This is a genomic window from Rhizobium sp. P1_E6 (assembly GCF_056405875.1).
The window spans coordinates 1-97,049 of record NZ_JBFUBG010000014.1; the positions used below are offsets into that span (position 1 = coordinate 1).

Below are 97,049 nucleotides of genomic sequence, written 5' to 3' on the forward strand. Positions count from 1 at the left end.
ATGTCCTCAAGTTTGCAGGCAGTGATCCAGCTCATTCGGCCGCTCCCTTGACTTCCATGCCGGCCTTGCGGGCTGCGAGTTTTTCTTTGCGCCGGCGAGAGCGGGTTGGCAAGCCGGTTGGCCTGCAGCACCGGCACGGATCTGAATTCGATCCCCAGTTCCTCGGCCATCCAGTAAACGCGCGCGGAACGCGAGCGGTAAACCCCGTAGATTGTCAGCATGGCATATCCCCTTCCATTTCGCGCCAACCCTAAAGCCAGTGCAGGAACGAAGAAAGCATCCGCGGATGATATGTCGATGAAAGCTTTTGATAGCGCTCAGGAAATCCGGTTCCGCGCGACGGTCAGCTGACCGTAGGGGGAGCTATCGTCCGCAAGCTCGTCCGAGACCTGCTTCTCCCATTCGAAGCCCAGCACAGCGCCCTTGCCCATCTCCTGGAAGATGTTGTCGGTGATGACGGCTGAACCTGCGCCCTCGGCAACCGAGACCGCGCAGCCGACCGGCGACTTGCGCACCACATTGCCGTTGACGACGACGTTGCGCAGATAGGATCCCCAGCCGATCTGCAGCCCCCAGCGCGGCGCATCCTCGATGACATTGCCTGATACCAGCGTATCGGCCTCCGCCGCGATGCCGATACCGAAGCCGACTTCGTGTTTGTAGGGACCTTTGAGCGTCAGATTGCGGATGACGTTGCCCGTCACACTTGCCAGCCGGCCGCCCTGGTCGAAATTGGCAATCGAGATACCGTTAGCAGCGCCGTCGATCATGTTGCCTGACACGACGGCGCCGACGAATTCGAACTCGACATAAATGGCCGTCTCGCCCGAGCGGCGGCACTGGTTGTTGCTGATCAGGATGTTGGAGCCGGAATTGGCACGGACTGCGGTAAAGGCGCAGTCGGAGATCTGGTTGTCAGTCACCGTCACCCCGTCGGCGCGGAAAATATTGATGCCGTTGCCATTTTCGCCGGTGCCGCCGTCATTGGCGCGGATATTGGAGACACGATTGCCGGAAACGATCGTGCCATCCTCGGCCTTCTTCCAGCGATGCACCAGAATGCCGCCATTGCCGCAGTCGGAGACTGTATTGCCCGTGATCGAAAGCCCCGCCGATTCCACCGCGTAGATGCCGGACTGCCCGGCGCCCGAGATCTTGCTGCGCTCGATCCGCCCGCCGCAGCGCTCGAGCTGCAGCGCGTGCTTGCGGCTGCCGACGATCTCGCAATTGTCGATCAGCACCTCGCCGACGCCGGTGAACTGGATGAGGGCGCCGGCATAATCGGCTAGCCAGCGGTTCGATCCGTCGATGACGAGATTAGAAAGCTCGATGCGGCCTGCATTCTCTGCGGCAAAGAGGTGACCTTCGCCGGTATAGACGATCCGCGTCGCACCGGGCACGCCTGTGATCCGCGTATTGTCCGGCAGCGTCAGGTTGGAGATGCGATAGGTCCCAGGCGGCAGGAAGACCGGTACGTTCTCGAGCGCCGCTTTCTCGATCATCTGCTGCAGATTGCGGTTCTTCTTGTCGCCGCTTTCGGGAATGGCGCGATACTGCACAGCATCGATCGATCCGCGCAGGTAGGGCTGCCCTGCGCCGACGGGACCCGCAAAAGCGCGCGGCGCCATCATGGCGGCTGCAGAAGCAGCTGCCATGCCAAGTATATCCCGCCGGGAGATTTTGCTGAAATCTTTCTTCATGTCACAGCCTCACGCAGGAATCATGCCAGCAGAAATGTTTCTTTTCGACACATATCCGCAGAAGAAGAATAACCATCGGTCGAGTAGCAAACGCAACCTCTCGAATATTGTCGTCTTGTTCACCTTTCCATTTAAACACCCCGAAGGAAATGCTCGTTATTTTAGAAAGCGGTTTCAATTATGACTATTGTGGATAGGCCTGCGGTTACCGGGAGAGAACAGCGTCATGAATGGAATGGGTGTCCGACGTTGGGAATCTGGTGATAACTTCAGTGCCGAGACACAACGTATCGTAGCTGCCACAGAGGCAATGATGGCGGCGACTGCCCATCATCTTTCCGAAGGCATAGAGAACCTCCGCCTCAAGGCGATCGTCCACGAGCTTCCCGATTTTCTTTACGTCAAGGACCGTGACGGCCGCTTCGTCTTCGCCAATGCTGTCATGGCGCGCAGCCACGGGCTGGAGAACGCTGCCGAGATCGCCGGCAAGCGTGACTTCGACCTGTTCGATTTTGAGACGGCCCGCCGATATTTCGATGTCGAGCAAGACATCATGTCGGGCGGCGAGCCCCGCATCGACATGGAAGAATTCGTGCCGCTGCCGGATGGCGGCATCATGTGTCGTCTGACCTCCAAGATACCGCTGCGCAACGACCGCGGCGAGGTGGTTGGCCTCATTGGCGTGTCTCGCGATATTACCGAGCGCAAGCGGCAGGAGGAGCTCTATCGCGGCCAGGCGAACCTTCTGGAAATGATCGCCCGCAACGAACCGTTGCCGATGATCCTCGAGGCGCTGGTGCTCATGATCGAGCGCCAGATGACCGGCATTTCCGGCTCCATTTTGCTGCTCGACAGCGAGGGTACGCGGCTCTACCACGGCGCGGCTCCCAATCTGCCCGGCGCCTATAGCCGCATGATCGACGGCGTCGCTATCGGCCCGAAAGTCGGCTCCTGCGGCACGGCAGCCTGGCGCGGCGAAACCGTTATCGTCGAAGACGTCATGGCCGATCCGCTCTGGGAGGATTTCCGGGCAATGGTCAGCCAGTTCGGCTTCCGCTCCTGTTGGTCCACGCCGATCTGCACGTCGCAGAAGAATGTGTTCGGCACCTTCGCGCTTTATTCAAAAGAGACGCGACGCCCGACCGAACACGAGATGACGCTGGTGGCACTTGCCACCCATATCGCCGGCATCGCCATCGAGCGCAAGCGAGTGGATGACCGCATCCATTTCATGGCCCATCACGATGATCTGACGGGCCTGCCGAACCGCGCTTTTCTCAAGGAGCGAATGGCGAAGATCCTCGATCAGGCTCGCCGCAACAACCGCAAGGTCACTGTCGCCTATATCGATCTTGATAATTTCAAGGAGATCAACGACACGAGCGGTCATGCCGCCGGCGACGAGGTGCTCAAGGAGACCGCTGCCCGCATGGCGAATTGTTTGCGCGCCTCTGATATGGTCGTGCGCCTCGGCGGCGACGAATTCCTCGTCGTGCTCGTCCACCAGTCCAGCCACGATGCCGGCATGATGCGGCGATTGCGTGAACTGCAGAAGGCGATTTCCAAGCCGGTCCGCTCCGAGGTAGGTGAGATCGCCGTTACCTCCAGCATCGGCATCGCTGCCTTCCCATGGGACGGCGCCACACCGGACGAGTTGCTCACCAACGCGGATCGCGCCATGTACCGTGCCAAACAGCTAGGCCGGAACACGCTGCAATATCACGACGGCGTCGTGAGCAATTCCGCCGGCCTGCCACTCAGTGAACAGGAGGAACTGCGCCAGGCGATCGTCGCCAACCAGCTTTTCCTGCTCTACCAGCCGCAGGTCGATGTCGCGACCGGCCGCATTACCGGCCTCGAAGCTCTGGTGCGCTGGAACCATCCGGAGAAGGGCGTGATACCGCCTGTCAATTTCATTCCGCTTGCGGAAGAAACCGGTCTCATCGTGCCGCTCGGTCTCTGGGTGCTGAACGAGGCCTGTCGCCAGGCCCGCACCTGGCAGGATATGGGCCTGACGCCACTGACCATGGCCGTCAACGTCTCGCCCAAGCAGTTTGCCGATCCTGATTTCGCCTCCCACGTCGCCGAAGCGATCGATAGCCATAGGCTCAATGCGCGCTGGCTGGAACTGGAGGTGACTGAAAGCGTCATCATGCAGGATGCCGCCCGCGCGCTCGCCATCATGCTGTCGCTGCGTGCGCTCGGCGTGCGCCTGTCGATCGATGATTTCGGCTCCGGCTATTCCTCGCTTGCCGCGCTGAAGACCTTTCCCTTCGACCGGTTGAAGATGGACCGCTCATTGGTCGAGGCCCTGCCTGCCGACAAGACCGCCGTCGCCATTGCGTCGGCCGTCATTTCGCTCGCACAGACGCTGAAACTCTCGGTGCTCGCCGAAGGCGTGGAAACCGATGCGCAGCTGGAATTCCTGCGCCATGTCAGATGCGAGGAGGCGCAGGGCTATCGTTTCTCCAAGCCTGTCGCGCCGGAAGAGATCGTCGTCATGCTGCTGGCGCGTGGCGCCTGATCACTTCATCAGATCGGCAATCGTCTCGATCTCGTTCGTCCATATGCCGCCGGAGTAATTGGCTGGCAATTGCGCGAAGCGTTCGGCATTGTCGATACCGGTCGAAAAGCCGCCGCCGTGATAGGGGCCGATGACGAAGACCTGTGTATTTGCATCCTGCATGCGGTTGAGGAACCTGTCCGGCCAGCCCCAGAGCCATGGCGCATAATTGATCGGAACCAGCATCATAACATTCTTGCAATCATCAGGCAGAATGCCCGTCCAGCCGTAGCCGATATAGCCGGTAAGGCAGCCCATCAGGCTGGCGCGTGAAGCCGTGCGGATATCGGACGCCAGTTGCCGGAGCTGGTCGATCGGCTCATTGCCGCCATAGACGATGATCTTCGCGCGCCGTTCGGCAGGAAGGCCGTTCAGCACGGCAGCCAGCTTCTCGCCCTCCAAGGGGTCGCGGCTTTTGACATTGATGAGCAGATGTTTGTCCGGGAAGGTGGAGAAAACCTCGTCGAGCGTCGGCATCAGGCCGATGCCCTTGCCGCGGAAGGGGAAACTCTTGCCGCCATCGGCCGTATAGCCATAGCCGATGTCGAGTGTCTTCATCTCGGTCATGGAATGTTCGCGCGTGACGCCATGTCCGTCCGTGCGGCAGTCGAGCGTCCAGTCGTGGAAAACGGCGAATTGTCCGTCCGTCGTTGGGTGCACATCGATCTCCACTACATCGGCGCCGGCATCGAAGCCCGCCTGCATCGAGCGGATGGTATTCTCAAGATAATCGTGCTTCGGCGGCAGCATGCGCGTGGCCGTGCAGGTATCGTTCTTCAGATCCGTCTCGTCGAAGCGCTGGGCGATGCCGCGATGCGCCAGAAGCAGTGGCTTGCCCTCTCTATGTTCGGCTAAAAAGCTGGTATTATTGAGATAAACTGCGGCGGCAAAGGCGAGAACCGCCACGCCTGTATATTTGAGCTTCCGTCCCATCATCCCCTCCGGTCGTGCCTGGCAAATGGCTAGAAAGCGATTCCGGTGGATCTTTGGCTCATTTGGGGCTTTTATGGGTAAAGGCTCGCCTTCACGTTGCAGAAACCCTATGTTGACCCCGCAAAGCAGGGAGGTAGCGATGGCGGCGATTGTACTTTTTCATTCGGTCTACGGATTTCGGTCCCTTGAACGCGATGCTGCGGAGCGTCTGCGCGCGGGCGGCCATCAGGTGATCACGCCCGATCTCTATGAGGGCAGGGTAGGGCGCACCCTCGAAGAAGGCTTCGCCTTCAAGAAAGAGATTGGCTGGGCCGAACTTTGCAGGCGCGCTGAAAAGGCGGTCGCCGACTTGCCGTCCTCGGCCGTCCTCGGCGGCTTCTCCATGGGCGCAGGCGTAGCCGCAAGCCTCTGGTCGGGCCGACCGCAAGCAGCCGGCATTCTCTTGCTGCATGGTATCGCAGAAATTCCGGCCAATGCGCGCGAAGGCATTCCCCTGCAGGTCCATCTCGCAGAGCCCGACGAGTTCGCACCGGCGGACGAGGTAGCTCCGTGGCGCGCGCATGCTGCAAGAGCCAATATCGGCCTGGAGATTTTCCTCTATCCCGGCGTCGGTCATCTCTATACCGATCCGTCGCTGCCTGACTACGATGCAAAGGCGGCGGAGGCCACCTGGAGCCGCGTCGACGCTTTCCTCGCCGCGCTCTGAACCGGTCAGGAACCGTTCACCAGCTTCAGGATGAGCTGTTGGATGTTGCCGCCTTCGCTCATTTCCACGCGGTCGAAATCCCGGCCGCGCTGGCGCTGCTTGTTGGAGAGTTCCCCGAGCCGGACCGTCAGTTCGGGCCTGATCTTCTTGCAGCCGGGATCGTCAGGCACCGAGAAGCCGTTGCTCAGCGTCTCGATCTCCTTGACCATTTCGATGATCGTCTCGCCATGCCAACGCTCATGCGTGCGCACGCCGGTGATGAAGCTATCCCAGCTTGCCTTGGTGGCCGCCGGCAGGTCGTTTGGCGCTTTCGGCAGCGTGTAGATGATGGTGAGCTTCGGCTTTGCGAAAGTCAGCGTGCAGGCACTGCCCTGCTGTTCATATTTGCGCGTCCAGGTCAGCTTGAAAGTCGTATGCGCGATGACCCGTCCCGGCCCGACCTGCGGCCCGCGTTCGCCGATCGACCGGTAAAGCTCCATGCCGGTGCGGCCGGTGATTGCGTAAGCCTTCACTTCCTCACTCGGCTGCCAGTCGTTTGCCGCGGCCGCGGCAGGCAGCATCAGCCCGAGCGCCACCAATGCATATCCGAAAACAGTCTTCATACGCCTCTCGTTTGCTTACCCGCTGCAGCGCGGGCGAAGCTAACGAGGCTTGTGGGCGGATGCAATGGCGGGGCGACGCGCATGGCCCGCCTTCACTGCTAAATTTGGCGCTGCGTATCCCACTGGCGCAAAACACATTTCCCACTATCTTTGCTGTCATGAGACCAGACGCGCTGCTCTATCCCGCCCCCGAAGGGCTCTATTGCCCGGAAGGCGGCTTCTATGTCGATCCGGTGCGGCCGGTGGAGCGGGCGCTGATCACTCATGGCCATTCTGACCATGCTCGTCCGGGCCATGTGAACGTGCTCGCCACCCGCCAGACGCTGGACATCATGCGCATCCGCTACGGCGACGGCTTCTCGGCCAGCGAACAGCCGGTCGCTTTCGGGGAGGAACTCGTCGTCAATGGCGTGAAGGTGAGCTTTTATCCCGCCGGCCACGTGCTGGGCTCGGCCCAGATCGCCATCGAGAAGAATGGTACACGCATCGTCGTATCAGGCGATTACAAGCGCCGCCCGGACCCGACCTGCGAAGCCTATGTGCCGGTGCCCTGCGATGTCTTCATCACCGAGGCGACCTTCGGCCTGCCGGTCTTTCATCATCCCGATCCAATAGACGAGACCGGCAAGCTGCTCGCCTCACTGCGCCAGTTCCCCGAACGCACGCATCTCGTCGGCGCCTATGCGCTTGGCAAGGCGCAGCGCGTCATCCGCCTGCTGCGCGATGCCGGTTACAGCGAGCCGATCTACATCCACGGTGCCATGGAAAGGCTTTGCGATTATTACGTGAGCCAGGGCATCGATCTCGGCGAACTCCTGCCGGCCACCATCGAAAGCCGTGATAAGTCCGTCTTCAAGGGCGCCGTCGTCGTCGGCCCGTCCTCTGCCTTTGCCGACCGCTGGGCACGTCGCTTCAACGACCCGCTGCCTTCCTTTGCCTCTGGCTGGATGATGGTGCGYCAGCGCGCCAAGCAGCTCGGCGTTGAATTGCCGCTCGTCATATCAGACCATTGCGATTGGCCGGAACTGACCGAGACGATCACCGAACTTGCCCCGCAGGAAGTCTGGGTTACTCATGGCCGCGAGGAGGCGCTGGTCCGCTGGTGCGAGCTGCAGGGCATCAAGGCCAAGCCGCTGCATCTGGTGGGTTATGAAGATGAGGGGGATTGAGGATGGCGTTTGCGGCTGAAAACCCCTACCCAACCCCTCCCCACAAGGGGGAGGGGCTTTCGTGCCGCACCCTCGGCATTCCGTTTGCAGCGACCTGGAAGCATCTGCAGTTTAGCCCCTCCCACCTGTGGGGAGGGGTTGGGGAGGGGACTTTCTCCGAAGTCGGAGGTTCAATATGAAAGCCTTCGCCGACCTCCTAGACCGCCTGGTCCTCACCCCCAGCCGCAACGGCAAACTGAAACTGCTGACCGACTACTTCCGCGACACGCCGGACCCCGATCGCGGCTACGGCCTTGCCGCCATCGCCGGCACGCTCGAGGTGCGCGACGTCAAGCCCGCCATGCTGCGCGAACTGGTTCTGGAACGCATGGACGACGTGCTTTTTCGTTATTCCTATGACTATGTCGGCGACCTTGCCGAAACCATCTCGCTGGTCTGGGACAATGAGCGCGATATCGACCGTTCCGCGCTTGCCCAGCCGCGCCTGGGAGAAGTCGTCGTCAAGATGAACTCCCTCGGCCGCACCGAGGTGCGCAGCTTCGTGCGCGACCTGCTCGACCGTCTCGATTCCTCCGGCCGCTTCGCCTTCATCAAGCTTGCGACCGGGGCGCTGCGCATCGGCGTGTCCGCCCGCCTCGCCAAGCAGGCGCTGGCCGATCTCGGCAATAAGGATGTCACCGAGATCGAAACGCTTTGGCACGGACTGCAGCCGCCCTATGAAAGCCTCTTCAAATGGCTGGAGGGCGGGGAAGAAAAGCCGGTGCTTGCAACACCTGCGATTTTCCACTCGGTCATGCTCGCCAATCCGGTGGAGGAGGGCAATCTCGATGCTCTCGACCCCGCCGAATATGCCGCCGAATGGAAATGGGACGGTATCCGCGTCCAGCTTTCCCGCTCCGGTGAGACGCGCAGGATCTACTCCCGCTCCGGCGACGATATCTCCGGCGCCTTCCCCGATATACTCCAATCGATCAGCTTTGCCGGCGTCGTCGACGGCGAGCTTTTGGTCGGCGGTACGGCGCGCTCCAACAACCCGACCCGCACCTTCTCCGATCTGCAGCAGCGCCTCAATCGCAAGACGGTGACGGCAAAAATGCTGGAGGAATATCCCGCCTTCATCCGCGCTTACGACATGCTTTTCGACGGTGAGCAGGATGTGCGCGGCAAGAACTATATCGAGCGCCGCGACCGTCTCGCCGAAATCATCGAACACGCGCCTCACGACCGATTCGATCTGTCGCCGCTGGTGCCGTTCTCGACCTGGGAGGAGCTGGACGATCTGCGTGCCGCCCCGCCCGATCCCGTCATCGAAGGCGTGATGATCAAGCGCCGGGACAGCATCTATCAGGCCGGCCGCATGAAGGGGCCGTGGTTCAAGTGGAAGCGCAACCCTTTCAATGTCGATGCGGTGCTGATGTACGCCCAGCGCGGCCACGGCAAGCGCTCCAGCTATTATTCGGATTTCACCTTCGGCGTCTGGGCGGAAGGGGAGGACGGCGAACAGCTGGTTCCCGTCGGCAAGGCCTATTTCGGCTTCACCGATGCCGAGCTCGAAGTGCTGGACAAGTTCGTGCGTAACAACACGACCGAGCGCTTCGGACCGGTCAGGGCTGTCAGGGCCGACAAGGAATTCGGCTTTGTGGTGGAAGTTGCTTTCGAGGGAATCAACCGCTCTACCCGCCACAAGTCCGGCGTTGCCATGCGCTTCCCCCGCATCGCAAGATTGCGTCCCGACAAGCCCTCTTACGAGGCCGATCGCCTGCGCACGCTCATTGCTATGATCGACGCCAAGGCGGGTTGATGACATCTGCCTGCGCAACAATGACGCAGGCCCCCCGTTTTCAACAGCATGTGTATTGGCGGCAACGCGCTTCCGGTGCAGATTTTTTGAGCCGGGAAAATGATGGATGCCGCGTATGAACTCGCAAGAACGAAATGCTTTTTTCCGTCGACGCCGCGGTCTGCTTGCAGGCATGGCGGGCTCTCTTTTGCTGCCCAGCCTTGCGAATGCCTTCGATGTTCCCGACGTTCCAAGACTCGCCAAGCATGACTATGCTGGTGTCCGCCATCACTTCCGCACCAAACTGCTGCAGAAGGGGCCGGCGCCGGACAAATACGAGCCGCTGACGGCACCCGCCGATGCCGACCGGATCTTCTACCGCTCCGGCTACGGCGGCGAGCTGGAACTGACGGCCTGGGTTTCCAGATACAAGCGGGAGCATAAGGCCAAGCCCGGCATCCTCTTCCTTCATGGGGGCAATGCCATGGGCATGGGCCACTGGCAGCTCATGAAACCTTACGTGGATGCCGGTTATGTGGTGATGATGCCGTCCGTGCGCGGCGAAAACGGCCAGATGGGCAATTTTTCCGGCTTCTATGACGAAGTCGACGACGTGCTCGCCGCGACCGAGCGTCTGCGCCATCTGCCGGGCATCGATCCCGAGCGTCTCTTTATCGCCGGTCACAGCATCGGCGGCACGCTGACCATGTTGACGGCGATGAGTACGCGTCATTTCCGGGCGGCCGTGCCGATTTCGGGTAACGCGGACGCCTTCCGGTTCTTCAACCGCTACCCCGAAGACATTCGCTTCGACGATTCGAACGCGCATGAGTTCGAGGTGCGCACGGCGCTTTGTTATGCGCACAGCTTCAAATGCCCGGTGCGTGTGCTGCACGGCACGGAGGAATCGCATTTCAACGACCGGGCTGACCTGCTCGTCGCGCGCGCCCGTGCGGCGGGCACGCGTATCGAAGCTGACCTGGTCACCGGCAACCACACCTCGGCGCTTCCCGCCGAGATCGAACAGAGCATCCAGTTCTTCCACGGTGTCGCGGCCTGACAGCCGCCGGATGCTGATCCGGCAAGGGCCTGCATCCACTGCTTATTGGTGCCGTTTCGGCCTCTGCCACCAGCCTCGCGCCAGCCGCGAATGCCATCCTGCGAGCAGATATGCTGTCTCTGTTATCGCTGATGAGGGTGGTTTCATGAATTTTCTGYGCCGGGCTTTCCCGTTTGCCGGGCTCGCGGCTGCTGCAATGACGCTCAGCGGCTGCAATATTCTCATTCCGGATGTCGCAGCCGATTCGCCTGCGCGCTTCGTGCAGGAAATCTCCCCCGTCTTTTACGAGCCGCCGGGCGTCGATCCGCGCCGCGTCAAGCCGATACCCGACCAGCCGGTGCCGCAGACGCGCGAACTCTATAAGACCCAGTTCCACCAGACCTATGGCCTGCCGGTCAGCAATCCGCTGAACCTCAACATGGGCATGTACGGGCAGGTCAGGGACGGCGATTTCACGCTGCCGGCCATTCCCGCCAGCCGCATCCAGCCGGAATATCTGCGCCAGGAGGTCGATTACCAGACCAATGAGCGCCCCGGCACCGTCGTTGTCGATACCAAGGATCGCTTCCTCTATTTCGTCGAAGGCAATGGCAAGGCGATGCGCTACGGCGTCGGCCTCGGCCGCGAGGGCTTCGCCTGGAAGGGCCGCGGCGTCATCCAGTGGAAGCAGAAGTGGCCGCGCTGGACGCCGCCGGTTGAAATGGTTTCGCGCCAGCCGGAAGTCCGTCCCTTCTCCGCGGAAAACGGCGGCATGAATCCGGGCCTCGCAAACCCGCTCGGCGCCCGCGCCATGTATATTTTCAAGGACGGCCAGGACACGCTCTATCGCGTCCACGGCACCCCCGACTGGCAGTCCATCGGCAAGGCGGTTTCCTCCGGCTGCGTACGCATGCTCAATCAGGATGTGGTCGATCTCTATGACCGCGTGCCGGCCAAGTCCGAGATCGTTGTGATGTAGGGCTGCAACAGGGCAGGCGAGATCGTCTGCCCGGAGCCGGACACGTCTGCGTGATGCTATGGTTTATTCAGCATAAGCCGATAGATTTTTTCCTTGTCGATTTCGGCATTGGACGAATCAGGGGTCAGCTGCGCTTATGGCGAGCCCCGTATCACGAAGGAAATTAGTTCCGCGTCATGAGCCTCGATAAATCCCTCTCCCGTCGTAGTTTTCTTTCCTTTTCGGCTTTGACAGCGGCTTCCGCGCTGGCAGGCTGTGCCTCCACCTCGAATACGGTCGAGAATGGCGGCATGTCGATCAGCTACCGTTCGCCCTTCCGCGCGTTCCAGACGACGAGCGCGCCCGGCGAAGCAGAACTTGCCGTCATGTACGGCCCAATCGAAGACGGCGGTTTCCTGATCCCCGCCGTTCCCTACCAGCAGATCGATCCGCGCTACTATCGCCAGCAGGTCGTGGATCCGACCGGCCTGCCGCCCGGCACCATCGTCGTCGATACGCCTTCGCGCTTCCTCTATCTCGTTCAGCCCGGCGGCATGGCGATGCGCTACGGCGTCGGTATCGGCCGCGAAGGCTTCGCATGGGCGGGCAACGGCGTGATCCAGTGGAAGCAGAAATGGCCGCGCTGGAAGCCGCCGAATGAGATGGTCGCCCGTCAGCCGGAACTTGCGAAATACTCGATCGAGCGTGGCGGCATGGAGCCTGGCCTCTTGAACCCGCTCGGTGCGCGTGCGCTCTACATCTTCTCGAACAATGAAGATACGCTCTACCGCCTGCACGGCAACCCGGAATGGCGCTCTATCGGCAAGGCCGTCTCGTCGGGCTGCGTGCGCCTGCTCAACCAGGACATCATCGACCTCTACGATCGCGTTCCGAACAAGACCCCGATCGTTGTTTGGCAGTGAGGAACGGTCGGGCGAAGCCCGAGCAATCGATCCAGTGAATCGATTGCAGTGACGAACGCCCGAAGCGCAAGCGCAGGGCCGGAGGGTGCCTCGCCCAAAACACAAAACCGCCCAACACGGGCGGTTTTCTTTTGACTTGATAGTTACGCCGCCTCAGCGCAAATCCCAGCCTTGCACCCGGAAGCAAGCAGCGCCTTATCCGCCACCTCGACAAACAGCCGCCGAAACCACGCCGCCCGCTCATCGGCCCGGTCAACCCGCCGATAGAGCATGGACACCGGATCAGCCGGCAACTCGATCGGCGGCATCGAAACCTCGAGATGATGGAGCTGCGCCATGCAGCGCCCAAGCGATTCCGGCACGACGGCGATCGACGGCATGGCTCTGAGCGCCGGGGGAACAGCCGAATAGCGCGGCACGGTCGCCACCACATTGCGGCTCAGGCCCACCTTGTCGAGGGCCGCGTCCACTGCGGTGGTTGCACTGCCGACGAAGGAGATGGCGATGTGCGGCGCGGCGGTGAAATCCTCGACGCTGAGCGGTGGCTTCAGCTTCAATTGCTGCGGATCGTAGATGGCGATCGAACACTGCTCGAAAAGCGGCATGCGGACATGCCAGGAGGCCGGTTCGCTATGAACGGAAATGCTGAACTCGTACGCGCCGTCATCGAGCATCTGCGCCGCATCGCGCTTGTCGGCTGCGACGCCCACGAGCCGCGCAGCCGGCGCAAGCTCACGCAGCCGTGCGACCAGCGGGCCGAAGAAGGCGGTCTCCAGATTGTCGCACATGCCGACGCGGAATTCGCCCCGCCAGGTTGTCGGATCGAAACTCATCGGTGGGCGGATGGCCCGTTCGATGCCGGAGAGCGCATCCTCGATTGCCGGTGCGATGGCCAGCGCCCGAGCCGTCGGTTGCAGGCCGCGGCCGACCCGCACGAACAGTTCGTCGTCCAGTGCTTCGCGCAGCCGCTTGAGCGCGGCCGAAAGCCCTGGCTGGCCGAGCAGCAGCCTTTCGGCTGCGCGGCTGACATTGCGCTCCTGCATCAGCACCGAGAAGGCGAGCAGAAGGTTCAGGTCGATTTTGCGAAGGGTGGCGTCATTCATCATTATTGGTAATACCTGGCATGGCTACTATCAATTTGCAATAGGATTTGAAGCTGTACATTTTCTCGTTCCCTGCCGCCCGCCAGCCTCCCGGCGAAGGCGGCAGCAAAGAAGGAACTGAGATCGATGACCAATTCCCCATCTCGACGCGGAGCCAGCTTGGCATTGCTGCTGCTCTGCGCTGCGAACTTCCTTGACGCCATGGATGTTTCCACCATCGGGGTCGCCCTGCCTGCGATCCAGACCGAACTTGGTATGCCTGCAACCTCGCTTCAATGGGCCGTCAGTGCCTATGTGCTGGGTTATGGCGGCTTCCTGCTACTCGGCGGCCGTGTCGCCGACCTCTTCGGCCACCGCCGCGTCTTCCTTTGGTCGCTCGGCATCTTCGCGGCCGCCAGCATCGCCGGTGGCTTCGTGGACAGCGGGCCGACGCTGATCGCTGCACGTCTGGTGAAGGGCATTGCTGCCGCCTTTACCGCGCCGGCGGCACTTGCCTTGCTGCTCTCCGTCTTCGGCGAGGGCGAGAAACGGGCAAAGGCGCTCGGCGTCTTCGCCTCCACGGGCGCCACCGGCTTCGTGCTCGGCATGGTGCTCGGCGGTGCCGCCACCCTCGTGAGTTGGCGGGCAACGCTCGTCATGGGCGCTCCGGTCGCAATCCTCACGCTGGCGATCGCCCCCTTCGTCCTGCCTCCAGATGAACGGCGCGGCGAGGGACGCAAGCACTTCGACTGGGCTGGCGCGCTGACGATTACCCCCGGCCTTCTGCTTTTCGTCTTCGGCATCACCAATGCTGCGGCCGCAGGCTGGAACGATTTCTTCACCTGGGGTTCGCTCGTGGCGTCACTGGTGCTGATCGCTCTCTTCCTGATCGTGGAATCGCGCCATGTCGATCCCATGGTGCCGCTGCATATCTTCCGCAAAGCGAAGCTCAGCCATGCCAATGCCGTCGCCGCGCTGTTTCAGGGGGCCTATGTCGGCTTCCAGTTCATCGCAACGCTCTATTATCAGGATGTCATCGGCTGGTCGGCCTTTGCCACCGGCTTCTGCTTTGCCTTCGGCGGCGTCTGCGTCATGTTCCTTGCGCCGCGTTTTGCCACCGTTGCGCAGAACCGCGGCACGACCGGCCTGATGGCGGTCGGCGTCGGCCTGCAGGCAACGAGCTATATCCTCTGGGTGGCGCTGGTCGGCCACATCGATCCGATCATCCTGGTTGCTCTCAACCAGATCCCGCTCGGCGTCGGTTATGCCATGACCTATCCGGCAATCCAGGTTGCCGYTCTCTCTGATGTCGAAGAAGACAAGTCCGGTCTTGCCTCCGGCCTGCTCTTTGCCTCCTTCCAGATCGGCGGCGGCATCGTGCTCGCGGCGGCCTCCGCAATCTTCGCGGCTGCCCCGCATTTCGGCTGGGATCCTTACGTCGGCGGTATCGTGTTCGTGGCGCTGCTGGCGATCCTGATCACTCTGCTTGCCGCTGTCGGCCCGAAGACCGCAACAGTTCGACCGCAAGCCTATCAGGCAGCCGAGTGAGGTAAACTGCCCGCGCCGGCTTGGCGCGGGCATCCCGTTTCAGCCGGTGATCATGTCTCGGCCTATATGCTTGCGTTGAGATTGCCCCGCAGCCGGTGCAGCATGTCGCGCATGACGGCCATTTCCTCCAGCGTGCAGCCGATCGCCTCGCCGATCGAAGACATGATCGTATTGATCTCGCCCTTCATCGATTGACCTTTCGGCGTCAGCGACACGATGACCTGCCGCTCGTCGCGGGAATCGCGGGTGCGCCTGATAAGGCCGTTCTGCTCCAGCCGCTTGAGGAGAGGGGAGAGCGTACCGGAATCGAGATCGAGCTGCTCGCCGATCGTTTTCACCGGCAGTTCTGCCTTTTCCCAAAGCACCAGCATGACGAGATATTGCGGATAGGTGAGGCCCACCTTGTCGAGTATGGGCTTATAGGCGCGGGTAAAGGCGTGCGCCGTCGCATAAACTGCGAAACAGAGCTGCTTCTCCAACCGCTTTTCCTCTTCCGGTATCTCGATCACTTTCGCCGTTCTCGCCTTCATGTCTGCCATCCCCGAGGTCTTCATTGTCCTCTTTTCAAATTCCGAATGCAATTTGCAAAATTCACTTGCGTACAATTTAATTGCGCGTTATTAAAAACTCAACCCGAACGAACGGGGCCAACCAAAGGAGATTGTCATGCCTATTCTCTATACCACCAAAGCTTCCGCCACTGGTGGCCGCGCAGGCCGCGCCGTTTCCGAAAACGGTGTTCTCGACGTCACGCTGACCGTGCCGAAGGAACTCGGCGGCGACGGCGCAACAGGCACCAATCCCGAACAGCTTTTCGCGGCCGGTTACTCGGCCTGCTTCCTTGGTGCCTTGAAATTTGTAGCCGGCAAGGAAAAGGTCAAGATTCCCGAGGAAACAACGGTTTCCGCAACCGTCGGCATCGGCCCGCGTGAAGATGGCGGTGGCTTCGGCATCGAAGTTGCGCTGACGGTCAACATCCCCGGCGTCGATCGTGAAACCGCCGAAAAGCTCGCTGCCGCAGCCCACATCGTTTGCCCCTACAGCCACGCCATGCGCACCTCGACCGAAGTTCCGGTCACGGTTGCCTGATTATTCTGTGATATCGATCGACAAGGGCCGGGGCATCGCTCCGGCCTTTGCTTTTGAATTCAATGTATTGCTTGCCGCGTCGGGCCTGGAAGCTGGTCCGCATCGGTCAGCGTGCCCAAGAAGGCGACGATATCGTCGATTTCCGATTCCGTCAGTGCGGGTGGATCGCCGGGCTTGCGGCCGAAGGGCGGGTCCTGGTTGAGATTGTCCCAATAGACCTGCGGAACGTCATCATATTTGCGGATCGTGCCGTCGGCATTTTTCGGGTACCAGCGGCCGGGATCGCTGTCGCGCGTGGCGTAGAAGGAAACGACGTCACGCAGCGAATGGAAGTAGCCATTGTGGAAGAAGCTCTTCTTCAGCGCCACATTGCGCAGCGTCGGCGTGCGGAACAGCGCGCAATAGTCCGCCCGGTCCTTGAAGTCGGTACGCTCAGGTCCGCAAAGGCCGAGATCATGATAGTTCGGATTGCTGTTGGCCGGGATCGCCATGTTGCGCGGCACAGCCAGCCCTAGGAAGCCGAAATCGGAAAATTGCGGCGGCTCGCCGTCATTGGCGGGCTCGCTCAGATGGCAGCTTGAACAGTTGCCCTTGGCCGGATCTTCAAAGAGTTCGCGGCCATGCAACTCCTGCGCCGTCAGTGTGCCCTTGCCGGCGAGGAAGGCGTCATAGCGGCTGGAGTAGGGGTAGAAATCCGGCCCGCTCTGCTCGAAGGTGCTGAGCGCCTCAACTGCACCCTGAAAGGCATCCCCGGCATTGCCGAAGACATCCTGGCCGAAAATCGCCCGCAAATCCTCGGCATAGGACGCCTTGTTGAGCGAGGCGACGACCTCAGCTTCATCCTTGTTGCCCATTTCGAAGGGCGACAGCAGCGGGATCTTCGCCTGATCGGAGCCGTGGTCCACGCGCCCATCCCAGGTCAGGCCGCCGGTCGGCCCGTTGTCGATGCTCTCGTCGCCTTCGTCCTCGGAATCGTAGAAGTGTTCGGTGAAGGAGGGTGTGGCCTGCAGGTAGCGTAGCGTCGGCACGGCACGCATGCCCGGCTGGTCCATATGCGGCCCGCCCATTTCGACCGGCGTTGCGCCAGCCGGAGCGAAGCCATGATGTGGATCGTGGCAGGAGGCGCAGGCCTGCACGCCGGAGGCGGAAAGCGAGGCATCGAAGAACATTTTGCGGCCGAGCTCCGTAAGCGCTTCGGCGCGCGCATAGGCGTCGGCTCGCGACATGGGGCCGGGGTGCACGCCCCCGATGACGGTCGCGCTGCTTTGCCGCAGGGGCAGAAGGCTCAAACCGAGCGCGGTGGCGGCCAAACCGAGCGCCAGACCGGATCGCAAGAGCCAGATAATCTTTGCCGCCATATGAAAGATTCCAATGAGTTAACATCGTCTACCCCCATGATCGAACCTGACTGCAACAGATTGATGACGCGCGCCTTTCGACCGCAGGTGCGACCTGCCCAATGTCACAAAGTTGATAGACGGCGGGAATAGCGTCTCGCTTGCGCTCGGTCTTTCTATTTCCGCCGGGCGCTCCTCTAGCCACGCCCCCTTAGCCATGAGGTATCCCCCGCCATGACCAGACTGAAGTTCCTGCGCAATCTTTCGCTGGCCGGTTCGGCCCTGCTGCCGCTGGTATCAGCCACAGCCGCCCTTGCCGCACCTGCAGGCATGGACAAGATCGAGAATATCGTTGTCATCTACGCCGAAAACCGCAGTTTCGATAACCTCTATGGCAGCTTTCCGGGCGCCAATGGCCTCGCCAATGCCAGCGAAAGCCAGGCACGCCAGCTCGATCGCGACGGCGCGCCGCTGGCGGAGCTGCCGCCTTCCTGGGGCGGCCTGACCGCCAAGGGTGTGACGCCCGCAATCACCGAGGCGCAGTCCGCTCACCTCGCCAATGCCGTCTTCTCGATCGACGATCCCAGAGGCTTCGCGCAGGCGACAAATGTCATCACCCGTGACCTCTGGCACCGCTTCTATCAGGAGCAGATGCAGATCGACGGCGGCAAGAACGACAAGTTCGTCGCCTGGGCCGATTCCGGCAGCCTCGTCATGGGCCACTATGACGGCTCGATCCTGCCCATGTGGCAGGTCGCCAAGAAATACGTCATCGCCGATAATTTCTTCCAGGGCGGCTTCGGCGGCTCCTTCTTCAATCACTTCCAGTTGATCTGCGCCTGCGCGCCCTATTATGCCGATGCGGACAAGAGCCCGGCCAAGCCGACCATCGCCAAGGTGGATGCTGACGGCATCTCGCTGATCCCGGCCGACAACGGCCCGAAATCGGCCCTCGACGGCGCTCCGAAATTCGTCTCCGACGGCAACCTCACGCCGGATTTCTACGCCGTCAACACCATGCAGCCGCCTTACCAGCCGAGCGCCAACGCCCCTGCCAAGGATGGCGATGCCGCCTACGCCGATCCCTCGCAGCCGAACACCTTACCACCGCAGCACGAGATCACCATCGGCGACCTGCTATCGCTGAAGGGCATCACCTGGGCCTGGTATGGCGGCGCCTGGCAGGCAGCCCTCGACGGCAAGAACGCCACGCCTGTGCCGAACTTCCAGTTCCATCATCAGCCGTTCAACTATTTCGCCAATTTCGCGCCGGGCACGCCCGCCCGCGCCGAGCATCTGAAGGATGGCGGCCTCGGCGGCGAAGCCTTCACGAAGGATATCGACGACGGTAAGCTGCCGGCCGTTTCCTTCTACAAACCGCAGGGCAACCTCAACGAGCATGGCGGTTATGCCGATGTTTCGAGCGGCGACCAGCACCTCGCGGACTTGGTCTCGCATCTCGAAAAGAGCCCGCAATGGGAGCACATGCTGGTCATCGTCACCTATGACGAAAACGGTGGTTTCTGGGATCACGTTGCCCCGCCGAAGGCCGATCGCTGGGGGCCGGGCAATCGCATCCCGGCCTTCGTCATCTCGCCCTACGCCAAGGGCGGCATGGTCGATCATACCCAGTACGACACGACCTCGATCTTGCGCCTGATCACCGCCCGATACGACCTGCCGGTTCTGCCGGGCCTGCTCGCCCGCGACAAGGCGCTTGCGTTGAACAATGAGCCGCCGATGGGCAACCTGACGGCAGCGCTTGATCTGACGCGCTGATCGTCGCGACAACGCTATGTCTTCTCCCCACAGATTGGGGAGAAGACTTCGACTTCCGGATGTTTATCCGTTGAGCGTCCGCATGCCGATTTCGCCGTAGCGATCTCCGACGGCGCGGGGCAGGGCCCTGGCGATTTCCTCGATATCTCCAGGTGTAAGATCAACGCCAGCCGCTCCAAGATTCTCGTCCAGTCGCGCGCGGCGGCGGGTGCCGGGAATGGGCACGATATTTTCGCCCTGAACCATCACCCACGCGAGAGCCAGTTGCGCCGGTGTAGCGCCCTTGCGGCGCGCAATCTCTTCGAACACGGCGACGAGTTCGAGATTGCGCCTGAAATTGTCACCCATGAACCACGGCGAGGTCCGCCTGTAGTCATCGGGCGCGAGTTCATCGACGGACTTGATCGCGCCGGACAGGAAGCCGCGTCCGAGCGGCGAATAGGCCACAAGCCCAATCCCGAGTTCACGAAGCGTCTGCAACACGCCGTCTTCCGGATCGCGCGACCATGGTGAATATTCGCTTTGAACGGCGGTAATGGGATGTACGGCGTGTGCCCGGCGGATTGTGTCAGCGCGGGCTTCCGACAGGCCGATATGTCTGACCTTGCCGGCTTCGACGAGCTCCTTCATCGCACCCACTGTCTCTTCAATCGGCGTATCGGGATCGACACGGTGGAGATAGTAGAGATCGATATGGTCGACGCCGAGCCGCCATAGAGACCCTTCGCAGGATGCTTTTGCATATTCGGGCCGTCCGTTGGCCGTCTGGGCGCTGACGCCTGGTATCGCTCCAGCTGCGCGCACGATGCCGAACTTGGTTGCCAGCACCACTTGGTCGCGCCGGTCCTTGATCGCCTCCCCCACGAGTTCCTCGTTGGTGTGCGGGCCATAGCTATCGGCCGTATCAAGCAGGGTTACGCCACGATCAAGCGCATGGTGGATCGTGGCGATCGCCTCGCCCCTGTCGGCGGCGGTCGCGCCATAGGCCCAGCTCATACCCATGCAGCCGAGTCCGATCGATCCGACCTCAAGTCCTTGCCCGAGCCGGCGTGTCTGCAACGTTCCGTTTGTCATCTCTCATCCTTTCATCTGCCTCTTCGTAGGAGGCGATTTTGCCGTCGAGGACGCGAAGGCAGGTTTCGAGATCGGCCACATGGGCCCGGACACGCTCACGATGCTCCCTAAGCATCTCGCGACGCTCGCTGAACGTTGCTTTCCCGCGACCGGCAAGCTTTGCATAAAGCAGCATGTCGCGGATCGGCATTCCGGTCGTCTTCAGACGGCCGAGAAACTCGATCCAGGAAAGGATTGAAGCGTCGTAGTCGCGTTGTCCGGATCTGTCGCGGTCGGCATAGGGGAGCAGGCCGATACGCTCGTAGTAACGTAGCGTATGAGCCGACAGACCGCAGCGTTTTGCGAGGTCACTGATCTTCATGAGACACCTGTTCTCGTCACGACGCCAAGGAAGCTACGGCTTCGAGCGCACTCTAAGTCAAGAGGCTTTTTGCAGCTGATTTACAGCCGTCTTATCCCGAGCTTTGTAAGATCACGCGAGAAACTGCAGGTCTCGCCTCAGTCCATCCGCATCGCCATTTGGCAGCTTCGCTTCCAGTGTCGCATGCGTGTTCTCCCATATCGGCAGCGCCTTCTGCAGCGCAGCCCGCCCATCATCCGTCAGGCAGAGGAGGCGACCGCGCCGGTCTCTCGGGTTCGGCACCACATTGACAAATCCCTTGCGCTGCAGCGGCTTCAACGCCGCCGTCAGCGTCGTCTGGTCCATGGCGAGCAGGCTTGCGACCGGCCCCATCGGCGGCGGCTCCGGCCGGTTGAGGGACATCAGCAGGGAGAATTGGCCGTTGGTCAGGCCGACAGGCCGCAGCGCATCATCGAACAGCCTAGCAAGCGCACGTGCGGCGCGCTGCACATGCAGGCACAGGCACGTGTCCCGCACCAGAAGCGTCGTGGAAAAAGGAATCGCGATCGGGTTTGACATGATCTATTTCTATTGATATCAATCTATTTAGTCAAGAAGAGGAGACTATCTGCCGGAAAATGCCGGCAGCGCCGGAGGAGGGCGCAGATCATGTTGAACAAGGTGACTCAAAATCCCGTCGTTTCCCGCGAGGAGTGGCTTGAAGCTCGCCGAGCTTTGCTCTTGAGAGAGAAAGAGGCGACCCATCTGAGAGACAAGGTGAATGCCGAACGCATGGCTTTGCCCTGGGTGAAGGTCGACAAGGACTATACGTTCGACACGCTGCAGGGGCCGAAATCGCTCGCCGACCTTTTCGATGGCCGCAGCCAGCTGATGGTCTACCACTTCATGTTCGGCCCCGAATGGGAGGCCGGTTGCCCCGGCTGCTCATTCCTCGGCGATCATCTCGATGGCACGCTGCCCCACCTCAACCATCACGACGTGACACTCGTTTCCGTAGCCCGCGCGCCGCTCGCCAAGATCGAGGCCTATAAAAAGCGCATGGGCTGGAATTTCCCCTGGGTTTCGTCCTTCGGCAGCGATTTCAACTTCGATTATCACGTATCTTTCACGCCCGAGGATCTTGCCAAAGACAAGGTCTTTTATAATTTCTCTCCGATAGCACCCGCTGACGCCAATGATGAACTGCCCGGACTTTCGGCCTTCTACAAAAATGAGAAGGGCGAAGTGTTCCATACCTATTCGAGCTATGCCCGAGGCGCGGAGGAAATCCTTGGAACATTGATGATCCTGGATCATGCCCCCAAGGGTCGCAACGAAGATTCGACCATGGATTTCGTGAAGCGTCACGACGAATATGAGAAAGCCACCCAAGCTTCATCCTGCTGTCACTAGACCCAGCCAACCATCATCCGGAGGAGAAGGACGATGAAGACTGCAGAAGTGCTGAAGGAGCATGCTTTCCTGGAAAGAATGGTGGGTGATTGGACCGTCGCCGCTTCAGACATGACCGGAGATAAGCCTTGGGACGAGACCGTGCGCTCCCTGCAAGGTATCTGGTTCATTGCCGAAGGGGCCGGTGAAATGAGCGACGGCAAGCAGGCAACGACGATCCTTACCCTCGGCTACGACTCGAGTAAAAGCAAATATGTCGGCAGCTGGATCGGCTCGATGATGGACTACATGTGGACCTATGAGGGCGAGATCGAGCCCCCRGGTAACGTTCTGTCGCTCTACACCAGGGGCCTGGCTTTCGAAGGCGATGGCCTTGCCGACTATCGCGAGCAGATCGCCTTTCTCGACGACAACGTCAGAACCTTCACATCGAGCGTCAAGGAAGCTGACGGCACCTGGAAGCAGTTCATGGAAGTCAAATATACCCGCAAGGGCTGAAATCGCCGGGGCACATCAAGGCCAATTCCAGCAAGAGTGCGAGAGCGGTTTTGCGTCCGGAATTGCTTGAAAACAAGAGACAGAACTCAAGCGTGGACCGAGGAGGACACGATGTCCAATACGCATGGCAAGTTCATATGGTGCGAACTGATGACGCCGGATCCGGATGCGGCGGCGAAATTCTACGGCTCGGTCGTGGGCTGGACGTCGGGTAAAATGCCGGCGGCAGACCAGCCGGAATACACCATCTTCGAAGCAAACGGCGTCAGGGTCGCCGGCATGATGCCCTTTCCGGCAGAGCTGGAAGGGCAGGGCATTCCGCCGAACTGGACCGGTTATGTCGCCGTAGACAATACTGATCAATCGGCACGCGACTTCTCGGCAAACGGCGGTACCGTCCGCCGCCAGCCGGCGGATATTCCAGGCATAGGCCGCTTTGCCGTCGTAGCCGATCCTGATGGAGCAGTGCTCTGCATCATGACGCCGCTGCCGATGGAAAATCCGCCGCCGGAACTGCCTTACGACACGCCCGGCCATGTCGGCTGGCGCGAGCTCTACGCCAATGACGGCGCCAAGGCCTTCGACTTCTATTCCAAGCGCTTCGGCTGGACGAAGGATCAGGACTTCGACATGGGGCCGATGGGCATCTACCACATTTTTGCCGCGCAAGGAAAACAGACCGGCGGCATGATGACCCGTCCGCCGGAAGTCGGCATGGCCTTCTGGTCCTATTACTTCACAGTGCCGACACTCGACGCCGCGATCGAGCGCGTCAATGCCGGCGGCGGCAAGGTCGTCAACGGCCCTATGGAGGTCCCCGGCGGCTGGGTCTGTCAGGCGATAGATCCGCAAGGCGCCTATTTCTGCCTATCGGCGGGCAAGCGGTAGGTGTTGTGTTAATGGAGGCACGCATCTCGCGTGCTTCCTCGTTTCTGTAACGAATACAGGAACGAGGGCAGGGAAGGGTGTGCTGTGTGGCCCCCTCATCCGCCTGCCGGCACCTTCTCCCCGCTGGGGAGAAGAGACTCGTGGAGAGGGCTTACCTAGTTCAGCCCGGTGCCTGGGGCAAAGGCGGGCGGCATAACCCTTCTCCCCAGCGGGGAGAAGGTGCCCGAAGGGCGGATGAGGGGGCCACACGGCACACCAGAAGACGAAAACCCGTCTCCAAGCCCAGTTATCCCGCCCCACCCACACTCGCAAAGAACCCTTCCGGGCTTTCCACTTCCACCAGTTTCTTCCGCTCGATCAGCCAGAAGCGGTTGCCCACCGCCCGCACAAAGCTACGATCGTGAGAGACGAGCAGGCAGCTCGCCTCCTGCGCCATCAACTCGCCTTCCAGCGCTTCCTGCCCCTCGATGTCGAGGTGGTTGGTGGGTTCGTCCAGCAGGTAGAAATTCGGCTGCGTCAGCCGCAGCACCAGCATGCCGAGCCGTGCCTTCTGCCCGCCGGAGAGCAGCTTCACCGGCTTGCCCTGCATCTCGATCGTCATGCCGGCACCGGCAAGCAGCGAGCGCGCCCGTTGGTCGCCGACATCGAAGCGGCGGATGATCGTCTGCAGCGGCGTATCCGCATCGCTGAGATCGGCAAGCAGCTGGTCGCCATAACCGAGCACAAGCGAGGGCGTCGCCTTGATGCCCGCCTTTGCCGTTTCCGGCTCGGCGATCGCAGCCCGCAGCATGGAGACCAGCCGCGACTTCCCGGCGCCGTTGAGGCCGAGCAGCACGATGCGGTCGCCTTGGCAGATGAACTGCTTTCCCGTGCGAAAGAGTAGCGTGCCGTCAGGCGTGGTGACCTCCGCGTCCTCAAGTGTGACAAGAACCTTGGCATGCGTGCCGCGATTGGCGAGGCGGATTGCGCCTGCCGAACGTTCGAGATGGGCAGGTTTGGTGGCCTCCTCCAGCTTCTCGGCACGCTGCTTCAGTTGCTTCGTCTTCACGACCAGCAGATCGCTGCCGGAATTGATGCCGATATTGTTGAGCTTCGCCGCCTGTTTGCGAAGCTGCTCGACCGTCTTCATGTCCTTTTCGTATCGCCGCGCATCGGAAGCATCCGCCTCGTCGAGCGCGGTGCGCGCCCGGCTGTAGGGCAGGGAGAAGACAGGCGATTGCTCTGGCCGCAGGAAGAGTGTCCGGTTGGTGGTCGCATCGAGAAAGGCACGGTCGTGGCTGCAGATGATAACGGGCGTGTCCCGCGGCAATGCGTTCAGCCAGCCTTCCAGCCGCGCGATCTTTTCGAGATCGAGATGGTTGGTCGGCTCGTCGAGCAGCAGCACGTCCGGCTCGTTCACCCATGTGCGGGCGATCAGCGCCAGCCGCTGCCATCCGCCGCTGAGCTGTTTTAGCGGTCGCTCGCGCAGCTCCTCCGGCACTTCGAGCGATTCCAGCACGACGTCGGCGCGCCAGCTCTCGCTTTCGGCCTGCTCAGGCGGAAGGGCCAGAAGCACAGCGTCACGGAAAGTGGCGTCGAGAAGGGCCGGCGACACATTCTGCTCCACATGGCCGATGGTCAGCCCGCGCGCCTTGGTGATCTCGCCTTCGGTCGGCTCCAGCGTCGCGGTCATGAGCCGCAACAGCGTGGATTTGCCGCGTCCGTTCGCGGCCACGAGGCCAATCCGGTCGCCGGCATTGACGACGAGATTGAGCTTCGAAAACAGCGGCGCCGACAGCACGATACCGAGATTGCGGATATTGATGAGGGTCATGATCGTATCCTGGTCTTGCCAATCGATCGCACCTATCCGGGGCTTCAGCCATCAACGGAAAAGCGCGTTTTGCTTGGCGGATTATGAAATGCTTGCAGCTCGAATGGCGGGCATTGAGGTGCAGCAGTGCCACAAGGGGCGGACCAGGAAGAGATTTGCGAGAAACGGTCTCTGGTCAGCCCTGCAAACGCATCTGCAGGGCGTTGACTGGGCCACGCTGGCGATGATGCCGGAAATACATATTCACGCGCGGCCCTCCTTTCTTTCTCGATTTCAAGACGGAAATACCATTGCTCGCGGTTGGAAACAAGGGATCATGATAGCAGTAAACACGCTCAGATGGTATGAAAGGTCATCATCATCCGGGATTGGGGGACGCGGGATGATTTCCATTTCGAGGGCAGGCAGTACAGAGGATTTCGTGGTTGCCGCCGGCTTCTGCGAGGCGCTCGGTGCCCTGGATGTTGAGATGGGGCGTGATCATGGCGTTCCTGCCGAGATCGTCATGACGCTTTTCCACGGCGAAAATCATGAAAGCCTCGCCCGGAAATACAGTTCCAACGAAGCGATGATGTTTCTCGCCAGATGGGAGGGAGCACCGGCAGGCTGCATCGCGCTCGCACCATTCGAGGCCGACGCCATGGAGATCCACAAATTCTACGTGGATCCCGCCTTTCGCGGCCGGGGCATCGGCAATGTGCTGATGCAGCGGGTGTTCGACGAAGCGAAGAAGATGAGCAAACGCACCACCATGCTCGTCAATACAGCCGCCTATTTGAAGAGCGCACTCTCCCTCTACGAAGCCTTCGGTTTCGTCCACTGCCCCCGTTTCACACCGTGCCTGCCGAAATCAGCCACACCGAAGTCTTCATGTCGCGGCCGCTTTGATCCCGACACAATCGCTGCCTAGCGATGTCAGGATATTTTCAAGGGAGGCGGCATGCTCATCGCCCATCTGCCGGCAGGCTATATTCTTGGAACTGCCGCGCGACGCAGAGCGTCGTCCCCTGCCATCATCGCGGCGGCTCTGATCGGCAGTGTCGCGCCGGATTTTGACATGGCCTATTTCTACGCGTCGGGCGGCAAGATCCATCATCATGCCTATATCACGCATTGGCCGCTCTTCTGGCTTGTCTCGGCGATCCTGATCCTGCCGCTCCTGAAGTGGCTGCGCCCGGCCTGGCTTCCGGCAGGTTGCGTCTTCTTCGCAGCCGCCATGCTGCACATGGTCATGGATACGGTCGCGGCACCGCTCTATTGGTTGGCTCCTTTTTCGTTCCGTGAATTTGAGCTAGTTCGAGTAACGGCAACCCATTCCAACTGGATCATCAGCTTCCTGCTCCATTGGACATTCCTGCTGGAAATTTCCATCTGCCTTTCGGCGCTCGCACTGTTCCTGATGCGCCGTCGCATATGGCCGCCGTGTCGCCGACATCTGCCCACCGGCCCCATTCCGGAACATGGCGCGCAAGTTAGCGGTTATCGCAAAGGCCGGAACGCGCCCTGATCCCAGCCGGATGCATTTCGCCTGGCTGTTTGCCACACTAGTTGCACAGCATCGTGTGATCGTTATAAGCGGCCGTCGATGGACTGAGGAAATTCCTGATCGAGGGCGAATGCAATGGCGGGTGGTGACGACGAATATGTTTATGACGAGGCGACGGGCGAATGGCGCCCGGCTTCCGAAATGGCCGCAGCTGCACAGGCTGCGTCCGAGGTTCGCGACGCCGCCGGAAACGTGTTGAAGGACGGCGATTCCGTCACGTTGATCAAGGATCTCAAGGTAAAGGGCGCCAACCAGACCTTGAAGCAGGGCACGGTCATCCGTTCCATCCGTCTGACGGATAATCCGGAAGAGATCGACTGCCGTCACGATACGATCAAGGGCCTCGTCTTGCGGACGGAATTCGTCCGCAAGCGCTGACCTGACCTATCTGCTACCGCTTCAGGCTTCCCAATATGCCCCGCACCAGCGCCCGGCCGACCTGGGTGGCCACCGTACGCGCCACACTCTTCATGGCTGCTTCCACGACTGTTTCGCGCTGGTAACCGGAGCGGCCGCGTGATTGGCCGCGATCTGTAGGCTTGTCGTCATCGCTGCCGCCGAAGCCGGGCAGCGTCCAGCCGGAGGTCGTGCTGCCCTCCTGCGGCGCCGGGGCCTCTTCCTGCGCCCGCTTGGCAGCCTCGGAATCGGCGGCTTTCTTGGCACGTGCTGCGAGCAACTCGAAAGCAGATTCGCGGTCGACATCCTCGTCATAGACGCCGAGCACGGGGCTATGGTCCATGATCTGCTGGCGCTCGGCATCGTTCACAGGTCCGACGCGGCCTGACGGCGGCCGGATCAGCGTGCGTTCGACGATCGAAGGTGCCCCCTTGGCTTCGAGCGTGGAGACGAGCGCCTCGCCGGTGCCGAGATTGGTGATGACGGTCGCGCAGTCGAAGGCCGGATTGGGGCGGAAGGTATCGGCCGCCGTCTTCACCGCCTTCTGCTCGCGCGGCGAATAGGCGCGCAACGCATGCTGCAGGCGGTTGCCGAGCTGGGCGAGCACCGTTTCCGGCACGTCGAGCGGGTTCTGCGTCACGAAATAGACGCCGACCCCCTTGGAGCGGATGAGGCGCACCACCTGCTCGACGCGCTCGGTCAGCACCTTCGGCGCGTCGTTGAAGAGCAGATGAGCCTCATCGAAGAAGAAGACCAGCTTCGGCTTGTCGGGATCGCCAACCTCCGGCAGCTCTTCGAAAAGCTCGGAGAGCAGCCACAGCAGAAAGGTGGCGTAGAGGCGCGGGTTCATCATCAGCTTGTCGGCGGCAAGCACCGAGATCTGCCCGTAGCCATTGTTCGAGGTGCGCATGATGTCGGAAATCTTCAGCGCCGGCTCACCGAAGAAATGCTCGGCCCCCTGCTGCTCCAACACGAGAAGTGCGCGCTGGATCGAGCCGACGGAAGCCTTGGAAATCAGGCCGAACTGGTTGGAAAGCTCGGAGGCATTTTCGCCCATGTAGTTGAGCAGCGCCGTGAAATCCTTGAGATCGAGCAGCGGCAGGCCGGCCTTGTCGGCGATCTTGAAGGCGATATTGATGACGCCTTCTTGCGGCTCGGAGGCATCCATCAGGCGGGCCAAGAGCAACGGCCCCATCTCGGCGACGGTCGTGCGAACCCGGTGGCCTTTCTCGCCGAAGAGATCCCAGAAGATGACCGGAAACTGCTCGAATTCATAATCGGTAAAGCCGATCTGCTCGGCGCGCGTGGTGAGAAAATCCTTCGGCTCGCCCTTGGCGGCGATACCCGAAAGGTCGCCCTTTATGTCGGCGGCGAAAACCGGCACGCCGGCCCTCGCAAAGCCCTCCGCCAGCACCTGCAGCGTCACCGTCTTGCCGGTGCCGGTGGCGCCGGTCACGAGCCCGTGGCGATTGCCGAATTTGAGGTCGAGATATTCGCCCTTGTTGATGCTGTCATCAGGATTGCGGCTTGCGCCGATGAAAATCTTGCCGTCCTCGAGCATGTAAAAATGTCTCCTCGGTCGATGCCGCAGCTCAGTTCCAGAATATGCGAGGATCCTCTTTTCGCACATTCATGCAAATATCGTTTCTCTGTTATAAGCAGGCGACGGGAGACGGACAACTGTCTGCGTTAAAAGGAAAAGCAGAAGCGGATACCGCAAAGAGAGCCGCTTGAGTTGCCGCCTCGATTCGATTACGTTGACGTTGACGTTAACGTCAAAACAGGAGGCAGACGATGAATGAGATTGTGACTGAAATCGCCAATCGCGTGGGTATTGCGCCTGATCTGGCCGAAAAAGCGCTCGGCATGATGCTCGGCTTCCTGCAGCGCGAAGCGGCCGACGGCCCGGTCGCCGAGATGATCGAAAAGATCCCCGGCGCCACCGAACTCGTTGCCCAGTTCAACGGCGAAGGCTCCGGCGGTGGCGGCGGTCTGCTCGGCGGCCTGATGGGCGCGCTCGGCGGTGGCGGCATCATGGGCCTCGGCCAGCAGCTGATGAGCGAAGGCCTCGGCATGAGCGAGATCACCTCGCTCGCCAAGGAAACCATCGCCATTGCCAGGCAACATGCCGGCGACGATGTGGTCGACCAGGTGGTCGCCTCCGTGCCAGGCCTCAGCCAGTTCGTCTAGGACGATCCATCATTTCGATAAGCCCCCGGCTCCGTCCGGGGGTTTTGTTTTTAAAGCTTTTCCATCTTTCATTTTCGTGTGTTTTTATGACCGACGCATCCTCCATCAAAGCGCTGCTGCCAAAGGCTGCCGGCCATCAATTCGTGCTCTATGGCGATTCCTGCTCGGGCGTTGCCGGCGCCCTGCACGAGCGGACCTTTGCATCGGTGAATGCCGTCCTGCGCAGGCTTGAACCGCAGCCGCAATTCATTCTCTTTCCCGGCGATGAGATCATAGGCCTGACGGCGGATGAAGCCTCGTTGCATGCCCAATGGCGGCATTGGCTTGATGTCGAGATGGCCTGGCTCGACCGCACCAAAATTCCGATGTGGCACACGACCGGTAACCACACGACCTATGACGAGATGAGCGAGGCAATCTTTCGCGGCACGCTCGGCCTTCCGGCAAACGGACCGGCGGGGCAGGAGGGGCTGGCCTATTGGGTTCGCCGCGGCGATCTGCTCATGGTCTTCGTCCATACGCTATGCAGCGGTCTCGGCGGCGAAGGTCATGTTGAAACGGAGTGGCTGGAAGCGACGCTGAAGGCGCATGCCGATGCCCGCTACAAGCTGGTGCTCGGCCATCACCCGGTCTTTCCGGTCAATGGTTACGCCGGCGCCTATCAGCGCGAGATCGGCCATGAATATACCGAGCGCTTCTGGGATATTCTCGTAGAGGCCGGCGTCTTTGCCTATTGCTGCAGCCATATTCTGGCCTTCGATGTCCAGGCCCATCGCGGCGTGCTGCAGATCTGCACGGCGGGTGCCGGCACGGCGCACCGGATGCCGGAAGGCGTCGAATATCTCCATTGCATCCAGGCAGCGCTCGATGAGGATGGCTTGCGCTATCAGGTTCTCGATACTGAAGGCACGGTACGCGAACGCCTGCAATGGCCTCCTATGCCTGCGGGCGAGGACAAATGGCATGGCATTGTTTACGGGATAAGCGAAGCGCGCTGGTCGGGCCCGGTGGGCACGGACCGTATCGTCGAATTCCGCCTGGGTGGCCGGACGGCGCCTGAGCCCTGCGCATCGCAGCAGACGATCTTTTCGGCTTTCGGCGAAAAAGGGCTGGCACCGCTATGGCTTGGCCTGCGTGGCAGGCAGCAACAACTGACGCTCATCCTCGGCCGCGATCCCGGCCGAAGCCCCTACTATTTCTTTGGCCCAGACCTGCCACCCGGCGAGGATTTCACTCTTCAACTCCTCCTGCATAGCGGCATGGGGCCAGGTGGGGTGCTCTGGCGCGGGACAGGCAGCGAGGCCTGGTCGTCCTCTGAAGCAATTGCCTCGACAGGATTCGAGCGCCTTGTCTGGCCGTCTCGCTGGAGCGTCGGTCATGGCCAGAAAGGTGAGGGTGATCGGCCGTTCATGGGGGAAAGCCTGAACCTGCATATTGCAGGTTGAGGAAGACACGGGTGGTTTCCTGTTCCTCTCAGCTCTAAAGTCGGTTATTCGGCCTTTCTGAATATCATCTAGGGAAGGGCGGATGAACGGAAGCGATCGATCGTCATCGGTGCTGAGAGAGCATTTCGAGCAGCACAGGACCAAACTGAGCCGTTCAGAGCTGGCCGTGGCGGAGCATCTGGTGAAGATGCCGATCGACGTGCTGATTTTTCGCAGCGCCGAGGAGATCGCCGCCGAGACCGGCACCAGCGATGCGACGGTCATCAGGACTGCCAAGCGTCTGGGTTTTACCGGCCTGCCGGAGCTGAAGCGGGTATCGGGCCGGGTCATGGCGCGCACCATTTCCACCAGTGAGCGTCTGGAGCAGCGCTTTCGCGCAACCGGTGACGATCTGGAAAAGGTTGCCGGGCAGATGTTTGCGACCGCCCGCGAAGTGCTGAGCTCCACCGAGGAGCAGATCGACGGCGCAATGCTCGCCTCTGCCATTTCGGTCATCGAGGAGGCCGACACTGTCTGGTGCATCGGCATGGGCACCGCCGAGGTCGAAGCACGCCATTGCGCGATTGCTCTCAGCCGCGCCGGCGTGCGGACCCGCTGTTCCGGGGCGTCGGGCTTTACGCTTGCCAATGAGCTGATCGATGTCAGGCCTTCTGATGTCATCGTCATGTTCCATGCCGTGCGCGAGACCGCTGAACTCAAGCTCATCGTCCGGCAGATCCAGGATATCGGCTGCAAGATCGTTCTGGTCTGCGGCGTGCAACTGCGCGCGACATATGCCGATAAGGTTTCGGCCGTTTTGACCTGCATCGGCGCGCCCTCCAGGCTTGCAAGCTGGAGCATCGGCGCCATCGTCATCGCCGATCTCCTTGTTTATGGAGTCGCGGTCCGCAACCAGCAGCGGGCGACGGATGCCAAGCGCCGGCTCGCCGACCTGCGGGATCAGGCACTCAGGAACGATTGAGTTTCCCGGCAAATTCTCGGCATTCCCGGCGCATGAAAATAAACATGAGGAATAGAGTTATGTTTATTGAAATGCGCACTACAATATTGTAGTGAACGCGACATTGACGTCGTGAGCGGCGTCGACTGTCGGGGTTATCGCATGACGTGCCTGTTCAATTGCAGCAAGACGGCGATACGCCGTCCTTTCGCCTATGAGACCGTGCCCAGACACCGGCGCCCGCCGAGCGGCTAATATCAGATAATCCTTCAATAAAAACCGTCACTTGCACTGGAATGCCCGGCATTTCCGGCAAGGCGGCCTGTTGTCGAAATTCTCCTTTTCAAACGCCTACGGAAAATCCCCATGTTTGCCCCCAAATTCCAAGGAAAGCATCTCGCTCTCACCGTCGCCCTTCTGGCCTCCGCTACATCGACACTCGCACAGGAAGCTGCCAGCGGTGTGACCCAGCTCGAAACGATCAAGATCACCGGCAACTGGCTGGAGGAGCCGAACGAGGACAAGGTGCTGAAACATCCGGGCGCCCGCACGATCCTGGATCGCGAGCAGTTCGAAGAGCGTGGCGCACAGGATATTCGCGATGCGCTGAATCAGATCCCCGGTGTTCAGGTACAGGAGGCCAACGGCACGGGCGGCAGCGATGTGTCGCTGAACCTCGGCGTGCGCGGCCTGACTTCGCGCCTTTCGCCGCGCTCCACCGTGCTGATGGATGGCATTCCGCTGGCCTATGCGCCTTATGGCCAGCCGCAGCTTTCGCTCTTCCCGCTGACACTCGGCAACGTCGAAACGATCGACGTCGTCCGTGGCGCAGGTTCCGTGCGCTACGGACCGCAGAATGTCGGCGGCATCATCAATTTCGTCACCCATCCGATCCCGGAGGATTTCACCGCACGCTTCTCCTCGGGCGCAGAGATCGCCGGTAACAACGGCCACGTGAAGGCGACCCCGAACTTCCTGATCGGCGGCACGAATGATGACGGGCTCGGCGCTGCGATCCTCTATTCCGGCATCCATGGCGAGGGTTATCGCGACGCCAACGACCGCACCGATATCGACGATATCATCGCCAAGGGCAGCTACGAGTTCTCAGATACGGACAAGCTCGGCATCCAGTTCCACCACTACGAGGGTGAGGGCAAGATGCCCGGTGGCCTGACGAGCGCCCAATATGATGCCGATCCCTATCAGTCCACCCGTCGCTATGATGATTTCAGCGGCCGCCGCAACGATATCTCGCTGCGCTACCAGCATGATGACGGCGACAACAATTTCGAAGTGCTGACCTATTATGTGGATTCCTTCCGCACCAGCAATGTCGAGCAGCAGGGTACGGGCGCCAGCGCCGGCCTCTACCGCCTGACCTCGGCCCCGCGCAGCTACAGCTATTTCGGCATCGAGCCGCGCTATTCGCGCCTGATCGAGCTCGGCGGCATTACCCAGGAAGTGACGGTCGGCTATCGTTATCTCTGGGAGGAAAGCTCTGAAGTCGCCGCCCGCTCGGCTTTTTATAACAGGGCTTCGGGCATCAATCCGACCACGCGTGCCGCACCGACCTATCAGACGAGCGACGGCGGCACGATCGCGCATGCCTTCTACATCGACGACAAGATCGAGATCGGTGATTGGACCATCACACCAGGCATTCGCTATGAGATGATCAGCACGCACAACGATGTCGTGAATTTCGCCACCAGCGGCGCAGTCACCAGCGCGATCTCTCCCTCGGTCGAGGCGAACGAAGCCCTGCCGACATTGTCGGCTTCCTACCGGCTCACCAACGAGCTGACCGTCTTCGGCAATGTCGGCGTCTCCTTCGGCCCGCAGCAATATAGCCAGCTTGCCTCCACCACCGACGGCCTGCATCCGGAGAAGGCAACGACCTACGAAATCGGCCTGCATTATGAAGGCGACAACTGGAATGCCGAGCTGACGGCGTTCAATATCGATTTCGACAAGGAGCTTTATCTCGGCCGTACAATCGTCGGCGAAGGCATCTGGACCGATCTCGGCGCCACCCGCCACCGCGGCATCGAGTCCGCCATCAACTACGATATCGGCGATGTCGTGCCGGCGCTCGACGGCCTGTCGCTGTCTGCAAGCTATACCTATACGGAAGCGACCTATCAGGCCGGCGCCTTCGAAGGCCGCGACCTGCCGTTCTATTCGCGTCAGGTCGCCTCGCTCGGCGCGCGTTACCGCTACGACGACTGGATCTTCAATGCCGACCTGCAGGCGCAGTCAAAGCAGCATTCGCCGGGATCTGCCGATGCCGGCGCGACCTATGTGACGGAAGAGGATGCGACGGGCCGCCTAGGCGATATTCCCGGCTACGGCACCGTCAACCTGCGCGTCGCCTATCAGCCGGAAGACAGGAAGAATGCGCCGCAACTCGCCTTGGGCGTGAAGAACCTGTTCGACAAGGAATATTTCACCCGCTCGACGGACAATAATGGCGGCAAGTTCGTGGGCCAGCCGCGCACATTCTTCGTCAACGCATCAATCGCCTTCTAAGCATGTCGCGCAAAAGTGTGCAGCGGTTTTGCGGTAACGACATGCGAAAACAAGAGCCTAAAGCGTGGCAAGCGAATCTGAAAGATCGCGACACGCTTTAATGGTCTGATCAATCCATTCGCCGGATGGAAATCAGCGCTAACCTTTCCTAGATTAGATGATGCCGGATCTTTTCACCGACGGCCGGATCGGCTGGAACGATGGATACCCAAATCCCGTTTCATATCGGCCAGATAAGAAGGAATATGATCATGCGTACGGTTATTGCAGCAGCCTCGATCATTCTCCTCGGGTTCGCCGCTCCGGCCTTTTCCCAGGCCCTCGGTGATATGGACTATTCCGGCCGCTTCGGCGGCATGCCGCCCGGCACGGTGCCGGACGCGGAATCAAGTAATACTTTTTCGATTCCGCTCGATCCCGTCGAGAGCGACAATATCACCGTCGTCATTCCGTCCGACCGGACGGATTGCCCGCGGCACGGCACGCGCGCCTACCGCACGGCCGAACGCGACGGCACGTTGACAGCAGCGTGCCGCTGACGGGATAGTATAGAATGAAAGAAGCAGGAATGGCTATTTGCCGTCCCTGTGCAGGATCACGCCCAGTTCATGCCACTCGCGGCCGTCGCGCTGAATAAGCTCGTCGGCGCAAGTGGGTCCCATGCTGCCGGGAGCGTAGGGGTCCGGGATACGGTCATCCTTTGCCCACTCTTCCAGAAAGGGCTGAACGGCGGCCCAGCCGGCCTCGATGCCGTCGGCGCGCTGGAACAGTGTCTGGTCGCCGATAAACAGATCATAGAGCAGGGATTCGTAACCGGTCGTCTTGCCGATATCGAACTTGTCGGCATAGCGGAAATCGAGAGACACCGGCACGGTATCGACCGATTGCCCCGGCGACTTGATGGAGATCTCCATGCTCATGCCTTCGTCTGGCTGAACCTGAATGACCAGCCTGTTCGGCGGCAGGTGGCGGTTGGCTTCCGTTTCACGGAACTGCGCGAAAGGAACGCGCTGGAAGGTGATGACGATTTCCGTATCGCGCGCCGTCATCGCCTTGCCGGTGCGCAGATAGAAGGGGACGCCGGCCCAGCGCCAGGTATCGGCATAAAGCTTCAAGGCCACATAGGTCTCGGTCTTACTGTCAGGCGAAACGTCCTTTGTCTCGCGATAAGCGGGCAGGTCGTTGCCATTGAGCGGACCCGCGGTATAGGCGCCACGCACGCCATTCGCCTTGGCTTCTTCCGGTGTATAGACGCGCAACGCCTTGAGCACCTTGCTCTTCTCGTTGCGGATCGCTTCGGCATCGAAACTGTTCGGCGGCTCCATGGCGATCATCGCCAGAAGCTGGAACAGGTGGTTGGGGATCATGTCGCGCAACGCGCCGGTCGCATCGTAGAACTTGCCGCGCGTGCCGACATCGACGATCTCGGAAGCAGTGATCTGAACGTGGTCGATATAGCGGTTGTTCCACAGTGACTCGATCATCATGTTGGCGAAGCGCGCCGTCATCAGATTCTGCACCGTTTCCTTGCCGAGGAAATGGTCGAGCCGGTAGACTTGGCTTTCTTCGACCTGAGCGAGGATGCGCTCGTTCAAGGCACGGGCCGAGGCAAGGTCAGTACCGAAGGGCTTTTCGATCGCTACACGGCGGAAGCAGCCCTCGCTCTCGTTCATCAGCCCGAGACCGGCAAGTTTCTCGACGATCGGCCCGAAGAAGGTCGGCGGCACGGCGAGATAGAAGGCGGCATTGCAGGTCTTGCCAAGGCGCTTGCCGATTTCGAGGAAGATGTCGTCTTTGGTGAAATCACCCTGCAGATAGGAAATCCGCGACCGCAGGCTCTCCCAGGCTTCATCCTTGTCAGTCGCTTCATCGCCCTCGAGATGGCTGAGAAAAGCGTCGAGCCGCTGGCGCAGGAACTCGTCGTCACCGGGCTCGATGCCGACGCCGAGAATGTCTAGGTCCTTGCCGACAAGGCGACTGCGCGTGAGGTTGATGATGGCCGGAACCAGCAGTCGCCGTGTCAGGTCGCCTGTGGCGCCGAAGATGACGAGAGTGACGGGCGGGGTGGGGTGAGCGTCCATGTGCCATCTCCTGCTGGATTGTCCGGCCGAATATAAAGCGCTCCGGCTGCGCCGCAAGCACCTTGCGGTTCAACGATAACAAGCGTTTGACACCACGTCGAAATCACATAAAGATATACAGATATCATTATGTGATTGAGGGCTCTATGATCGATCTCGTCAGTGCAGGCTTCTTCGTCATGGCCGCCTTGGCGCTTCTCGGTTCGCCGGGCCCTGCCATCGCTGCCCTTCTGGCGATTGGACGTCTCCACGGGATGGTGACGGGCCTGCGTTTCTATCTCGGTCTGCAGATCGGTTTGGCCGTTGCCGCCGCCGCGGCCGCCGCCGGCCTGCTATCGTTGATTGAGGCAATCCCACTGGCAATGCTGGTGATGACGGTCGCTGCCACCCTCTATCTCGTCTGGCTGTCCTGGAAGATCGCCTCTGCGCCAGTCGGCGCCGATCTCTCGGCCACACGGCGGCAAGCCTCGCCGACCATCGCCGGCGGTGTCGTGCTTGGCCTCACCAATCCCAAGGCCTATATCGCCTTCGCCTCTCTTTTCGCCGCATACCGGCTCTCGCAGGATGGCGCGCTGGACATGCAGGCCAAATGGGCACTCTGCGTCCTCGTCATGATCGTCGTCGATATTTTCTGGCTGTGGCTCGGCGTTGTTCTCGGCAAAGTGCAAATGGAGCCGTCGAGCGAACGGGTGCTCAACATCTGCTTTGGCCTCGTTATTCTCGCGACCGCGATCTTGTCGCTGATCGAGCTTTTGGGAGCCTGACATGAAAAGGCCATTGCGGAAGGTCTTTCCGCAATGGCCCTCTTACGATGATGGATGGCTTACGCCTTGGTGGCAGGCTTGTCCGTGGTCGTGTCGGTGGCCGGCTTGGATGCAGATGTGTCAGTCGCGGGCTTGTCACCTGTGCCGCTGGCCGCCTCCGTCTCGGTCTTTACCGGCCAGGTGATGTAATAATTCTGCGTGCCGACCTGGCCGAAATAGACCTCGTTGCCGGTGCCTTTCTCGATGAAGCTGCCGTTTTCGCTTCTGACGAGGCGCGCATGGGAGTCGCGCTGCAGATGGTCGCGCAGGAAGTTATTCCAGTCGTCGGTCTTGATGTCGGTGCCCTTCTTCTGGTCGACATCGGCTTCCTTGGGATCGGTCACGTCCCAGGCCTTGATGGAAACGCCCTGGGTCGGATCGGTGACCGTCAGCTGGCCCTTCTTGAAGGCGGCAAGCATGGCGGCTTCCTGGCTGCCGGGGCCCTTGGCATCTGCCGCAGCCGTCATGTTCTGGCGCAGCAGCGCCATGAAGGAGGCGGTGGTGATATCGGTGCTGGCGGTGGTGTTGCCGGATGCGTCCGTGGACCCCGTCTTGCCGGAGTTGATCTTGTCGAGCATGACCGACAGCGCCGAGCGGGACTGCGAGGGAAGGCTGGAATAGTCATGATCGGTCGAGCTGCTGGAACTGCTGTCGGAGGAGCCGCTCTTGATCACCTGCAAGGCTATCTGCGCTGTCTGCAGCCGGATGTTGGAAACAGAAGAAACCATCTCAAAATCTCTTTGTCAGGCCCCGCACATGATGGCGCAAAGGCGTTTAATGGATAGCGATCGATGTCGGTAACATCGCGAAAGCACGTCTGGATTGAGAAACCCCAGGACGAACCGCTATACTTCAAACTTTGCGTGTGGCTTGCGGATGGCTGAGAAAGCTTCGCCGGCAGCAATCACGCAGATCGCTGCCGGCGCTAAAAATGCTGGGGCTTCCCGGTCAGGCCTTTACGGCCACCATGAAGAGCCGCGGGAACTTGAGCAGCACCTTGCCATCGGCTGCCTTCGGATAGACCCGGTCGATGCGTTCGAGATAGTCGGCGAGAAATGCCTCGCGATGCTCTTCACCGGCATGGTCGAGATAGGGGCGCAGGCCCGTTGCCTTGACCCATTCGACGATCGCAGCGGCATTGTCCATCGGATGATTGTAGATCGTGTGCCAGATGTCGACGCGGGAAGACTTGGCGATCAGCCGGCTGTAATAGGTCGATGGCGGCGGCAGCATGTTGCGACGAGCGCTCTTCTTCTCGAAGGCGGCCTTCCATGAACCGGCATGTGCCGTTTCCTCCATCATCAGATGGCTCGGCTCGCCGAGATTATCTGGCATCTGCACGGCAAGCACGCCACCCGGTGCCAGTCCGTCCATCAACCGGTCGAAGATGTCGAGATGGTTGGGCAGCCACTGGAAGACGGCGTTGGCAAACAGCAGGTCTGCCGGTTCGGAGGGCTGCCAGATGGAAAGGTCGGCTTCGACGAAAGCCGTGCCCGGCAGGCGCTTGCGTGCCGCCTCCAGCATGTTCAGGTCGCTGTCGAGGCCGGATACATTCTGCGCGCCGTAACGATCGATGATCAGCTCGGTCGAATTGCCCGGCCCGCAGCCGAGATCGACCGCGTGGCGAAGCTCCGTCAACGGCACCTGCGCCAGCAGGTCGCGCGCCGGGCGGGTGCGTTCATCCTCGAATTTCACATATTGGCTGGCTGACCATGCCATCGTTTTTCTCCTGATATCAGGCCACGTCCTCGACGCGGCGGATGCGAACTTTGTCGATGTTGCGGCCATCGAGCTTGACCACCTCGAAGGCCAGATCGCCGGCGGTGAAGGCCTCGCCTTCATGCGGCAGATGCCCGAGACGCCAGAGGATGAAGCCAGCCAGTGTCGAATAGCGGTCGGCATCGTCAACGAGGTCGTCATCGAGCAGCTTGGAAGCGTGGCGGATGTCGATCCAGCCATCCACCGTCAGCGCGCCGTCACCACCGCGCTCGATGGTCAGCTTCTCCTCGTCTTCGTCGGGGAATTCCCCGGCGATCGCCTCCAGAATGTCGGTCGTCGTCACGATGCCTTCCAGATCGCCATACTCGTCGAGGATGATGGCGATTGCCTGACCGGACTGACGCAGCAGTTCCATGAGTTTCAGGGCGCTGAGGCTTTCATGCACCACAAGTGGCTGGCGAATGGAACGCTCCGGATTGATTGCGCCCTCCTGGATGATATCGCGCATCAGGTCGCGGGCGCTTGCCACACCAATGAATTTGTCGAGACTGCCGCGACCGACGGGAAAGCGCGAATGGCCAAGCTCGACGATCCGGTGCTGCAGTTCCTCCGCCGGCGCATCGAGGTCCAGCCACTCGACGTCGATGCGCGGTGTCATGATCGATTTCGCCGGCCGCCCGGCAAGCGCCAGAACGCCCTGGATCATGTCCTTTTCCTCCGACGAGAAGACATCCTCCTCTGCCGTCTGCTCGCCGATCAGTTCGGCGGTCGAGCCGAGCGTCACCTGCGGGCGCTTGCCGCCGAGCAGGCCGAGCACGGCATCGGCGGTACGCTCGCGGATGTTGGTCGGGGTGATCAGCCGCTCGCGGTTGTGGCGCGCGAGCTGATTCAGCGCCTCAATGGTCACCGAGAAGCCGATCGCCGCGTAGAGATAGCCCTTCGGCAGGTGGACGCCAAAGCCTTCGATGATCAGCGAGAAGCCGATCATCATCAGGAAGCCGAGGCAAAGGATGACGACGGTCGGGTGCTTGCCGACGAAAGAGGTGAGCGGCTTCGACAAGAGCAGCATGACCCCGACGGCGATGATGACGGCGATCATCATGACCGGCAGATGCTGCACCATGCCGACGGCGGTGATGACGCTGTCGAGCGAGAAGATCGCATCCAGCACGACGATCTGCACGATCACCTGCCAGAAGACGGCATGGATGATCTTCTTGTCGTCATGCTCGACATGGCCTTCCAGCCGCTCATGCAGCTCCATCGTACCCTTGAAGAGCAGGAAGAGGCCGCCGACGATCAGGATGACGTCGCGCCCCGAAAGGTCGAAACCCAGAATGGAGAAGAGCGGCGTCGTCAGCGTCACCACCCAGGCAATGGAGGCAAGCAGCCCCATGCGGATGACGAGCGCGAGCGCGAGGCCGACGAGCCGCGCCTTGTCGCGCTGATGCGGCGGCAGCTTGTCGGCGAGGATCGCGATGAAGACGAGATTGTCGATGCCGAGAACGATCTCGAGCACGATAAGCGTGGCCAGACCAACCCAGGCGGAAGGGTCGGATATCCAGTCGAAGAACATCAGGTGTTAAATGCGGCCGCTGTCATAAAGGGCCGCTCCTCTGAGATGAAAACAATAGGCGACCGGCCCGATGTCGACGACATCGGGAGCTTGATCTGTTGCGATAGCCTGGAGATGAGCCGCGCCCTGCGCAGCCTTGATATGCCTGAACCGAAGCGGGAAGAAACGCGCTTGCTACAACAGTAATCTCCGCCATCGTCGGCCGGAATCTCCCGGCTGGTTGAGGCGGGATTGGTACTGGAAGGGTCGTTGTCAGGCATGCCGCAATTCTGTCGATGAAACGTATCCGGCGCAAGAGGCGCCGGGCAAAATCCTTATAGGGCCGTTCTATGACAGTTTTCAGAGGAGAGGGATCGGCCGCAAGGGCCGACCCGATCAGGCGACAGTCGGATCACCGCGTCGACGCTTCGAGATTTCCGACCCTCGACATGAATCGGTAAGTTCAGCGAAGGTTTTCCTCTATCGGCTTGTAACAGACTTCGGTGTCGCCGATCTCAGTCTTGCTGATGGGCTTCCACGTATTGCCGTCGAAGTCGAAGAATTCGACGAAACATTTATTGACATCGTAATTCAGCCACTGAGTGGCAACAAGGCGGCTGTCCCGGCTATATTCCAAATTCAAATACAGGTTGTCTTCGCCACCACGAGGGAAAGATCCCGGGCGGCCTGTCTGGTTGTTGGCGACTATGACGAAGGAGCACCCGGTACCGCAACCAATCTGAATAAGCGTGTAGCGTCCGGCAAAATTCGGTCCTTCGCGCATTCCCTCGCGGATGCGTGTTCTGAAATTGTTGAAGTCTCGGTCACGCCCTTTGAAGTCCGGCAACACTGTCTTTCCGGTAAACCGGCTTTGAATTGGGAAGTCGGATGCGTTTGGCCGCTTGACCTTAGTTGCCGCAGACGTTGCGGCGACCGCTCCGTTTTCTTGAGATGATGCGACGTCGCAAGCATGCCACTCCATCTGATACCCGTACTCGCCTTCACGGCCATAACACCAGCCCACAGCCTGGAGCTTCGTCCCGATGGCCTCGCGCTTGTTACAAGCGGCCAGCGTCTCAGCAGAATCCCCGCTGCCGCCTCGGCACGTAGTATTCTGCTCTTGCCATTGCGATATCAGGCGAATGGGTTGGGACGCGCCCTTGTCGGTCTCTATGACTTTGCCCGTCTCCGAGATAATAGTTCCGGCCCTCTGGTCCCAAACCAGAGAGAATTCCGCCGTTCCCGAAGATACGCGGTCACCCACATCGCGCTTTGCGTACCAATCAACGACGCCGTCTATCCTGCAGGTCTCGGAGCAGGTTATCCGCGCCGACCCGGGTTTTATACTATAGGCCCGGATCGGCCACCCTGATGCGAAGTCCCGCTTTTCACCGATAACGACCGCCTTGGGGGTCGGCTTCCCATAAAAGTCCACTGTATCGGCGTAAGCCTCCTCCATAAAAACAACCGCTTCGGCGTTCCCGTGGGACCATGCGCTGTAGTAGGCAGTAACAAAGACGAGGGCCCTCTGCTCTATCGTCAGTGGAGCGAATTCAGCATTTGCCGAGGGCGGGACGGTGGTCGGAGCAGCTCCGGGCGATGCCGCCCGCTCCGGCAGGGCGGGCAGGCTGCCCCAAGTGACCTTGTAGTTCTGCATTTCTTTTGCAGTGAGATATCGCATGTCATCGCTGGGAACCGATAAGCTAAGCTGGAGCAGCTTGGGATCGACATCCATCTCGATGAGGTATGTCATGATCTCTGCGGTCATCGCCTGAACCGCGGCGACGGCGGCATTGCCTTCGATATTGCTTTCTGGCGAGAAGGAAGACTGGTGGACGCCGATCGCGCCTGGGTCCGCTTCGCGGTTCACGCCGCCGACAAACGCCAGCGCACAGGCAGAGGCACATTATGAGGACCGGAGCTGCAGAGTTGATAATCCTAGCGAGCGGATCATTCTCCCATAGGCCATCGCAGAGAGAACGTGGCCGCCATTACTGTCGAAGGTGATTACTCTGGCTCCGCTTGCCGCAACTTCGCGGGCAAGCAGTTCTGGATTGTCGGATTTGCTAAATTCACCTTTGAGGAGGAGAACTGGAACGGAATTATCAATCGGCACACGCTCTATTGTAATGTCTGCGCATGCGTTTCCGAACGAGGTAAGGAATGCGAAAAACCCAAAAACGACACTGCGCAGAAACACGATTACAAATCCCCAACCACGGCGAAGTATATGCTAGCGCATCAACTGCTGCGCGCAATATTGAAAGCAGCGGTTGGGTCGTCAAATGGGGAATGTGTTTAACGCCGGCGTGATGCCTCGACGATCTCTTTGCCTGCAGCTGCGGCGCATGCGACCTACGCCGCCAGGATCGTGATCCCATGGGCGTTTGCGGCCGCCCGCATACGAGCCACCGTTTCCGGCGACGGGCTGTCCTGCGGCTGTTCGGTGACACCCTCGGTCTCGATGAATTCGGCCATGTCGTGATCGACGATAGCCGAAAAGACCGCGGGGACGGTTCCGTTGTTGGAATAGCCATGCACCATGAAGGGCGCGATGGTGACGATGTCGCCTTCGCTCGCTTCGATCTCTTCCGGCCCGGTATCTGTGAGCCGCCAGATCGTCAGCGTACCCTCGATGATCCGGAAGACTTCCGGGCTTGCATGGGCGTGGCGCGGCGTCTTGCCGCGGGGCTCCACCGTCACGTCGAAGATGTTGAGCCAGTTGCCTGTGAGGCGAGCCCGTCGCTCGACCTTGTCGCCCAGCACGAAGAAGCTCTTTGCCTCCGTCCGGGCATCTGTTTTCACAAATGAGTTGGACATGATGTCACTTTCTTGTTCTTGCGGGGCGGTCCGATAGACCTTTGCGGCCGTTTTGGCAACCGCCGTAAAATCAGGGAAGGGCGAGCGGAGGTGGCTTTTGCGCGCTCTCGAGCCCTGAAACCGACGACGATCATATCGGTATGGCCTTCCCGCTTCGCAAGTGCGACAGGTTGGCAGCCGCTGTTTCTGGGATACCGGCCTGTAATATCGGCGACACAGAAGAGGCGCATAGAACGCGCCGATCCTTCCCCGCCAATCAGGCCATACCATCAGCGGAGCAACCCCATGTCTTCACTTCCCGTCGTCGGCGCAGCCATGACGATCGACGAACTCGAAAACCATCGTGACTGGCTCTTCGAAAAGTCCCGCGATCTCGAGCTGCAGAGCTTCGTCAATGCAGAGGTGCTGAACGGCGACTGGACGCCGCGTGCCGATCACGTCAAGAAGCTGCTCGACGGCTACAAGGGCCGCGTCGGCATCCATGGCCCGTTCTGGGGCTTCATCATCGCCTCGCAGGATCCGGATATCCGCGCCGTCGTCTCCCGCCGCATGCTGCAGGGCCTCGATGTCTGCGCTGCGATCGGCGGCACGCACATGGTCGTCCATAGCCCCTACACGACCTGGAGCTACAACAACCTCGACAATAACGAGGGCGAACGCGAAAAGATCGTTGAATATTGCCATCAGACGATGCGCGAGGCGGTGAAGCGCGCCGAGGAAATCGGCTGCACCCTTGTCATCGAGAACATCGAAGACAAGGATCCGCATATCCGCGTAGCCTTGGCGGAAAGCTTCAACTCGCCGGCAGTCGCTGTCTCCATCGACACCGGCCATGCGCATTACGCTCACGGCTATACCGGCGCTCCGCCGGTCGATTATTACGTTCACGCCGCCGGCAACCGCCTCGGCCACGTCCATCTGCAGGATGCCGACGGTTATGCCGACCGACACTGGGCGCTCGGCGAGGGCACCGTCAACTGGCGTGCGGTTTTCGCAGCGCTTGCCAAGGTCGAAAGCAATCCGCGCCTGATCATCGAGATCAAGGACAAGTCGAAGATCATCGCTTCGGCCGAATACCTCGCCTCGATCGGCGTCGCCCAATAACAGCATCAAGTAATCGGAACAGGCGGCGGGATGATTATCTCGCCGCCATCCACTTTCAGGCCGTGGCATCCTTCGGCCGGCGGGTGAAGGCGACCGGCAGGCAGAGCACGTAGAAACCCGCGCCCAGCACCCAGACAAGCCCCGGAAAGATATCCCGCGAAGCGAAATAGATCGTGCTGATCGCCAGTGGCCCGATAATCGAGGCAAGGCTCGTCGTGCTCGCGAGCAATCCCTGTACACGTCCCTGATGATTGCCGTCGACGCGCGCCGTCACCAGAGATTGCAGGGCCGGCGCACCGATACCGCCGAGGCAGAAGAGCGGCATCAGCAGGAATGCCATCCATCCCTCCGTCAAAAGCGCGATGATGATATAGGCCGCACTGTCGGCGACGATGCCGATCAAGAGCGTCCGGTGCTCGCCCCATCTTTCGCTGATCGGCCCGGCGATGAAGGCCTGCACGATGGCATGGAAGAAGCCGAAGGCGGCAAGCGAGATGCCGATCATCATCGGCGACCAGGAAAACTTGTCCTGCCCGTAGAGAACCCAGATCGTGCCGCCGACTTCGCCGACGAGCGCCAGAATGAAATAGGCGCCGGCAAGCGGCAGCAGCAGCCGGTAGCCCATTAGCCAGCGGAAATGGGCAAGCGGCGAAAACTCCTGTTTCTCCGCAGCCGTGCCAGATCTACGCGTCTCCGGCAGCAAGAATAGCGCCATCAGCAGGTTGGCGGCATTGAGCGCGGCAGCGGCGATGAAGGGTAGGCGCACGGAGAACTCTCCGAGCACGCCACCGATCGCCGGCCCGGCAATGAAGCCGATGCCGAAGCAGGCGCTGAGCTGGCCGAAGCGGCGCGTGCGCTCCGCATCGTCGGTGATATCGGTCACGCATGCCGCGGCCACCGCATTGCTGGCGCCCGTAATGCCGGCGATCGCCCGGCCGATGAAGAGCAGCCACAGCGACGGCGCTGCGGCCATGAACACGTAGTCGATCGCCGCGCCACCGAGCGATAGCATCAGGATCGGCTTGCGGCCGAAGCGGTCCGACAACGAGCCGAGCACCGGCGAGAAAATGAACTGCATCAGCGCATAGAGGGCCAGGAAGGCGCCGAATCGCCATCCGAGATCGTCGGTATGGCCGACATCCTGAAGCAGCCGCGGAAAGATCGGCAGGGTCAGGCCAATGCCGGCGGCATCGAGGATTACGGTGGCATAGACGACGACTAGCGCTTTTTTCATCGGATCGGCTGAAAATTTATCACTGATAAGTTCCTTATCGCTGATAAATTGAGATGGCAACAGGGAATTCGAAAACGATGAAAGTGGATCGGGCGCAGATCGTCGACGAAGCGCTGAAGCTCTTGAACGAGGTGGGCATCGATGCCCTTTCCACCCGCATGCTTGCCGAGCGGCTGAATGTGCGCCAGCCTGCCCTCTACTGGCACTTCAAGAGCAAGCGGGCGCTTGTCGAGGCGATGGCTGAGGAGATCATGGCGCGGGGCCACACACACGACTGGCCGGCCTCGGCAGATGACTGGCGGGAATTCATGCTCGACAATGCCCGCAATTTCCGCCGCACGCTCTTGAGCTACCGCGACGGTGGTCGGGTGCATGCCGGTACTGAAGCCGATCCGCAGGATCTTGCCAATATCGAAGCCCATATCGCGATCCTCGTCAAATCAGGCATGGAGGTGGAATTCGCCATGGAATTGCTCGTCGCGGTCGATCGCTACACCGTTGGCTGCGTCATCGAGGAGCAGGCCGACCCGCCGCCGGAGCAGGAAAAGCTCGATGCCGCTGCAATCGCTTTCCCGCTGACGCGCCGGGCGATTACGCATTACCGCAACTACGGGCACGAGGCCTTCTTCGAAGCCGGGTTGCAGATGATGATCGACGGCGCCGCATTTCGGTTGGCGCGACACGCCTGAGCCTCAGTCGCGCATCGCCCAGCGGATGCCGGCGGCGACCGAGAGCCCCAGCAGCGGCCATATTGCCCAGAAAGTTCCTTGCCATGTCAGCATGTTGATGGCGATCAGGCCAACCCCAACGATGGCAAGTGCTGCGATGCGCTGATCGAACCGGTCTTGAATACGCACCCATGTCATGGCCGCCAGAAAGGCGAAGGCAAGTAGCGGCCAGACGGCCCAAAACTCACCTTCCCAGCTGGCAATATTGATGACGACGAGCATGGCGCCGATGACGGCGAGGATGCCGCCGAGCTTGTTCAGCCTGCCGCGCGGGGCTGGCGCTGGTCTGGACCTCGGCCTCTCGACGGGGCGGTCAGGAACGGCTGCCGGCTTCTGCGACTCTGCACTGACATGGCCGATGCGCACGGCATAACTGGGCACGGCATCGGCGACATTCTTCATATCCAGAGGCCCCAGAAAGTCGAAGCCGACGGCCACCTTGTTTCGCACCTGGTCATAGACAGTGTTCGAGATCACGATCCCGCCGGCCGGTGCCGAAGCCTGCAGCCGCGCGGCGATATTGACGCCATCGCCATAGATATCGTCGCCTTCGACGATGACATCGCCAAGATTGATGCCGATGCGGAAGAGCATCCGCCCATCCGTGGGTCGCGCCGCATTCTTGCCGGCAAGCTCATTCTGTACGTCGATTGCTGCCCGAACCGCTTCGACGACGCTTGGGAAGTCTGCAAGCAGCCCGTCTCCCCAGGTATTGACCACCCGTCCGCCATGCGAGGTGATCAGGCGGGACATGGCGTCGCGATAATGCTTCAACATCGCGAGCGTGCCTTCCTCATCCTCGCCCATCAAACGCGTATAGTCCTGCACGTCGGCAGCAAAGATCGTCGTCAGCTTGCGTTGTGTTTCGCTCATGGACTCCCCCATCGCCGCCGGCGGGCCGGCGGCTTCGTCACAAATAGGTGGGGCCGCAACCTCGTATCCGGTAGTCCGCCCAGGCGCAAACTGCCGTCCCACCGTCCTAGAACTGCGTAATCACGCTGATACCGGTACCCTCGGCCTTGTCGAGCGCCATCAGCGCCGGCACTCCCTCCGCAAGGCTGATACGCCTGCCGATCAGTTTCTGCGGCGCAATCCTGCCTGCGGCGAGCATCGCTAGCATGGCGTCATAGCGCCACGCCTGCATGCCATGACTGCCGTAGATTTCCAGTTCGTGGCCGATCACCTGCGCCATCGGGATCTGCGGTGTGGAATGCTCGCCGAGCATCAAGCCCACCTGCACATGGCGGCCGCGCCGGCGCAGGTTCTTGATCGAATTGAAGCAGGTGACGGGATGACCAAGCGCGTCGATGGACACATGCGCGCCGCCCTTGGTGATCTCGCGCACGGCTTCCGGTACGTCGCCAACTGCGGAGGCATTGATCGTTGCCACCGCCCCGCACTCGCGCGCAAAGGCCAGCTTTTCCACGGAGATATCGATGGCGATCGCATTGGCCCCAAGCGCGCTGGCGATCATGATCGCCGAAAGGCCGACACCGCCGCAGCCATGCACCGCAATCCACTCGCCCGGTCCGGTGCGCGCCTGATCCGCAACGGCGCGGAAGGAGGTCGCAAAGCGGCAGCCGAGGCTTGCCGCCGTCGCATCATCCACGCTCTCGGGCAGATGCACCAGATTGGTGTCGGCATAATCGATGCCGACATATTCGGCGAACGAACCCCAGTGAGTGAAGCCCGGCTGGAACTGGTTGGGGCAGACCTGCTGGTTGCCGGAATGGCATTCGCTGCAGTGGCCGCAGCCGGAAACAAAGGGCACTGTCACCCGGTCGCCGACCTTGAAGCGCACCACGCCCTTGCCCGTCGCCACGATCTTGCCCGCAAGCTCATGCCCCGGCACATGCGGCAGGCGGATATCAGGGTCATGCCCCATCCAGCCGTGCCAGTCACTGCGGCAAAGCCCTGTCGCGCCGACCTTGATGACCACGCCATCTTCCGAAGGTGTCGGATCCGGCACGGTGCGGATCTCCGGCGCCTGTTCGAAGGCTTCGTAATACATGGCTTTCATCGGTTTCTCTCCTGGCCCCGCACACGCTTTTCCTCATCCATGATGACATGCGGCGGGGGGCTCGATCCAGTCGCCTATCCATCATTTTCCTYTATAGACCCATCGCTTTGGGACCAAGACACGCGCATCAATATTTCAATCCTAGCGCACTATCGGGCATTTTCTTGCTTCGATGTTTCAACCGTCAATTTGCGCTTGACCGTCCCCGGCATGGAGGATTTTGCTTTGCCGACTTCAGAAGGAGAGCGCCATGTCCGTCGATACGTCACCCCGCACGACCACCTGGACCTATGTCGAGGGAGAGTGGATTGCCGGCAACCCGCCGCTGATCGGGCCGACTTCGCATGCCATGTGGCTCGGCTCCACCGTCTTCGATGGAGCCCGCTGGTTCGATGGCATCGCACCCGATCTCGACCTGCATTGCCAGCGTATCAACCGCTCTGCCGTTGCCATGGGCCTGAAGCCGGTCAAGACGGCCGAAGAGATCGAGGCGCTTGCCTGGGACGGGTTGAAGAAGTTCGACGGCAAGACGCCGATCTATATCAAACCTATGTACTGGGGTGAGCACGGCTCGCCGGGCAGCGTTGTGACCGTTGATCGCGAATCCACGCGTTTCGCGCTCTGCCTGTTCGAGGCGGCCATGGGCGGCCACGGCGGTTCCTCGCTCACCGTGTCGCCCTACCGTCGCCCGACGCCGGAAACCGCGATGACCGACGCCAAGGCGGGCGCGCTCTACCCGAACAGCGGTCGCGCCATTGCCGAGGCGAGAGGCCGTGGCTTCGACAACGCCCTGATGCGCGACATGAACGGCAATGTGGTCGAAACCGCTTCCTCAAATGTCTTCATGGTCAAGGATAGCGTAGTCTTCACCCCGGTCGCCAACCGTACCTTCCTCGCTGGCATCACGCGCCTGCGCGTCATCGGCCTCTTGCGCAAGGCCGGCTTCGACGTACGCGAGGCGACGCTCTCGGTCGAGGACTTCATGGGCGCCGACGAGATCTTCACAAGCGGCAATTATTCCAAGGTCGTCGGGGTCAACAGGCTCGACGGCCGCAATTTCCAGGAAGGCCCTTTCACCCGCAAGGCGCTCGACCTCTACATGGACTGGGCCTACGGCCGCGGGGGGAACGAGGAGTGAGTGATGTGTCGCGTAGCGGCAGTAATTGATCCAGTGAATCGATCGCAGTCACGAACGCCCTGAGCCATGCGAAGGGCTGGGTCAACGAGCGAGGGCCTCACTTCACGGTATAAAGCTCCACCTCGTCCGGAAAGCCCTTCAGCCGATGGCTTCCCACCGATACTGCGTCCTCCGGCTTTGCCTCTTCAATAAACGCCTCGGACATCAGCAGCGCCTCCCCAAGTTCGCTGCACGCCCCCTGAATACGGCTGACGAGATTGACGTCGCCGCCGATCAGCGTGAAGTCCAGCCGCCGGCCGGAGCCGATATTGCCGTAGCTGACTTCGCCGTGATGCAAGGCGATGCCAGCCTTGGCGCCGATGCCGTCATAATTGAAGCCATCCAGCGCTTCGAGGATCGCTCGCGCCGCCGAGAGTGCTGCATTGCAGGTACGGGTGGCATCGAAGCCGGGAAAGAAGGCAAGCACCGCGTCCCCCATGAATTTCAGCACTTCGCCGCCTTCTCGCGTGATCGCCGGAATGACTCGGTCGAAATAAGCGTTCAGCAAGCCGAGCACCGTGTCTCCCGGCAAGCGGTTGGAAAGTTCGGTAAAGCCACGCAAGTCGCAGAGCAGCAGCGCGGCCTGCATGGTTTCGATCTCGCCCTGGCGGATGCGGCCGGCCAGAATGCGGCTTGCCGTCATCGGCCCGATATAGGTGTCGAGCAGGCTGAGCTCGACCTGACGCAGAATGCGGAGTTCGCTGGTATTGCGTAGCGCCGGCACGATACGTTCGATCACCTGCATTTCATGGGCGGTGAACCCGCCCGGCCGCTTGGTGCCGAAAATGGCGGCGCTGACGGGGCCGTCGGCGTTGCAGAGTGGGGCGATCATCAATTGCACGAGCTCGCGTCCGGTGAAGACGTCGAGATGCTGCCAACGACCATGAGGGCTCTGGCCCGGTCCCACGATCAGCATCTCGCGTGTTTCGAAAACCTTGTGCAGCGGCGTGTTGGCGATGGCGAGGCGCGCGCCATGCTCGCGGTCATGGATCTCCACCGGTTCACCCGGCGCCCAGGCAATGGTGCGGCCGATGAATTCCGGGTGCAGGGTCATGAGATGCAGCGTCAGCCGATCGACGGGAACGCCGAGCGCCCGCAGGCGGCGGCCGAGACCGGAGACGAGGCCTGCCTCGTCGAGGGCATGACATTCGTCGCCAGTCAGCCATTCGATGAGGTCGAGCACGGCAGTCGTGTGGCGGCTGCCGGCGGGTGCCTTGGTTTCAACGGCATAGTCGATGTCGAGGAGGGTGGTCATGGGTGTTCTCCTACACTGGGGCAGGGGCGCTCAGTGAGCGCCTCCACCGGAGATCTGGCTGGATTTCTTCAGAAGCAGGCTGGCAAGCAGGGCGATGACCAGGGCGACGCCGAGCAGGAAGAAGGTGTCGCTGAAGGCCATGATATTGGCCTGCTTGCGCAGCTTCAGCGCAATGGCAACGACCGCCTTGTGGGTGGCAAGCGCCTGATCGCTGACGCCGTGGCTCATGAAATAGGCGGTCATCCTGGCGACGCGATCGCGGGTAGCTTCCTCGAAGACGGAGACCGAGTTGGTCAGGATGTTCGAGTGAAACTGCTCGCGCTTCGACAGGAAGGTCTGCAGCGAGGCGATGCCGACCGCGCCGCCGAGATTGCGCATCATGTTGAAGAGGGCGGAAGCCGAACCGGCATTTCCCGGCTCGATGCCTGCGGTGGCGATCGCAGAGAGCGGCGTGAAGACAAGCGCCTGACCGACGGCACGCACGACATTCGGCCAGAAGAGCTGGTCGCTCGCATAGTCGCCCGTCATGTACACGTTCATGAAGTTCGAAGCGGCGAAGAGGGCAAAGCCGACGACGATCAGCAGGCGAATGTCGAAGCGCTTCATCAGGCGCGGCACCAGCGGAATCAGCAGCAGCTGCGGGATGCCGGTCCAGGCAAGCACCAGGCCGATCTGTTCGGAATTATAGCCCTGGATACGGGTCAGGTAGATTGGCAGCACGAAGACCGAGCCATAGAGCGCGATGCCCAGCAGAAAATTCGCAAGGATGCCGAAGCCGAAATTACGGCGGGCAAACAGGCGCAGGTTCAGCAGCGGATGGGCGGTCTTCAGCTCGATCACCAGAAACAGTGTCAGCGAAACCGCAGCGATAACCGAGAGGCGGACGATGAAATCCGAGCCGAACCAGTCTTCCTTGTTGCCTTCTTCCAGCACGGTCTGAAGTGCTGCAAGCCCTATCGCCATGGTGATGATGCCCGGCCAGTCACCCTTGGCAAGCAGGCCGAGATTCATCGGCGCACGGTCGAGCGAAGCCCAGAGCATACCCACCATCAGCGCGCCGGGCACGAGGTTGATATAGAAGATATATTCCCAGCCCCAGTTTTCGGTGAAGTAGCCGCCGATAGTCGGGCCGATTGCCGGTGCGAACGTTGCCGAAAGGGCAAAGAGCGCCAGGCCGATCGGCTGCTTGGCCTTGGGCAGCAGCGTGATGATGATGGTGAAGGCCATGGGGATCAGCACGCCGCCGGAAAAACCCTGGATGGAGCGCAGGATGATCATCTGCTGCAGATTGACCGCGAAGGCACAGGCAACCGAGAAGATCAGGAAGAGCACCGCATTGACCAACAGATAGTTGCGGACCGAAAAGACCCGGGCGAGCCATGCGCTGAGCGGAATGACAACGATCTCAGCGATGAGATACGAGGTCGAGATCCAGCCGCCATCGTCAGTGCCGGCGCCGATGGCGCCCTGGATGTCGGCAAGCGAGGCATTGACGATCTGAATGTTGAGGATCGCCATGAAGGCGCCGAGCGTGGAGCCGACGACAGCTGTCCACATGCGAAGCGGGCTCATGGCGGGGTCGGCAGCGAGGACGGCCGTAGCGGAAACGATCGCGGCGCCAGGGCGCGCGACCGAGTTGCTGTTTGCGGCGATCTGAAGCGTAGCCATGACTTATCTCCTTCCCGCTCTGCGGAAAACTGTCTCATGACGCTGTTTGGGTGATGTCAGAGGAAGAAATGGAAGGATCATCCAGCAGGAGTGGATAATCCTTCCTCCTCGGCCGCGGAGGTCTGAGCGGCCTTGGTATCGATATCGGGGATGACAGACATGCCCGAGCGCAGCAGGCCGGCAAGGCGTTCGTCATCGATGACGATCTTGACCGGGATGCGCTGCACGATCTTGGTAAAGTTGCCGGTGGCATTGTCGGGCGGCAGCAGCGAGAATTCGAGGCCGCTTGCCGGTGAGACGCTGTCCACGTGGCCCTTGATGGCGACATCCGGGAAGCTATCGACCTTGATCTCCACCGTCTGGCCGGGGCGCACGAAGGTCAGCTGCGTTTCCTTGAAGTTGGCGACGACATAGACGGCATGCAGCGGCACGACTGCCATCAGTTGCGTGCCCGAGCTGACATACTGGCCGACGCGGATGGAGCGGGCGCCGACCGTGCCGTCAACGGCAGCAACGATTTGCGTATAGGAGAGGTTGAGCTCGGCCTGGCTGGCAGCGGCTGCGGCGCGGTCGCGCTGAGCGAGCAGCTGCTCGCGCTGCGTCTGCAGCACCGGTACCTTGTTCTCAGCGGCAACCAATGCAGCCTGATCCCGCTCGACAGCGGCCGCGGCCTGATCTTTCAGCGACTGGCTCTGCTCGGCGCGGGACTGCGTGCCGGCGCCGTTGGTGATCAGTCGGCTTGCGCGGTCGGCATCGGACTGGGCGAAGGTAAGCGAAGCCTGCGATGCGTTAAGCGTGGCGCGCGCCTGTCCGATGATCGACTGTTGCAACGCGACCTGCGCATCGAGATTGGTGACCGCAGCCTCGGCAGCCTTCACATCGGCCTTGGCCTGCGAGAGGGCGGCCTGGAAATCGCGATCGTCGATGCGGGCGAGAACCTGACCGGCCTTGACGGTATCGTTATCGTTGACGAGGACCTGCTTGATATAGCCGGCGACCTTCGGAGCGACGGTCGTGTAGTCGGCCTTCACATAGGCATCGTCGGTGGATTCGACGAAGCGGCCGACCGTCCAGTAGCGATAGCCGAAATCGCCGGCGAAGGCGACGCCGGCAAGCAGGGCCGCGGCGAGGACGGCGCGCTTGATGAGTTTGCGGCCGGTCTTCTTCGGGGTTTCTGAGGTCGCTGCTGCTGCAGCCATTGCTTCCGCGGTCGGTGCCGAAGCTTCCGCGGTGGGGGCGGTTCCGGCCTGCTGGACGTTCTTGAAAACTTCGTTGCGGGGCAGTTCGACCATTGTCCTTCTCCATTCGTCTTGGCCCCGTTCGTGCGAAGCCCTGTTCGATGGGAGGAAGATGGACCCGGACATTGTTTCTGATAATCTGCTGTTTTCGGGAAAGATCATCAACTCTCAGCGGATAATCGAGGAGCGATATGGATCGGCTGACCAGCCTCACAGTCTTCGGTCGGGTGGTGGAATGCGGCGGCTTTTCGGCTGCCGCGCGGCGCCTCAACATGTCCGTGACCATGGTGGGCAACCATGTGCAATCATTGGAAGATCGCCTTGGAGTGCGGCTTCTGAACCGCACCACGCGCAAGGTCAGCCTGACCGAAACCGGCAAATATTACTATGAGCGCTCGTCGCAGATCCTGGCCGATCTGGAAGAGGCGGATCGCGCCGCCGGCGCATTGAGCTCCACGCCGCGTGGCACGCTCAGATTCTATACGAGCAGCGCCATCGTCCGTTTCCTGTTGCCCGTCATCAATGAATTCATGACGCTCTATCCGGCGGTCCAGATCGATTTCAACATCGGCGAGCGGTCAATTGATATGATCGAGGACGGATATGATCTGGTGATCCGCACCACGCCATCTCCGGATTCGAGCCTCGTCGCGCGCAAGCTGACGCCATGGCGGCACTTCCTCGTCTGCTCGCCGGATTATCTCAAGACCCACGCGATGCCGACGACGCCGGCTGAAGTCGCCGAGCACAACTGCCTGCAATATGCCTATTATCCCTTTGGCGAGGAATGGCGCTTCGAGGATGCAGAGGGGCGGCTGGCGAGCGTCAAAGTGGGCGGCAGCATAATTTCCAACAGCGCGGAGACACTGCGCTATCTGGTACTGAATGGGCAGGGCATCTTCCTCGCCCCAAGCTTCGTCGTTTTCGAGGATCTGGAGGCCGGTCGCCTGGTGCGCATGATGCCGGATTATCGCGGCGTTGAGATCCATATCAACGCCGTCTATCCGAACCGCAGCCATCTTCCGACCAAGGTGCGGCTGTTCCTCGATATGCTGGTGGAGCGTTTTGCCGAACACCGCAAATGGATGGCGTGAAAAAACGTCCGCCGGGACTGTTTTCCGCCGGACGCCCGTCCGAGGTCATTCTCACCTGACGTCCAACACGATCTTGCCCTTGGCATGCGCGCGTTTGCCTTCCAGCATTTCATGCGCCGCGATCGCCGCATCGAGTGGCAGCACATCACCGACATTGGTTTCGAGTTCGCCATCATCGACCATCGCAGCGATTTCGCTCAGCTCTTTCGTCGTGACCTTGACGAGGAAGAATAAGGCCTCGACGCCATGCGCTTTGGCGAGATCCTGATCCGGCTGCGAGACGGCGGAAATCAGCTTGCCGCCACGCTTCAGCACCGGGAAGGAGCGTACCTGGGTCTCCCCACCGACAAGATCGATGACTGCATTTACATCGCGGGCGAAATCCTCGAAGCGCTGGCTGCGGAAATCGACAACCACATCGGCGCCGAGCCGCTTGACGGTCTCGATATCGCCGCCGCTGGCTGTGGCGATCACCTTCAGCCCGGCCTTGCGGGCGAATTGCACGGCATAGGCCCCGACATTGCCTGCCGCACCGTGGATCAGCACCGTCTGCCCGGCGGTGAGCTTCGCGTGATCGAACAGCGCCTGCTTTGCGGTCGCCGCGATGACGGGGATCGAGGCGGCGTCGATATGGCCAATGCTTGCGGGCTTCAGGGCAATCATGCCCGCTGCCGCGATCGCATATTCGGCATAGGCACCGATGAAGCGGGGATTGGTGACGCCATAGACGGCATCGCCGCGGGTCACATGCGTAACACCGTCGCCGACCGCTTCGACCGTGCCCGAGAGATCGGAACCGAGCGTCAACGGCAGCGGCTGGGGCAGGGCACTGTTTCCCGAACGGATCCAGCCATCCCAAGGGCCGACACCGGCCGCGTGTACTTTGATCAGAACCTCGTCCTTGCCGGGCGCGGGGATCTCGACATCCTCGGCGATGATGACTTCCGGCGGTCCGAATGCATGAACCCTGTAGGCTTTCATGGTTCTACCCGTCTGCGCGGCATTCTCCGCTATGGTGCTCATCGTTCGCTCCTTTGTGTGAACCGGGCTTCCGGTTTCGATGGAGTGAAGATGCCGCCATCGAAGGCTTTCGATAATCCATGCTGCTTGGGAAGGATTATCAAGCATCGGAGGATAATCCGGTCCGGCGGTGCTACCCGCGGGACCGGCATCCTATCACGGCCGGACCGGAGAGCCGACATATCCGGCGGATTGGATATAGGCGATCGGCGCAAAGAAGTTGCCGCCGGCATTGAAGGCCATCAGCCCTTCCTCGCTCAACGCCGCCTGCACGGCCGGGCGGGCCGCAACACGCTTCATGAAGGCAGGAAGCGCGGGAAAACGATCGAGATCGATTTCTATCCAGGGCGACCAGTTCAGGCAGACGAAGAGATAGGCATCCGCGACAGTGAAATCCCCGCCGGTGAGATAGGGGCCGGCAAGCCTTGCATTGATCCAGTCGAGGCGCTTGTGAACGACGGCGCGCATTGCCTCATGTGCTGTTGCATAGTCGGCCTTGAAGAGCATGGCCATCGGCTTGTGAAGTTCTGACGTGATGAAGTTCAGTAGGGACTGCACCTGATTGCGGCCAAAGCTGCCGATCTCGGGCAACATCTTTCTCCCGTCAGGAACACTATCGGCAAGAAACTGCACGATCGCCGGTCCCTCCGTCAGCACCTTGCCGTCATCGAGCACCAGCGCCGGTACATAGCCGTTGCCGTTGATACCGAGGTAATCCTCGCCGTTGCCGGTTCGATGCGTCTTTCGATCGACAGTGATGAGCTCGATATCGATATCCAGCTCCCGGCAGACGATATGCGGCGAAAGCGAACAGGCCGCTGCATGCATGTAGAGCCTCATGGGTTCCTCCTCCTGCGCGGTGCAAGACCGGCGCGCATCAATCCGTTGGACATTTGTACTATTTCGCATAAAATTTACTTGGTCAATTATTTTATGCGAAACGGTACAAAATGAGCGAGAAGAAACGTGGCCGCCCAAGGGCCTTCGATGCGAAAGTGACATTGGAAAAGGTGAGGGAGGTGTTCTGGGACCGGGGCTTTGCCGGCACATCGCTGGATACATTGAGTGCCGCCACCCAGCTCAACCGTCCAAGCCTCTACGGCGCTTTCGGTGACAAGGAGAATCTCTACCTTGATGCCCTGGAGGGCTATAGAGCGGAAAGCATGGGCGTGCTGGCAGACGCTCTCGATCCATCGCTGACGCTTCGCGAAAATCTAGCGCGTGTCTACGGTCGCGCCCTCGATATCTATCTTCACGGCGAAACGGCCGCACGCGGCTGCTTCCTCATAGGCACCGCAACGGCCGAAGCAATCCAGCACGAGCGCGTTCGGGATGTGCTGAACCGCAGCCTCAACGATTTTGACGGCGAGATCGAGAAACGCATGACGCTCGCTAGGGAGCGCGGCGAACTACCCGGTGGTGCCGATCCTCACATGTTGGCAAAGCTCGCCTCGGCCATCATGCATTCGCTTGCTGTCCGCGCGCGAGCCGGCGATAGCCGTGAAACGCTGGAGGCTTTGGCGCAATCCGGCGTCGAGATGATCTGCGGAAAAGCCTGACGATCAGGCTTCTTCCTTTGGCCGCACCAACCACGCAAAGCCCGCGCCTGCGAGCAGTAGAACGCAGGTGCCGAGAAACACCGCCGGCATGCCGATATGCCCGCCGACGAAACCGCCGAGAACAGGCCCGACAACCTGACCCACATACTGCGAAGAGATGGAAAGGCCGAGGATGCTGCCGGCCGCGCTATCCGGCACACTATGCCTGATGACGGCGGTGATGCAGGGCAGGAGCCCGCCGAGCGCCACACCCATCAGGAAACGCAGGGCGATGAGCTGCCACGAAGCGGTCACGAAGGCCTGCGGAATGAGCAGCAGGCCTGCTATTGCCAACGCGCCGGCAATGACCGGCCAGTGGCCGATCCGGTCGGCAAGTTTGCCGAGCCGCGAAGCCGAGAGAATGCTGCCGAGCGCCGCTGCCGACATGACGATACCGGCGACCATCGTCACCCGACCCTGATCGGGCACGAGCTGCGCCACATAGACGGTGATGATCGGCTCGATCGACATGTTGGCGAGCATCAGCAGCAGGCCAGTCACCAGCATCGCGACAACAGGCCCCTTGTCGGGAATGGATTTCCAGCCGCCGGACGCCTTGGCCGCCTGTTTGCGGGCCGCCGACTTCTCCTCCTTGATGAGGAAAGTGGTGGCGAGAAAGGCAAGGAAGATCATGCCGCCTGCGGCCAGGAATGTGCCGCGGATGCCAATGATGGGCGGCAGCGCCCCGCCGATCAGCGGGCCGACAAGGTTGCCAGCCATGATTCCGGATGAGAGCACACCGAGCGCCCAGGCGGAGCGGTCCTTCGGCGTCTGTGTCGCCACCAGCACCATCGACCCGGAGGCATAACCGCCGGCGAGGCCGACGAAGAGGCGCAGTGCCACGAGCTGCCAGATATTTCCGGCCATGCCCATCAGCGAGATGGCGATGGTCATGCCGAGGCTGGCGCGCACCAGCATCAGCTTGCGTCCATAGATGTCACCCAGCCGACCCCAGATCGGCGCCACGCAGGCCGCGGCCAAGAAGGTCGCGCCATAAGCGATACCCGACCACTGCACGATCGCCGCATGATCGCTCACGCCAAGCTCCTCCACATAAAGCGGAAGGAAGGGAAGAAGCAGCGTCATCGCCACGATGGTCGTGAACGAGCCCACGAGCGAGATGACGAGATTGCGTTTCCAGTAGGCGGAGCCGGGCGCCGCCTTTGCGGCGTCCCATTGGGTGTCGGTCATTGCGGATCTTCTTCGGTACAGTCTGGCCGCGGCCAAGATGAAGCGATCCTCACTTTACGCATCACCCTGGGGGCTGCCAAGGACGGATTCCGCCCGATCCGACCTGCCGCCAACGGCAAAAGGGATTGAAAGTCATAATTTCGCCCCTAACTGATTGCAATATGCAATCAGAATTCCAAAAGAGTAGCAGTCATGAGCGACAGAGATGAGGACCGCGCGAAAATGCTGCGCAATCTCTATACAGCCTATCTGGATCGTCGGAAGGATATCGTCGGCGCGATGCTGACGGAGGACTTCACCTTCTCCAGCCCGCAGGATGATCATATCGACCGAGCCACCTATTTCGAGCGCTGCTGGCCGAACGAGCCGGAGCTGAATGCCTTCGATATCGAATTCCTGGTGGTCCGTGGCGATGAGGCTGTCGTGCGCTACCGGGCGGAGATGACCGACGGCAAAGCGTTCCGAAACATCGAGAGCTTCCGTTTCGACGGCGACAGGATAGCAGCCGTCGACGTCTATTTCGGCCGCAACACCGCTTAGAAGAACCGGATCGCCGACGTCGCGATGATGATGATCGAAACCGCGATCATCAGCGGTTTCACCGGCAGCCGCTTGACGAGGATCGCGCCGAAGGGGGCAGCGATCACCCCGCCGATGATCAGGCCCACCGCCGAGCCGAGTTCCGACCAGCCGAGCGTCAGGACGAAAGTGATCGAGATGATCAGCGTCACCGCGAATTCGGTGAAGTTGGTCGAGCCGATCACCCGCTTCGGATCGTGACCGCGGCCGACGAGCGAACTGGTGACGATCGGTCCCCATCCGCCGCCGCCGATGGCATCGAGCACGCCGCCGCAGAGCCCGACGGGTGGCACCATCCAATCATGCACGTTACGTTTGGGCGTCGGGTGGAAAGCCTTCCAGAGAATGATAAGTCCGATGGCGATCAGATAGGCCGAGACAAAAGGCTCGATCATCTTGCCTTCGACGTTTGCAAGCAGGAAGGCGCCGACCGCCCCGCCGATCATGCCGGCGGGTGCGAGCCGCGCCACGAGCTTCCAGTCGACATTCCGGTGCCAGGCATGGGAAATGCCCGATGCGGCCGTCGTGAACATCTCCGTCACATGCGTCATCGCGCTGGCATTGGCGACCGGCACGCCAAGCGCCAGCAGGCTGGTCGTGGAGAGCACGCCGAAGGCCATGCCGAGCGCGCCATCGATGATCTGCGCGCAGAAACCTACGACGATGAAGAGGAAGAAATCCGTGGTCATCAAGATCCCCGGCGAGCGAAAGCCCGACTGAAAACACGCTTGAAGCACGTTGCGCAAACTATGCTGCGGTTTTGCGATTGCGACATGCAGAAAACAAAGACCTAAAGCGTGGAAGCGAATCTGAAAGATCGCGACACGCATTGGGACGAAAAAAGTTCCATCTCAAGCATCCTGTGCGCGCCGTTTGAGGCGAACGACCTTGAAGAAGCCGTTCGGGAAAACCGGCAATATTTCAATGGAATCGAAACAACTCTCGCGTGCCCAGTTGGTGATTCTCCGGATCCGGAAGGCGGAGCTCCAGCCGATGCGCCGGGCGAGCGGCGCCACGGCTTCCTCGATCGCACCCTGCAGCCCGGCGCCGTCGCCGAGCTTGCTGGCCAGGATGATCTCGCCGCCCGACCGCAGAACACGGGCGCATTCATTGAGCGCCCGTTCCGGCTCGGGGATGAGCGTGATGACGAAGGGCAGGCAGACCGCATCGAAGGACCGGTCCTCGAAGGCCAGCGCGTGGGCATCCATCACCTGCAATTGCCGGACATGGAAAAGTTTCTGCCGGATGACTTTTTCCCGCGCCCTGGCAATCATATGCTCGGAAATGTCGATGCCCGTCACCCGGGAGCGGCGCGGATAATGAGAGAGCACCAGTCCGGTGCCGACGCCGATTTCCAGAATGTCAGTACCGGCATCAGCGGCAAGCCTCGCCAGCGTGCGATGCCCGTCGCGCAGGAGACCGCGATAGACCCGGTCATAGACCGGTGCCCAGCGCTGATAGATTTTCTGCTGATCCTCAGGCCGATTTTGGACATGTTCCATGTGAGCGCCTCCTCCAGACCCTGCCTTCAAACTCATGAAGGCAGGCTCCGGTTCCGGGCTGCATGGCGGAGGGCTGTCAGGGGTGCTGCTTTTGCCTTCGGCGGAAAGTTCTCTTCCCGTCGAAGAAAGTCTCGATCACTCTGCCGGCGGCGTGCGCAGATTGGCTTCGATGGCGGAGAGTTCGTCATTGACGGAGCCGGCGATCATGCCGTTGCGCAGCGACTTGTTGGAAATATCGATCATCGGAGCGAAGGTGGCAGTCGGCATGCGGACCTCTTCCTTCGCAGGCTCTTCGACGGCCAGGGCGTCTGCGAGGCTTGGGCGATCGCCGCGCGCCACTTCGAGCTGGCCGCTGAGGATAGCGCGTTCGGCGCGGAGCTGGCGGATTTCCGACTTGGCGATTTCCAGGCTCGTCCGGAGCTGGCTGATTTCGTATCGGTCGGTATCCAGACGCGTATCGAGTTCATGCTTGAAGGCTTCGATCTCGCGGTCGCGCTTGTTGCGGTAGCTTTCGGCCTCGCGCAGCTTCATCACCAGATCGTTGCTATGGGCGGCCAGCTCGCGGCGGGCCGCTTCGCTTTCCGTGCCGTTGAGGCGCACGCGGTTGATCTCGTCGGTCATCCGTTCCAGGCGCGCCAGAGCTGTGGCAAGCTCGGACTTGCTGCGCTTCAGTTCGACGCGGGTGGACTGCAGCTCTTCGTCCGTCATCTTGTTGCGGCTGTTGGCGGTCGACAGCAGCTTTTCGACGAGTTCAGCCTTGGAGCCGATCGCCTCATGCCTGGTACGCAGATTGGCGATTTCGAGCGTCGAGGAGGTTTCCAGCGTTTCGAATTCGGCTTCGAGGCGGCGGTAGCGCTCCTCGGAAGCGGTTAGATCCTGCTTCAGATTGGCGACGGAGGACTGCAGGCCGCGAGTCAGCGCCTCATGCTCCGAAAGGTTGGTCTTGAGGTGGCTGCGCTCCTCGTTGAGGCGCGCGAGCTCGCGAAGCTGAATGCTGTTTTCGCGGCGCGAGCTTTCGACGAGCAACTGATGAGCCGTGGTTTCCAGCTCCAGCTTTTCGCGGGTCGTCGCCAATTCGCGGCTGCGGGCATCATGGTCCTGCTGCGTGCGGCGAAGCTGTGAGGAAACCTCGTCGAACTGCAGCGCCCTGTCGCGAATCTCGCGTTCGGCGTCGATCAGCCGGGCCTCGACGACGGTGAATTCTTCCCGCGTCAGCTCGTGCACGCCCTGCAGCTTCACCAGTTCTTCGCGGTAGGTGCCGGCCTCCACGCGAAGCTGGCTGCTGTCGAGCTTCAGCTCCTTGTTGTCGACCGTCAGGCGCTGGTTTTCCTGATCGGCCTTGCGCCGTGCATTGCTCTCGTAGTCCAGCAATGAGCCGAGACGCGAGCATTCGGCCCTCAGCGCGCCCGTTTCGTTGAGCGAGTGGGTGTGTGCGCCAAGCAGCGAGGAAACCCGCTCCTGCAGCGACGTCAGGCTGACCAGCAGCTCCTCGGAGGATTGCTTGTTCTCCTCGATCACCGTGCCGAAAGCCTGGAAATCATCGACTTCCGAAACGCTGTACTGCACTGGCGGCTTGTCCACGAGGGCCGTCTGTTCGGTGACGGACAACATCTGGCGATGGCTGGATATTCTCAAACCCGGCTTGACGGGTTCTTCATTACGACGAAAAAAGCTCATGACCATCACACGCCCCGAAGTTGATGTCAGAAGTCCCTGAAATGATTTATGCGATGCTAATTAAGTAAACCCTATCGAAGGTTGTGCTAACGCACTCCAATAGCCTTGGATTGCATCTAAGACGCGCTATTCGTCGCCTGTCAAAAGCGTCCGAAAGAAATTAACAGATTTTTATTGAAATCCCGCCGGCGGCCCCTAAGCGCGATGACGAGACGCGAGCGTGCCTCATTTTCCGGACGCGATTACGGGAATGTGAGCGCCGCCAGGAGAGGGATTTATTCCTCTGCATGCCAATTTCCTGTTTGCAGTCCTCCTGGTTTCAAATCCCGCAACGCGCGGCACTGCCTGTGATTTGCGCTTTTGAAGAGAGCCCATTGGAGAGAGGCAATTTTTCCTCGAAGTCGTTGTTTTTTGATAATTCGCCGGTTGCCACTCCGTGGTTCCCCTCCTATGTTCCGCCTCACCTGCCGATGACGCAATCTATTGCCAAGAGGAGATCTGATATGGCTTTCGAATTGCCTGAACTTCCCTATGACTACGAAGCCCTTGCTCCCTTCATGTCGAAGGAGACGCTGGAGTTCCACCACGACAAGCATCACAAGGCTTACGTCGACAACGGCAACAAGCTTGCAGCGGAAGCCGGCCTGGCCGATCTCTCCCTGGAAGACGTCGTCAAGAAGTCCTTCGGCACCAATGCCGGCCTCTTCAACAATGCTGCCCAGCACTACAACCACATCCATTTCTGGAAGTGGATGAAGAAGGGCGGCGGCGGCAACAAGCTGCCGGGCAAGCTCGAAGCTGCCTTCACTTCCGACCTCGGCGGCTATGACAAGTTCAAGGCCGATTTCGCCAATGCCGGCGCCACCCAGTTCGGCTCCGGCTGGGCCTGGGTTTCCGTCAAGAACGGCAAGCTCGAGATTTCCAAGACCCCGAACGGCGAAAACCCGCTCGTTCACGGCGCCACCCCGATCCTCGGCGTCGACGTTTGGGAGCACTCCTACTACATCGACTACCGCAACGCTCGTCCGAAGTACCTCGAAGCCTTCGTCGACAGCCTGATCAACTGGGACTACGTCCTGGAGCGCTACGAAGCGGCAACGAAGTAAGCTCTTCCGAGCATCCGGCTTTTCAGCACCCGGCGCCACAAGCGCCGGGTGCTTTCGTTTCTGCGGCAATCCGGTCCGCCCAGCAATTCCACCTTTGAAAACCGCTTGACTTATTCATACCCGTTTGGCTATAAATCAATCCATAGCCAAACGGGTATGAATTCACATGTCGAATGCCCATGATGCGCTTTTCAGGGCGCTTTCAGACCCGACCCGAAGGGCGATCTTCGAGCGCCTGTGCCGCGAAGGCGAGAAGACGGTCGGCGCGCTGACGGCGCGGGCCGGCGTCTCTCAGCCGGTTGTCTCCAAGCATCTGGCGGTGCTGAAGGGCGCCGGTCTGGTGCGCGATCGCCACGAAGGCCGCCAAACCCATTACAGCGTTGAGATCAAGGCGCTTGCCCCTCTGGCGGACTGGACGACAAAGATGGCCAGCTTCTGGGAAAAGCGGTTCGACGATCTCGAAGATTTGCTCAAAAGGATGGACCAATGAACGAAACCTCGACTGAAATCCGCTCCGTCATCGTCGAACGGGAGATTGCTTTCCCGCCGGAAAAGATCTGGCGTGCGCTCACCCAGCCGCATCTGATCCAGGAATGGCTGATGAAGAACGACTTCAAGCCCGTTCCGGACCACCGCTTCAAGCTCAGCGCGGAATGGGGCTCCGTCGATTGCCGGGTTCTGGAGATCGAGCCGAACAGGACGCTCTCCTACACCTGGGATGCCTACGGTCTCGAAAGCACCGTCACCTGGACGCTGACCCCCGCCGGATCGGGCACCCATCTGCGCATGGAACAGGCTGGCTTCCGTCCGGATCAGGAACAGGCCTATCAGGGCGCCAAGTTCGGCTGGCAGCGTTTCTTCGAAAACCTGGAGCAGGTTGTGGCGCGCGCCGACTGACGCAGGACGCCCGGCGTCTGATCGTTTGAGGAGGAAGAACAATGAACTGGAACAAGTCCATCCGTCAGCTTCATCGTTGGCTGTCGATCATCTTCACGGTGACTGTTATTGCCAACTTCGCCACCATGGCGGTGGGCACTCCGCCGGCCTTCGTGGTCTACTCGCCGCTACCACCGCTCTTCCTGCTATTGTTTAGCGGCCTCTATATGTTTGCATTGCCCTATCTTGCCGGTCGCCGGGAGCAGGGCTCGGCCGCAGGGTGAGGCATCGCACGGGCATTTTGTCAAAAAGCCGCGGCCGGCTGCGACGTCACATCGCTGTCACCCGCGGCCTCTACATCACGCCGCATGTCATCAGCCGATCTTCCCCTTTTCCGCTTCGGCGTCATCGCCGACCCGCAATATGCCGCCATCGAACCGCAGGTCGAAATGGGGCGCTATTACGCCAACAGCCTCGCCAAGGTCGCTGCTGCCATCGAGACCTTCAATGGCGAGGAACTGAGTTTCGTCATGACGCTCGGCGATATCATCGACCGCGATTTCAGAAGCTTCGACGATATCCTGCCGGTCTACGAAAAGCTGCGCCACGAAGCACATTTCCTGCTCGGCAATCATGATTTCGGTGTTGCTCCGGAATATCTGGAAAAGGTTGCGGAACGGGTCGGCATGCCGGCGGCCTACTACAGCTTCCAGCGCCACGATTTCCGCTTCATCGTACTCAATGGCAACGAAGTCAGCACTTTCGCACCGCCCGAAGGCCATGCCTTCCGTACGCTTGGCCGCGAGCGTCTGGCGGCGCTGCTGGCCGCAGGCGTCGACAACGCCCATGAGTGGAACGCGTCGCTGAGCGACGAGCAATTCACCTGGTTGGCAAATGAGATCGAGCAGGCGAAGGCCGCGGACGAGAAGGTGATCGTCATGAATCACTTCCCCGTCCATCCACCCTGCGAGCATGATATGTGGGACCGCGAGCGCATCGTCGAACTGCTGTCTTCGCAGGACAATGTCGTCGCCTATCTCAACGGCCATAACCACGTCGGCAATTACGGCAAGGTCGGCGGCTGCCACTTCGTCAATTTCAAGGGTGTGGTCGATACCGAGAGCGAAAACACTTTCGCGATCGTCGATGTATACTCGGACCGGATGGAGATCCGCGGTTTCGGCCGCGAGGACAGCCGCACTCTCTCGTATTAAGCCACTTCCGTCGCGACCGTCGCCGGCTGTGCCCGGTGCTCCAGCGCGTCCTTCTTCGGCGGCGTGCCGAACATGCGGGCATATTCGCGGCTGAACTGCGAGGCACTTTCATAGCCCACCTGATAGGCGGCATTGGCGGCATTGATGCCATCGGCCACCATCAGCCGCTTTGCCTCGAGAAGCCTGAGCTGCTTCTGATATTGAAGCGGGCTCATCGAGGTCAGCATCTTGAAATGCTGGTGAAAGGAGGAGGGGCTCATCTTCGCTGCCGCCGCCAGCTGCTCCACTCGCACCGGCGCCGTGAAATTGTCGCGCAACAGGTGAATGGCATCTGCCACGCGCCGCGTCTGGCTGCCGGGCAGCGCCAGCTTGCAGACCTCGCTGCCATTCTCGCCTGACAGCAGCCAGAAGCTGATCTCGCGCAGGATCGCCTGTCGCAGGATCGGGATAGATTTCGGTGTGTTCAGCATACGCATCAGCCGCAGGATGCAATCCTGCAATTCCGAGCCGAATTGCTGCACAAAAACACCGGGACCGCCTTCGCCCGAAGGCTTCGGCGGAGTTTCCATCGCCTCAAGAACGTCGCGCAGAATGGTGACATCGAGTTCCAGCGTCAGCGCGATCATCGGCCGTTCCACGCTTGCCTCGATCACCTGGCCGAAGGCCGGCATTTCTACGCTGATAACCAGCGCCTGCATGGTTGTATAGGTATAGAGCCGCGCTCCGAACATGATCTGCTTGGCGCCGTCGATGATGATGCAGAGCGCCGGCCGGTAGATCGCCGGCTTCGGCATGGTAAGCGTGGAAGCGCGCATCAGGTAGAAGCCGGGCAGGGCAGTTGTAAACAACCCGTCGCCGCCGCCATGGCTGTCCATGTACTGGTTAAGCACAGTCTTGATTTCATTGGACATCATCGTTCTCCGGGTGGCGGCCTTTGTCCGCCATCTTACTCCGTAGAGCGGAGGCGACAACCTATCTGGAGGAATAGGCAAGAAGTTCGAGGCTTTCGGCATTCAAGAAAAGGGGTGTCAGGACCTAGATTTCAGTCATCCGACCAAGGAGTAACCGAGATGACCGACCAGAATGCAAATTCCAAAATCGCAATCGTCACCGGCGGCAGCCGCGGCCTAGGCCGCAACACCGTCGTCAGCCTCGCCCGTGATGGCGTTGACGTGATCTTCACTTACAATTCCAACCGCGCCGAAGCCGATAAGGTCGTTGCGGAGGTTGAAGCGCTCGGCCGCAAGGCGGCCGCCCTGCAGCTCGACACCGGCAATGTCGCGGCCTTCGACGCTTTCGTGGACAATGTCCGCTCGGCGCTGAAGGGCTGGAGCCGCGAGCACTTCAACTTTCTCGTCAACAATGCCGGCACCAGTTACCACGCCTCGATCCTTGAAACGACCGAGGAGGAAATGGACAAGCTCTACAACATCCATTTCAAGGGTGTCTTCTTCCTGACGCAAAAGCTTCTGGCCGTCATTGCCGACGGCGGCCGCATCGTCAATCTCTCCAGCGGCCTTGCCCGCGTTGCCCTGCCGGGCTCCTCGGCCTACGGCTCGCTCAAGGGCGCGGTCGAGGTCCTGACGCGCTATATGGCCAACGAACTCGGTGCGCGCGGCATCGCCGTCAATACGGTCGCACCAGGCGCTATCGAGACCGATTTCAGCGGCGGCATGGTGCGTGACAATCCGGAGATCAACCGCAGGGTCGCTTCGATGACGGCGCTTGGCCGCGCCGGCGTGCCCGATGATATCGGCCCGATGATCGCCTCGCTGCTGACGGAGGCCAACCGCTGGGTCAACGCCCAGCGCATCGAGGTCTCCGGCGGCATGGCGCTCTGAGTTCCTGCTGGGCGGAGGAGAGGGATTGGCGAGCTGAACTTAGGCGTTTGCCGCCAGTGGCTTCTCTGTCCAGCTCTCTGTCCAAAGCGTGCGTAGGCCGTCGCCTTCCCCCTTGAAGAAGACTTCGGTTTCGGCACAGGCCTCCACCCGGTCGCCGCGGAAATTGCGGATGGCCTGCCTGAGTTCGCACCAGGCAACGATATTGGCAGTCTGCGAATAGTAGATCAGCGCGATCGGGCGGATCATCCGCTCGGTCGCGCGTCCCATTTCGTCGCGATAGGAAAGGGTGAGCTTGCGTTCGTCGCGGATCGCCCGTCGCACGATGGCAAGGTCCACGCCTGCGGGCGCGGGGGCGATCGTGCCCCAGGCAAACAGCGCCTTGTTCTCCATCGCCTGTCGAAGGGGCGGCGGCACTGCGCCGGCAAGCTTCTGATTGACGCGCCGCGCTGCAAGCTTCAGTTCTTCGTCGCCGGTGCGCTCCAGCAGTGCCAGCGACAGCACGATCGCTTCCGTTTCCTCGATCGAAAACATCAGCGGCGGCAGATCGAAGCCTGGCCGCATGATGTAACCAATGCCGCGCCCGCCCTCGATCGGCACGCGCATCGACTGCAGCGCGGCGATATCGCGGTAGATCGAGCGCACCGTCACTTCCAGCCTTTCGGCCATAAGGGCGGCTGTCATCGGCTTCTTCGCCAGCCGCAATATCTGTATGATTTCGAAAAGCCTGGAGGCCTTGCGCATTTGACGCCCTTTCTCCAACGCTCCTGACAATACACTGTCAGTTGGTCTCTCGTATAGAGCCACCTATCGAATTGAAATTCAACGGGCTCTGCGAAAAACGCGCTCCAACGAGGGACGGACAACTGACATGAATTACCACGAAAGCCTCTGGCTCTATTTCACTCTTCTCTTCGGTATCATCATCGTGCCGGGCATGGATATGCTCTTCGTGCTCGCCAACTCATTGACGGGCGGCACCAAACGCGGGCTGGCCGCCACCAGCGGCATTATGCTCGGCGGGGCGGTGCATTCGGCCTATGGTGCGGCGGGAGTGGGTATCCTGGTCGCCATGCTGCCGCAGCTCTTCAACCTGCTGCTCTTTGCCGGCGTCGCCTACATGATCTGGATCGGCATTTCCCTGATGAAGAGCTCAATCAAGGTCGAGGCGGTCGGCCCCGGCACGGCTCGCTCCACCTGGAAGGCCTTCCGGCAAGGCGCGGTCACCTGTCTCGTCAATCCCAAGGCCTATATCTTCGTGCTTGCCGTCTATCCGCAGTTCATTAAGCCGGAATATGGGCCGATCTGGCTGCAGGGTCTGATCATGGGCATCATGACCGTGCTGACGCAGCTTGCCGTCTACGGCACGCTTGCCATGACCGCCGGCCGCAGCCGCGATCTCCTGGTTTCCAACCCGAACACGACTGCCGTCATCGGCCGTCTTGCCGGCCTGCTGCTGGTCGTCATCTCCGCAATCAGCCTCTGGCAGGGGTGGAAGACAGCCTGATCCTGCCTATTCTTATCACATTGTTTTTATGAGGATCCGGCTAAACGTGACTATGCGACCACATGGATTTTGTCATGATCCCGGTGCAGATTGCCCTCGACCGGCTTCGCCGGTGGAACAATGGAGAGAGAATCATGAATTGGAAAACAGTTGCGGCGGCTGTTGCGTTCGCCGGCATTGCCCTCGGTTCGGTCATCGCCGCCGACGGCACGCATGACGCACGCGTTGGAATGATGAAGCAGATCGGCGGCGCAGCAGGCGCGCTGTCCGCCATCGCCAAGGGCACAAAGCCCTATGATGCTGAAGCCGTAAAGACGGCACTGACGACGATCGCCGCAACGGCGAAGGCTTTCCCGGACCAGTTCAAGCCGGGCACCGAGACGGGCGACGAGGAAGCAAGCCCGAAGATCTGGGAAAACATGGATGACTTCAAGGCACGCGCCGCGAAGCTGTCTACTGACGCCGAAACCGTTCTCGCCCAGCTTCCAGCCGATGCCGCCGGCGTCGGCGCTGCGCTGAATACGCTCGGCGGCAATTGCGGTGGCTGTCATCAGCTCTATCGCATCAAGAAGGACTAGGCGATAGAGCGAACCTGCACGATCCCGTTATCCGCACCGGCCCTTGCCGTCGGTGCGGATCGCCTTATTCTCCTCCGGCACCGGGGCCGGGGAATGCCCTTGATATCGATAGTAAGGAGAGGCGGCGCATGGTCCGCAGGTTCATCCGCTTTGTGCTCTGTCTCATCGGCGTCGTCGTGATCGGCGGCGCGGTCTTCTATTTCGTGACGGCGCCCGATGCGCTGCCGGAAAGCCACTGGGCCAATCTCGGCGCGCCCGACGTTGCGAACGGCGAGAAGGTGTTCTGGGCTGGCGGCTGCGTCAGCTGTCATGCTGCGCCCGGTGCGAAAGACGATGCGAAGCTGATGCTGACCGGCGGTCTCGCCCTGACGAGCCCCTTCGGCACCTTCCATGTGCCCAACATTTCTCCGGATGAACAGGCTGGCATCGGCCGCTGGACGCTGGCCCAGTTCGGCAATGCCATGAAGCGCGGCGTCGGCCCCAATGGGCAGCATCTCTACCCATCCTTCCCCTACGGCTCCTATACGCGCATGAGCGACAAGGACGTCAACGATCTCTTCGCCTATCTGAAAACGCTGCCGAAGAGCAGCAACGTTGCCCCGCCGCACGAATTGCCGTTTCCCTTCAACATCCGGCTGGCGCTGGGCGGCTGGAAGCTACTCTATTTCAACGACCAGCCGCGCGTCGTGCTCGTCAACGCCGACGAAAAGCTTAAGCGCGGCCAGTATCTGGTCGAAGGCCTCGGCCATTGCGGCGAATGCCATACCCCGCGCGATTCCCTCGGTGGCTTCGTCCGCGACCAGTGGCTCGCCGGCGCGCCGAACCCGGAAGGCAAGGGCCGCATACCGAACATCACGCCCGGCTCCAAGAGCGTGGGCTCCTGGAGCGAAGCCGATATCACCAACTACCTGCAGACCGGCTTCACCCCCGATTTCGACTCTGCCGGCGGCCAGATGGTCGACGTGCAGCAGAACATCGCCCACCTGCCGCAGTCCGATATCGAAGCGATCTCAGCCTATTTGAAGGCAGTACCGAGCAAGTAGCGCCTGCCTGGGACAAGCGCAGCAGACTAGGTTGGGGCTATGAAGCATCCGTCTCTTGAGGAAACCGACGCCGCGATCGCCCGCATGCGGGAGCGGCTTGGCGCGCGCAACCCCGTTCTTGCGCTCTGGTTCGCTGATACACTCGCCGTCATGGAGGCGAAGATTGCCGGCCATCTCGATGATCCCGGCGATCTGGTGAAGGCGCGGGCCGCCGCCTTCCTCTTCGTCAAGGCCGCACTTCACCAGTGGGCCATACGGCCAGCACATGAGGCGGCGGTGAAGACCAGCCCGGAAAAAGAGATGCCGTCGCGACGACTCGGTATACGCTAGGCCTCAATCACTGGAACGGACGGGTGGTCTTGAAACGGCACGACTGGCAGATCGAAGCGCGTGAATATGCCCGTCAGGAAGACCGCCGCGGCCGGCGCTTCGCGTTCACGCATCTGGCGCCGGTAAGAACCGCGCTCGTCATCGTTGACATGATCCCCTTCTTCGTGACGCCGGGCAGCTATGCCGAAGGCATCGTTCCGAACATTCAGGCGCTTGTTGCTGCGGTGCGCGCCTGTGGCGGACTGGTTGTCTGGGTGGTGCCGGCGCCCAGGCAGGCTCATCCGGAGCTGGCGCGCGAATTCTTCGGGGAGGCGATCGCAGAGCTCTACCGCACGTCAGGCGGCGTAGGGCCGATCGAAAGCAGGCTTGCGCCGGATTTCGTCCCGGAACCGCGGGATCTATTGATCGAGAAAACTTCCTACAGCGCCTTTCATCCGGAAAGCGCGCCACTTGCAGCCATGCTGAAGGCTCGCGGTGTCGATACGGCTCTCATTACCGGCACGCTCAGCAATATCTGCTGTGAATCCTCGGCCCGCGATGCCTGCAGCAGCGGCTTTCGCGTCGTCATGCTGGCCGATGCAAATGCCGCTCGCCGCGATATAGATCATAACATGGCGCTCTATTCGGTCTATCGCAGCTTCGGCGACGTGCGCACGACAGCCGAGGTTATCGGCCTGCTAGGCGAGGCTCAGGCCGCCTTCGGCTGATGTTCGGCGCCGAGGATCTGCACATAGGTATCGAGTTCTTCACTGCCGAAGCCGAGCGCCCTGTATATCTCCGCCGTAAACGTGATCGGCGCCGAACCGGACGCAGTCACGATCATGCCTGATCGCACCGCCTGCGGACCGTCACGATAATGCGCCTGGCCGCGATAGCCATCGGCGCCGGCAATGAAATCGGGCGCGTTGCTGGTATGGGCAATGTCATCGAGCGCACCGGCGCGCGCCAGCGCCAGCGTGCCGCCGCAGATCGCGGCAGTGACCTTGCCTCGCGCGATGAAGTCGTTGATGACGGGCGAAAGGTCGGGTGCCCTCTCTGTTTCCCAGATTGTCCCGCCGCAGATGACCAGTGCATCGAAGGCGTCGCCATGCAGGTTCTCGGCCACTGTATCAGGAGCCACCCGCATGCCGCCCATGGAGCGCACTCCCGCTCCGCCGGGGCTTGCGGTCACGACATCAAAGCCGAAATGCGTGCGGGCGGAGGCAGCAAGCTGCCCCACTTCCCAGTCCGCGAAGCCTTCGGTCAGTACCACCGCCAGTCGGGTCATGCTCTCCTCCCTTGCAAGACGCCCAAGCGGCTGGAGCCACTCACGACAGGGACTGCATATAGCGCATGCCGGTGACCGGACGAGGGGTGAAGTCCATCTGTTCGTAGAAGCGGTGAGCCTTCAGGTTGCCGGTTGCGGCGCTGACGGAGAGGTAATCGCAGCCTGCAATGCGTGCAGTTTCGCGGGCGCGGTCGACGAGAAGCTGGCCGGTGCCATGGCCGCGATGACCGTCGCGCACGAAAAGGTGATGCAGGTCCATGCCGCGCTTGCCTTCCTGCGCCCTGTAGAGCGGAACGAGAATGGCATAGCCGATCAGGCCTTCGCTGCCATCGGCGACAATAGCCGAAATCCACGGCGTCGGCCCGAAGAGATCGCGCTCGAGCTGCTCCGGTGTCGAGGCCGAAATGTCGCCGTGATGGGTGGCAAGAAGACCGATCATCTCGTGGAGTTCGAGAATGTCACGCGGTTTTGCGGCGCGGATCGTCACGACCGGCGGGCGCATCAGCGAAATTTCGCTGTCTTCGATTTCAAGCATGATCTTCGCGTCCTTTTCGAAGTTTATGCCGTCAGGACGCTGCCGATACAACAAAGCCGCCTGACGGCGGCTTGTTGACATTATGATCTGTCTCGGCCGCCCTTTACAGGTACAGCCAAAAATACGAGCGGTTATGGTGCGCGTTCTCGATCATGCAGAGATCAATCCTCCGAAACCGCTCGTTTGTCAATGGCGGCTCCGGCAAGATCAGGCCGCATCTGCAGGAGCCGCACAAGCTCCATCGGCGCAGCCGTCGATCTTATCAGCAGGCATTGTTGCCGGAAGGGGAGCGGCCAGCGCCATGCCGATGCGTGCGCCGACCGCAATATCGTCCTCGACGCCAAAGGCATGATGCAGGATCGCCCCGTCACGGCCGATCAGTACGGAGGAGGGCGTTCCCCTGAAACCATAGTGGCGCATTGTCATTGGTATGTCGGACTGCCTGTCGGCCTGATCGACACCGATGGGCGAGGTCAGTCGATATTCATGGATGAAAGCCTTGAGCACAGTCGGCGTCATCGCTTCGTGATGCTCGAAGACCGTGTGCAGGCCGATGACCTGGAGATCCGTGTTGGCGAAGATGCGCTCGATACGGCGCACTTGCGGCAGGCTTTCGGCCACGCAGCCGGGGCAGAGCAGCTGGAAGCTGTGCAGGTAAATCACCTTGCCACGCAATCCGGCGATGGAGAGCGGTTGAGGCGTGTTGAACCATTCGCTGACGGAAAGTTCCGGTGCGAGTGTCAGATCGGACATGTCGAAATCCTTGGTCGTTGGGCAGACGCTTCTTCGCCCGTTGCATCCGGGGCGCAATGGGATAATCCTGCCTGTTGTTTTCTCTTCTCTATTTGCCTGGAGAGAGGAAAGAGCCGGTCCGGCGATGGCAGTCGACGGACCGGCGACCCGCTCACTTTGCAGGCATGACCTTGCCCGGCAGGCTGAGATTGCCGGATGCGACCTTGAAGACATTGTCGACGCAGAGCAGCGGCGCATGCAGGTTGCCGTTGATCTTCAGCCCTGCCGTCACGCCATCATAGGAAGCGCCGACCAGGCCGCCGAGCAGCGACAGCGGAATGGTGACATCGACGCGATCGCCCTTGAGCGCGGTCGGATAGTCGGGGCTGTCGATCAGCAGCGGAACGCCCGGCCAGGTGGCGGGAAGCTTCGGCTTGGCGCCATCGGGAATATCGGTCACCTTCAACCCGCCGGCGCAGGCCTTGTCCTCGTTGAGCACGACCCAATGTGGATGCCAGACATCGCGGTTCTTGCCCTTATAGGCGGCATCGTCGAAATCGGGATGGAAGGTAACGGCAAGTGCGACGATGCCCTGGTCCTTGTCGAAGCCGATATCGTCACTGTTGAGCGAGGTCGGCCAGACATAGGCATAGATGCCGGAGCCTTCGAATTTACCTGTGACCGCGGGCTTCTCAGCGCCGGCCTCGCCGCGCACGCGGGTTGAGAAGACCGCCTTGTCGCCCTTGGTGACGATCTCAGTTTCGATGATATCGAACGAGGCTTTCACAACGACAGACGGTTCTGCCGTGACGGGATGCGCCATGGCTGAGCCCAGCCAAAGGGATAGCGCTCCGGCGATGGCCGCGCCGGTGACAAATTGTCTCAACATTTTGAATTTCCTTCTCTTTCTAAGTTGCCTGGAGAGTGCGCCTATCCTTTTTCGAAGGCATCCCAGGTGGCAGCCCGGGTTGCCGGATCGGCGGTTTCATGGTCGCGGCAATCGATGCGCAGTTCATTGCTGCCGAAGGCCGCGTTCACGAAATCACAATGGTGCGGCTTGGCAGCACCAGAATGCTGATAAGGGCGGAAATAGCGACAGCTCGCACACATCCGCTGGATCGGTATTGCGTCTGCCTCCTGCAGATGCCGGATCATCTTGACGAGCGACAGCAGCAGGCCTTCCTGCTCGCCGGGAGAAAGCGACCGGGCCGCCTCCATCGCCGCTGTCTCTATCGGCGAAACCGAGCCAAGCGCCGCCAGCCCCTCGGGCGTGATGCGGATTGCCGTTGAGCGCTTGTCATCGGCGACACTTGCCTTGATGACAAAGCCCTTGCGCTCGAGCGCCCCAATCGAATCCGTCGCCGTCGGCTGCGAGACGCCGAGATGTGCCGCAATCTCTTTCACCCGCGCACCGTTTCGCCCGGCAAGGAAATCGAGGATCGCAAGCTGCGTCGGCTTCAGCCCGGCCTTTTCGGCCTTCGACCATTCATCACTGCGCATCACGATCGCGATCCGCGAAAGGCCTTCGCTGATGCGGTTGTCGATCGGAGTGGGATCTTTAGGCGTTTCCATGCTCTTAATATATAGGAGTCCTATGTAATTTCAAGAGCGACTGCGCTGCTTCGCCGCTTTCGTTTTTTGGAAAGGCAATATAGGGTACCCCCCTATACTAAATTCGAGATCGCTATGTCCCACACCACCCATCAGAAGAAGAAGCTCATCGCCCGCGTCAGCCGCCTCCGCGGGCAGCTCGAGGCGGTCGAGCGCGCGCTGGAGGCCGAGCGCCCCTGCGGTGAGATCCTCCAGCTTTTGGCCTCCGTGCGCGGTGCGCTGACGGGTCTGACGGGCGAGGTGCTGGACGAGCATCTGCACGAACATGTGCTGCATGCCGCCGACGAAAAGGCGAGGGCGGAAGCGGTCGAGGAAATATCGGAAGTATTGAGAACCTATATCCGCTGAGCCGGATCGATAAGGAGATGGCGATGATATCAGGAACGAATAGCCATGGACATGATCATGTCTTCCTGGGGCAGGACCATGCCCGGAACGAACGTCGCATCTGGTTGGTGATCGCGCTGACGGCAGTCATGATGGTGGTCGAAATCGCCGCTGGTACGGTCTACGGCTCAATGGCTCTGGTGGCCGACGGCTGGCACATGTCCACCCATGCGAGCGCGCTGCTGATTTCCGCGCTCGCCTATCTCTTCGCCCGCAAGCAGGCCCGCAACCCGCGCTTCACATTCGGCACCGGCAAGCTCGGCGATCTCGCCGGCTTCGCGAGTGCCATCATTCTGGCGATGATTGCCCTGCTGATGGGCTGGGAAAGTTTCCTGCGCATCACGTCGCCGGTGCCGATCAGCTTCAGCCAGGCGATTGCCGTTGCCGTCATCGGCCTTGCCGTCAACCTCGTCAGCGCCTGGATGTTGAGCGGTAGCGGCGGTCACCATCATGGACACGGGCATGATCACCATCACGATCATCACCACGGCCACGATCATGGCCACCATGGTCATGCGGATAACAATATTCGCTCCGCCTATATGCACGTCATCGCCGATGCGCTGACCTCGGTGCTCGCCATTGCTGCGCTCACTTTCGGCAGTCTCTATGGCTGGCTCTGGCTCGATCCGCTGATGGGCATCGTCGGCGCTCTCATCATTGCGCAATGGTCCTGGGGGCTGATGAAATCGTCGGGCGCCGTGCTGCTCGACGTGCTCTCCGAAGGGGAAACGCTGCCGGATGAGATCCGGGGTGCTATCGAGGGCGATGGCGACCGCATCACCGATCTCCATGTCTGGCAGGTCGGCCCCGGCCATCATGCGGCAATCGTCGCCGTGCTCACGCCGCAGCCGCGCGACACGGCCTTCTACAAGGAGAGACTATCGAGCCTGGACGAGTTGTCGCATGTGACGGTGGAGGTCACGCGCGCCGCCTGATCCTGGCCTTAAAGCCGAGATGCCGCCGCAATCAGCCCTTACGCCTGTGTTCCTGATTCCCCGGAGGTCTCTATGAATCACAGCTTCACCCGCCGCAGCTTCATGGGTTCCGCCTTGCTGTTGCCTGCGCTGGGCTTTGTGCCTCGCGTGTACGCTGCGCAGCAGGATGACGATATCGACAAGCGGCTTGCAGCACTTGAAACGCGCATCGGCGGGCGCCTTGGGGTCTCTGTTCTCGACAGCGACACGAATGTCTCCTTCGGCTATCGCGGCAGCGAGCCCTTCGCCATGTGCAGCACCTTCAAGGTTCTGGCCGCCGGCCTCGTTCTCGCCCGTGTCGACAAGGGTGATGAAAAGCTCGACCGGCGCGTCACCTACGGCAAGGACAAGCTCGTCACCTATTCGCCCGAGACCGAAAAGCACGCCGGCGGCGAGGGCATGACGATGGCCGAGATCTGCAAGGCCGGCATTACGCTGAGCGACAACACGGCCGGCAATCTCATGCTGGAAAGTTTTGGCGGCCCGGCTGGATTGACCGACTGGCTGCGTTCCGTCGGCGACGGTACGACAAGGCTCGACCGCATGGAAACCGCGCTGAACGAGGCGACGAAAGGCGATCCGCGCGACACCACGACGCCCGATGCCATGCTCGATACGCTCGGCAACATCGCCCTTGGCTCGGTCCTGGCGGAAGATTCAGCCAATCAGCTTGTCGACTGGATGGTGGCCAATACGACCGGCGGCGCGCGCCTGCGTGCAGGCCTGCCCTCCGGCTGGAAGATCGGCGACAAGACCGGCACGGGCGACAACGGTTCGGCCGGCGATATCGCCATCATCTGGCCGCCGAATCGCGGCCCCATCGTTGCCGCAGTCTATATGGCGGAAATGACCGTGAAGATGGACGAGTTCAATCCCGTCTTCGCCGAAATCGGCAAGATGATTACGGAGATTGTGTAGAGGGTTCCCGCCTGGTTTCTGCGAGCTCATCCGCCACGTTCCGGCGTGCCGGAGCATGTCGGGCATGGATAATTGAAAAGCCGCGAGGCAGCATCGCTACTCCGCGGCTTTTCGGATGAGACCTGAGATCAGGCGGCCGAATTTTCGTCCGTGGACTGTGTGGGCGCGGATTGCGCAGTCGTTTGATCCTTGCTGCCGTCTCCGTCGTCTTCGATGCCGGCAAGCTCACGCTTGATCTGCTCGGCGATTTCCTTTTCGATCGCCTCGCGCTGGTCGGCGGGCATGGATTTGAGGTCGTCTTCGGTCAGACCGTGTGCTTCCAGGTATCGGGCACGGATGAATTCGGCCGGGTCCATATTGCTCCATTCAGAGAATTGGTCGACCAGGCTGTCGTGCGCCGCCTTGGCGGCGGCCTCTGCGTCGGAAGGCGGGTTGATGTAGGTCTCGTTGCCGGCCTGCACTGCCCACATCGTATTGGCGATGGACGGCGGGGTCGTGCTCGGCTGCAGGCCGGCGCCGGACTGGTTGCGCGCGCTGCCACCGAATTCGTCGGTCTGCTTGTTCTTGGATTTGCCCTGCTCGAAAAGCGAGCCGAGGCCTGAATAAATTGAAAGGCTGCTACCGATTTCCATGAAAAAATCCCCCTGAAAAATCAGTAGCAGTATGCTGGGGCAATCCTGCCCCGAGCTTGTGTATCGCTCAGCTGGCACTACGGCAGCGTGTAGGCGATGACGTAGTCGCCCGGTTTGGTGCCGACCGAACCGTGCCCGCCGGCGACCATGACGACATATTGCTTGTTGTCGCCAGTCGCATAGGTCATCGGCGTCGCCTGTCCGCCGGCCGGAAGCCGGGCCTCCCACAGCTGACGTCCGTTCGTCACGTCGTAGGCGCGCAGGTAATTATCGACGGCAGCACCGAGAAAGGCGACGCCGCCCTTGGTCATGACAGGCCCGCCGATGCCGGGCACGCCTATCTTGAAGGGCAGGGGCAGGGGCGTCATGTCATGCACCGTGCCGTTCTTGTGCATATAGGCGATGCGCCCGGTGCGCAGGTCGACGCCAGCGACATAGCCCCATGGCGGCGCCTGGCAGGGGATCTGCAGCGGCCCGAGGAACGGACCCATGAACACGCCATAGGGCGCGCCGTCATTGCGGTTGAGACCCTGTTCGCTTCCCTTCTCATCCTGCCCGCGCGGTGGAATATCGGCGGCCGGCACCAGGCGCGAAGTGAAGGCAAGATAGGTCGGCATGCCGAACATCACCTGCCGCTCCGGATCGACTGCGACCGAGCCCCAGTTGAACGTGCCGAAATTGCCGGGATAGACGATCGTTCCCTCCAGCGATGGCGGCGTATAGCGGCCCTCGTACTTGTAGCGATGGAAATCGATGCGGCAGGCAAGCTGGTCGAACAGCGAGACACCCCACATGTCCTTCTCCTGCAGCGGTTCCGGCGAGAAAGTGAGGTCCGAGATTGGCTGCGTCGGCGCCGTACGATCTTCGGGGATCGCCCCATCAGGCGCGGGGATTTCCTTGAAGGGAATGATCGGCTGCCCGGTGCGACGGTCCAGCACGTAGATATCGCCCTGCTTTGTGGAAGCCACCAGCGCCGGAACCGCCGTTCCGTCCTGCTTTGTCAGGTCGAGCAGCACCGGCTGCGCGGGCACGTCCATATCCCAGAGATCGTGATGGACGAACTGCTGCACCCAGCGAAGCTGCCCGGTATTGATATCCAGCGCCACAACGGATGAGGAGAATTTCTCGACATTCTCGCTGCGGTTCATGCCGAGCTGGTCCGGCACCTGATTGCCGAGCGGGATATAGACCATGCCGAGCTGGTCGTCGACGCTGAAGACAGACCAGCTATTCGGCGAATTCGTCGTGTAATGCTGCCCCTCCGGCAACGGCGTCGTCTGGTCCGGATTGCCGGAATCCCAGTTCCAGATCAGCGCGCCGCTGTTGATGTCATAGGCGCGGATGACGCCGGACTGTTCCTGTGTGGAATAATTGTCGTTGACCGCCCCGCCGATGATGATCTTGCCCGCAACGGCAACCGGCGGTGAGGTCGAGTAGTAATAGCCTGCCGGATTGTACTGCATGCCCGTCTGCAGATGCAGCACGCCCTGTTCCGCAAAGCCGGTGCAGACCTGCCCGTTGCTTGCATCGAGCGCAATCAACCGCGCGTCCGAGGTCGGCAGGTAGACGCGCTCCTTGCAGGGCTGGCCGGCCGGTGTCGCCTCATCGCTGTAATAGGTGACGCCGCGGCAGGTCTGGTGCTGACGGTCCGGATTCATGCCGGAATTGGCGTCATATTTCCATTTCTGCTGCCCGTTCCTGGCATCGAGCGCGATCGCCCAATTGTGCGGCGTGCAGAGATAGAGCGTATCGCCTACCTTCAGCGGCGTCACCTGATAGGTTGTTTCGCCGACATCGTCAGGCCGCTTCACGTCGCCGGTCTGGTAGCGCCAGGCCTCTTTCAGCGTGGAAACATTCTGAACGGTGATCTGGTCGAGCGGTGAATAACGCTGGCCGAACGGTGTGCGCCCGTACTGATGCCATTCGCCACCGGGCACATTGCCGCCGAAGGCCGGCGTGGCGGCAACTGTCTGCGTCGGCAGGTCACCCGCAAGATCGTGCGGATCGGTCGTCATCGAATAGACGGCGACAATGATGGCGGCGATGACCGGAATGGCGAGCGGCCAGGGATTGGCGCCGTAATGGGTGCCGGTCGGGCTGCGGAAGCCGAGTGGCCGTCGGATCCAGGGCGTCAGCAGCCAGATCCCGAAGAGGATAATGAGGCCACCGCGCGGGCCTAGCTGCCACCAGTCGAACCCCACCTCCCAGATCGCCCAGACGAGTGCCACGACCACGAGCACCGCATAGACCCAGAGCGCCACCGCCTTGCGCATGAGGAGCAGGCCTGCCGTCAACAGGAACATCAGCCCCGCGAAGAGATAGAAGATGCTGCCGCCGAGCGTGACGAGCCAGAGCCCGCCGGTGCCCAGCGCCAGTCCGAAAATGATGAAGAGGATGGAGGTAATGACGATTGCCATAAGGCAGTCTCCCGCTGGTTAGCCGGATCGGAGAATGGCGAAAAATATACGCCGATCAGACAGATAGAGCGGGAGGGTTACCTTTCAACCGCCACAATTGGCCGCGGTTGCGGTCGTCGTCTCAGGCTTTTGCAAGCTCGCGGTCGATCGCCGAGACAAGGCGATTGTCGTCAGCCGTCACATCAGGGGCGAATCGGGCAACGACCTTGCCGTTGCGGCTGATGAGGAATTTTTCGAAATTCCAGAGCACTTCGCTGTCGTCAGCCGCGAGACCGGCGCCCTTCAGCCGCTCGCGCATCGGCCCTTCGCCGGTCGTTTCCATGCCGGAACCTGTCAGGTTCTTGTAGAGCGGGTGCTTTTCCGGCCCCTTGACCGAGATCTTGGAGAACATCGGGAAGTCGACGCCGAAGGTGCTGGTGCAGAAATCGAGGATTTCCGCATCCGTGCCCGGCTCCTGTCCCTTGAAATCGTTGGCCGGAAAGCCGGCAATGACGAAGCCTTTCTCGCGCTTGTCGGCATAGAGCTTTTCAAGCCCTTCATACTGCACCGTCAAGCCGCATTTGGAGGCGACGTTGACGATGAGCAGCACCTGGCCGCGATATTCGTTGAGCGTCGTTTCACGCCCCTGAACGGTCTTGACGGGGATGTCGAGAAGGTCGGTCATCACTATCTCCGGTTAATATGGGTCGGTTGATATGGAATTGGCTGAAATCAGGTTCCGCAGAAGGTCTGCAACACCCGCTCTTCGGGCTTCGGCGGGTCCATATAGGCCGCGAATGCCGGCTGCTCGTCATAGGGATGAGAAAGCACGGATAGAAGTGCTTCGAACAGCGAGAAATCGCCATCCTCTACGGCCGCCTCGATCGCCTGCTCGATACGGTGATTGCGCGGAATGAAGGCCGGGTTGACCAGCTTCATGGCTGCGGCTCGCTCGGTGGGCGCCTGTGGATCGCGCAAAAGCCTGTCGCGCCAGCGCCCCAGCCATTCGGCGGCGGCAGTCGGTTCGCGGAAGGTCGATGCGAAGGCGGCCTCGGCCGTTTCGTCGCCCGCAAGCGCCGAAAGCCGCCGGAAGGTCAGCGTGAAATCCGCGCCCTCGGCCTGCATCAGCGCCAGCAGCGCCTGAATGAGCTCGAGATCGCCGTCCTCTGCGGAGATCAGGCCGATCTTGCCGCGCATGCCCTGCAGCCAGTAGGCGTGGAAGCGCTCACCATAGGCCTTGATGATGGCATTGGCATGCTCGATCGCCTTGTCTTTGTCGGCATCAACAAGCGGCAGCAGCGCTTCGCCGAGCCGCGCCAGGTTCCATTGCCCGATGCCCGGCTGATTGGCATAGGCGTAACGGCCATGCTGGTCGATCGACGAAAAGACCTTCATCGGATCATAGATATCGATGAAGGCACATGGGCCGAAATCGATCGTCTCGCCCGAGATCGTCATATTGTCGGTGTTCATCACCCCATGGATGAAACCGACCTGCAGCCACCGCGCGATCAGCGCTGCCTGCCGGTCGCAGACGGCCTCATAGAGCGCCAGATAGGGGTTCTCCGTCGCCTTCAGCTCGGGATAGTGCCGTTCGATCACATGGTCGGCGAGCGTCTTGATGCCTTCATCGTCGCCACCAGCGGCAAGATACTGGAAGGTGCCGACGCGGATATGGCTTGCGGCGACGCGCGTGAAGACCGCGCCCGGCAAGATGTCCTCGCGCCGCACGCCTTCGCCTGAAAGCACGGCGGCTAGCGCCCTTGTGGCGGGAATGCCGAGCGCAAACATTGCCTCGCTGACGATATATTCGCGCAGCACCGGGCCGAGCGCGGCCCGCCCGTCGCCCCGGCGCGAAAAGGGCGTCTGCCCTGCGCCCTTGAGCTGGATATCACGGCGCTGCCCGTTGCGGTCGATCACCTCGCCGAGCAGGATTGCTCGCCCGTCGCCGAGCAGCGGCACGAAATGCCCGAACTGGTGGCCGGCATAGGCCATCGCCAGAGGCTCGGCGCCTTCAGGCACGAGATTACCGGAAAAGATCGCCGCACCGTCACGCTTCAGGGCTTCGACATCGAGTCCCAATTCTTCGGCCAGCGGTTCGTTGAGCTTGATCAGCCAGGGTTCCGAAACCTGCGTCGGCGCTTGCGCCGCAAAGAAACGCTGCGGCAACCGCGCGTAGCTGTTGTTGAACGAAAAGGCCGTGTCCGGCCGGTTTTTCTGCAGGGCGGAGGTCATGGCTAATAGGTAGGGCTGCAGGTGCTGTCACGCAAGCCGATTTTGACACCGGACCATTCCTTCACGAAGGGCAAAAAAGTGCAAGGAATGGTGATCTGCGTTTACCTCTCGGCAAAGCAGCTTTGCCATAAAAGACATAGCGCCGCCATGATTGCAGGCGTATAGCAAATCATCTCCCCTTGGCATCTTTGCCATGTCATCCCCCGCGGCCCTGTCGCCCCGTGTGCTCCGCTGCGCCACTGTGAGTGATCCCTGACGATGTCGGATCAGATTTATCATGCGCCGTTGGCTCGGCGTGCAGCACCCAATTTCCGGGTGATCGCGATGATTGTCGCGAGTGCCATGCTCATGGAAAACGTCGATGCAACCGTGCTGGCGACCGCGCTGCCGACGATGGCACGCGATTTCGGTGTCGACGCCCCGGCCATGTCGATCGCTTTGACCTCCTATCTGCTCAGCCTCGCGATCTTCATTCCCGCCAGCGGCCGCATGGCAGACAGTTTCGGTTCGCGCACCGTCTTCCGCTCGGCGATCGCCGTTTTCGTGATCGGCTCCATCCTCTGTGCCTTCGCGCCGACCTTGCCATTCCTGGTTCTCGCCCGCCTGCTGCAGGGCATCGGCGGCGCCATGATGATGCCCGTCGGCCGCCTCGTCCTGATGCGCAGCGTCGACCGCAAGGATATGGTCAGCGCCATGTCCTGGCTTTTGGTGCCGGCGCTGATCGGCCCGATCGTCGGCCCGCCGCTCGGCGGCTTCATCGTCACCTATCTCGACTGGCGCTGGATCTTCTACATCAATGTGCCGATCGGCATCATCGGCATGATTTTCGTCTCGATCTATATCGACGAGGTGAAGGGAAAGGCCGCCGGCCCCTTCGATACGATCGGCTTCATCCTCTCGGGCATCTCGCTCGGTTCGCTTCTCTTCGGCTTCGAACTGTCGAGCCATGAAGGACAGGCTTCGTTCGCGATCTTCCTGATCGCCATCGGCATGCTTTTCGGCATCGCCTATCTGCGCCATGCCCGCAATCACCCTTCGCCGATCATGGATTTCTCCTTGATGAAGGTGCCGAGCTTCGGCACCTCGGTCATCGCCGGCTCGCTGACGCGCATCACGCAGGGCGCGCAGCCTTTCCTGCTGCCGCTCCTCTTTCAGATCGGCTTCGGTCTTTCGGCCGCTGCTGCGGGCCAGATCGTCATTTCCACCGCGCTCGGGGCGCTTTTCATGAAGCCCCTCGCGCGCGCCGTCTTCCGCCGCGTCGGCTTCCGCAGGAGCCTTGTTATCAACGGCATTCTCGGCACGATCGGTTATGGTCTCTGCGCCGCCTTCCGGCCGGATTGGCCGATGCCGCTGATCTTCATCGCCCTGGTGCTCAGCGCCTTCTTCATGTCGTTCCAGTTCACGGCCTATAATACCATCGCCTATGACGAGATCGGCCAGGATCGGATGAGCTCGGCCACGAGCTTCTACACCACCTTCCAGCAGCTCATGCTGTCGCTCGGCATCTGCATCGGCGCGCTGGCGCTGCATGGGTCCATGGCTTTCAACGGTGTCAAAACGCCCGAGCTTGGTGATTTCTCGATCGCTTTCATCGTGGTTGCGATCATTTCGATCACCGCCACCATCTGGAACCTGCGCTTTTCGCCGACCGCCGGCGAAGAAATCAGCGGCTACAGGGGCAAGCAGACGAAAGGCGCCGCAGCCAAAAGCTGAGGCGCCTTCCTCTTCGTCAGAGGCCGACAGGCTCCCGCAAACGCCCGCGCCGCGATGGACGCCCCTTGCGTTGGTCCGCCTGGAGCCCGTAGGCCATGCGGCCGTCGAGGCCCTCGAAAGCTGCAAGATCCATATCCTGCAACGCCACCTCTTCGGCCGACTCCAGTTCGGCTTGCGCCTGCCGCCCTGCAATCGCAAGCCACAGATCGCGCCAGCAGTGCTGGCGCATTATTGCCCCAACCATCGTCACAGTCATGCCCTCCAGCTGACCCTGTCACGCCGCCTGCGGCAAGCATGCCTCGCAGATCGCCGCGACGTGCCGGTGGTCGGTGCCGCAACAGCCGCCGAGCACGCGCAGTTGCGGCATGCGGCGCACGAGTTCGCGGTAACGCCGGCCGAGGTCTTCGGGGTCGCCCGCATCCAGTGTCTCGCTGTTATCAAGCTGCTCGTGGCTCAGGGTCGAGGCATTGGCGCGGATGCCGCCAATGCGCTTCACCCAGGCGCCGCCATGATCGAGTGCTCCTTCGAAATGCGTCGGATGGGCGCAGTTGATCATGTAATAGGCCGGAGATCCGCCGGTCGCCGCATCCGTCGTCTCGATGGCGTCCTGAATGCTGCGGCCGGTCACCAGCCTGCCGTCCGTCTCGAGCGTGAAGGAGATGGCGCAGGGCATGCCGAGCATTTTTGCCGCACGGGCGATGCCGATCGCCTCATCGACGTTGGTCAGCGTGAACGCGGCGACCATATCGGCTTCCGTGCCGGCGAAAGTGCCGATCTGGACGGCGTGGTAGTCCTCCGCCTCGTCGGCACTCATCGCACCCGCCTTGTAGCCGTCGCCGCGCGGGCCGATGGCGCCGCTGATGACGACCGGCTGTTCCGGCTGCTCATAGGCGCGACGCAAGCCCACCAGCAGGTCGACAGCTTCCTCGTTTGCCGCCTGCAGGGCTTCGGTTGTGTATCCGAGCTTCTGGCCCCAGTCGGGATTGGCACGCCACGTGACGGTGTCGAGCACGAAGCCCGTGCCGTGCCGCCGGGCGATATCCAGATAGCGGCGATAGTATCTTTTCGTGCGCTCCCGCCCGTCCTCGGAAGCCAGCAATACGAAGGAGGCGAAATGTGGAAGCTCGATGCCTTCATGAAAGATCATCGTGGTTTCCATACCACCATCGCTAATGAACGTGCCGCCCTTTAGCTGCGGCAGCTCACGCCTGTACTTTGCCATTGCGAAACCTCTCCTGTCGCGGCGCCTGAAATGGCTGCCGTCGATGGATGATGTTCTGACGTTTAAGTTGATGCTAAACTAGGCGACTTGCGGTATACTACAGGCGGTTTCGAACTTTTCGGATTGAAATCAATCCCTTGCATGGACCGATGCTGCCGGGGGCGGAGGCGGGCCTGATGTTGCGGAACTGAAAACTGTACCGCGAGTACAGGAGGGGAACATGCGAAAGGGCGAGGAAACGCGGAATCGCATCCTTGATGTGGCAGAAGCAGCGGTCTTGCAGAAGGGGTTCGGCGGCACTTCCATCGAGGAGCTGATCGCCGAGACGGGCATCACCAAGAGCGGCTTTTTCTACCACTTCAAGGACAAGAACGAGCTCGCGAAGGCGTTGCTCAACCGCTACATCGAAAATGACGAACGCATCTACGACGAGATCTTCAGCCGTGCGCGCGATCTGATGGACGATCCGCTACAGTCCTTCCTGCTTGGTCTGAAGCTTTTGTCCGAATTGCTCTCCGATCTGCCGAACGGCCATCCCGGCTGCCTCGTGGCGACCGTCTGCTATTACGAGCGGCTGTTCGACCACGAGATACAGGATACCAACCGCAACGCCGTCCTCGCCTGGCGCCGCCGCTTCGGCCGTATGTTCCGCGAGATCATGGCGGTCTATTCTCCGCGCGAGCCAGTCGATGTCGACCAGCTTGCCGACATGGTTTCCTCGGTCCTGGAGGGCGGGATCGTTCTCTCCAAGACGCTGAAGGAGCCGAATACGCTTGCCGAACAGGTGCTGATGTTGCGCATCTTCGTCAAGATGCTCTTCCTGCCGGCAATCGAGTCGCCGCTTGTTGCCGTCAGGCACGACCAGATCTATGGCGCAGCCGGCGGCGGCAGCGGCCGGCTATAGGCGCTACCACGACGTTTTCTCCCTGCAGGGAACCGATAGGTGCCCGCACTGTTATGCCCGCAGTGTAAATCGCAGGGAGAACAGGCAATGGACAGCCCGAGCAGCAACAGCAAGACGATCCATGATCCGCGCGGCAAGTTTCCGAAGCCACCCTTTCCCTCGCAGACCCAGCCCTTTCCAGGGCTTGCACGCGATATGGAGCCGAAGCCGGACCATGGCGAGACGAGCTATGAGGGCAGTGGTCGCCTTGCGGGCCGCAAGGCGCTGATTACCGGCGGCGATTCAGGCATGGGCCGTGCGGCGGCAATCGCCTATGCGCGCGAAGGGGCCGATGTTGCGATCAGTTACCTGCCGGATGAAGAGCCGGATGCCCGCGAGGTCATTGAACTGATCGAAAGGGAAGGGCGCATCGGCGTGGCACTGCCCGGCGATCTCAGGGATGAAGAACTCTGCCGGAAGATCGTCGCAGACGCGGTGCGCCAGCTCGGTGGACTTGATATTCTCGTCAACAATGCGGGACGCCAGCAGCAGCGCCAGTCGCTTTCGGATATTTCCAGCGAGGATTTCGACGCGACGATGAAGACCAACATTTATGCAATGTTCTGGCTGACGAAGGCGGCATTGCCCTACCTGCGCGAAGGCTCGGCAATTATCCAGACGACGTCCGAACAGGCCTATGATCCCTCCGCCAATCTGGTCGATTACGCCATGACCAAGGCGGCGATGATGAATTTCACCAAATCGATGGCCAAGCAGCTTGGTCCGAAAGGCATCCGGGTGAACGGCGTCGCCCCCGGACCGATCTGGACGCCATTGCAGGTGAGTGGCGGCGCGACACAGGAAAAGCTGGTCGAGTTCGGCGGCAATACGCCACTCGGACGTCCCGGCCAGCCAGCCGAACTTGCCTCGATCTACGTGCAGCTTGCCGCTGCCGATGCGAGTTACGCCACCGGTCAGGTCTATGGTGCAGCGGGCGGAGGCGGACAGCCATAAGCAATTCCAGCAAATGGGTGCAGCGGTTTTGCGTAAAAGGCAAAGTGCTGCAGCATACCAGATGCTCTAGCTTTCACCGGCCTCCAGATCGGCCGCCATTTCTGCAAGCTTTCGAACGGTGTTGAGGTTGCGGGATGTCCCCGGCTTCAGCACCGGAAGCTTGAGTTTCGAGCGGCCGGAACCATTTGGATAATGCACATAGATCTCACGGCCGGCGAGCTTCGCCTCCTCGCCATCCGGCGCAACCATCTTTTCCAGCGCATCGGAAGCCGTTGCTTCGGGCAGGAAATAGACCAACAGAAAATTGGGCTTGGCCTGGGGAAAAGGCACATTGGCGACGATGGCATCGAGCTCCTTACGGCTGCGCACCATCACGCCCGGCCGCTTGCCCATCGTCCGCCCGAGAGCCGCATCGAGCTTTTCCTCGACCACCTTTTCTGCCTCATCCGAGCGGAACAGAACATTGCCGCTCTGGATGTAGGTCTTCGCATCGGCAAAGCCGAGCTCTTCGCAGATTGCCTTCAATTCGGTCATGGGGAGAGAGCCGGTGCCGCCGACATTCACGGCTCTCAGCAGCGCGACATAGACGGCCATTTCTCCCTCCATTGATTGTGTGGCGTTCACAGGGAACGCCACACCCGATCTTACATCTTTCCTGCCACCTTGATCGCAAACGCATATTCGAATGCGATTTCCTCAAGCCGCTGGAAGCGGCCGGATGCGCCGCCGTGGCCGGCATCCATGTTGGTCTTGAGCAGGATGGGCGAGGAACCCGTCGTCTTGTCGCGCAGCCGCGCGACCCATTTTGTCGGCTCCCAATAGGTGACGCGGGGGTCGGTCAGGCCACCGAGAGCCAGGATCGGCGGATAGGCCTTTGCGCCGACATTGTCATAGGGCGAATAGGCGGCGATCTGCTCGTATTCTTCCTTGCTCTCGATCGGATTGCCCCATTCGGGCCATTCTGGCGGGGTGAGCGGTAGGGTGTCGTCGAGCATGGTGTTCAACACGTCGACGAAGGGCACGGCAGCGATCAGGCCGGCGAATTTCTCCGGCGCCATGTTGGCGACTGCACCCATCAGCATGCCGCCGGCCGATCCGCCCTCGGCGATGATACCAGCGTAAGACGTGAACTTCTCCTGATTCAGATAGTCAGCGGCAGCGATGAAGTCCTTGAAGGTGTTGGTCTTCTTGTCCATCTTGCCGTCTTCGTACCAGGCAAAGCCCTTGTCCTTGCCGCCGCGGATATGGGCGATGGCATAGACGAAGCCGCGGTCGGCGAGCGACAGGCAGTTGGTGTTGAAGCCGGCAGGGATGGTGATGCCGTAGGCACCGTAGCCATAGAGCAGGCAGGGCGCGGTGCCATCGAGCGGTGTGTCTTTGCGATAGAGCAGGGTGACCGGTACCTGCTCACCGTCCCAGGCCGGCGCGAAGACGCGGCGGGTGACGTAGTCATCCGGATTATGGCCCGATGGCACTTCCTGCGTCTTGAGCAGCCTGCGCTCGCGGGTGACCATGTTGTAGTCGTAAAGCTGCGAGGGCGTCGTCATCGAGGAATAGGAGAAACGGATGACGTCGGTCTCGTATTCCGCAGCACCGGAAAGACCGAGCGAATATGCCTCTTCATCGAAGGCGATCGCATGCTCCTCGCCGGTGCGGCGGTCGCGGATCATGATCTGCGGCAGGCCGTTTTTGCGCTGCAGCCACAGCAGGTGGCGGGCATAGGCCATGTGGCTGATGATGAGCGTGCCGGGCTTGTGCGGCACGACCTCGCGCCAGTTTTCCTTGCCCGGTCTGTCAACCGGCGCCTCCATGACCTTGAAATCCTTGGCGCCGCCGTCATTGGTCAGGATGTAGAAGACATCACCGCCCTCCGTCAGCGAATATTCGATGCCTTCTTCGCGCGCGGCGACCAGCTTCGGTTCCGCGGTCAGGTCCTTGGTCGAAAGCAGCCGGTATTCGCTGGTCTCATGGTCGTGGATATCGATATAGATGAAGTCGTCGAGCAGCGAGCCGCCGACGCCCATGAAGAAGCCGGCATCCTCTTCCTCGTAGACCAGACGATCTTCGCTCTGCGGCGTGCCTAGAATATGGTGGAAAACCTTCGAGGGGCGGTGGTTCTCATCGAGCGCCGAATAGAAGAAGCTCTTGCCGTCAGGCGCCCAGACGCCGCCGCCGCCCGTGTTCTCGATCACATCGGACAGGTCTTCGCCGGTCGCCAGATCGCGAACCCGGAGCGTGAAGAACTCGGAACCCTTGTCGTCATAGCCCCAGATGCCGCGGCTATGGTCCGTGCAGTGATCAATGCCGGCGAGACGGAAATAGGCCTTGCCGCCCGCTTCCTTGTCGCCATCGAGCAGGATGACGCGAAGCATCTCGTCCTTCACGTCTCCGTCGCGCGGAATGCGGAAATAGCGCGGCTGCTCGCCGCCGGTGACAAAGGCGGTGCCATAGGCATAGGCGCCGTCCTTCATCGGCACGGAGCTGTCGTCTTCCTTGATACGGCCGCGCATCTCGGCAAACAGCACCTTCTGCAGCGGCTTGGTATCTTCCATGGCCGCATTCATATAGCCGTTCTCGGCCTCCAGATGACTGCGGATATCAGGGTCGAGGATGGAAGGATCCTTGAACATGGCCTGCCAGTTCTCGGCCCGCAGCCAGGCGTATTCGTCCGTGCGCGTAATGCCGTGGCGCGTGTCGGAGACAGGCCTTTTTTCGGCAGCGGGAGGGGCGGGCAGATTGTTGAAAGCGGACAAGGAAGGCTCCGTGAGGGCGATGTCGGTGGGCAAGAGATAGAGACGCGGCAGGTCGGGATCAAGCGCTTAAGCAATGAAGCGTCTCGAGACACGATGGCCGGCGCGTTGCCTTGATGTCACCACAATATTTAAGAAAGTCCGCTAGCGCCGCGCGAAAATTACACCTTCGTCAGGCCCCGGCATGCTGTCGGCGGCAGTATGAAGAATGCATAACAGTAAAGGTTTCCCCGCAATGCCGAAACGTCTGGTTCTGCTTATGTCGCTCATCGGCCTTGCGGCTTCCTCCGCCTTTGCGGTTGATCCTGCCATCAAGAAGCAGCTCGAAAAGCTCGATCCCGCCACCCGCCTCGAACAGAGTTGCGACACCGAAGCCATGAGCCGCATCAACAAGGACGGCACCGGTTTCCGGCCGGACAAGGTGATTGCCTACACTTTCAAGGATCCGATTCCGAGCGACGACCGGCTGGAAGCTCCCGGCGCCGTCTTCCGCAGCAAGGGCGACTGGTACCACCTTGCCTATACCTGCATCACCGGCCCGCAGCACATCAATGTGCGTGACCTGAAGTACAAGATCGGTGACAAGGTGCCGAAGGATAAGTGGACGAAATATTACCTCTACGATTGAGCGTCACTCTCCCGTGTTTCCTGATGGGATTTGTGTCTCTCTCGCCCAAAGGTCCGGCGCTGTCATCTTGTGTCGGGCACAGGAATGCGGGGAGATTGAGACACCTTCCATTCCTCTGCAGGCGGCATCAGGCCACATGGCTTGGTCTGCAGCTTTGCTTTAAGTTTGACTAGAACATCAACTGCATCTGATTCTTTATGAACCGTATTCTTCTTGCACCCGCGCTGCTGCTTGCTGCCGTCTCGTCGGCATTTGCTGCGGAAACATCCCCGGTCGTACCGCAGCATCCGCCCGGAGCAGCAGGTCCGAAGCTGGTGGAGCCGCATCTGCACATCGCCCGTTCCAACATATCAGGCCATGCCCGCGTCGCGCTCACCTTCGATGCCTGCATGGGTGAGGCCGATGAGCGCATTCTGTCCACGCTCGTCAATGAGCGCATTCCCGCGACGATTTTCGTGACCGCGCGCTGGCTGAAGCGCAATCCGAAGGCGGTTGCCGCCTTCCTGCAGAATCCCGATCTCTTCGAACTGGAAAATCACGGCGAGAAGCACATTCCGGCGATCGACAAGCCGGTGCTGGTCTATGGCATCGCATCTGCCGGTTCGCCCGAGGCCGTCAGGCAGGAGGTGGAGGGCGGTGCTGCTGCCATGGTCGCTTCGGGCATTCCCGCACCGCGCTGGTTTCGTGGTTCGACCGCCAAATACGATCTCTCGGCCATCGGCCAGATCCGCGCCATGGGTTATCGCATCGCTGGCTATTCCGTGAATGGCGACGGGGGCTCGCTGCTTGGTGCTGCGGTAACGGAAAAGCGCATTTCCTCGGCAAAGGACGGCGACGTCGTCATTTCCCACATCAACCAGCCGACCCACGCAGCCGGTGAAGGCGTCGCCAAGGCGCTCGTCGATCTCAAGGCCAAGGGCACGGAGTTCGTCCGCCTGCAGGATGTTGCCGATACCGGTGACGACAAAACGACTGAGTAGGGGCGGGGCTTACCTCAGCTCTTCCCCAGCACGCACCGAATTCGCCACAAAACTCCGCATAGCCGGCGCATCCCGATCGAGCGCGAAATCCTCGAACCATTCGCGTTGCGTTCCGGCCAGCGTCGCGCCGATCATCTGTGCTGCGAGGTAGGAGAAGGTGATACCGTTTCCGCCATAGCCATAGGCGGCATAGATACCTGCCATGCCAGGCACCGGGCCGATCAGCGGCAGGCCGTCCGCCGTCTCCCCGAAGGTGCCGCACCAGGCATGCTCCACCCGCATATCGGCTTTCGGCCACAGGCGCTTCAGTTTCTCCCGGATCGCCATGGTCTTCGCGGGTAACTTGCGGTCGCGCTCTCCGGGATCGATTGTGTCGTCATCCTCGCCGCCGGCGATGATGCGGTTATCATCGGTGGTGCGCAGGTAGAGATAAGGATGGCTGTCTTCCCAGAGCAGCGTTCCGTCGCGCCAGAGGTCGTCAGGTTTCTGCGGCACGGTGGCGAGCGCCCAGCTGGAACTCGTGCGGTGCAGCTTCGGCATGTCGAGGCCGGGCATGGAATAGCCGGTCGCCAGCACCACATGCCCCGCCTCGATCACATAGGGGCCATCTGTCACCGCGGTCACATGCCTGCCTTCGCTGTTAAGCGCGCTCACCGAGGCATTGATCAGCCGCGCACCGCGTGAAATCGAGATCTGCAGCAGAGCCCAGGTAAGAAGCAAGGGATCGGCCTCGGCGGAGCCGGGCGAAAGGATCGCCGCATCCCGATCGAACTCATATTGGGTGAAGAGATCGGGATGCTCGAGATAGTGCCCCGGCAACCCCGCCCGCCGGCGCAATTGCCACTCGTCCAGCAATTCGCGCGCGCCTTCATGATTATTGGCGAGATAGAGCGTGTTGCGCGGCCGGAAACCGCAGACGATGCCGTGGGCGCCGACCAGCTTGGCAAGCCCCGCGACGGAAGCGGCGCTGCGGCGGTAGATGGCGGCGGCCCGCTCGAAACCATAGAGGATTTCCAGCTCGCCGAGTGTGCGGTCGATCTCCCATTGCAGCATCGCTGTGCTTGCTGCCGTGCTGCCGAACCCCGGCTGCTCGCGGTCGATGACGACGACGGAGAAACCGCGCGCCGTCAGATGTTCCGCCACAAGCGCGCCGGTGATGCCACCGCCAATGATTGCGATGTCCGTCTTGAAGCTCTGTTTCAGCGGATAACAGGTCGGGCGCTTGCCATTCCTGCCCCAGAGCGAGCTGCCGCCCACGAGGTCGTCGTGGTTGACTTCGTTGAGATCGAGATCGGATGGCATCGGCATATCCCGTCGCTATCGATTACTTCGGCAGTTGTGGCTGCGGTTTTTCCTCGATCACGAGTTCCTCGATGATGGTCATGACGATTAGGGAGAGCGGCAGAGCCAGCATCGCGCCGACGGCGCCCCACATCCATGTCCAGAAAATGATCGCGAGGAAGACGACGAACGGATTGATTTCCAGCCGCCGGCCCATGACGGCGGGAAAGATCAGGTTCTCCATGACGAGGTGCACGGTGAAGAAGGCAGCCGCCGGAATGAGGCCGATGATGATGCCGTCATGGGACATGATCCCGGCGATGGCCACGGCAAAGGTCATCATCGTGATGCCGAGATAAGGAATGAAGCTCGAAAGAAAGGCAAAGAAGCCCCACAGCACGGGCATGGACAATCCGCCGGCATAGGCGATGACAGTCATGACGACGCCGAGCGCCACATAGATCAGCGAGGCAGTGGCGAAATAAAAGCCGAGTGCCTGTTCCACCGCATTGATGACTCGGATGGCGGCAAGCCTCTGGGAGCGGCTGCGGAAAGTCATGATGATCGTCTTGCGCAGGTTCGCGCGGCTCGCGAGGAAGAGCAGAAGCGCTGCGAAGAAGATCAGTCCCTGCACGAGCGCCGGCGTCAGGTTCGTCGTCACTACATGAAGCACATTGCCGGTATTTTCCAGGAGCGCATCGATGGACATCGGCCCGCTCTGGAAGGTTGCGGGCGTGATGTGCAGCCATTCGATCCGCTCCAGATAGGGCATGATGCGTTGAGTGGTGCTCTCGATGAAATCAGGCGCTTCATTGGCGATCGTCGACAGGGGGCCGGCAAGCGAATTGACCACCAGAACGATGACGAGCGCGACGGAGAAAGAAAGAATCGCTGCGTTGGCCAGCCGCGGCACACCCAGCTTTGAAAGCTTTTCTGCCGCCATGCCGAGGATCATGCCGACGACCACGGCGAGCGTGATCGGGATCAGGATCAGCGACATCATGTAGACGGCGGCAAGCCCAAGGATGCCGAAGATGCCGATGATGGCCCAGGCCATGCTGACATCGAGCCCGTCCTTCTCGACGCGTCGAACCGGTACCGGCGGCGGTGGGAGCTCCTCTGTAGCTTCCTGCAGCGTTCGTGCCCATGCGCTGGTATGGCGTTCGCCGAGGCGGATCTTGTTTGCCTGTTTCCGGATTCCGTTGGCGATACCCATGTGCGATAAGTCCCAGAAGCCCCATTGCTTCGGCAATCAACGCGCAAGGGTTGCTGCCGGTTCCGCCGGGGGATCAAGGCCTTTAGGCAACCCGCTGCCGGCCGATGAAATCCACGAAGGCGCGCAGCGGCGGCGGCATCTGGCGCCGGCTCGGATAATAGAGATGGAAGCCGGAGAAGGGCGGTGTCCAGTCGTCGAGCATGCTCACCAGCCGGCCGGCGGTGATATGTTCCGCCACGTGATAGTCGAAGAGATAGCCGATGCCGATGCCATCGAGCATGGCCCGCAGCATCAGGTCGTTGTCTGTGGTGCTGAGTGGCCCCGAGACGGCCACTTCGAGCTTTTCATCGCCGCGCTCGAATTCCCAATGATAGAGGCTGCCATCCGTCGGCCAGCGGGAAGCGACGCAAGAGTGGTCGCGCAGGTCACGCGGCGTTGCCGGCATGCCGTGGCGGGCGACATAGTCAGGTGAAGCGACGACGACGAGCCGCATCTCGCCGCCGAGTTTTACGCTCACCATGTCCTTTTCCACCATCTCGCCCAGCCGAATACCGGCATCGAAACGGTCGGCAACGATATCGGAGAGCTTGTCATCCACGATGATGTCGATGACGATATCGGGATAGGCGGCGTGGAAGGGGGCAATCAGCGGTGCCAGCCTGTGTACGATCGCAACGCGCGGCGCATTGATGCGCAACAACCCGGCCGGCGTATCGCGTAGCGTCGAAATATCTGCCACCGCCTGGTCGAGATCGGCGAGCGCCGGCAACAGCCGGGTTAATAGCCGCCGGCCCGCCTCGCTCGGTGCCACACTCCGGGTCGTGCGGTTGAGCAGCCGGATACCCATCCGCTCCTCGAGCGTGCGGATCGTCTGGCTGAGCGCCGACGCTGATATGCCAAGTCGGGCAGCCGCACGGGCAAAATTACCGTGCTCGGCCACAGCGGCAAAAGCCCTGAGTTCCGCATAGTCGCTGCCGCGCATTATGCTCTATTTTCTAAAGAAGCCATGCCGATAATGTAGCATTGTTACCAGTATCGGCAAGGCGCATCTTCTGTCTGCAACACAGGAGATCATCCATGACTGATACATTGTGCCTTGACCGCTATCGTCTCCTCGGCCGTTCCGGCCTGCGCGTCTCACCTCTGTCGCTCGGCGCCATGACCTTCGGAACCGACTGGGGCTGGGGCGCGGATGAAGAGGAGGCGCGCCGCATGTTCGACGCCTATGTCGATCGCGGCGGCAATTTCATCGACACCGCCAACCAATATACCGGCGGCACCTCCGAAACCCTCGTCGGCCGCTTTGCCGAAGGCCGCCGCGACGAACTGGTGATTGCCACCAAATACACGATCACCTCGCGCCCCAGGGATCCGAACTCCGGCGGCAATCACCGCCGCAGCATGGTCCGTTCGGTGGAAGACAGCCTGAAGCGGCTGAACACCGATTACATCGACCTCTTCTATCTGCATGCCTGGGACTTCACGACCTCGGTGGAAGAAGTGATGCGCGGGCTGGACGATCTCGTCACCGCCGGCAAGATCGTTTATGCCGGCATTTCCGATACGCCGGCCTGGCAGGTCGCGCGCATGCAGACGCTGGCCGACCTTCGCGGTTGGGCGCCGCTGGTGGCTCTGCAGATCGAATACAGCCTGATCGAACGTACGGTGGAGCGCGAACTGATCCCTATGGCCGCTGAACTCGGCCTCGGCGTCATCCCCTGGTCGCCGCTCGGCATGGGTGTCCTCACCGGCAAATATAGTCGTGCCGACCTCGAGATCGGCGGTGGCACCGCAAGTGCCGTCGGCACCCGCAAGAATGTCGCTGCCGGCAACGGTTCGCTGACCGAGCGCAGCCTCGGCATCGCCGAGGTCGTGAAGGAAATCGCTGCCGAGATCGGCAAGACGCCCGCGCAGGTGGCGATCGCCTGGACGCTCACCAACCCGGCCGTGACTTCGCCGATCATGGGCGTGAAGACGATGGCCCAGCTCGAAGACAATCTCGGTGCGCTCGATGTTGTCCTGTCGGATGATCACCGCACCCGGCTGGCCGAAGCAAGCGCCATCGTTCTCGGCTTCCCGCATGATTTCCTCGCCAAACCACTGACGCGCGGCGTCATGTTCGGCGAGGTGACCATCGAGCCCCGTCACTAAAGTCTGAGGCATGCAAATGATAAAATGGCGCCGGATACGGCGCCATTTGTCGTCTGGATGTTTTGCTTCGAAAGCGCAGCCCCTGCGCGTTCCGATCGCCGTTCGTGCCGCTCCGAAGTTACCGCCCAAGCGCGATCGAAAGCGGGACGGCAATGTAGCCTGACGGCGGCGCCGTCTCCCCTCCTGATGGTGCAAGGACCGGCGGCGGCAGATTTTCATCTATTTTCGCCGGGCCGATACGGTTCCAGTCGTAGAGGAAGATTTCCTCGTAAAACTTGGCGATCTCGGCATCATAGAAGATCAGGCTCGCATCCCGGTTGAAGCCGGTGCCGGCTGTCGTCCAGTTGTGGCTGCCCATCAAAACGGCTTCGCTGTCGATGATGATCCCCTTGGTATGGCAGTTCTTCTGCTTGCGGATCTTACTGGTATCGAAGCCGTAATCCTTGGCGTTGGTGATGACGTCGCGGTCCTCGGAGCCGAAGCTGCGAAAGATGATGCGCACGTCGAGCCCGCCTTTCTGCTTTTCGAGCAGCGCATCCAGCAGCCGGCGATAGTTGTCGCCCACCGTCTTGGTGTTGAAGCTCTGGTTCTGGAAGTAGATCCGGCTCTTGGCCGATTGAATGAACGGCAATACCACGTCGATATAGTTGTCAGGCGTCAGGATCGGCTGCACGTCGATCGTC

Annotated in this window: 98 protein-coding genes; 49 read left to right on the forward strand and 49 right to left on the reverse strand. The window is 61.0% G+C overall.

From position 1 onward, the window contains the following. Both AC1D35_RS10020 and AC1D35_RS10025 read right to left on the reverse strand, forming a co-directional pair. Positions 1 to 221 (reverse strand): thioredoxin domain-containing protein (locus AC1D35_RS10020; RefSeq protein ID WP_477938564.1); only part of this gene is annotated, 221 nt, incomplete at its 3' end. 96 nt (positions 222 to 317) lie between these two features. Beyond that, positions 318 to 1,700 (reverse strand): TIGR03808 family TAT-translocated repetitive protein, encoded by a 1,383-nt coding sequence (locus tag AC1D35_RS10025; RefSeq protein WP_113309922.1) that lies wholly within the window; start codon positions 1,698 to 1,700, stop codon positions 318 to 320. A gap of 226 nt (positions 1,701 to 1,926) precedes the next feature. Between AC1D35_RS10025 and AC1D35_RS10030 the strand changes: the two genes are divergently transcribed. Then, positions 1,927 to 4,224, forward strand: a complete 2,298-nt coding sequence (locus AC1D35_RS10030; RefSeq protein WP_113309923.1) for an EAL domain-containing protein — start codon at positions 1,927 to 1,929, stop codon at positions 4,222 to 4,224. Here AC1D35_RS10030 and AC1D35_RS10035 read toward each other — a convergent pair whose 3' ends face one another. After that, on the reverse strand, positions 4,225 to 5,196 hold the full coding sequence (locus AC1D35_RS10035; protein ID WP_113309924.1) for a glycerophosphodiester phosphodiesterase family protein: 972 nt from the start codon (positions 5,194 to 5,196) through the stop codon (positions 4,225 to 4,227). Between the two features lie 139 nt (positions 5,197 to 5,335). On the opposite strand from AC1D35_RS10035, the gene AC1D35_RS10040 reads away from it, so the two are divergent. Further along, positions 5,336 to 5,902, forward strand: a complete 567-nt coding sequence (locus tag AC1D35_RS10040) for a dienelactone hydrolase family protein (protein WP_113309925.1) — start codon at positions 5,336 to 5,338, stop codon at positions 5,900 to 5,902. A gap of 5 nt (positions 5,903 to 5,907) precedes the next feature. On the opposite strand, the gene AC1D35_RS10045 is transcribed toward AC1D35_RS10040, so the two are convergent. Further along, entirely contained in the window at positions 5,908 to 6,504 is a 597-nt protein-coding gene (locus AC1D35_RS10045) for a DUF922 domain-containing protein (protein WP_113297119.1), read from the reverse strand. 158 nt (positions 6,505 to 6,662) lie between these two features. Here AC1D35_RS10045 and AC1D35_RS10050 point away from each other — a divergent pair, with 158 nt between their 5' ends. The 5 genes from AC1D35_RS10050 (at position 6,663) to AC1D35_RS10070 (ending at position 12,373) form a co-directional block, all read left to right on the forward strand. Continuing rightward, the gene (locus tag AC1D35_RS10050) at positions 6,663 to 7,673 is read left to right on the forward strand and encodes a ligase-associated DNA damage response exonuclease (protein ID WP_113297118.1); all 1,011 of its coding nucleotides are present in this window, start codon (positions 6,663 to 6,665) and stop codon (positions 7,671 to 7,673) included. Positions 7,674 to 7,848: 175 nt separating this feature from the next. Beyond that, the gene (locus AC1D35_RS10055; RefSeq protein ID WP_113300229.1) at positions 7,849 to 9,474 is read left to right on the forward strand and encodes a cisplatin damage response ATP-dependent DNA ligase; all 1,626 of its coding nucleotides are present in this window, start codon (positions 7,849 to 7,851) and stop codon (positions 9,472 to 9,474) included. A 115-nt stretch (positions 9,475 to 9,589) separates the two neighbouring features. Further along, a complete protein-coding gene (locus AC1D35_RS10060; protein ID WP_113300314.1) occupies positions 9,590 to 10,513 on the forward strand; it encodes an alpha/beta hydrolase family protein in 924 nt (307 codons plus the stop codon). Positions 10,514 to 10,658: 145 nt separating this feature from the next. Further along, positions 10,659 to 11,471, forward strand: coding sequence for a L,D-transpeptidase (locus AC1D35_RS10065; RefSeq protein WP_477938565.1), 813 nt, complete (start codon positions 10,659 to 10,661; stop codon positions 11,469 to 11,471). Between the two features lie 176 nt (positions 11,472 to 11,647). Further along, positions 11,648 to 12,373, forward strand: coding sequence for a L,D-transpeptidase (locus AC1D35_RS10070; RefSeq protein WP_113300231.1), 726 nt, complete (start codon positions 11,648 to 11,650; stop codon positions 12,371 to 12,373). 143 nt (positions 12,374 to 12,516) lie between these two features. Here the strand turns inward: AC1D35_RS10070 and AC1D35_RS10075 are convergent, their stop codons facing one another. Further along, positions 12,517 to 13,479, reverse strand: a complete 963-nt coding sequence (locus AC1D35_RS10075) for a LysR substrate-binding domain-containing protein (RefSeq protein ID WP_113300232.1) — start codon at positions 13,477 to 13,479, stop codon at positions 12,517 to 12,519. Positions 13,480 to 13,602: 123 nt separating this feature from the next. Between AC1D35_RS10075 and AC1D35_RS10080 the strand changes: the two genes are divergently transcribed. After that, entirely contained in the window at positions 13,603 to 15,003 is a 1,401-nt protein-coding gene (locus tag AC1D35_RS10080) for an MFS transporter (RefSeq protein WP_477938566.1), read from the forward strand. A gap of 62 nt (positions 15,004 to 15,065) precedes the next feature. On the opposite strand, the gene AC1D35_RS10085 is transcribed toward AC1D35_RS10080, so the two are convergent. Then, positions 15,066 to 15,542 carry a MarR family transcriptional regulator gene (locus AC1D35_RS10085; protein WP_113300315.1) on the reverse strand — a complete coding sequence of 159 codons (477 nt, stop codon included), beginning with the start codon at positions 15,540 to 15,542 and terminating at the stop codon, positions 15,066 to 15,068. 127 nt (positions 15,543 to 15,669) lie between these two features. Here AC1D35_RS10085 and AC1D35_RS10090 point away from each other — a divergent pair, with 127 nt between their 5' ends. After that, positions 15,670 to 16,092 carry an organic hydroperoxide resistance protein gene (locus AC1D35_RS10090; protein ID WP_007818814.1) on the forward strand — a complete coding sequence of 141 codons (423 nt, stop codon included), beginning with the start codon at positions 15,670 to 15,672 and terminating at the stop codon, positions 16,090 to 16,092. A 59-nt stretch (positions 16,093 to 16,151) separates the two neighbouring features. Here the strand turns inward: AC1D35_RS10090 and AC1D35_RS10095 are convergent, their stop codons facing one another. After that, positions 16,152 to 17,450, reverse strand: coding sequence for a cytochrome-c peroxidase (locus AC1D35_RS10095; protein ID WP_477938567.1), 1,299 nt, complete (start codon positions 17,448 to 17,450; stop codon positions 16,152 to 16,154). A 213-nt stretch (positions 17,451 to 17,663) separates the two neighbouring features. Here AC1D35_RS10095 and AC1D35_RS10100 point away from each other — a divergent pair, with 213 nt between their 5' ends. Continuing rightward, complete coding sequence (locus AC1D35_RS10100; RefSeq protein ID WP_113312136.1) at positions 17,664 to 19,208, forward strand: acid phosphatase; 1,545 nt, start codon at positions 17,664 to 17,666, stop codon at positions 19,206 to 19,208. Between the two features lie 63 nt (positions 19,209 to 19,271). Here the strand turns inward: AC1D35_RS10100 and AC1D35_RS10105 are convergent, their stop codons facing one another. The 3 genes from AC1D35_RS10105 to AC1D35_RS10115 form a co-directional block, all read right to left on the reverse strand. Further along, positions 19,272 to 20,267, reverse strand: coding sequence for an aldo/keto reductase (locus AC1D35_RS10105; RefSeq protein ID WP_477938575.1), 996 nt, complete (start codon positions 20,265 to 20,267; stop codon positions 19,272 to 19,274). After that, positions 20,236 to 20,643 carry a MerR family transcriptional regulator gene (locus tag AC1D35_RS10110; protein ID WP_113509697.1) on the reverse strand — a complete coding sequence of 136 codons (408 nt, stop codon included), beginning with the start codon at positions 20,641 to 20,643 and terminating at the stop codon, positions 20,236 to 20,238. The genes AC1D35_RS10105 and AC1D35_RS10110 overlap by 32 nt, the downstream gene beginning before the upstream one ends. A gap of 111 nt (positions 20,644 to 20,754) precedes the next feature. Then, positions 20,755 to 21,201: a MarR family winged helix-turn-helix transcriptional regulator gene (locus AC1D35_RS10115; protein ID WP_113312139.1), complete on the reverse strand. Its 447-nt coding sequence runs from the start codon at positions 21,199 to 21,201 to the stop codon at positions 20,755 to 20,757. A gap of 90 nt (positions 21,202 to 21,291) precedes the next feature. Here AC1D35_RS10115 and AC1D35_RS10120 point away from each other — a divergent pair, with 90 nt between their 5' ends. The 3 genes from AC1D35_RS10120 to AC1D35_RS10130 all read left to right on the forward strand — a co-directional run bounded on the left by AC1D35_RS10120 (position 21,292) and on the right by AC1D35_RS10130 (position 23,421). Continuing rightward, positions 21,292 to 22,035: a DUF899 domain-containing protein gene (locus tag AC1D35_RS10120; protein WP_113312140.1), complete on the forward strand. Its 744-nt coding sequence runs from the start codon at positions 21,292 to 21,294 to the stop codon at positions 22,033 to 22,035. Between the two features lie 33 nt (positions 22,036 to 22,068). Then, positions 22,069 to 22,533 (forward strand): DUF1579 domain-containing protein, encoded by a 465-nt coding sequence (locus AC1D35_RS10125; RefSeq protein WP_113300240.1) that lies wholly within the window; start codon positions 22,069 to 22,071, stop codon positions 22,531 to 22,533. 111 nt (positions 22,534 to 22,644) lie between these two features. Further along, entirely contained in the window at positions 22,645 to 23,421 is a 777-nt protein-coding gene (locus AC1D35_RS10130) for a VOC family protein (RefSeq protein ID WP_113312141.1), read from the forward strand. Between the two features lie 286 nt (positions 23,422 to 23,707). On the opposite strand, the gene AC1D35_RS10135 is transcribed toward AC1D35_RS10130, so the two are convergent. Beyond that, positions 23,708 to 25,234 carry an ABC-F family ATP-binding cassette domain-containing protein gene (locus tag AC1D35_RS10135; RefSeq protein WP_113311690.1) on the reverse strand — a complete coding sequence of 509 codons (1,527 nt, stop codon included), beginning with the start codon at positions 25,232 to 25,234 and terminating at the stop codon, positions 23,708 to 23,710. Here AC1D35_RS10135 and AC1D35_RS10140 point away from each other — a divergent pair. From AC1D35_RS10140 to AC1D35_RS10150, 3 genes are all read left to right on the forward strand, one after another. Beyond that, complete coding sequence (locus tag AC1D35_RS10140) at positions 25,233 to 26,144, forward strand: GNAT family N-acetyltransferase (protein ID WP_477938568.1); 912 nt, start codon at positions 25,233 to 25,235, stop codon at positions 26,142 to 26,144. The genes AC1D35_RS10135 and AC1D35_RS10140 overlap by 2 nt on opposite strands. 30 nt (positions 26,145 to 26,174) lie before the next feature. Then, on the forward strand, positions 26,175 to 26,741 hold the full coding sequence (locus AC1D35_RS10145) for a metal-dependent hydrolase (RefSeq protein ID WP_113311691.1): 567 nt from the start codon (positions 26,175 to 26,177) through the stop codon (positions 26,739 to 26,741). Between the two features lie 114 nt (positions 26,742 to 26,855). Further along, complete coding sequence (locus AC1D35_RS10150) at positions 26,856 to 27,158, forward strand: alkylphosphonate utilization protein (RefSeq protein WP_113311692.1); 303 nt, start codon at positions 26,856 to 26,858, stop codon at positions 27,156 to 27,158. 13 nt (positions 27,159 to 27,171) lie between these two features. Here the strand turns inward: AC1D35_RS10150 and AC1D35_RS10155 are convergent, their stop codons facing one another. Then, positions 27,172 to 28,737 (reverse strand): helicase HerA-like C-terminal domain-containing protein, encoded by a 1,566-nt coding sequence (locus tag AC1D35_RS10155; protein WP_113300246.1) that lies wholly within the window; start codon positions 28,735 to 28,737, stop codon positions 27,172 to 27,174. Positions 28,738 to 28,970: 233 nt separating this feature from the next. Here AC1D35_RS10155 and AC1D35_RS10160 point away from each other — a divergent pair, with 233 nt between their 5' ends. The 5 genes from AC1D35_RS10160 (at position 28,971) to AC1D35_RS10180 (ending at position 34,822) form a co-directional block, all read left to right on the forward strand. Further along, entirely contained in the window at positions 28,971 to 29,366 is a 396-nt protein-coding gene (locus AC1D35_RS10160; protein ID WP_113311693.1) for a hypothetical protein, read from the forward strand. 86 nt (positions 29,367 to 29,452) lie between these two features. Continuing rightward, complete coding sequence (locus AC1D35_RS10165; RefSeq protein WP_113311694.1) at positions 29,453 to 30,811, forward strand: metallophosphoesterase; 1,359 nt, start codon at positions 29,453 to 29,455, stop codon at positions 30,809 to 30,811. Positions 30,812 to 30,893: 82 nt separating this feature from the next. Next, positions 30,894 to 31,772, forward strand: a complete 879-nt coding sequence (locus tag AC1D35_RS10170; protein ID WP_113311695.1) for a MurR/RpiR family transcriptional regulator — start codon at positions 30,894 to 30,896, stop codon at positions 31,770 to 31,772. Positions 31,773 to 32,117: 345 nt separating this feature from the next. Further along, complete coding sequence (locus AC1D35_RS10175) at positions 32,118 to 34,283, forward strand: TonB-dependent siderophore receptor (RefSeq protein WP_113311696.1); 2,166 nt, start codon at positions 32,118 to 32,120, stop codon at positions 34,281 to 34,283. 251 nt (positions 34,284 to 34,534) lie between these two features. Then, a complete protein-coding gene (locus tag AC1D35_RS10180) occupies positions 34,535 to 34,822 on the forward strand; it encodes a hypothetical protein (protein ID WP_113311748.1) in 288 nt (95 codons plus the stop codon). Positions 34,823 to 34,855: 33 nt separating this feature from the next. On the opposite strand, the gene zwf is transcribed toward AC1D35_RS10180, so the two are convergent. After that, on the reverse strand, positions 34,856 to 36,364 hold the full coding sequence (gene zwf / locus AC1D35_RS10185) for a glucose-6-phosphate dehydrogenase (RefSeq protein WP_113300252.1): 1,509 nt from the start codon (positions 36,362 to 36,364) through the stop codon (positions 34,856 to 34,858). Positions 36,365 to 36,510: 146 nt separating this feature from the next. Here zwf and AC1D35_RS10190 point away from each other — a divergent pair, with 146 nt between their 5' ends. Next, positions 36,511 to 37,128, forward strand: coding sequence for a LysE family transporter (locus AC1D35_RS10190; protein WP_113300253.1), 618 nt, complete (start codon positions 36,511 to 36,513; stop codon positions 37,126 to 37,128). A 59-nt stretch (positions 37,129 to 37,187) separates the two neighbouring features. On the opposite strand, the gene AC1D35_RS10195 is transcribed toward AC1D35_RS10190, so the two are convergent. The 4 genes from AC1D35_RS10195 to AC1D35_RS10210 all read right to left on the reverse strand — a co-directional run bounded on the left by AC1D35_RS10195 (position 37,188) and on the right by AC1D35_RS10210 (position 42,311). Next, positions 37,188 to 37,895: a hypothetical protein gene (locus tag AC1D35_RS10195; RefSeq protein WP_113311698.1), complete on the reverse strand. Its 708-nt coding sequence runs from the start codon at positions 37,893 to 37,895 to the stop codon at positions 37,188 to 37,190. A 220-nt stretch (positions 37,896 to 38,115) separates the two neighbouring features. Further along, a complete protein-coding gene (tam, locus tag AC1D35_RS10200; RefSeq protein WP_113311699.1) occupies positions 38,116 to 38,886 on the reverse strand; it encodes a trans-aconitate 2-methyltransferase in 771 nt (256 codons plus the stop codon). Positions 38,887 to 38,902: 16 nt separating this feature from the next. Next, the gene (locus tag AC1D35_RS10205) at positions 38,903 to 40,462 is read right to left on the reverse strand and encodes a TerC family protein (RefSeq protein WP_113311700.1); all 1,560 of its coding nucleotides are present in this window, start codon (positions 40,460 to 40,462) and stop codon (positions 38,903 to 38,905) included. Between the two features lie 442 nt (positions 40,463 to 40,904). Beyond that, entirely contained in the window at positions 40,905 to 42,311 is a 1,407-nt protein-coding gene (locus AC1D35_RS10210; protein WP_477938569.1) for a hypothetical protein, read from the reverse strand. Positions 42,312 to 42,422: 111 nt separating this feature from the next. Here AC1D35_RS10210 and AC1D35_RS10215 point away from each other — a divergent pair, with 111 nt between their 5' ends. Then, a complete protein-coding gene (locus AC1D35_RS10215; protein WP_477854616.1) occupies positions 42,423 to 42,743 on the forward strand; it encodes a hypothetical protein in 321 nt (106 codons plus the stop codon). Positions 42,744 to 42,796: 53 nt separating this feature from the next. Here the strand turns inward: AC1D35_RS10215 and AC1D35_RS10220 are convergent, their stop codons facing one another. Then, positions 42,797 to 43,261: a cupin domain-containing protein gene (locus AC1D35_RS10220; protein ID WP_113311702.1), complete on the reverse strand. Its 465-nt coding sequence runs from the start codon at positions 43,259 to 43,261 to the stop codon at positions 42,797 to 42,799. A gap of 285 nt (positions 43,262 to 43,546) precedes the next feature. Here AC1D35_RS10220 and AC1D35_RS10225 point away from each other — a divergent pair, with 285 nt between their 5' ends. Continuing rightward, positions 43,547 to 44,365 (forward strand): sugar phosphate isomerase/epimerase family protein, encoded by an 819-nt coding sequence (locus AC1D35_RS10225; RefSeq protein WP_113311703.1) that lies wholly within the window; start codon positions 43,547 to 43,549, stop codon positions 44,363 to 44,365. 55 nt (positions 44,366 to 44,420) lie between these two features. Here AC1D35_RS10225 and tet read toward each other — a convergent pair whose 3' ends face one another. Further along, positions 44,421 to 45,599, reverse strand: a complete 1,179-nt coding sequence (tet, locus tag AC1D35_RS10230; protein WP_113311704.1) for a Tet(A)/Tet(B)/Tet(C) family tetracycline efflux MFS transporter — start codon at positions 45,597 to 45,599, stop codon at positions 44,421 to 44,423. Positions 45,600 to 45,676: 77 nt separating this feature from the next. Between tet and tetR the strand changes: the two genes are divergently transcribed. Further along, complete coding sequence (gene tetR / locus AC1D35_RS10235; protein WP_113311749.1) at positions 45,677 to 46,288, forward strand: tetracycline resistance transcriptional repressor TetR; 612 nt, start codon at positions 45,677 to 45,679, stop codon at positions 46,286 to 46,288. A gap of 3 nt (positions 46,289 to 46,291) precedes the next feature. Here tetR and AC1D35_RS10240 read toward each other — a convergent pair whose 3' ends face one another. Both AC1D35_RS10240 and AC1D35_RS10245 read right to left on the reverse strand, forming a co-directional pair. Continuing rightward, positions 46,292 to 47,200, reverse strand: a complete 909-nt coding sequence (locus tag AC1D35_RS10240) for an adenylate/guanylate cyclase domain-containing protein (RefSeq protein WP_113311705.1) — start codon at positions 47,198 to 47,200, stop codon at positions 46,292 to 46,294. A gap of 106 nt (positions 47,201 to 47,306) precedes the next feature. Beyond that, the gene (locus AC1D35_RS10245) at positions 47,307 to 48,347 is read right to left on the reverse strand and encodes a zinc-dependent alcohol dehydrogenase family protein (protein ID WP_113300262.1); all 1,041 of its coding nucleotides are present in this window, start codon (positions 48,345 to 48,347) and stop codon (positions 47,307 to 47,309) included. Between the two features lie 250 nt (positions 48,348 to 48,597). Here AC1D35_RS10245 and AC1D35_RS10250 point away from each other — a divergent pair, with 250 nt between their 5' ends. Beyond that, entirely contained in the window at positions 48,598 to 49,485 is an 888-nt protein-coding gene (locus AC1D35_RS10250) for a branched-chain amino acid aminotransferase (protein ID WP_113311706.1), read from the forward strand. A 97-nt stretch (positions 49,486 to 49,582) separates the two neighbouring features. Here the strand turns inward: AC1D35_RS10250 and AC1D35_RS10255 are convergent, their stop codons facing one another. The 3 genes from AC1D35_RS10255 to AC1D35_RS10265 all read right to left on the reverse strand — a co-directional run bounded on the left by AC1D35_RS10255 (position 49,583) and on the right by AC1D35_RS10265 (position 53,739). Further along, complete coding sequence (locus AC1D35_RS10255) at positions 49,583 to 50,779, reverse strand: adenylate/guanylate cyclase domain-containing protein (protein WP_477938570.1); 1,197 nt, start codon at positions 50,777 to 50,779, stop codon at positions 49,583 to 49,585. A 30-nt stretch (positions 50,780 to 50,809) separates the two neighbouring features. After that, a complete protein-coding gene (locus AC1D35_RS10260; protein WP_477938571.1) occupies positions 50,810 to 52,447 on the reverse strand; it encodes an MDR family MFS transporter in 1,638 nt (545 codons plus the stop codon). A 77-nt stretch (positions 52,448 to 52,524) separates the two neighbouring features. Continuing rightward, a complete protein-coding gene (locus tag AC1D35_RS10265; RefSeq protein WP_113311708.1) occupies positions 52,525 to 53,739 on the reverse strand; it encodes an HlyD family secretion protein in 1,215 nt (404 codons plus the stop codon). 137 nt (positions 53,740 to 53,876) lie between these two features. Here AC1D35_RS10265 and AC1D35_RS10270 point away from each other — a divergent pair, with 137 nt between their 5' ends. Next, the gene (locus AC1D35_RS10270) at positions 53,877 to 54,779 is read left to right on the forward strand and encodes a LysR family transcriptional regulator (protein ID WP_113300265.1); all 903 of its coding nucleotides are present in this window, start codon (positions 53,877 to 53,879) and stop codon (positions 54,777 to 54,779) included. 51 nt (positions 54,780 to 54,830) lie between these two features. Here AC1D35_RS10270 and AC1D35_RS10275 read toward each other — a convergent pair whose 3' ends face one another. Both AC1D35_RS10275 and gstA read right to left on the reverse strand, forming a co-directional pair. Beyond that, the gene (locus AC1D35_RS10275) at positions 54,831 to 55,802 is read right to left on the reverse strand and encodes an NADP-dependent oxidoreductase (protein WP_477938572.1); all 972 of its coding nucleotides are present in this window, start codon (positions 55,800 to 55,802) and stop codon (positions 54,831 to 54,833) included. Positions 55,803 to 55,955: 153 nt separating this feature from the next. Then, a complete protein-coding gene (gstA, locus tag AC1D35_RS10280; protein ID WP_113311710.1) occupies positions 55,956 to 56,639 on the reverse strand; it encodes a glutathione transferase GstA in 684 nt (227 codons plus the stop codon). Positions 56,640 to 56,749: 110 nt separating this feature from the next. Between gstA and AC1D35_RS10285 the strand changes: the two genes are divergently transcribed. Continuing rightward, positions 56,750 to 57,358: a TetR/AcrR family transcriptional regulator gene (locus tag AC1D35_RS10285; RefSeq protein WP_113311711.1), complete on the forward strand. Its 609-nt coding sequence runs from the start codon at positions 56,750 to 56,752 to the stop codon at positions 57,356 to 57,358. A gap of 3 nt (positions 57,359 to 57,361) precedes the next feature. Here the strand turns inward: AC1D35_RS10285 and AC1D35_RS10290 are convergent, their stop codons facing one another. Further along, entirely contained in the window at positions 57,362 to 58,588 is a 1,227-nt protein-coding gene (locus AC1D35_RS10290; RefSeq protein WP_113311712.1) for a multidrug efflux MFS transporter, read from the reverse strand. A 192-nt stretch (positions 58,589 to 58,780) separates the two neighbouring features. On the opposite strand from AC1D35_RS10290, the gene AC1D35_RS10295 reads away from it, so the two are divergent. Further along, positions 58,781 to 59,128 (forward strand): nuclear transport factor 2 family protein, encoded by a 348-nt coding sequence (locus AC1D35_RS10295; protein WP_113300270.1) that lies wholly within the window; start codon positions 58,781 to 58,783, stop codon positions 59,126 to 59,128. Here the strand turns inward: AC1D35_RS10295 and AC1D35_RS10300 are convergent. The 3 genes from AC1D35_RS10300 to AC1D35_RS10310 form a co-directional block, all read right to left on the reverse strand. Continuing rightward, the gene (locus AC1D35_RS10300; RefSeq protein WP_113300271.1) at positions 59,125 to 59,856 is read right to left on the reverse strand and encodes a sulfite exporter TauE/SafE family protein; all 732 of its coding nucleotides are present in this window, start codon (positions 59,854 to 59,856) and stop codon (positions 59,125 to 59,127) included. The two genes, AC1D35_RS10295 and AC1D35_RS10300, sit on opposite strands and share 4 nt — an antisense overlap. Positions 59,857 to 60,018: 162 nt before the next feature. Beyond that, positions 60,019 to 60,669 (reverse strand): class I SAM-dependent methyltransferase, encoded by a 651-nt coding sequence (locus tag AC1D35_RS10305; protein WP_113311713.1) that lies wholly within the window; start codon positions 60,667 to 60,669, stop codon positions 60,019 to 60,021. 135 nt (positions 60,670 to 60,804) lie between these two features. Continuing rightward, positions 60,805 to 62,346 carry a hypothetical protein gene (locus AC1D35_RS10310; protein ID WP_477854609.1) on the reverse strand — a complete coding sequence of 514 codons (1,542 nt, stop codon included), beginning with the start codon at positions 62,344 to 62,346 and terminating at the stop codon, positions 60,805 to 60,807. Positions 62,347 to 62,849: 503 nt separating this feature from the next. Here AC1D35_RS10310 and AC1D35_RS10315 point away from each other — a divergent pair. The 5 genes from AC1D35_RS10315 to AC1D35_RS10335 all read left to right on the forward strand — a co-directional run bounded on the left by AC1D35_RS10315 (position 62,850) and on the right by AC1D35_RS10335 (position 65,542). Then, positions 62,850 to 63,452, forward strand: a complete 603-nt coding sequence (locus tag AC1D35_RS10315) for a superoxide dismutase (protein WP_113300274.1) — start codon at positions 62,850 to 62,852, stop codon at positions 63,450 to 63,452. 166 nt (positions 63,453 to 63,618) lie between these two features. After that, positions 63,619 to 63,942, forward strand: coding sequence for a metalloregulator ArsR/SmtB family transcription factor (locus tag AC1D35_RS10320; protein WP_113311715.1), 324 nt, complete (start codon positions 63,619 to 63,621; stop codon positions 63,940 to 63,942). Next, positions 63,939 to 64,349 carry an SRPBCC family protein gene (locus tag AC1D35_RS10325; protein WP_113311716.1) on the forward strand — a complete coding sequence of 137 codons (411 nt, stop codon included), beginning with the start codon at positions 63,939 to 63,941 and terminating at the stop codon, positions 64,347 to 64,349. Before AC1D35_RS10320 ends, AC1D35_RS10325 begins: the two co-directional genes overlap by 4 nt. A gap of 41 nt (positions 64,350 to 64,390) precedes the next feature. Beyond that, positions 64,391 to 64,612 (forward strand): hypothetical protein, encoded by a 222-nt coding sequence (locus AC1D35_RS10330; protein WP_113300277.1) that lies wholly within the window; start codon positions 64,391 to 64,393, stop codon positions 64,610 to 64,612. An 84-nt stretch (positions 64,613 to 64,696) separates the two neighbouring features. Further along, a complete protein-coding gene (locus AC1D35_RS10335; protein WP_113311717.1) occupies positions 64,697 to 65,542 on the forward strand; it encodes a metallophosphoesterase in 846 nt (281 codons plus the stop codon). Here AC1D35_RS10335 and AC1D35_RS10340 read toward each other — a convergent pair. Further along, a complete protein-coding gene (locus tag AC1D35_RS10340) occupies positions 65,539 to 66,453 on the reverse strand; it encodes an AraC family transcriptional regulator (RefSeq protein ID WP_113311718.1) in 915 nt (304 codons plus the stop codon). The two genes, AC1D35_RS10335 and AC1D35_RS10340, sit on opposite strands and share 4 nt — an antisense overlap. Before the next feature lie 159 nt (positions 66,454 to 66,612). Here AC1D35_RS10340 and AC1D35_RS10345 point away from each other — a divergent pair, with 159 nt between their 5' ends. Next, positions 66,613 to 67,383, forward strand: a complete 771-nt coding sequence (locus AC1D35_RS10345) for an SDR family oxidoreductase (protein WP_113311719.1) — start codon at positions 66,613 to 66,615, stop codon at positions 67,381 to 67,383. A gap of 39 nt (positions 67,384 to 67,422) precedes the next feature. Here AC1D35_RS10345 and AC1D35_RS10350 read toward each other — a convergent pair whose 3' ends face one another. Then, a complete protein-coding gene (locus AC1D35_RS10350) occupies positions 67,423 to 68,124 on the reverse strand; it encodes a helix-turn-helix transcriptional regulator (RefSeq protein ID WP_113311720.1) in 702 nt (233 codons plus the stop codon). A 127-nt stretch (positions 68,125 to 68,251) separates the two neighbouring features. Here AC1D35_RS10350 and AC1D35_RS10355 point away from each other — a divergent pair, with 127 nt between their 5' ends. The 5 genes from AC1D35_RS10355 (at position 68,252) to AC1D35_RS10375 (ending at position 71,545) form a co-directional block, all read left to right on the forward strand. Beyond that, positions 68,252 to 68,887 (forward strand): LysE family translocator, encoded by a 636-nt coding sequence (locus tag AC1D35_RS10355; RefSeq protein WP_113311721.1) that lies wholly within the window; start codon positions 68,252 to 68,254, stop codon positions 68,885 to 68,887. 134 nt (positions 68,888 to 69,021) lie between these two features. Then, positions 69,022 to 69,465 carry a cytochrome c gene (locus AC1D35_RS10360; RefSeq protein WP_113311751.1) on the forward strand — a complete coding sequence of 148 codons (444 nt, stop codon included), beginning with the start codon at positions 69,022 to 69,024 and terminating at the stop codon, positions 69,463 to 69,465. A 128-nt stretch (positions 69,466 to 69,593) separates the two neighbouring features. Then, positions 69,594 to 70,508 carry a c-type cytochrome gene (locus AC1D35_RS10365; RefSeq protein ID WP_113311722.1) on the forward strand — a complete coding sequence of 305 codons (915 nt, stop codon included), beginning with the start codon at positions 69,594 to 69,596 and terminating at the stop codon, positions 70,506 to 70,508. Positions 70,509 to 70,547: 39 nt separating this feature from the next. Beyond that, the gene (locus AC1D35_RS10370) at positions 70,548 to 70,838 is read left to right on the forward strand and encodes a hypothetical protein (protein ID WP_113311723.1); all 291 of its coding nucleotides are present in this window, start codon (positions 70,548 to 70,550) and stop codon (positions 70,836 to 70,838) included. A 23-nt stretch (positions 70,839 to 70,861) separates the two neighbouring features. Next, entirely contained in the window at positions 70,862 to 71,545 is a 684-nt protein-coding gene (locus AC1D35_RS10375; protein ID WP_477938573.1) for an isochorismatase family protein, read from the forward strand. Here the strand turns inward: AC1D35_RS10375 and AC1D35_RS10380 are convergent. The 5 genes from AC1D35_RS10380 to AC1D35_RS10400 form a co-directional block, all read right to left on the reverse strand. Further along, the gene (locus tag AC1D35_RS10380; RefSeq protein ID WP_113300286.1) at positions 71,527 to 72,105 is read right to left on the reverse strand and encodes a type 1 glutamine amidotransferase family protein; all 579 of its coding nucleotides are present in this window, start codon (positions 72,103 to 72,105) and stop codon (positions 71,527 to 71,529) included. The genes AC1D35_RS10375 and AC1D35_RS10380 overlap by 19 nt on opposite strands. A gap of 40 nt (positions 72,106 to 72,145) precedes the next feature. Then, the gene (locus AC1D35_RS10385; RefSeq protein ID WP_113300320.1) at positions 72,146 to 72,640 is read right to left on the reverse strand and encodes a GNAT family N-acetyltransferase; all 495 of its coding nucleotides are present in this window, start codon (positions 72,638 to 72,640) and stop codon (positions 72,146 to 72,148) included. 207 nt (positions 72,641 to 72,847) lie between these two features. After that, complete coding sequence (locus tag AC1D35_RS10390; protein WP_113311724.1) at positions 72,848 to 73,393, reverse strand: redoxin family protein; 546 nt, start codon at positions 73,391 to 73,393, stop codon at positions 72,848 to 72,850. A 151-nt stretch (positions 73,394 to 73,544) separates the two neighbouring features. Continuing rightward, complete coding sequence (locus AC1D35_RS10395; protein WP_113311725.1) at positions 73,545 to 74,261, reverse strand: hypothetical protein; 717 nt, start codon at positions 74,259 to 74,261, stop codon at positions 73,545 to 73,547. Positions 74,262 to 74,302: 41 nt separating this feature from the next. After that, complete coding sequence (locus tag AC1D35_RS10400) at positions 74,303 to 74,944, reverse strand: MarR family winged helix-turn-helix transcriptional regulator (protein WP_113311726.1); 642 nt, start codon at positions 74,942 to 74,944, stop codon at positions 74,303 to 74,305. Between the two features lie 114 nt (positions 74,945 to 75,058). Between AC1D35_RS10400 and dmeR the strand changes: the two genes are divergently transcribed. The 3 genes from dmeR (at position 75,059) to bla (ending at position 77,265) form a co-directional block, all read left to right on the forward strand. Continuing rightward, positions 75,059 to 75,331, forward strand: coding sequence for a Ni(II)/Co(II)-sensing transcriptional repressor DmeR (gene dmeR, locus AC1D35_RS10405; protein WP_113311727.1), 273 nt, complete (start codon positions 75,059 to 75,061; stop codon positions 75,329 to 75,331). 23 nt (positions 75,332 to 75,354) lie between these two features. Continuing rightward, positions 75,355 to 76,308, forward strand: a complete 954-nt coding sequence (dmeF, locus tag AC1D35_RS10410; RefSeq protein ID WP_113311728.1) for a CDF family Co(II)/Ni(II) efflux transporter DmeF — start codon at positions 75,355 to 75,357, stop codon at positions 76,306 to 76,308. Between the two features lie 72 nt (positions 76,309 to 76,380). Then, positions 76,381 to 77,265, forward strand: a complete 885-nt coding sequence (gene bla / locus AC1D35_RS10415; protein ID WP_113311729.1) for a class A beta-lactamase — start codon at positions 76,381 to 76,383, stop codon at positions 77,263 to 77,265. A 128-nt stretch (positions 77,266 to 77,393) separates the two neighbouring features. Here bla and AC1D35_RS10420 read toward each other — a convergent pair whose 3' ends face one another. The 4 genes from AC1D35_RS10420 to AC1D35_RS10435 form a co-directional block, all read right to left on the reverse strand. Next, positions 77,394 to 77,897 carry a hypothetical protein gene (locus AC1D35_RS10420; RefSeq protein ID WP_113311730.1) on the reverse strand — a complete coding sequence of 168 codons (504 nt, stop codon included), beginning with the start codon at positions 77,895 to 77,897 and terminating at the stop codon, positions 77,394 to 77,396. Positions 77,898 to 77,974: 77 nt separating this feature from the next. Further along, positions 77,975 to 80,314: a glucose/quinate/shikimate family membrane-bound PQQ-dependent dehydrogenase gene (locus AC1D35_RS10425; protein ID WP_113311731.1), complete on the reverse strand. Its 2,340-nt coding sequence runs from the start codon at positions 80,312 to 80,314 to the stop codon at positions 77,975 to 77,977. A 121-nt stretch (positions 80,315 to 80,435) separates the two neighbouring features. After that, positions 80,436 to 80,978, reverse strand: coding sequence for a glutathione peroxidase (locus tag AC1D35_RS10430; protein ID WP_162748632.1), 543 nt, complete (start codon positions 80,976 to 80,978; stop codon positions 80,436 to 80,438). A 47-nt stretch (positions 80,979 to 81,025) separates the two neighbouring features. After that, entirely contained in the window at positions 81,026 to 82,528 is a 1,503-nt protein-coding gene (locus tag AC1D35_RS10435) for a protein adenylyltransferase SelO (protein WP_113311733.1), read from the reverse strand. A 258-nt stretch (positions 82,529 to 82,786) separates the two neighbouring features. Here AC1D35_RS10435 and AC1D35_RS10440 point away from each other — a divergent pair, with 258 nt between their 5' ends. Next, complete coding sequence (locus tag AC1D35_RS10440) at positions 82,787 to 84,241, forward strand: DHA2 family efflux MFS transporter permease subunit (protein ID WP_113311734.1); 1,455 nt, start codon at positions 82,787 to 82,789, stop codon at positions 84,239 to 84,241. Positions 84,242 to 84,257: 16 nt separating this feature from the next. On the opposite strand, the gene AC1D35_RS10445 is transcribed toward AC1D35_RS10440, so the two are convergent. Both AC1D35_RS10445 and AC1D35_RS10450 read right to left on the reverse strand, forming a co-directional pair. Next, complete coding sequence (locus AC1D35_RS10445) at positions 84,258 to 84,497, reverse strand: hypothetical protein (RefSeq protein WP_477854602.1); 240 nt, start codon at positions 84,495 to 84,497, stop codon at positions 84,258 to 84,260. 18 nt (positions 84,498 to 84,515) lie between these two features. Then, complete coding sequence (locus AC1D35_RS10450; RefSeq protein WP_113311735.1) at positions 84,516 to 85,463, reverse strand: homocysteine S-methyltransferase family protein; 948 nt, start codon at positions 85,461 to 85,463, stop codon at positions 84,516 to 84,518. Between the two features lie 220 nt (positions 85,464 to 85,683). Here AC1D35_RS10450 and AC1D35_RS10455 point away from each other — a divergent pair, with 220 nt between their 5' ends. Beyond that, complete coding sequence (locus AC1D35_RS10455) at positions 85,684 to 86,367, forward strand: TetR/AcrR family transcriptional regulator (RefSeq protein ID WP_113311736.1); 684 nt, start codon at positions 85,684 to 85,686, stop codon at positions 86,365 to 86,367. Positions 86,368 to 86,454: 87 nt separating this feature from the next. Continuing rightward, complete coding sequence (locus AC1D35_RS10460) at positions 86,455 to 87,360, forward strand: SDR family oxidoreductase (RefSeq protein ID WP_113311737.1); 906 nt, start codon at positions 86,455 to 86,457, stop codon at positions 87,358 to 87,360. Between the two features lie 66 nt (positions 87,361 to 87,426). Here AC1D35_RS10460 and AC1D35_RS10465 read toward each other — a convergent pair whose 3' ends face one another. Next, positions 87,427 to 87,954: a DUF1697 domain-containing protein gene (locus AC1D35_RS10465; protein ID WP_113311738.1), complete on the reverse strand. Its 528-nt coding sequence runs from the start codon at positions 87,952 to 87,954 to the stop codon at positions 87,427 to 87,429. Between the two features lie 50 nt (positions 87,955 to 88,004). Continuing rightward, entirely contained in the window at positions 88,005 to 90,113 is a 2,109-nt protein-coding gene (locus tag AC1D35_RS10470) for a S9 family peptidase (protein WP_113311739.1), read from the reverse strand. A gap of 232 nt (positions 90,114 to 90,345) precedes the next feature. Between AC1D35_RS10470 and AC1D35_RS10475 the strand changes: the two genes are divergently transcribed. Further along, entirely contained in the window at positions 90,346 to 90,738 is a 393-nt protein-coding gene (locus AC1D35_RS10475) for a DUF930 domain-containing protein (protein ID WP_113300302.1), read from the forward strand. Positions 90,739 to 90,935: 197 nt separating this feature from the next. Further along, a complete protein-coding gene (locus AC1D35_RS10480; protein ID WP_113311740.1) occupies positions 90,936 to 91,718 on the forward strand; it encodes a polysaccharide deacetylase family protein in 783 nt (260 codons plus the stop codon). 9 nt (positions 91,719 to 91,727) lie between these two features. On the opposite strand, the gene AC1D35_RS10485 is transcribed toward AC1D35_RS10480, so the two are convergent. The 3 genes from AC1D35_RS10485 to AC1D35_RS10495 form a co-directional block, all read right to left on the reverse strand. Beyond that, positions 91,728 to 93,020 (reverse strand): FAD-dependent oxidoreductase, encoded by a 1,293-nt coding sequence (locus AC1D35_RS10485; protein ID WP_113311741.1) that lies wholly within the window; start codon positions 93,018 to 93,020, stop codon positions 91,728 to 91,730. A 22-nt stretch (positions 93,021 to 93,042) separates the two neighbouring features. Then, positions 93,043 to 94,215, reverse strand: a complete 1,173-nt coding sequence (locus AC1D35_RS10490; RefSeq protein ID WP_113300305.1) for an AI-2E family transporter — start codon at positions 94,213 to 94,215, stop codon at positions 93,043 to 93,045. An 82-nt stretch (positions 94,216 to 94,297) separates the two neighbouring features. Beyond that, positions 94,298 to 95,197, reverse strand: coding sequence for a LysR family transcriptional regulator (locus AC1D35_RS10495; protein WP_113311742.1), 900 nt, complete (start codon positions 95,195 to 95,197; stop codon positions 94,298 to 94,300). A 95-nt stretch (positions 95,198 to 95,292) separates the two neighbouring features. On the opposite strand from AC1D35_RS10495, the gene AC1D35_RS10500 reads away from it, so the two are divergent. Continuing rightward, positions 95,293 to 96,366 carry an aldo/keto reductase gene (locus tag AC1D35_RS10500; RefSeq protein ID WP_113311743.1) on the forward strand — a complete coding sequence of 358 codons (1,074 nt, stop codon included), beginning with the start codon at positions 95,293 to 95,295 and terminating at the stop codon, positions 96,364 to 96,366. 118 nt (positions 96,367 to 96,484) lie between these two features. Here the strand turns inward: AC1D35_RS10500 and AC1D35_RS10505 are convergent. Continuing rightward, on the reverse strand, positions 96,485 to 97,049 hold a 565-nt coding region (locus AC1D35_RS10505; protein ID WP_477938574.1), incomplete at its 5' end, for a phospholipase D-like domain-containing protein.

Coding starts and splice junctions, on each gene's coding strand:
- AC1D35_RS10190 (WP_113300253.1), top strand. CDS start 36,511: ATGATCGATCTCGTCAGTGCAGGCTTCTTCGTCATGGCCGCCTTGGCG.
- AC1D35_RS10250 (WP_113311706.1), top strand. CDS start 48,598: ATGTCCGTCGATACGTCACCCCGCACGACCACCTGGACCTATGTCGAG.
- AC1D35_RS10325 (WP_113311716.1), top strand. CDS start 63,939: ATGAACGAAACCTCGACTGAAATCCGCTCCGTCATCGTCGAACGGGAG.
- AC1D35_RS10160 (WP_113311693.1), top strand. CDS start 28,971: ATGAATGAGATTGTGACTGAAATCGCCAATCGCGTGGGTATTGCGCCT.
- AC1D35_RS10395 (WP_113311725.1), bottom strand. CDS start 74,261: ATGTTGAGACAATTTGTCACCGGCGCGGCCATCGCCGGAGCGCTATCC.
- AC1D35_RS10060 (WP_113300314.1), top strand. CDS start 9,590: ATGAACTCGCAAGAACGAAATGCTTTTTTCCGTCGACGCCGCGGTCTG.
- AC1D35_RS10365 (WP_113311722.1), top strand. CDS start 69,594: ATGGTCCGCAGGTTCATCCGCTTTGTGCTCTGTCTCATCGGCGTCGTC.
- AC1D35_RS10335 (WP_113311717.1), top strand. CDS start 64,697: ATGTCATCAGCCGATCTTCCCCTTTTCCGCTTCGGCGTCATCGCCGAC.
- AC1D35_RS10495 (WP_113311742.1), bottom strand. CDS start 95,197: ATGCGCGGCAGCGACTATGCGGAACTCAGGGCTTTTGCCGCTGTGGCC.
- AC1D35_RS10205 (WP_113311700.1), bottom strand. CDS start 40,462: ATGTTCTTCGACTGGATATCCGACCCTTCCGCCTGGGTTGGTCTGGCC.
- AC1D35_RS10340 (WP_113311718.1), bottom strand. CDS start 66,453: ATGTCCAATGAAATCAAGACTGTGCTTAACCAGTACATGGACAGCCAT.
- AC1D35_RS10130 (WP_113312141.1), top strand. CDS start 22,645: ATGTCCAATACGCATGGCAAGTTCATATGGTGCGAACTGATGACGCCG.
- AC1D35_RS10490 (WP_113300305.1), bottom strand. CDS start 94,215: ATGGGTATCGCCAACGGAATCCGGAAACAGGCAAACAAGATCCGCCTC.
- AC1D35_RS10355 (WP_113311721.1), top strand. CDS start 68,252: ATGAATTACCACGAAAGCCTCTGGCTCTATTTCACTCTTCTCTTCGGT.
- AC1D35_RS10315 (WP_113300274.1), top strand. CDS start 62,850: ATGGCTTTCGAATTGCCTGAACTTCCCTATGACTACGAAGCCCTTGCT.
- AC1D35_RS10290 (WP_113311712.1), bottom strand. CDS start 58,588: ATGACCGACACCCAATGGGACGCCGCAAAGGCGGCGCCCGGCTCCGCC.
- AC1D35_RS10390 (WP_113311724.1), bottom strand. CDS start 73,393: ATGTCCGATCTGACACTCGCACCGGAACTTTCCGTCAGCGAATGGTTC.
- AC1D35_RS10275 (WP_477938572.1), bottom strand. CDS start 55,802: ATGAGCACCATAGCGGAGAATGCCGCGCAGACGGGTAGAACCATGAAA.
- AC1D35_RS10025 (WP_113309922.1), bottom strand. CDS start 1,700: ATGAAGAAAGATTTCAGCAAAATCTCCCGGCGGGATATACTTGGCATG.
- AC1D35_RS10195 (WP_113311698.1), bottom strand. CDS start 37,895: ATGGTTTCTTCTGTTTCCAACATCCGGCTGCAGACAGCGCAGATAGCC.
- AC1D35_RS10400 (WP_113311726.1), bottom strand. CDS start 74,944: ATGGAAACGCCTAAAGATCCCACTCCGATCGACAACCGCATCAGCGAA.
- AC1D35_RS10240 (WP_113311705.1), bottom strand. CDS start 47,200: ATGAGCGAAACACAACGCAAGCTGACGACGATCTTTGCTGCCGACGTG.
- AC1D35_RS10345 (WP_113311719.1), top strand. CDS start 66,613: ATGACCGACCAGAATGCAAATTCCAAAATCGCAATCGTCACCGGCGGC.
- AC1D35_RS10385 (WP_113300320.1), bottom strand. CDS start 72,640: ATGCTTGAAATCGAAGACAGCGAAATTTCGCTGATGCGCCCGCCGGTC.
- AC1D35_RS10475 (WP_113300302.1), top strand. CDS start 90,346: ATGCCGAAACGTCTGGTTCTGCTTATGTCGCTCATCGGCCTTGCGGCT.
- AC1D35_RS10225 (WP_113311703.1), top strand. CDS start 43,547: ATGTCTTCACTTCCCGTCGTCGGCGCAGCCATGACGATCGACGAACTC.
- AC1D35_RS10075 (WP_113300232.1), bottom strand. CDS start 13,479: ATGATGAATGACGCCACCCTTCGCAAAATCGACCTGAACCTTCTGCTC.
- AC1D35_RS10135 (WP_113311690.1), bottom strand. CDS start 25,234: ATGACCCTCATCAATATCCGCAATCTCGGTATCGTGCTGTCGGCGCCG.
- AC1D35_RS10100 (WP_113312136.1), top strand. CDS start 17,664: ATGACCAGACTGAAGTTCCTGCGCAATCTTTCGCTGGCCGGTTCGGCC.
- AC1D35_RS10500 (WP_113311743.1), top strand. CDS start 95,293: ATGACTGATACATTGTGCCTTGACCGCTATCGTCTCCTCGGCCGTTCC.
- AC1D35_RS10450 (WP_113311735.1), bottom strand. CDS start 85,463: ATGGCAAAGTACAGGCGTGAGCTGCCGCAGCTAAAGGGCGGCACGTTC.
- AC1D35_RS10420 (WP_113311730.1), bottom strand. CDS start 77,897: ATGGAAATCGGTAGCAGCCTTTCAATTTATTCAGGCCTCGGCTCGCTT.
- AC1D35_RS10040 (WP_113309925.1), top strand. CDS start 5,336: ATGGCGGCGATTGTACTTTTTCATTCGGTCTACGGATTTCGGTCCCTT.
- AC1D35_RS10055 (WP_113300229.1), top strand. CDS start 7,849: ATGAAAGCCTTCGCCGACCTCCTAGACCGCCTGGTCCTCACCCCCAGC.
- AC1D35_RS10360 (WP_113311751.1), top strand. CDS start 69,022: ATGAATTGGAAAACAGTTGCGGCGGCTGTTGCGTTCGCCGGCATTGCC.
- AC1D35_RS10120 (WP_113312140.1), top strand. CDS start 21,292: ATGTTGAACAAGGTGACTCAAAATCCCGTCGTTTCCCGCGAGGAGTGG.
- AC1D35_RS10285 (WP_113311711.1), top strand. CDS start 56,750: ATGAGCGAGAAGAAACGTGGCCGCCCAAGGGCCTTCGATGCGAAAGTG.
- AC1D35_RS10030 (WP_113309923.1), top strand. CDS start 1,927: ATGAATGGAATGGGTGTCCGACGTTGGGAATCTGGTGATAACTTCAGT.
- AC1D35_RS10305 (WP_113311713.1), bottom strand. CDS start 60,669: ATGGAACATGTCCAAAATCGGCCTGAGGATCAGCAGAAAATCTATCAG.
- AC1D35_RS10320 (WP_113311715.1), top strand. CDS start 63,619: ATGTCGAATGCCCATGATGCGCTTTTCAGGGCGCTTTCAGACCCGACC.
- AC1D35_RS10035 (WP_113309924.1), bottom strand. CDS start 5,196: ATGGGACGGAAGCTCAAATATACAGGCGTGGCGGTTCTCGCCTTTGCC.
- AC1D35_RS10115 (WP_113312139.1), bottom strand. CDS start 21,201: ATGTCAAACCCGATCGCGATTCCTTTTTCCACGACGCTTCTGGTGCGG.
- AC1D35_RS10435 (WP_113311733.1), bottom strand. CDS start 82,528: ATGACCTCCGCCCTGCAGAAAAACCGGCCGGACACGGCCTTTTCGTTC.
- AC1D35_RS10090 (WP_007818814.1), top strand. CDS start 15,670: ATGCCTATTCTCTATACCACCAAAGCTTCCGCCACTGGTGGCCGCGCA.
- AC1D35_RS10430 (WP_162748632.1), bottom strand. CDS start 80,978: ATGACCGACCTTCTCGACATCCCCGTCAAGACCGTTCAGGGGCGTGAA.
- zwf (WP_113300252.1), bottom strand. CDS start 36,364: ATGGACGCTCACCCCACCCCGCCCGTCACTCTCGTCATCTTCGGCGCC.
- AC1D35_RS10300 (WP_113300271.1), bottom strand. CDS start 59,856: ATGACCACGGATTTCTTCCTCTTCATCGTCGTAGGTTTCTGCGCGCAG.
- dmeF (WP_113311728.1), top strand. CDS start 75,355: ATGATATCAGGAACGAATAGCCATGGACATGATCATGTCTTCCTGGGG.
- AC1D35_RS10485 (WP_113311741.1), bottom strand. CDS start 93,020: ATGCCATCCGATCTCGATCTCAACGAAGTCAACCACGACGACCTCGTG.
- gstA (WP_113311710.1), bottom strand. CDS start 56,639: ATGAGGCTCTACATGCATGCAGCGGCCTGTTCGCTTTCGCCGCATATC.
- AC1D35_RS10270 (WP_113300265.1), top strand. CDS start 53,877: ATGGATCGGCTGACCAGCCTCACAGTCTTCGGTCGGGTGGTGGAATGC.
- AC1D35_RS10480 (WP_113311740.1), top strand. CDS start 90,936: ATGAACCGTATTCTTCTTGCACCCGCGCTGCTGCTTGCTGCCGTCTCG.
- tet (WP_113311704.1), bottom strand. CDS start 45,599: ATGAAAAAAGCGCTAGTCGTCGTCTATGCCACCGTAATCCTCGATGCC.
- AC1D35_RS10265 (WP_113311708.1), bottom strand. CDS start 53,739: ATGGTCGAACTGCCCCGCAACGAAGTTTTCAAGAACGTCCAGCAGGCC.
- AC1D35_RS10425 (WP_113311731.1), bottom strand. CDS start 80,314: ATGGCAATCGTCATTACCTCCATCCTCTTCATCATTTTCGGACTGGCG.
- bla (WP_113311729.1), top strand. CDS start 76,381: ATGAATCACAGCTTCACCCGCCGCAGCTTCATGGGTTCCGCCTTGCTG.
- AC1D35_RS10465 (WP_113311738.1), bottom strand. CDS start 87,954: ATGGCCGTCTATGTCGCGCTGCTGAGAGCCGTGAATGTCGGCGGCACC.
- tetR (WP_113311749.1), top strand. CDS start 45,677: ATGAAAGTGGATCGGGCGCAGATCGTCGACGAAGCGCTGAAGCTCTTG.
- AC1D35_RS10045 (WP_113297119.1), bottom strand. CDS start 6,504: ATGAAGACTGTTTTCGGATATGCATTGGTGGCGCTCGGGCTGATGCTG.
- AC1D35_RS10170 (WP_113311695.1), top strand. CDS start 30,894: ATGAACGGAAGCGATCGATCGTCATCGGTGCTGAGAGAGCATTTCGAG.
- AC1D35_RS10095 (WP_477938567.1), bottom strand. CDS start 17,450: ATGGCGGCAAAGATTATCTGGCTCTTGCGATCCGGTCTGGCGCTCGGT.
- AC1D35_RS10380 (WP_113300286.1), bottom strand. CDS start 72,105: ATGACCCGACTGGCGGTGGTACTGACCGAAGGCTTCGCGGACTGGGAA.
- AC1D35_RS10175 (WP_113311696.1), top strand. CDS start 32,118: ATGTTTGCCCCCAAATTCCAAGGAAAGCATCTCGCTCTCACCGTCGCC.
- AC1D35_RS10255 (WP_477938570.1), bottom strand. CDS start 50,779: ATGACCACCCTCCTCGACATCGACTATGCCGTTGAAACCAAGGCACCC.
- AC1D35_RS10145 (WP_113311691.1), top strand. CDS start 26,175: ATGCTCATCGCCCATCTGCCGGCAGGCTATATTCTTGGAACTGCCGCG.
- AC1D35_RS10330 (WP_113300277.1), top strand. CDS start 64,391: ATGAACTGGAACAAGTCCATCCGTCAGCTTCATCGTTGGCTGTCGATC.
- AC1D35_RS10180 (WP_113311748.1), top strand. CDS start 34,535: ATGCGTACGGTTATTGCAGCAGCCTCGATCATTCTCCTCGGGTTCGCC.
- AC1D35_RS10070 (WP_113300231.1), top strand. CDS start 11,648: ATGAGCCTCGATAAATCCCTCTCCCGTCGTAGTTTTCTTTCCTTTTCG.
- AC1D35_RS10245 (WP_113300262.1), bottom strand. CDS start 48,347: ATGAAAGCCATGTATTACGAAGCCTTCGAACAGGCGCCGGAGATCCGC.
- AC1D35_RS10140 (WP_477938568.1), top strand. CDS start 25,233: ATGATCGTATCCTGGTCTTGCCAATCGATCGCACCTATCCGGGGCTTC.
- AC1D35_RS10440 (WP_113311734.1), top strand. CDS start 82,787: ATGTCGGATCAGATTTATCATGCGCCGTTGGCTCGGCGTGCAGCACCC.
- AC1D35_RS10110 (WP_113509697.1), bottom strand. CDS start 20,643: ATGAAGATCAGTGACCTCGCAAAACGCTGCGGTCTGTCGGCTCATACG.
- AC1D35_RS10260 (WP_477938571.1), bottom strand. CDS start 52,447: ATGGCTACGCTTCAGATCGCCGCAAACAGCAACTCGGTCGCGCGCCCT.
- AC1D35_RS10455 (WP_113311736.1), top strand. CDS start 85,684: ATGCGAAAGGGCGAGGAAACGCGGAATCGCATCCTTGATGTGGCAGAA.
- AC1D35_RS10370 (WP_113311723.1), top strand. CDS start 70,548: ATGAAGCATCCGTCTCTTGAGGAAACCGACGCCGCGATCGCCCGCATG.
- AC1D35_RS10310 (WP_477854609.1), bottom strand. CDS start 62,346: ATGAGCTTTTTTCGTCGTAATGAAGAACCCGTCAAGCCGGGTTTGAGA.
- tam (WP_113311699.1), bottom strand. CDS start 38,886: ATGGCATGGTCAGCCAGCCAATATGTGAAATTCGAGGATGAACGCACC.
- AC1D35_RS10085 (WP_113300315.1), bottom strand. CDS start 15,542: ATGGCAGACATGAAGGCGAGAACGGCGAAAGTGATCGAGATACCGGAA.
- AC1D35_RS10460 (WP_113311737.1), top strand. CDS start 86,455: ATGGACAGCCCGAGCAGCAACAGCAAGACGATCCATGATCCGCGCGGC.
- AC1D35_RS10150 (WP_113311692.1), top strand. CDS start 26,856: ATGGCGGGTGGTGACGACGAATATGTTTATGACGAGGCGACGGGCGAA.
- AC1D35_RS10350 (WP_113311720.1), bottom strand. CDS start 68,124: ATGCGCAAGGCCTCCAGGCTTTTCGAAATCATACAGATATTGCGGCTG.
- AC1D35_RS10445 (WP_477854602.1), bottom strand. CDS start 84,497: ATGACTGTGACGATGGTTGGGGCAATAATGCGCCAGCACTGCTGGCGC.
- AC1D35_RS10155 (WP_113300246.1), bottom strand. CDS start 28,737: ATGCTCGAGGACGGCAAGATTTTCATCGGCGCAAGCCGCAATCCTGAT.
- dmeR (WP_113311727.1), top strand. CDS start 75,059: ATGTCCCACACCACCCATCAGAAGAAGAAGCTCATCGCCCGCGTCAGC.
- AC1D35_RS10295 (WP_113300270.1), top strand. CDS start 58,781: ATGAGCGACAGAGATGAGGACCGCGCGAAAATGCTGCGCAATCTCTAT.
- AC1D35_RS10220 (WP_113311702.1), bottom strand. CDS start 43,261: ATGTCCAACTCATTTGTGAAAACAGATGCCCGGACGGAGGCAAAGAGC.
- AC1D35_RS10165 (WP_113311694.1), top strand. CDS start 29,453: ATGACCGACGCATCCTCCATCAAAGCGCTGCTGCCAAAGGCTGCCGGC.